Source organism: Methylobacterium sp. Leaf469 (assembly GCF_001424745.1).
Taxonomy (GTDB): Bacteria; Pseudomonadota; Alphaproteobacteria; order Rhizobiales; family Beijerinckiaceae; genus Methylobacterium.
The window spans coordinates 450,690-562,364 of the sequence record NZ_LMRE01000034.1 but is presented as its reverse complement, the minus strand read 5'-3'; the positions used below and the strand labels follow the sequence as shown (position 1 = coordinate 562,364).

Annotated in this window: 112 protein-coding genes (2 of these 112 running past the window's edge); 64 read left to right on the top strand and 48 right to left on the bottom strand. The window is 71.2% G+C overall.

What is annotated here, in order from left to right; all coding sequences use genetic code 11:
- The 9 genes from ASG60_RS16725 to ASG60_RS16685 form a co-directional block, all read left to right on the top strand.
- Positions 1–132 carry the end of a hypothetical protein gene (locus ASG60_RS16725; RefSeq protein WP_056172942.1) on the top strand. 132 nt of this gene lie to the left of the window's left edge, so 132 of the gene's 264 nt are visible here — the last part of the coding sequence; its start codon lies off the left edge, out of view; its stop codon occupies positions 130–132.
- 320 nt (positions 133–452) lie between these two features.
- Positions 453–1,157 carry a hypothetical protein gene (locus tag ASG60_RS16720; RefSeq protein ID WP_056386684.1) on the top strand — a complete coding sequence of 235 codons (705 nt, stop codon included), beginning with the start codon at positions 453–455 and terminating at the stop codon, positions 1,155–1,157.
- A complete protein-coding gene (locus ASG60_RS16715) occupies positions 1,102–2,394 on the top strand; it encodes a terminase family protein (RefSeq protein WP_056386682.1) in 1,293 nt (430 codons plus the stop codon). Before ASG60_RS16720 ends, ASG60_RS16715 begins: the two co-directional genes overlap by 56 nt.
- 27 nt (positions 2,395–2,421) lie before the next feature.
- Positions 2,422–3,573, top strand: a complete 1,152-nt coding sequence (locus tag ASG60_RS16710; protein WP_056386680.1) for a phage portal protein — start codon at positions 2,422–2,424, stop codon at positions 3,571–3,573.
- Between the two features lie 299 nt (positions 3,574–3,872).
- Positions 3,873–4,424 (top strand): HK97 family phage prohead protease, encoded by a 552-nt coding sequence (locus ASG60_RS16705; protein WP_056386678.1) that lies wholly within the window; start codon positions 3,873–3,875, stop codon positions 4,422–4,424.
- Positions 4,421–5,692 (top strand): phage major capsid protein, encoded by a 1,272-nt coding sequence (locus ASG60_RS16700; RefSeq protein WP_056386676.1) that lies wholly within the window; start codon positions 4,421–4,423, stop codon positions 5,690–5,692. The genes ASG60_RS16705 and ASG60_RS16700 overlap by 4 nt, the downstream gene beginning before the upstream one ends.
- 59 nt (positions 5,693–5,751) lie before the next feature.
- Positions 5,752–6,981, top strand: coding sequence for a hypothetical protein (locus ASG60_RS16695; protein ID WP_156398930.1), 1,230 nt, complete (start codon positions 5,752–5,754; stop codon positions 6,979–6,981).
- Between the two features lie 16 nt (positions 6,982–6,997).
- The gene (locus ASG60_RS16690; RefSeq protein ID WP_156368963.1) at positions 6,998–7,243 is read left to right on the top strand and encodes a hypothetical protein; all 246 of its coding nucleotides are present in this window, start codon (positions 6,998–7,000) and stop codon (positions 7,241–7,243) included.
- A 270-nt stretch (positions 7,244–7,513) separates the two neighbouring features.
- Entirely contained in the window at positions 7,514–8,737 is a 1,224-nt protein-coding gene (locus ASG60_RS16685; RefSeq protein ID WP_056386672.1) for a cupin domain-containing protein, read from the top strand.
- A 156-nt stretch (positions 8,738–8,893) separates the two neighbouring features.
- Here the strand turns inward: ASG60_RS16685 and ASG60_RS16680 are convergent, their stop codons facing one another.
- A complete protein-coding gene (locus tag ASG60_RS16680) occupies positions 8,894–9,763 on the bottom strand; it encodes a trypsin-like serine protease (RefSeq protein ID WP_056386670.1) in 870 nt (289 codons plus the stop codon).
- A 125-nt stretch (positions 9,764–9,888) separates the two neighbouring features.
- Positions 9,889–10,599 (bottom strand): trypsin-like serine protease, encoded by a 711-nt coding sequence (locus ASG60_RS16675; protein WP_244476703.1) that lies wholly within the window; start codon positions 10,597–10,599, stop codon positions 9,889–9,891.
- 65 nt (positions 10,600–10,664) lie between these two features.
- On the opposite strand from ASG60_RS16675, the gene ASG60_RS16670 reads away from it, so the two are divergent.
- The 10 genes from ASG60_RS16670 (at position 10,665) to ASG60_RS16630 (ending at position 15,766) form a co-directional block, all read left to right on the top strand.
- Positions 10,665–11,228 (top strand): hypothetical protein, encoded by a 564-nt coding sequence (locus tag ASG60_RS16670; RefSeq protein WP_056386666.1) that lies wholly within the window; start codon positions 10,665–10,667, stop codon positions 11,226–11,228.
- A 14-nt stretch (positions 11,229–11,242) separates the two neighbouring features.
- Positions 11,243–11,599, top strand: coding sequence for a phage head closure protein (locus tag ASG60_RS16665; protein WP_056172844.1), 357 nt, complete (start codon positions 11,243–11,245; stop codon positions 11,597–11,599).
- A complete protein-coding gene (locus ASG60_RS16660; RefSeq protein ID WP_056266933.1) occupies positions 11,596–12,033 on the top strand; it encodes a DUF3168 domain-containing protein in 438 nt (145 codons plus the stop codon). Before ASG60_RS16665 ends, ASG60_RS16660 begins: the two co-directional genes overlap by 4 nt.
- A gap of 28 nt (positions 12,034–12,061) precedes the next feature.
- Positions 12,062–12,469 carry a phage major tail protein, TP901-1 family gene (locus ASG60_RS16655; protein WP_056172841.1) on the top strand — a complete coding sequence of 136 codons (408 nt, stop codon included), beginning with the start codon at positions 12,062–12,064 and terminating at the stop codon, positions 12,467–12,469.
- Between the two features lie 40 nt (positions 12,470–12,509).
- Complete coding sequence (locus ASG60_RS16650; protein ID WP_056172840.1) at positions 12,510–12,836, top strand: gene transfer agent family protein; 327 nt, start codon at positions 12,510–12,512, stop codon at positions 12,834–12,836.
- Positions 12,833–13,075 (top strand): phage tail assembly chaperone, encoded by a 243-nt coding sequence (locus tag ASG60_RS22185; RefSeq protein ID WP_082483831.1) that lies wholly within the window; start codon positions 12,833–12,835, stop codon positions 13,073–13,075. Before ASG60_RS16650 ends, ASG60_RS22185 begins: the two co-directional genes overlap by 4 nt.
- Positions 13,075–13,653 (top strand): phage tail tape measure protein, encoded by a 579-nt coding sequence (locus tag ASG60_RS16645; RefSeq protein ID WP_056386664.1) that lies wholly within the window; start codon positions 13,075–13,077, stop codon positions 13,651–13,653. The genes ASG60_RS22185 and ASG60_RS16645 overlap by 1 nt, the downstream gene beginning before the upstream one ends.
- Before the next feature lie 111 nt (positions 13,654–13,764).
- The gene (locus ASG60_RS16640) at positions 13,765–14,400 is read left to right on the top strand and encodes a DUF2460 domain-containing protein (protein ID WP_056386663.1); all 636 of its coding nucleotides are present in this window, start codon (positions 13,765–13,767) and stop codon (positions 14,398–14,400) included.
- Between the two features lie 8 nt (positions 14,401–14,408).
- Complete coding sequence (locus ASG60_RS16635) at positions 14,409–15,302, top strand: DUF2163 domain-containing protein (protein WP_056386662.1); 894 nt, start codon at positions 14,409–14,411, stop codon at positions 15,300–15,302.
- Positions 15,299–15,766, top strand: a complete 468-nt coding sequence (locus tag ASG60_RS16630) for an NlpC/P60 family protein (protein WP_056386661.1) — start codon at positions 15,299–15,301, stop codon at positions 15,764–15,766. Before ASG60_RS16635 ends, ASG60_RS16630 begins: the two co-directional genes overlap by 4 nt.
- Positions 15,767–15,794: 28 nt before the next feature.
- Here the strand turns inward: ASG60_RS16630 and ASG60_RS16625 are convergent, their stop codons facing one another.
- A complete protein-coding gene (locus tag ASG60_RS16625; protein WP_056386659.1) occupies positions 15,795–16,307 on the bottom strand; it encodes a MucR family transcriptional regulator in 513 nt (170 codons plus the stop codon).
- 751 nt (positions 16,308–17,058) lie between these two features.
- Between ASG60_RS16625 and ASG60_RS16620 the strand changes: the two genes are divergently transcribed.
- The 3 genes from ASG60_RS16620 to ASG60_RS16610 are packed head-to-tail and all read left to right on the top strand — an operon-like array spanning position 17,059 to position 23,003.
- Positions 17,059–17,505, top strand: a complete 447-nt coding sequence (locus ASG60_RS16620) for a DMT family transporter (RefSeq protein WP_056386656.1) — start codon at positions 17,059–17,061, stop codon at positions 17,503–17,505.
- 33 nt (positions 17,506–17,538) lie between these two features.
- Positions 17,539–21,405 (top strand): glycoside hydrolase/phage tail family protein, encoded by a 3,867-nt coding sequence (locus ASG60_RS16615; RefSeq protein ID WP_056386654.1) that lies wholly within the window; start codon positions 17,539–17,541, stop codon positions 21,403–21,405.
- A 35-nt stretch (positions 21,406–21,440) separates the two neighbouring features.
- Positions 21,441–23,003, top strand: coding sequence for a DUF2793 domain-containing protein (locus ASG60_RS16610; protein WP_056386653.1), 1,563 nt, complete (start codon positions 21,441–21,443; stop codon positions 23,001–23,003).
- A gap of 4 nt (positions 23,004–23,007) precedes the next feature.
- On the opposite strand, the gene ASG60_RS16605 is transcribed toward ASG60_RS16610, so the two are convergent.
- Positions 23,008–23,295, bottom strand: a complete 288-nt coding sequence (locus ASG60_RS16605) for a hypothetical protein (protein WP_056386651.1) — start codon at positions 23,293–23,295, stop codon at positions 23,008–23,010.
- 133 nt (positions 23,296–23,428) lie between these two features.
- Here ASG60_RS16605 and ASG60_RS16600 point away from each other — a divergent pair, with 133 nt between their 5' ends.
- The 8 genes from ASG60_RS16600 (at position 23,429) to ASG60_RS16565 (ending at position 27,498) form a co-directional block, all read left to right on the top strand.
- A complete protein-coding gene (locus ASG60_RS16600) occupies positions 23,429–24,058 on the top strand; it encodes a lysozyme (protein ID WP_056172814.1) in 630 nt (209 codons plus the stop codon).
- Between the two features lie 36 nt (positions 24,059–24,094).
- Positions 24,095–24,631, top strand: a complete 537-nt coding sequence (locus tag ASG60_RS16595; RefSeq protein ID WP_056266900.1) for a hypothetical protein — start codon at positions 24,095–24,097, stop codon at positions 24,629–24,631.
- Between the two features lie 45 nt (positions 24,632–24,676).
- The gene (locus tag ASG60_RS16590; protein ID WP_056360880.1) at positions 24,677–25,051 is read left to right on the top strand and encodes a hypothetical protein; all 375 of its coding nucleotides are present in this window, start codon (positions 24,677–24,679) and stop codon (positions 25,049–25,051) included.
- 48 nt (positions 25,052–25,099) lie between these two features.
- Positions 25,100–25,303, top strand: a complete 204-nt coding sequence (locus ASG60_RS16585; RefSeq protein WP_056172805.1) for a hypothetical protein — start codon at positions 25,100–25,102, stop codon at positions 25,301–25,303.
- A gap of 117 nt (positions 25,304–25,420) precedes the next feature.
- Positions 25,421–25,786: a PepSY domain-containing protein gene (locus tag ASG60_RS16580; RefSeq protein WP_056386648.1), complete on the top strand. Its 366-nt coding sequence runs from the start codon at positions 25,421–25,423 to the stop codon at positions 25,784–25,786.
- Between the two features lie 27 nt (positions 25,787–25,813).
- Complete coding sequence (locus tag ASG60_RS16575) at positions 25,814–26,491, top strand: response regulator transcription factor (protein WP_056172801.1); 678 nt, start codon at positions 25,814–25,816, stop codon at positions 26,489–26,491.
- A 66-nt stretch (positions 26,492–26,557) separates the two neighbouring features.
- Positions 26,558–26,995, top strand: a complete 438-nt coding sequence (locus ASG60_RS16570) for an antitoxin Xre/MbcA/ParS toxin-binding domain-containing protein (protein ID WP_056172799.1) — start codon at positions 26,558–26,560, stop codon at positions 26,993–26,995.
- Positions 26,992–27,498, top strand: coding sequence for an RES domain-containing protein (locus ASG60_RS16565; protein WP_056172796.1), 507 nt, complete (start codon positions 26,992–26,994; stop codon positions 27,496–27,498). Before ASG60_RS16570 ends, ASG60_RS16565 begins: the two co-directional genes overlap by 4 nt.
- On the opposite strand, the gene ASG60_RS22180 is transcribed toward ASG60_RS16565, so the two are convergent.
- A complete protein-coding gene (locus ASG60_RS22180; protein WP_082479097.1) occupies positions 27,435–27,776 on the bottom strand; it encodes a type II toxin-antitoxin system VapB family antitoxin in 342 nt (113 codons plus the stop codon). The genes ASG60_RS16565 and ASG60_RS22180 overlap by 64 nt on opposite strands.
- Before the next feature lie 121 nt (positions 27,777–27,897).
- On the opposite strand from ASG60_RS22180, the gene ASG60_RS16560 reads away from it, so the two are divergent.
- The 7 genes from ASG60_RS16560 (at position 27,898) to ASG60_RS16530 (ending at position 36,112) form a co-directional block, all read left to right on the top strand.
- The gene (locus ASG60_RS16560; protein ID WP_056360872.1) at positions 27,898–29,319 is read left to right on the top strand and encodes a sensor histidine kinase; all 1,422 of its coding nucleotides are present in this window, start codon (positions 27,898–27,900) and stop codon (positions 29,317–29,319) included.
- Positions 29,320–29,474: 155 nt separating this feature from the next.
- The gene (ccmI, locus tag ASG60_RS16555; protein WP_056386646.1) at positions 29,475–31,046 is read left to right on the top strand and encodes a c-type cytochrome biogenesis protein CcmI; all 1,572 of its coding nucleotides are present in this window, start codon (positions 29,475–29,477) and stop codon (positions 31,044–31,046) included.
- 150 nt (positions 31,047–31,196) lie between these two features.
- Complete coding sequence (gene ccmE, locus ASG60_RS16550; RefSeq protein ID WP_056386644.1) at positions 31,197–31,721, top strand: cytochrome c maturation protein CcmE; 525 nt, start codon at positions 31,197–31,199, stop codon at positions 31,719–31,721.
- Between the two features lie 31 nt (positions 31,722–31,752).
- Positions 31,753–33,759: a heme lyase CcmF/NrfE family subunit gene (locus ASG60_RS16545; protein WP_056386642.1), complete on the top strand. Its 2,007-nt coding sequence runs from the start codon at positions 31,753–31,755 to the stop codon at positions 33,757–33,759.
- Positions 33,756–34,220, top strand: a complete 465-nt coding sequence (locus tag ASG60_RS16540; RefSeq protein WP_056386641.1) for a cytochrome c-type biogenesis protein — start codon at positions 33,756–33,758, stop codon at positions 34,218–34,220. Before ASG60_RS16545 ends, ASG60_RS16540 begins: the two co-directional genes overlap by 4 nt.
- A gap of 177 nt (positions 34,221–34,397) precedes the next feature.
- Entirely contained in the window at positions 34,398–35,117 is a 720-nt protein-coding gene (locus tag ASG60_RS16535) for a DUF1007 family protein (RefSeq protein WP_056386639.1), read from the top strand.
- Positions 35,108–36,112, top strand: coding sequence for a nickel transporter (locus ASG60_RS16530; protein WP_056386637.1), 1,005 nt, complete (start codon positions 35,108–35,110; stop codon positions 36,110–36,112). Before ASG60_RS16535 ends, ASG60_RS16530 begins: the two co-directional genes overlap by 10 nt.
- A 50-nt stretch (positions 36,113–36,162) precedes the next feature.
- Here ASG60_RS16530 and ASG60_RS16525 read toward each other — a convergent pair whose 3' ends face one another.
- The gene (locus tag ASG60_RS16525) at positions 36,163–36,753 is read right to left on the bottom strand and encodes a histidine phosphatase family protein (protein WP_056266872.1); all 591 of its coding nucleotides are present in this window, start codon (positions 36,751–36,753) and stop codon (positions 36,163–36,165) included.
- Positions 36,754–36,897: 144 nt separating this feature from the next.
- Between ASG60_RS16525 and ASG60_RS16520 the strand changes: the two genes are divergently transcribed.
- On the top strand, positions 36,898–37,929 hold the full coding sequence (locus ASG60_RS16520) for a tyrosine recombinase XerC (RefSeq protein ID WP_082531786.1): 1,032 nt from the start codon (positions 36,898–36,900) through the stop codon (positions 37,927–37,929).
- On the opposite strand, the gene ASG60_RS16515 is transcribed toward ASG60_RS16520, so the two are convergent.
- From ASG60_RS16515 to ASG60_RS16470, 10 genes are all read right to left on the bottom strand, one after another.
- Positions 37,836–39,593 (bottom strand): tetratricopeptide repeat protein, encoded by a 1,758-nt coding sequence (locus ASG60_RS16515; protein ID WP_082531785.1) that lies wholly within the window; start codon positions 39,591–39,593, stop codon positions 37,836–37,838. The genes ASG60_RS16520 and ASG60_RS16515 overlap by 94 nt on opposite strands.
- Positions 39,594–39,701: 108 nt before the next feature.
- Positions 39,702–40,349, bottom strand: coding sequence for an HAD family hydrolase (locus tag ASG60_RS16510; RefSeq protein WP_244476696.1), 648 nt, complete (start codon positions 40,347–40,349; stop codon positions 39,702–39,704).
- A gap of 176 nt (positions 40,350–40,525) precedes the next feature.
- Complete coding sequence (gene gltX / locus ASG60_RS16505; RefSeq protein ID WP_056386633.1) at positions 40,526–41,887, bottom strand: glutamate--tRNA ligase; 1,362 nt, start codon at positions 41,885–41,887, stop codon at positions 40,526–40,528.
- A gap of 10 nt (positions 41,888–41,897) precedes the next feature.
- On the bottom strand, positions 41,898–43,181 hold the full coding sequence (locus ASG60_RS16500) for a hybrid sensor histidine kinase/response regulator (protein ID WP_082531802.1): 1,284 nt from the start codon (positions 43,179–43,181) through the stop codon (positions 41,898–41,900).
- A gap of 65 nt (positions 43,182–43,246) precedes the next feature.
- Positions 43,247–44,419: an FIST N-terminal domain-containing protein gene (locus ASG60_RS16495; protein WP_056386629.1), complete on the bottom strand. Its 1,173-nt coding sequence runs from the start codon at positions 44,417–44,419 to the stop codon at positions 43,247–43,249.
- 94 nt (positions 44,420–44,513) lie between these two features.
- Positions 44,514–45,380, bottom strand: a complete 867-nt coding sequence (locus ASG60_RS16490; RefSeq protein WP_056386627.1) for a hypothetical protein — start codon at positions 45,378–45,380, stop codon at positions 44,514–44,516.
- Positions 45,377–47,461: a glycosyltransferase gene (locus ASG60_RS16485; RefSeq protein ID WP_244476695.1), complete on the bottom strand. Its 2,085-nt coding sequence runs from the start codon at positions 47,459–47,461 to the stop codon at positions 45,377–45,379. The genes ASG60_RS16490 and ASG60_RS16485 overlap by 4 nt, the downstream gene beginning before the upstream one ends.
- Positions 47,458–49,323: a glycosyltransferase gene (locus ASG60_RS16480; RefSeq protein WP_347379659.1), complete on the bottom strand. Its 1,866-nt coding sequence runs from the start codon at positions 49,321–49,323 to the stop codon at positions 47,458–47,460. The genes ASG60_RS16485 and ASG60_RS16480 overlap by 4 nt, the downstream gene beginning before the upstream one ends.
- On the bottom strand, positions 49,320–49,994 hold the full coding sequence (locus tag ASG60_RS16475) for a hypothetical protein (RefSeq protein ID WP_056386623.1): 675 nt from the start codon (positions 49,992–49,994) through the stop codon (positions 49,320–49,322). Before ASG60_RS16475 ends, ASG60_RS16480 begins: the two co-directional genes overlap by 4 nt.
- Positions 49,995–50,038: 44 nt before the next feature.
- Positions 50,039–51,436, bottom strand: a complete 1,398-nt coding sequence (locus ASG60_RS16470) for a M20/M25/M40 family metallo-hydrolase (RefSeq protein WP_056172743.1) — start codon at positions 51,434–51,436, stop codon at positions 50,039–50,041.
- A gap of 214 nt (positions 51,437–51,650) precedes the next feature.
- On the opposite strand from ASG60_RS16470, the gene ASG60_RS16465 reads away from it, so the two are divergent.
- The 5 genes from ASG60_RS16465 to ASG60_RS16445 all read left to right on the top strand — a co-directional run bounded on the left by ASG60_RS16465 (position 51,651) and on the right by ASG60_RS16445 (position 57,318).
- Entirely contained in the window at positions 51,651–52,157 is a 507-nt protein-coding gene (locus ASG60_RS16465) for a (2Fe-2S)-binding protein (protein ID WP_056306231.1), read from the top strand.
- Positions 52,154–53,164, top strand: coding sequence for a xanthine dehydrogenase family protein subunit M (locus ASG60_RS16460; protein WP_056386622.1), 1,011 nt, complete (start codon positions 52,154–52,156; stop codon positions 53,162–53,164). Before ASG60_RS16465 ends, ASG60_RS16460 begins: the two co-directional genes overlap by 4 nt.
- Positions 53,165–53,191: 27 nt before the next feature.
- Positions 53,192–55,444 (top strand): xanthine dehydrogenase family protein molybdopterin-binding subunit, encoded by a 2,253-nt coding sequence (locus tag ASG60_RS16455; protein WP_056386621.1) that lies wholly within the window; start codon positions 53,192–53,194, stop codon positions 55,442–55,444.
- 163 nt (positions 55,445–55,607) lie between these two features.
- The gene (locus tag ASG60_RS16450) at positions 55,608–56,051 is read left to right on the top strand and encodes a hypothetical protein (RefSeq protein ID WP_056266841.1); all 444 of its coding nucleotides are present in this window, start codon (positions 55,608–55,610) and stop codon (positions 56,049–56,051) included.
- A gap of 97 nt (positions 56,052–56,148) precedes the next feature.
- Entirely contained in the window at positions 56,149–57,318 is a 1,170-nt protein-coding gene (locus ASG60_RS16445; RefSeq protein WP_056306238.1) for a PHB depolymerase family esterase, read from the top strand.
- Here ASG60_RS16445 and panC read toward each other — a convergent pair.
- The 9 genes from panC to ASG60_RS16400 form a co-directional block, all read right to left on the bottom strand.
- Positions 57,308–58,168 carry a pantoate--beta-alanine ligase gene (gene panC / locus ASG60_RS16440; protein ID WP_056360821.1) on the bottom strand — a complete coding sequence of 287 codons (861 nt, stop codon included), beginning with the start codon at positions 58,166–58,168 and terminating at the stop codon, positions 57,308–57,310. The genes ASG60_RS16445 and panC overlap by 11 nt on opposite strands.
- A gap of 67 nt (positions 58,169–58,235) precedes the next feature.
- Positions 58,236–58,628 carry a hypothetical protein gene (locus ASG60_RS16435; protein ID WP_056306242.1) on the bottom strand — a complete coding sequence of 131 codons (393 nt, stop codon included), beginning with the start codon at positions 58,626–58,628 and terminating at the stop codon, positions 58,236–58,238.
- Positions 58,629–58,693: 65 nt separating this feature from the next.
- Positions 58,694–59,923, bottom strand: a complete 1,230-nt coding sequence (locus ASG60_RS16430) for a hypothetical protein (RefSeq protein ID WP_244476694.1) — start codon at positions 59,921–59,923, stop codon at positions 58,694–58,696.
- A 152-nt stretch (positions 59,924–60,075) separates the two neighbouring features.
- Positions 60,076–60,972, bottom strand: coding sequence for a tetratricopeptide repeat protein (locus tag ASG60_RS16425; protein WP_056386617.1), 897 nt, complete (start codon positions 60,970–60,972; stop codon positions 60,076–60,078).
- Positions 60,972–61,901, bottom strand: a complete 930-nt coding sequence (locus ASG60_RS16420; protein ID WP_056386748.1) for a vWA domain-containing protein — start codon at positions 61,899–61,901, stop codon at positions 60,972–60,974. The genes ASG60_RS16425 and ASG60_RS16420 overlap by 1 nt, the downstream gene beginning before the upstream one ends.
- Complete coding sequence (locus ASG60_RS16415; protein WP_056172713.1) at positions 61,898–62,914, bottom strand: VWA domain-containing protein; 1,017 nt, start codon at positions 62,912–62,914, stop codon at positions 61,898–61,900. The genes ASG60_RS16420 and ASG60_RS16415 overlap by 4 nt, the downstream gene beginning before the upstream one ends.
- A gap of 1 nt (position 62,915) precedes the next feature.
- Positions 62,916–63,392: a DUF4381 family protein gene (locus ASG60_RS16410; protein WP_056172710.1), complete on the bottom strand. Its 477-nt coding sequence runs from the start codon at positions 63,390–63,392 to the stop codon at positions 62,916–62,918.
- Between the two features lie 24 nt (positions 63,393–63,416).
- On the bottom strand, positions 63,417–64,340 hold the full coding sequence (locus ASG60_RS16405; RefSeq protein ID WP_056360815.1) for a DUF58 domain-containing protein: 924 nt from the start codon (positions 64,338–64,340) through the stop codon (positions 63,417–63,419).
- 8 nt (positions 64,341–64,348) lie between these two features.
- Positions 64,349–65,353: an AAA family ATPase gene (locus tag ASG60_RS16400; RefSeq protein ID WP_056172704.1), complete on the bottom strand. Its 1,005-nt coding sequence runs from the start codon at positions 65,351–65,353 to the stop codon at positions 64,349–64,351.
- Positions 65,354–65,613: 260 nt separating this feature from the next.
- On the opposite strand from ASG60_RS16400, the gene ASG60_RS16395 reads away from it, so the two are divergent.
- From ASG60_RS16395 to ASG60_RS16385, 3 genes are all read left to right on the top strand, one after another.
- A complete protein-coding gene (locus ASG60_RS16395) occupies positions 65,614–66,513 on the top strand; it encodes an alpha/beta hydrolase (RefSeq protein ID WP_056386615.1) in 900 nt (299 codons plus the stop codon).
- Between the two features lie 45 nt (positions 66,514–66,558).
- Entirely contained in the window at positions 66,559–67,269 is a 711-nt protein-coding gene (locus tag ASG60_RS16390; RefSeq protein WP_056386613.1) for an MgtC/SapB family protein, read from the top strand.
- A gap of 147 nt (positions 67,270–67,416) precedes the next feature.
- The gene (locus ASG60_RS16385; protein ID WP_056266819.1) at positions 67,417–68,100 is read left to right on the top strand and encodes an SDR family oxidoreductase; all 684 of its coding nucleotides are present in this window, start codon (positions 67,417–67,419) and stop codon (positions 68,098–68,100) included.
- A gap of 60 nt (positions 68,101–68,160) precedes the next feature.
- Here the strand turns inward: ASG60_RS16385 and ASG60_RS16380 are convergent, their stop codons facing one another.
- Positions 68,161–68,490 carry a hypothetical protein gene (locus ASG60_RS16380; protein ID WP_244473084.1) on the bottom strand — a complete coding sequence of 110 codons (330 nt, stop codon included), beginning with the start codon at positions 68,488–68,490 and terminating at the stop codon, positions 68,161–68,163.
- Positions 68,491–68,717: 227 nt separating this feature from the next.
- Here ASG60_RS16380 and ASG60_RS16375 point away from each other — a divergent pair, with 227 nt between their 5' ends.
- The gene (locus ASG60_RS16375) at positions 68,718–69,596 is read left to right on the top strand and encodes an NlpC/P60 family protein (protein WP_056386611.1); all 879 of its coding nucleotides are present in this window, start codon (positions 68,718–68,720) and stop codon (positions 69,594–69,596) included.
- On the opposite strand, the gene ASG60_RS16370 is transcribed toward ASG60_RS16375, so the two are convergent.
- The 4 genes from ASG60_RS16370 to ASG60_RS16355 form a co-directional block, all read right to left on the bottom strand.
- Positions 69,574–70,032, bottom strand: coding sequence for a low molecular weight phosphatase family protein (locus ASG60_RS16370; RefSeq protein ID WP_056172687.1), 459 nt, complete (start codon positions 70,030–70,032; stop codon positions 69,574–69,576). The two genes, ASG60_RS16375 and ASG60_RS16370, sit on opposite strands and share 23 nt — an antisense overlap.
- 141 nt (positions 70,033–70,173) lie before the next feature.
- Positions 70,174–70,671, bottom strand: coding sequence for a UPF0262 family protein (locus ASG60_RS16365; protein ID WP_056386746.1), 498 nt, complete (start codon positions 70,669–70,671; stop codon positions 70,174–70,176).
- 7 nt (positions 70,672–70,678) lie between these two features.
- The gene (gene hisD, locus ASG60_RS16360; protein ID WP_056172684.1) at positions 70,679–71,974 is read right to left on the bottom strand and encodes a histidinol dehydrogenase; all 1,296 of its coding nucleotides are present in this window, start codon (positions 71,972–71,974) and stop codon (positions 70,679–70,681) included.
- Positions 71,971–72,438, bottom strand: a complete 468-nt coding sequence (locus tag ASG60_RS16355) for a DUF2948 family protein (protein WP_056172680.1) — start codon at positions 72,436–72,438, stop codon at positions 71,971–71,973. The genes hisD and ASG60_RS16355 overlap by 4 nt, the downstream gene beginning before the upstream one ends.
- 312 nt (positions 72,439–72,750) lie before the next feature.
- Here ASG60_RS16355 and ASG60_RS16350 point away from each other — a divergent pair, with 312 nt between their 5' ends.
- Complete coding sequence (locus tag ASG60_RS16350; RefSeq protein ID WP_056267120.1) at positions 72,751–73,065, top strand: hypothetical protein; 315 nt, start codon at positions 72,751–72,753, stop codon at positions 73,063–73,065.
- Positions 73,066–73,103: 38 nt separating this feature from the next.
- On the opposite strand, the gene murA is transcribed toward ASG60_RS16350, so the two are convergent.
- Positions 73,104–74,393, bottom strand: coding sequence for a UDP-N-acetylglucosamine 1-carboxyvinyltransferase (gene murA / locus ASG60_RS16345; RefSeq protein WP_056172677.1), 1,290 nt, complete (start codon positions 74,391–74,393; stop codon positions 73,104–73,106).
- Between the two features lie 136 nt (positions 74,394–74,529).
- Positions 74,530–74,760: a hypothetical protein gene (locus ASG60_RS16340; RefSeq protein ID WP_056386610.1), complete on the bottom strand. Its 231-nt coding sequence runs from the start codon at positions 74,758–74,760 to the stop codon at positions 74,530–74,532.
- 424 nt (positions 74,761–75,184) lie between these two features.
- On the opposite strand from ASG60_RS16340, the gene hemA reads away from it, so the two are divergent.
- Positions 75,185–76,501: a 5-aminolevulinate synthase gene (hemA, locus tag ASG60_RS16335; protein ID WP_056386606.1), complete on the top strand. Its 1,317-nt coding sequence runs from the start codon at positions 75,185–75,187 to the stop codon at positions 76,499–76,501.
- A 3-nt stretch (positions 76,502–76,504) separates the two neighbouring features.
- On the opposite strand, the gene ASG60_RS16330 is transcribed toward hemA, so the two are convergent.
- On the bottom strand, positions 76,505–77,023 hold the full coding sequence (locus ASG60_RS16330) for a TspO/MBR family protein (protein WP_056306257.1): 519 nt from the start codon (positions 77,021–77,023) through the stop codon (positions 76,505–76,507).
- A 261-nt stretch (positions 77,024–77,284) separates the two neighbouring features.
- Here ASG60_RS16330 and ASG60_RS16325 point away from each other — a divergent pair, with 261 nt between their 5' ends.
- Both ASG60_RS16325 and ASG60_RS16320 read left to right on the top strand, forming a co-directional pair.
- Positions 77,285–78,463, top strand: a complete 1,179-nt coding sequence (locus ASG60_RS16325; protein WP_056386604.1) for an aminotransferase class V-fold PLP-dependent enzyme — start codon at positions 77,285–77,287, stop codon at positions 78,461–78,463.
- 75 nt (positions 78,464–78,538) lie between these two features.
- Positions 78,539–78,967, top strand: coding sequence for a hypothetical protein (locus tag ASG60_RS16320; protein ID WP_056386602.1), 429 nt, complete (start codon positions 78,539–78,541; stop codon positions 78,965–78,967).
- A gap of 7 nt (positions 78,968–78,974) precedes the next feature.
- On the opposite strand, the gene mdoH is transcribed toward ASG60_RS16320, so the two are convergent.
- Positions 78,975–80,879: a glucans biosynthesis glucosyltransferase MdoH gene (mdoH, locus tag ASG60_RS16315; protein ID WP_082531784.1), complete on the bottom strand. Its 1,905-nt coding sequence runs from the start codon at positions 80,877–80,879 to the stop codon at positions 78,975–78,977.
- 227 nt (positions 80,880–81,106) lie between these two features.
- On the opposite strand from mdoH, the gene ASG60_RS16310 reads away from it, so the two are divergent.
- On the top strand, positions 81,107–82,582 hold the full coding sequence (locus ASG60_RS16310) for a glucan biosynthesis protein (RefSeq protein ID WP_056386743.1): 1,476 nt from the start codon (positions 81,107–81,109) through the stop codon (positions 82,580–82,582).
- Between the two features lie 15 nt (positions 82,583–82,597).
- On the opposite strand, the gene ASG60_RS16305 is transcribed toward ASG60_RS16310, so the two are convergent.
- Positions 82,598–83,710, bottom strand: a complete 1,113-nt coding sequence (locus ASG60_RS16305; RefSeq protein WP_056386600.1) for a hypothetical protein — start codon at positions 83,708–83,710, stop codon at positions 82,598–82,600.
- A 166-nt stretch (positions 83,711–83,876) separates the two neighbouring features.
- On the opposite strand from ASG60_RS16305, the gene ASG60_RS16300 reads away from it, so the two are divergent.
- Entirely contained in the window at positions 83,877–86,195 is a 2,319-nt protein-coding gene (locus tag ASG60_RS16300; RefSeq protein WP_056386598.1) for a Tex family protein, read from the top strand.
- A gap of 4 nt (positions 86,196–86,199) precedes the next feature.
- Here ASG60_RS16300 and ASG60_RS16295 read toward each other — a convergent pair whose 3' ends face one another.
- The 3 genes from ASG60_RS16295 to ASG60_RS16285 all read right to left on the bottom strand — a co-directional run bounded on the left by ASG60_RS16295 (position 86,200) and on the right by ASG60_RS16285 (position 88,360).
- Positions 86,200–86,706, bottom strand: coding sequence for a phosphate-starvation-inducible PsiE family protein (locus tag ASG60_RS16295; protein ID WP_056172654.1), 507 nt, complete (start codon positions 86,704–86,706; stop codon positions 86,200–86,202).
- A 78-nt stretch (positions 86,707–86,784) separates the two neighbouring features.
- Positions 86,785–87,345, bottom strand: a complete 561-nt coding sequence (locus ASG60_RS16290; RefSeq protein ID WP_056172651.1) for a DUF4337 domain-containing protein — start codon at positions 87,343–87,345, stop codon at positions 86,785–86,787.
- A 127-nt stretch (positions 87,346–87,472) separates the two neighbouring features.
- Complete coding sequence (locus ASG60_RS16285) at positions 87,473–88,360, bottom strand: peptidylprolyl isomerase (protein ID WP_056266798.1); 888 nt, start codon at positions 88,358–88,360, stop codon at positions 87,473–87,475.
- Positions 88,361–88,612: 252 nt separating this feature from the next.
- Here ASG60_RS16285 and ASG60_RS16280 point away from each other — a divergent pair, with 252 nt between their 5' ends.
- The 3 genes from ASG60_RS16280 (at position 88,613) to ASG60_RS16270 (ending at position 92,480) form a co-directional block, all read left to right on the top strand.
- Entirely contained in the window at positions 88,613–88,933 is a 321-nt protein-coding gene (locus ASG60_RS16280) for a hypothetical protein (RefSeq protein WP_056386596.1), read from the top strand.
- Positions 88,934–89,179: 246 nt separating this feature from the next.
- On the top strand, positions 89,180–92,068 hold the full coding sequence (gene secA / locus ASG60_RS16275) for a preprotein translocase subunit SecA (RefSeq protein ID WP_056266793.1): 2,889 nt from the start codon (positions 89,180–89,182) through the stop codon (positions 92,066–92,068).
- Between the two features lie 10 nt (positions 92,069–92,078).
- Entirely contained in the window at positions 92,079–92,480 is a 402-nt protein-coding gene (locus ASG60_RS16270; RefSeq protein ID WP_244476693.1) for a GNAT family N-acetyltransferase, read from the top strand.
- A 91-nt stretch (positions 92,481–92,571) separates the two neighbouring features.
- On the opposite strand, the gene ASG60_RS16265 is transcribed toward ASG60_RS16270, so the two are convergent.
- Positions 92,572–94,518 (bottom strand): potassium transporter Kup, encoded by a 1,947-nt coding sequence (locus ASG60_RS16265; protein WP_056266788.1) that lies wholly within the window; start codon positions 94,516–94,518, stop codon positions 92,572–92,574.
- Positions 94,519–94,723: 205 nt separating this feature from the next.
- A complete protein-coding gene (gene ispG / locus ASG60_RS16260) occupies positions 94,724–96,031 on the bottom strand; it encodes a flavodoxin-dependent (E)-4-hydroxy-3-methylbut-2-enyl-diphosphate synthase (RefSeq protein ID WP_056386592.1) in 1,308 nt (435 codons plus the stop codon).
- Between the two features lie 361 nt (positions 96,032–96,392).
- On the opposite strand from ispG, the gene ASG60_RS16255 reads away from it, so the two are divergent.
- From ASG60_RS16255 to ASG60_RS16245, 3 genes are all read left to right on the top strand, one after another.
- Complete coding sequence (locus ASG60_RS16255) at positions 96,393–97,505, top strand: patatin-like phospholipase family protein (RefSeq protein ID WP_082531783.1); 1,113 nt, start codon at positions 96,393–96,395, stop codon at positions 97,503–97,505.
- A 75-nt stretch (positions 97,506–97,580) separates the two neighbouring features.
- On the top strand, positions 97,581–98,198 hold the full coding sequence (locus ASG60_RS16250) for a sigma-70 family RNA polymerase sigma factor (RefSeq protein ID WP_056172628.1): 618 nt from the start codon (positions 97,581–97,583) through the stop codon (positions 98,196–98,198).
- 262 nt (positions 98,199–98,460) lie between these two features.
- On the top strand, positions 98,461–99,225 hold the full coding sequence (locus tag ASG60_RS16245; protein ID WP_056306271.1) for a hypothetical protein: 765 nt from the start codon (positions 98,461–98,463) through the stop codon (positions 99,223–99,225).
- Positions 99,226–99,366: 141 nt separating this feature from the next.
- Here the strand turns inward: ASG60_RS16245 and ASG60_RS23800 are convergent, their stop codons facing one another.
- The gene (locus ASG60_RS23800) at positions 99,367–99,495 is read right to left on the bottom strand and encodes a hypothetical protein (protein WP_274533795.1); all 129 of its coding nucleotides are present in this window, start codon (positions 99,493–99,495) and stop codon (positions 99,367–99,369) included.
- A gap of 333 nt (positions 99,496–99,828) precedes the next feature.
- Positions 99,829–100,878, bottom strand: coding sequence for a bifunctional riboflavin kinase/FAD synthetase (locus ASG60_RS16240; RefSeq protein WP_056172992.1), 1,050 nt, complete (start codon positions 100,876–100,878; stop codon positions 99,829–99,831).
- A gap of 262 nt (positions 100,879–101,140) precedes the next feature.
- On the opposite strand from ASG60_RS16240, the gene ASG60_RS16235 reads away from it, so the two are divergent.
- The gene (locus ASG60_RS16235) at positions 101,141–101,524 is read left to right on the top strand and encodes a response regulator (RefSeq protein ID WP_018046001.1); all 384 of its coding nucleotides are present in this window, start codon (positions 101,141–101,143) and stop codon (positions 101,522–101,524) included.
- A 162-nt stretch (positions 101,525–101,686) separates the two neighbouring features.
- On the top strand, positions 101,687–102,220 hold the full coding sequence (locus ASG60_RS16230) for a protein phosphatase CheZ (protein ID WP_056172621.1): 534 nt from the start codon (positions 101,687–101,689) through the stop codon (positions 102,218–102,220).
- Positions 102,221–102,324: 104 nt separating this feature from the next.
- Here ASG60_RS16230 and ASG60_RS16225 read toward each other — a convergent pair whose 3' ends face one another.
- Together ASG60_RS16225 and ASG60_RS16220 are read right to left on the bottom strand one after the other, a co-directional pair.
- The gene (locus ASG60_RS16225; RefSeq protein WP_056386590.1) at positions 102,325–103,212 is read right to left on the bottom strand and encodes a TIGR01459 family HAD-type hydrolase; all 888 of its coding nucleotides are present in this window, start codon (positions 103,210–103,212) and stop codon (positions 102,325–102,327) included.
- Positions 103,213–103,289: 77 nt separating this feature from the next.
- Positions 103,290–104,729, bottom strand: coding sequence for an EAL domain-containing protein (locus tag ASG60_RS16220; protein ID WP_056266779.1), 1,440 nt, complete (start codon positions 104,727–104,729; stop codon positions 103,290–103,292).
- Positions 104,730–105,108: 379 nt separating this feature from the next.
- On the opposite strand from ASG60_RS16220, the gene ASG60_RS16215 reads away from it, so the two are divergent.
- A complete protein-coding gene (locus tag ASG60_RS16215; RefSeq protein ID WP_056386588.1) occupies positions 105,109–105,330 on the top strand; it encodes a heavy metal-associated domain-containing protein in 222 nt (73 codons plus the stop codon).
- A 237-nt stretch (positions 105,331–105,567) separates the two neighbouring features.
- A complete protein-coding gene (locus ASG60_RS16210) occupies positions 105,568–107,241 on the top strand; it encodes a formate--tetrahydrofolate ligase (protein WP_056172609.1) in 1,674 nt (557 codons plus the stop codon).
- A gap of 58 nt (positions 107,242–107,299) precedes the next feature.
- On the opposite strand, the gene ASG60_RS16205 is transcribed toward ASG60_RS16210, so the two are convergent.
- From ASG60_RS16205 to ASG60_RS16190, 4 genes are all read right to left on the bottom strand, one after another.
- A complete protein-coding gene (locus tag ASG60_RS16205) occupies positions 107,300–107,716 on the bottom strand; it encodes a hypothetical protein (protein WP_056360773.1) in 417 nt (138 codons plus the stop codon).
- Between the two features lie 153 nt (positions 107,717–107,869).
- The gene (locus tag ASG60_RS16200; protein ID WP_056266775.1) at positions 107,870–108,565 is read right to left on the bottom strand and encodes a uracil-DNA glycosylase; all 696 of its coding nucleotides are present in this window, start codon (positions 108,563–108,565) and stop codon (positions 107,870–107,872) included.
- Between the two features lie 13 nt (positions 108,566–108,578).
- Positions 108,579–110,102 (bottom strand): bifunctional UDP-sugar hydrolase/5'-nucleotidase, encoded by a 1,524-nt coding sequence (locus tag ASG60_RS16195; protein ID WP_056386586.1) that lies wholly within the window; start codon positions 110,100–110,102, stop codon positions 108,579–108,581.
- A 73-nt stretch (positions 110,103–110,175) separates the two neighbouring features.
- On the bottom strand, positions 110,176–111,129 hold the full coding sequence (locus ASG60_RS16190) for a class I SAM-dependent methyltransferase (protein WP_056386584.1): 954 nt from the start codon (positions 111,127–111,129) through the stop codon (positions 110,176–110,178).
- Between the two features lie 102 nt (positions 111,130–111,231).
- Here ASG60_RS16190 and hemH point away from each other — a divergent pair, with 102 nt between their 5' ends.
- Positions 111,232–111,675, top strand: partial view of a ferrochelatase gene (gene hemH / locus ASG60_RS16185; RefSeq protein ID WP_056172594.1) — the 5' portion only. It continues 630 nt past the right edge of the window; only the first 444 of its 1,074 coding nucleotides appear in the window; its start codon is at positions 111,232–111,234; its stop codon lies off the right edge, out of view.

Here is a 111,675-nt window from a genome sequence, read left to right as displayed (position 1 = left end):
TCGGTCTACGCCCCGTCCCGCGTGCCGGCCTACGGCGGCTGCGCCATGAGCTCGGCCGCCGAGGGCAACGCCAACCAGCAGAACTTCCCCGTGATGCAGTACGGCCAGACCTCCGGCGGAAACCGCTGCTGATCGGAGCCCGGGAGGCGACGCCCATGGTTCTGAAGGGATTCTCCTACGTCATGATCGCGGCCTTCGCCGCTGGTCTGGCCTTCACCATCGTCGGCACCTCGCAGGCGATGATCGGCCTCTAGACCCTCGCCCCGGACACGAGTCCGGCCTGCGAACAGGGATGGTGGAGCCCCGACTCCACCATCCCTGAAGGCCGTTGAAGCGAGCCTCAATCATAAGATCTAAATCCCAAAAATAGGAATTTATGATTGACAGCGCGACGCTCCTGCGGTATCACTACCCTACGCTCAAGAAGTGTGGATGGAGAGGGGGCGGCGGCGATGAACCTCACCCCCGTCGATGCGGAGCGGAAGGCGCAGGCCGAAGCCCTGTTTCGCGAGACCGACAAGACCGTCCGGGAGATCGCGGCAGAAACGAAGCTCAGCGCCGCGACCCTCCGCAAATGGTGCCGCCAGGAGACGTGGCGCCCCCCCATCGCGAAGACCGCACCGGCGGCCTGGTCGCCCGCGCGCTGCGCCGCCCTGGCGCGGGTCGACCGCGCCTACGGGGTCACCCGCGCGGATCTCGCCGCCGTGCTCGGCCTGACCCGCCGCACGGCGCCGGCCTTGTTCTCGTCCTGCGGGCTGCCCGAGGCGGCGGAGGGGCCGCCCCCCGGCCCCGCCATCCTCCGGGTGGCCCTGCTCACCCACATCAACCGGCAGGTCGCGGCCTTCGACGTGGCCCTGAAGGAGGCGCCCCCCGGCCTCGACTCGGCCCGGGTGCTGCGCGACCTCGGCGGCCTCAAGCGCCTCCTCGACGACCTTGTTGCCGCCCCCAGGAGCGACCCCGATGCGACACGCGGCGCGCACACGGACGGCCCCGGCGACGCCGGCTCGGGCACCGACCCGGACGCAGAACGGGACACCGACCTGCCCGCCCTGCGCGCGCAGATCGCGCGGCGCTATGCGGCGTTCGTCGGCGAGCGGCCGGATGCCGGCTCTCCTGGAGAGCCTGCCGCCACATCTGATCCGGGCGCTCGCCCGTGACTGGCTCCACACGGCGCGGGCCGACCAGCTGCCCCCATGCCCGACACCTGCATGCCCGGAAGACGCCTGGACCACCTGGGCGGTGGTGGGCGGGCGCGGCTCGGGCAAGACCCGCACGGGGGCCGAATGGGTCCGGGCCCTAGCCCAGGGCGACCCGGCCTTCACCGCCCGACCCGTGGGCCGCATCGCCCTCATCGGCGAGACCTTCGCGGATGTCCGCGACGTGATGATCGAAGGGCCGTCGGGGCTGCTGTCCCTCGACGGACCGCGCCCGCGCTGGTCGCCCTCGCGCCGCCGCCTCGACTGGCCCAACGGCGCCGTGGGCCTCGCCTTCTCGGCCGAGGAACCCGATTCCCTGCGCGGCCCGCAATTCGGGGCCGCCTGGTCCGACGAGATCGCCAAGTGGCGCTACGCCGACGCCACCTGGGACATGATCCAGTTCGGCCTGCGCCTCGGCCACGCCCCGCGCGGCCTCGTCACCACCACGCCGCGCCCGATCCCGCTCCTGCGCCGACTCCTCGCCGACCCGACCACGGTGGTGAGCCGCTCCCGCACGGCGGACAACGCGCAAAACCTCGCGCCGAGCTTCCTCGACGCCGTGGTGGGGCGCTACGCCGGCACCCGCCTCGGGCGTCAGGAGCTCGACGGAGAGCTCATTGAGGACCGTGCCGACGCCCTGTGGACCCGCGCGGCCCTCGAACACACCCGCGTCGCCCGCGCCCCGGAGGATCTGCGCCGCATCGTCGTGGCGGTGGACCCGCCGGCCACCTCGAAGGCCGGGGCCGATGCCTGCGGCATCGTGGCGGCGGGTCTCGCGCCCTCCGGCCACGCCTACGTGCTCGCCGACGCGACCCTCGCCCGGGCGACGCCCGAGGCCTGGGCCGCCGCGGCGCTGGCCCTCTACCACCGCCTCGACGCCGACAGCCTCGTGGTCGAGGTCAACCAGGGCGGCGAGATGGTGACGGCCGTCCTTGGGCAGGTGGACGCGTCCGTGCCGGTGATCCCCGTACGGGCCACCCGCGGAAAATACCTCCGGGCCGAGCCGGTCTCGGTGCTCTACGCCCAAGGACGGGTCCACCATGTCGGCGCCCTTCCGGCGCTGGAGGACGAGCTCTGCGATTTCGGGCCCGACGGCCTGTCCTCCGGCGCCTCGCCCGACCGCCTCGACGCCCTCGTGTGGGCGCTGACCCACCTCATGCTGCGGGGCTCGGCCGAGCCGCGCATCCGGCGGCTGTGATCCGCCGCCGTTCAGGGGATTTCCATCATGCCCAACCTCTTCACCCGCCTCGCGCGGGCAGCCTTTCCCGTGCCCGAAACGAAGGCCGCGCCCCTCGCGGTGCAGTTCTACGGCGAGGGCCGGGCGGTGTGGACGCCGCGCGAGGGGAGCGCCCTCGCCCGCGAGGGCTTCCAGCGCAACGCCGTGGTCCACCGGGCCGTGCGGCTCGTGGCCGAGGCCGCCGCGTCCCTGCCCCTGGTGCTGGCGGACGCAGGGAACGAGCACCCGCTCCTGCAATTGCTCGCCCGCCCGAACCCGCGCGAGGGCGGGGCGCGGCTCCTCGAATCGGTCTACGGGCACCTCATGGTCTCGGGCAACGCCTACCTGGCGGCCGAGAGTCTGGACGGCACCCCGCGCGAGCTCCACGCCCTGCGCCCGGACCGGATGCGGGTGGTGCCGGGGCCGGACGGCTGGCCCGTGGCCTACGCCTACACGGTGGGGGGCCGCACCCTGCGGTACGACCTCGACCAGGCGGGCGTCGCGCCCATCCTCCACCTCACCCTGTTCCATCCGGGGGACGACCATTACGGCCTCGCCCCCATGGAGGCGGCGGCCACCGCGCTCGACATCCACAACGCCGCCAGCGCCTGGAACAAGGCCCTCCTCGACAACGCCGCCCGGCCCTCGGGCGCCCTCGTCTTCGCCGCGCAGACCGGCGGCACCTTGAGCGAGGCGCAATTCACCCGCCTGAAGGCCGAACTCGAAGCCAACTACCAGGGCGCCGGCAATGCCGGGCGCCCTCTGCTGCTGGAGGGCGGCCTCGACTGGAAGCCCCTGGCCCTCTCGCCGAAGGACATGGATTTCGTCGAGGCGAAGAGTGGTGCGGCCCGCGAGATCGCCCTGGCCTTCGGCGTCCCGCCCCTGTTGATGGGTCTGCCCGGCGACAACACCCACGCCAATTACGCCGAGGCCAACCGCGCCTTCTACCGCCAGACGGTGATCCCGCTCGTGCGCCGCACGGCCGAATCCCTCGCCCACTGGCTGGAGCCCGCCTTCGGCCCCGCCCGCCTGGAACCCGACCTCGACGCCATCGAGGCCCTCGCGCCCGAACGCGAGTCGTTGTGGCGCCGGGTCGGGGACGCAGAGTTCCTGAGCGACACGGAGAAGCGCGCGGCGGTGGGTTACGGCGCGGCGGGGTGAGCTCGCCCCGACCCTCTCCCTTTGCGGGGGAGGGCGATTGCATTGGGCGTGCGGGGGGCTTCGAAAGTCCCGCCACGCTTTGTCATTCCGGGGCCGCGCAGCGGAACCCGGGCCCCAGAAACACCGGTTTCGCAAATCTTGGCGCTGTCGGCGGCTCTGGATTGCACGCCTCCGGCGCGGCCCTCCGGGTCCGGGTTCGCTCAGCGCGCGATCCGGAATGACACCGGCGCGCCCATGCGATCGCCTTGCTCTGCGGGGGGATGCCCCCAAAAGCCGCTTATCCCGATTGGAGCCCCCCCATGGACGGCCATTTCACCGGCTATGCCAGCCTGTTCGGCGTGCCCGATCTCGGGCGCGACGTGGTGGCGCCGGGCGCGTTCGCCGCGAGCCTCCGCGCCCGGGGGGACTCGGGCGTGCGCATGCTGTGGCAGCACGATCCGGCCGAGCCCGTCGGGCGCTGGCTGTCGCTGACGGAAGATGCGCGCGGCCTGCGCGTCGCGGGGCAACTGAACCTCGCCGTGCAGCGGGCGCGCGAACTCGACGCCCTCCTGCGCGAGGGCGCCCTCGACGGGCTCTCCATCGGGTTCCGCACCGTCAGGGCGAGCCCGGACCGCGGCGGCCTGCGCCGGCTCCACAGCCTCGACCTGTGGGAGATTTCCCTCGTCACCTTCCCGCTCCAGCCCGGCGCGCGCATCGCGGCGAAATCCGCCCCCTCGGAATCCCTGCCCTCGGAATCCCTCCCCTTGGCGCAGGCGCTCCACGCCTTCGCCCGGCGCGTCGCCCCGCCGCGCGCACATCCGTCCACCCGGCCCGTCGCCGCTCCCTCCCCCCGCGCCAAGAGGTTCGCATGACCGCCCATCACCCCCTCGAAACCAAATCGTTTCCCCTGGAGGACAAGGCCGCCGGCGGCGATCCGGCCGTGGCCCATGCCATGACCGATCTGCAGGGCGCCTTCGCGGCGTTCCGCGAAACCAACGACACCCGGCTGGCCGAGATCGAGGGCCGGCTCGGGACGGACGTGCTGACGGAAGAAAAACTCGCCCGCATCGACGCGGCCCTGGACACCGCCCGCACCCGCCTCGACCGCCTCACCCTCGACGGGCGCCGGGCGCCCCTCGGCGCCGGCAACCCACCCCGGGACGCCGCGGCCACGGAGCACAAGGCGGCCTTCGACCTCTACGTCCGGGCCGGCGAGAGCGGCGGCCTCAAGCGCCTGGAGGAAAAAGCCCTGTCGGCGGGCTCCGGCCCGGATGGCGGCTACCTCGTGCCCGAGACCATCGAGCGCGACGTGCTCACCCGGCTGGCCCGCCTCTCGCCGATCCGGGCGCTCGCCACGGTCCGCACGATCTCGGGCGGGCAGTACAAGCGCGCCGTTTCGGTGACGGAGGCGGTGTCGGGCTGGGTCGCCGAGGCCGCGCCCCGGCCGCAGACCGACGCGCCGACCCTGTCGGAGCTGAGCTTCCCCGCCATGGAGCTCTACGCCATGCCGGCGGCGACCCAGACGCTGCTCGACGACGCCATCGTCGACATCGACGCTTGGCTCGCCGACGAGGTCGAGACGGCGTTCGCTGAGCAGGAGGGCACCGCGTTCGTGACCGGCAACGGAATCAGCCGCCCGCGCGGCTTCCTCAGCCACGACACCGTGGCGAATTCCGCCTGGGTCCCGGGCAAGCTCGGGCTCATTGCCACGGGCGCGGCCGGGGCGTTCCCGGCCGCCAACCCGGCCGACGTGCTGTTCGACCTGATCTACGCCCTGCGCGCCGGCTACCGCCAGAACGCCGGCTTCGTCATGAACCGGCGCCTGCAGAGCACGATCCGCAAGATGAAGGACGCCGACGGCAACTACCTTTGGCAGCCGCCCCAGGGGGCCGACCAAAGCGCGACCCTGCTGGGCTTCCCGGTGACGGAGGCCGAGGCCATGCCGGATGCGGGGGCCGGCAGCCTGTCCCTGGCCTTCGGCGATTTCCGCCGCGGCTATCTCGTGGTCGACCGCGCCGGCCTGCGGGTGCTGCGCGACCCCTACTCGGCCAAGCCCTACGTGCTGTTCTACACCACGAAGCGCGTCGGCGGCGGCGTGCAGGACTTCGACGCGATCAAGCTGTTGAAGTTCGCGGCCTGACACCGGCCCCCGGGCCTTCGGGCCCGGGGGTTCGGACCGGCGGGTGTCCACGCGTTTTCGTGTGTCGATTCGAGCGCACAACCCTGAGATCACCGAATTCGACGCATCTTGGCGAGAAGCGCCTCTTCCGTCGCGCCAAGATTCGCGCAATAACAACCTTAGGTTATAAAATTGGGACGCTAGGCATGAATTTCGACGGTGCTGAGAATGCCAAGGCCGAGGTATTTCTCAAAGCGTTCCGCTATGCCGAAGCCATCAATGCGTTCGCGGCGCCCGAGAGCGGTCCGACCTTCGCGCCGCTGCCCGGAACGGAGGCGCACGAGCAGATCCAGCGTGCGCGACGCGAGCGGGCGTTCCATCCGAAGGAAAAGATCGGGGTCGGCATCCTGCGGTACGGACCGGCCGACCGGGACGGTTCGAACCTGAAGGTCGGACTGTTTCTCCAACACCAGAAACTCCGCCATCATCCGGTCGTCGAGACCGCTCAACGGATTGCGAAGGACGAGATCGAGATCATCGTCACCGGCCGCACGCGGCGACAGGCCACCCCGAGCGTCAAACCCTGCCGTCCCCTCCTGATGGGAGAGTCCGTCGGGCATCTGCGGATCACCGCCGGAACGATCGGCTGCTTCGGCATCGACCGCGACGGCAGCATCGGGATCCTGTCGAACAATCACGTCCTGGCTGCGACGAACGCCGGCCGGACCGACGACATCATTCTCCAGCCTGGACGCCTCGACGGCGGCCGCGCCTGGGACCGGGATCATCGGGTCGCCAAACTGAAGACCTTCATCCCGATCACTTTCGATCCGGTCTCGGCCAATCTGGTCGACTGCGCCTTCGCGGCCCTCGACACCGGCCGGGATTGCGAGGCTCGCCGGGTCGGCCACACGGTCCCGGGCGCCGAGGTTTGGGACCTTGGCGCCATCGAAGACCTGGTGCTGCAGCGCATGCCGGTCCGCAAGGTCGGCCGTACGACACGTTATACCGAAGGCGTTGTCGAAGCGGTCGAGGTGGACAACGTTCAGGTTCAGATGGTGAGCGGCCCACGCCCCAAGTTCGCGATGTTCAACAAGCAGATTGCGATCAGTGGTGTGAAGGGTGCATTCTCCAAAGGCGGGGACAGTGGATCCCTGATCTGCACCAAGGATGGGCGACCGGCCGCACTTCTCTTCGCGGGCACTGAGACGGGTGGGCCGAAGGGCGGCGGGATCACCTACGGCAATCCGATCCGAACCGTCCTTGATGCCCTCGATCTCGACATCTACATCCCCGATGCGGGAGCGTGACATGCAGGAGCGTGACATGGTTGACCAGCGTGACAAGCTGCGAGCGTCAAGATCGGCCGCCGTTGCCGCCAAGGATGCCTTCGCCGCACAGTACATCTCGGGCCGGGTCGATTGTTCCGTCGGCTTGGGTGTGAACGAGCGCGGTGACGACTGGACCATGCGGGTCTTCGCGCACTCTCCGGCGGCGGCGCAGGCGTTGCCCGATCATTTCGGCGAGTTCGACGTCGAAGTCGAGATCACGGGACCCGCCGTCGCTTTCTAGGGCCGGTCGAGGGGTGGATCGATCCGGCCCCCGGCACCGCCCCACCGGGTGTCGCCATCCCATCGCGACGGCGGGCGCCGCGTGGTGCGGGTAGTCCCGAGTTCGTCTTGAGGAAGCGGAAACGCTAGCGCGCGATCGTCGGACGAAGATGTGGATACACTCCGCAGAGGAAGCCAATTCAAGCATAGCGCGGTGCTAACCCCGTCCCCGGGCGCTCCCTCCGGTCGGGGACGGGTCGTTGCGGCGGCGCCCTCGCCCGAGGGGAGCGCCATGGACCAGACCAACCGCCGCCTGTTTCTCGGCGCCCTCGCGGCGGGCGGCAGCCTGGCCGCCTGCGGGGCGCTGGCGGCGGAGAGCGGCCCTCTCCAGACCGGCCCTGCGCGGGACGGTCATGCGGCGGGGGCCGACGTCGCCCCGGATTCCACCTTCCTGCGCATGATCCCTCGCAAGCCGGGGCCTGCCCCGGTGTTCACGGCCTCCCTCGACGGCGGCCCGGTCAAGGCGACCTCGGGCGGCTGGGCGCGGGAGATCACCACCCACCAGCTGCCCCTCGCCACCGGGATCGCGGGGGCCCACATCTTCCTGAATGCGGGCGGGGTGCGCGAGATGCACTGGCACGCCTCCGCCGAGTGGGGCTACATCGTCGCCGGCCACTGCCAGGCGACGGTGATCGATGCCGCCGGGGAGATGGAGGTCGTCAACTTCGCGCCCGGCGACATCTGGTACTTTCCGGGCGGCCACGCCCACGCGATCCAGACCCTCGGGTCCGAGCCGTGCCACGCCATCCTGGCCTTCGACGACGGCCTGTTCGGCGAACACGGCACCTTCGGGCTGACCGACTGGATGAGTCGGATCGACCCCGCGATCCTGCGCGGCGCACTCGGGGTGCCGGAGGCGACTCTGGCGGCCCTGCCGGCCGGCGAGACCTACATCATCCAGGGACCCGTCGTGCCCCGCGACGGCGCAACGGCGCGGGCCGAGCGTCCGCTGCCGCCGGAGCGCACCCATCGCTTTGCCCTGGCGGGTGCCGTAGCGGTAGCCGAGGGGGCCGGCTCCACGATGCGGATGGCGCCCGCCGGCGCCTTCCCGGTCTCGGCGGGGATGACCGGCTTCCTGGTGCGCCTCGCGGCCGGCGCGGTGCACGCGCCCCACTGGCATACCCGCGCGAACGAGTGGCACTACGTCGTGCGGGGGCGGACGCGCGTGACCCTGTTCGGCCAGGACAAGCACATGGCCGTGGCCGACCTCGGCCCGGGCGACTGCGCGTACCTGCCCCGGTCCTGCGGGCATTCGGTGGAGAGCATGGGCACCGAGACGGCCGAGATCGTCGGCGTGCACGACAGCGGCGTCACCGACGAGACCTTGCTGGCGACCTGGCTGGCCCGGGTGCCGCGCGGGATGCTCGCCGCCAACCGGGGCGTCGACGAGGAGATGGTCGCCGGTTTCCCGCCGGCGGCCCGGACCTTCAGCTGGACGGGGACGAACCGTCCTTAGTGTCTCTCACAAAACTCCCGCTGCACCGCTGTATTCAGGCGAGAACCGATGGTGACCGGGAGTTTTGTGAGGCACTCTTATGGCATCGGCCCGCGAGGAAGCCGCCGCCCAGGCGGGGTTCGCGAAAACGGCCCCGGTTCCGCATCGAAACCCGGCTCAGCGCCGTCCCGGCCGCGCCATCCACTCGGTGCGGGCCGCGGCCTCGCCCGGTTGCATCCGGCTCATCTCGGCGGCGCGGGAGGAAATCCAGCCGGTGTGCTCGGCCGTGGGGGTGACGGCGGTGAAGCCGCCGCAGGCGGTGCGGGCGCGCTTGTCCTGGCGCATGGCGCCGCTCGACCAGCTCACCACGCCGACGATCCGATAGCCGCCGGGGCCGCCGCGCAGGATCGGGCCGCCGGAATCGCCGAGGCAGGCGCCCGCCCCCGCCGTCTCGGCCATGCGGCGCCGGTCGGTCACCACGGTGACGCGGTTGGCGACCTGGAGCGGGCCGATGGAGACGAGCTGGGCCTGGCGCAGGGTGCGGGCGGTGTTGCGCCGGTTCTCCGCCACCACGCCGAAGCCCGCGATCTCGACGGAGTCGCCGGTGTTGATGCCGCCGCCGCGCGGATCGAGGGGCTGGAAGTCGCCGCCCAAGGGCTCGGCGAGCTTGATGAGAGCGAGATCGATGCCCGGCTGATCCTCCGGCGTGGTGCCGGGGACGAATTCGGGATGCATGGACGCCGCCGCCACGGCGATGCGGCGCGAGCGGAAGGCGCGGTCCACCGCCACAACGCTGTAGCTGGCCCGGTGCATCACGCAATGGGCCGCCGTGAGCACGAGGTCGCTGGCGATGAGCGTGCCCGAGCAGATCTCGCCCTGGCTGCTCTCGATGCGGACCACGGAGGCGCGCAGGCCGTTGGGATCCCGCGAGACCGCGCCGTTGATCACCGCGAAGGCGGGCGTGGGCAGGAGTGCGGGCGCGAGCGCGACCAGGGCCGCCACGGTGAATGTGCGAAGGACGGTGGCGCGAAACGCGGTCGGCAGCATCGTGTCTCTCCCGCGTCCCGGCCCCGAAGGGAGGCGTCCCGGACGGCCATGGTGGAAACCTATCTGAACGGAATCCCTCGGCCAAGCTCTGGTTCCGCCCGCGACGCCGATCGGCCGGCGCGGGCTCACGGGCGGTCCCAGCGGGCGGCGAGGCCCCAGCCGGCCAGGGTCGCGTCGATCCAGGCGCGCTGCGGCCCGAGCAGGACCCCCTGGGAGAGGCCGCCGCAGGCCCCGCCGACCCAGGCCGCCACCGCGACGACGCCCGTATCCGCCGCGACCGGCCCACCGGAATCGCCCTGGCAGGCGCCGGCGCCCTTCGCGCCGCGCAGCCAGACGAGGATGCGGCTCGGCCCGTAGGGTTCGACCACGGGCACGCCGGCCTGCCGGTAGGTGCCGGTGCTGCGCGGATCCCCCGGCCGCGCCACGCCGTAGCCGGAGACGGTGAGGGTCTCGCCGGCGCGCGGCATCGCCGCGCTCAAGGTGGCGGGCACGAACGGCGCCGGCAGGGGCGCGGCGAGGCGCACGAGGGCGAGGTCGATGGAGCGGCGGCGCCCCGCGATGGCGCCCGCATCGTAGCCCGGATGGACCGCCTGCGCGGCGGGCTCGGCCAGCACCGGCGCCCCGGCGGCGTCCTTGTAGTGCACCCGGTGGACGAGGCGCGGCGCGAGGCAATGCCCGGCCGTGAGCACGGCGCCCGGTGCCACCACCACGCCGGTGCACACGCCCCCGTTCGAGGACAGCACCATGACGGCGTGGGACGCCGCCTCCGGAGCCGGATCGCCGCCCACCACCGCGTGCGCCGGACCCATGATCGGGGCCGGAACCGCGACGCCCATCAGCAGGGCGAGACGCCCGAGACCAGTCCGAGCCATCGGCAACACCCCGCACCTTGGAGACGACGATGACCCCGATACGCGTCGCAGGCGCCACCGTCGAGCCGGTGAGCCTTGGCGAGATGCGCGCGCATCTGCGCCTCGATTCCGACGAGGGCGGGGCCGAGGACGCCCTCCTCGCCGCCCTCGTGGCCTCCGCCCGCGCCAGCGTGGAAGCCGCGACCCGGCGAATCCTGGCGCCCGGGCGCTACCGGATCATGCTCACGGCCTGGCCCGCCTCCGGGTTCGTGCCCCTGCCGCTCAGCCCCCTGGTGGCCGTGGAGCGGGCCGGCCTCGTCGATGCCGAGGGGACGGTCACCGACCTCGCCCCCGGCCTCGTGCGCCCCGGGCCGGACCCCGTGGAGGCGCCGGGCCTCTTGGTCTCGCCCGAGGCGCCGTCGCTCCACGCCCGCGCCGCCCTCGTCGAGGTCAGCGCCGGATACGGCGGCGACGGCCCCCCGGCGCCCCCGATGCTGCTGCAGGCGATCCGGCTCCTCGCCGCCCACGGCTTCGAGCATCGCGGCGACACGGGCGCGGGCCCGCCGCCATCCGTCGCCGCCCTCGTCGCCCCCCTGCGGCGCCTGTCCCTATGATCACGGAGCCGATCATGCCCGAGTCCACGCCGCGCGTGCCCATCGGCGCGCGCCGCCGCCGCTTCACCCTCGAACGGCCCGTGGAGGAGCCCGACGGGTTCGGCGGCGTGATCCGCCGCTACGTCCCCGGCCCCCTGGTCTGGGGTGCCCTCGAATCCCTGAGCGGGCCCGAGCGGGTCCGGGGCGGGCGGGCCGATACGGCGGAGACCCACCGGGTCCGCCTCGCCTACCGCGCCGACGTCACGCCCACGATGCGGCTGTCCACCGGGCCGCGCCGCTTCGCCATCCGGGCCGCGGGCGATCCCGACGGCCGACGGCGCGAACTCGTCTGTCGGGTCGAAGAACTCGTGGCCGGGGAGCGCGCGCCGTGACGGTTCGAGACCCGGTCTCCGCGAGCCCGCTGCTCGCCCTGCGCGGGGCGCTACGCGCCTATCTGGCCGTGGACGCCCCCCTCGCCCGGCTCATGGGCGGGTCCGTGCGCCTCCACGACGAGCCGCCGCGCGGCAGCGTGCCCGTCTACGGCGTGTTCGGCGATGCCGAGATCCGCGACGAATCCGTCGACGGCGCGACGCGCCACGCCCACGGCCTCGCCCTCGTCCTCTATGCCCGGCCGGGCTCGGCCCGCTCCGGCCTCGATGCCGCCGAGCGCATGGCCGACCTCCTCGCCGACGCCCCCCTGGCGCTGCACGGCCACCACCTCGTGACCCTACGGGTCGTGCGGCTCGCCGCGACCCGCGACCCCGCCACCGGCGAGGCCCGCGCCACCCTCACCCTCCAGGCGGTCACCGAGCACCGCCCGGCCTGACCGCCTCCAATCCCACGGGAGAACCCGCATGAGCGCACAACGCGGCAAGGACCTACTCATCCGCGTGGCGAGCGGGGGCGGCTTCGTCGCCGTCGCCGGCCTGCGCGCCCGCCAGATTGCCTTCAACGCCGAGGCCGTGGACGTGACCCACGCCGAATCCGCCGGGCGCTGGCGCGAGCTGCTGTCCGGGGCAGGAATCCGCCGGGCCGCCATCGCGGGCGCCGGGGTGTTTCGCGACGAGGCCTCCGACGCCCGCCTGCGGCAGCTGTTCTTCGAGGGGACCATCGAGACGTTCCAGGTGGTGGTGCCGGCCTTCGGCACCCTGGAGGGCCCGTTCCAGATCACCAGCCTCGAATATCGCGGAGATCACGCCGGCGAGGTCACCTTCGACCTGGCCCTCGATTCCGCCGGCGCCCTCGCGTTCACGGCGGCCTGAGACCCATCAAGGTTTGAAAAAATAGGGAGGCCCGAAGATCATGGCGAACCGCAGGCGCGGCGAAATCCCCCTCGATCTCGGGGGGCAGCGCTACACCCTCTGCTTCACCCTCGGCGCCCTCGCCGAACTCGAATCGGCCCTGGGGGCCCGCGACCTCACGGGGCTGGCCGAGCGCTTCGCCGGGGGGCACCTCGCCACCCGGGACCTCATCGCCCTGCTCGGCAGCGCCCTGCGCGGGGGCGGCCACGCCCTCGACGACGCGGCCGTCGCCGCCCTGCCCCTGGCCGGCGGACTCGAACCGCTCACGGCGGCCCTCGGTGAAGCCCTCACCGCCGCCTTCGGCGAGGGCGCCTCGCCAAACCCCTGAGCCCCACGGGCGGGAGCGCGCCGGAGCCCGCCTCCGCCTTCCCGTGGGACGATGTCCTCGCGCTCGCCCTCGGGCGGCTCGGCTGGCGTCCGCGCGACCTCTGGGGCGCCACGCCGCGCGAACTCTTCGCCGCCGCCGGCCTGTCGGCCCGTGCGCCGGCAGCCGGCCGGGCCGATCTCGACCGGCTGCTCGCGGCCTATCCCGACGTCCCGTCATCCTGTGATCCTGGGAGCCCGTGATGCCAGAGAGCGAGACCGACCGCGCCCAGGCGGGCCGCGAAAAGCAGCTTCAGGTCCTCGACCGGCTGGCCAAAGGGTTCGGCCAGAGCCTGACCCAGGCCCTGGGCGGTCCCATCGGCGCCGGGCGCCAGCTCGACAGCCTGCTCGGCACCCTCACGACGAAGCTCTCGAGCCTCGCCCTCAAGGCCGCGCTGACCCCGGTCAAGGCCGGCATCACCGGCCTCGTCAAGGGCGCCCTCAACGCCAGCGTCGCCGGGGGCACCGAGGCCTTCGCCCGGGGTGGGGTGGTGGCGCAAGGGCGCGTGCGGCCGTTCGCGGCCGGCGGCATCGTCGCCGCGCCCACCTACTTTCCCATGCAGGGCGGCCTCGGCCTCATGGGCGAGGCCGGGCCCGAGGCGATCCTGCCCCTGAAGCGCGGCAGCGACGGCCGCCTTGGGGTCGCGGCCGGCGCGGAGGCCCGCGCCGCCGCCGTCACGGTGAACATCACCACCCCGGACATCGCGGGCTTTCGCCGCTCGGAGGCCCAGGTCGCCGCCGGCCTCGCCCGCGCCGTGGCCCGCGGCCGGCGGGGGTTGTGAGGCACGCGGTGATCGCGCGCCTCCCCGAGACGTCCGACTTGCCGACACGTCCGACTTGCCCAGACGTCCGACTTGCCCAGACGTCCGACTTGCCGCATCCAGGAGCCGCCCATGGGCGCCGATTTCCACGAAGTCCGCTTTCCCCTCGATGTCGCCCTGCGGGGCAGCGGCGGGCCGGGGCGGATGACCGAGATCGTCACCCTCGCGTCGGGGCGCGAGCACCGCAACAGCCGCTGGGCGGATTCGCGCCGCCGCTACGATGCCGGCCTCGGCATCCGCACCCTCGACGCCCTCCACGCCGTGCTGGCGTTCTTCGAGGAGCGGCGCGGACGCCTCTACGGGTTCCGCTACCGAGACCGGGTCGATGCCCGCTCCGGCCCGCCCTCGCGCCCGGTCTCGGCCATGGACCAGCCCCTGGGCTCCGGCGACGGGGCGACCCGCACGTTCCAGCTCGCGAAGACCTACGGCAGCGGCCCCCTGCCCTACCGGCGGGTCATCACCAAGCCCGTGGCCGAGAGCGTGATCGTGGCGGTGGCGGGCCTCGCCCTGCCGCCCGCCGCCTTCACCTGCGACGGCACGACGGGCACGGTCACCCTCGCGGCGGCCCCGCCCCCCGGGGCTCCGGTGACGGCCGGCTTCCTGTTCGACGTGCCGGTGCGCTTCGACACCGACGACCTCACCGTCGATCTCTCGGCCTTCACGGCCGGCGAGATCCCCAGGGTGCCGCTCATCGAGATCGTCCCGTAGGAGTTCCCATGCGCACCCTGCCCCCCGACCTCGCCGAACATCTCGCCGGCGGGGCCACCACCCTGTGCCATTGCTGGGCGCTCACCCGCCGCGACGGGGTGCGCTTCGGCTTCACCGACCACGACCGCGACCTCACCCTGGCGGGCATGCCCTACGCGGCCCGTTCCGGCCTGGAGGCGGCCGAGGCCAGCGCCGAACTCGGCTTCGCCGTCGGCGGCGGCGAGGTGGCGGGGGCGCTCACCGCCCTCGGGATCACCGATGCCGACATCGCCGGCGAGCTCTACGACGGGGCCGGCGTCGAGACCTGGCTGGTGGACTGGACCCACCCCGAGACGCGCCTGCTCCTCGATGTCGGGACCCTCGGCGAGGTACGCCGGGCGGGGGGCGCGTTCGTGGCCGAGCTGCGCGGCCTCATGGACCGCCTCGACGTACCCACCGGCCGGACCTTCCGCGCCACCTGTTCGGCCGAGTTGGGCGATGCCCGCTGCGGCCTCGACCGCGACCGGCCGGCGTTCCGCACCACCGGCCGGGTCATCGCCGTGCCCGAACCCGGCATCCTGCGGGTCGCCCTCGCGGCCCCGTTCGCGCCGGGCTGGTTCACGGGCGGGCGCCTCGTCTGGGCCGGCGGCGCCCAGGCCGGGCACGCGGCCGACCTCCGCACCCATGCGGGCGACGGCGCCGGGCATCGCCTCGCCCTGTGGCAGGCCCCGGCCCGCCCGGTGGACCCCGGCGACGCCTTCGCGGTCACGGCCGGCTGCGACAAGCGCTTTTCCACCTGCGGCGGCAAATTTTCCAACACCCCCAACTTCCAGGGATTTCCGCACATGCCCGGCAACGATTTCGTGGTGCGCCAGGCCCCCGGCTCCGGCCCCGGCCTCGACGGCGGCAGCCTGTTCCGATGAGCCCGCAGGACCGGATCGTGTCGGTTGCGCGCGCCTGGATCGGCACGCCCTACCGGCACCAAGCCTCGGTGCGGCACGTCGGCTGCGACTGCCTCGGCCTCGTGCGCGGGGTCTGGCGCGACTGCTTCGGCCCCGAGCCCGAGGCCGCCCCGCCCTATGCCGCCTCCTGGGCGGAATCGGCGCCCCCCGGCACCGACCCGCTGGCGGAGGCCGCGGCCCGCCACCTCGTCCCGGTGCCGCCCGCCGAGGCGCGAGCCGGCGACGTCCTTCTATTCTCCTTCCGCGCCCACCTGCCGGCCCGCCACTGCGCCATCGTGACCGGGCAAGGCACGATGATCCACGCCCATGACGGCGCCGCCGTCACCGAGGTCGTCCTGACCCGCTGGTGGCGGCGGCATTGCACGCACGCGTTCCAGTTTCCGGAGGGCGCGGCCCGAAGCCGCCAGGAGGGGGCGCCCGGCTGATGCCGTGGCGGCCCGCCCGGGGCTCACATCACCTGGCAGATACCCGGGCGGCCGGCTCCGATCCGGTCTTGCGCCCGGCCGGTCTCGGGGCAGGGGTCCGCTCCTGCCTCGGCCGCGCATGCCTCTCCTTCGTGCCGAAGCCGTTGGCGATCGCCAGGGCGGAGCGGTTCGCCGCGTAGGACGGGGCGACCATCGGGTAATCCGGCGGCAGGCCGAAGCGCGCCCGGTAGGTGTCCGGGTCCAGCCCATGCTTGGTGAGGTGGCGCTTCAAGGTCTTGTAGGACTTGCCGTCGAGGAAGCTGATGAGGCCGCCGGGCAGGACAGACTTCCTGACCTGGGACGGCTTGAGCTTCTCGACCTTTTCCTCGCGCGCAGCCTCCGATGCGCCCTCCGCCGTCAGATCCGTCAGGGCACCGGACACGGCCCGGATCAGGATCGGCAGATCGGCCGCCGGAACCGAGTTGTTCGACAGATAAGCGCCGATGATCTTCCGGGTCAGATCCAGGCGATCGGCGGTTTCGGGTGAGCTGTGTTCAGTCATTTCGATGATCCAGAGAACATGATCAATCAGGGGCAGGCTTCGACTTGATCCGGCCAAGCCGTGCTCGGGCCACCCGATCCCCCCGACCCGATGTCTGCTCGAAGGGAGGCAAATCAGACGGCGAAGATTCTCTTCGACATTCGCTCGAAAAGATGTCGCGCCGTTTGTCGTGTCGGATCAGGTGATGTCTCGTTGTACGAAGCCGATATGCGTCTCAGATGAACCCGATTTCGATCACTGATCTCATCGCCAAGATCGAAAACCATTCCTCATTTCATACCCAGAACGACACGTTGCCGGCTGAAATGGGAAACAATCGATCCGTTCATCTGCCGTTATCCTAACACAAACTTCGCCGGACTTTTGCTCGAAGGCGCGGATTGTTTTGACTATCCGGACTTTCGAATGATCTCGAACCCCCGAACGATTGCGTACAGTACTATCCAGGGTGTCATTCCGGCGATAAGACGCCCTTTGACTGTGGCGCGGGGCGATCAACGACAGATTTCGCCAATCGACATCACCACGATTGATGATCGACCGAGTGATGGCGAGAGCGAGGCCGCCGCTTCGCAGCGTTTCCGACGAGGGGATCGGGCCCGGCAAGTGGGACGCCAGCGCCCCGGCGCATCCTGAGCCAAGGCATCCTGCGCCAAGGCGTTCGACAGCATGCCATTTGACGGCATGGCGCCGCGATGGTTGTCAAGGCGGGCCGCGCCGAGGGAGCCGGCGGGTCCCGCGAGGCACGGAAATGGTCACCGCCCTGCTCGCCCCGATCCTCGCCGCCCTGGCGGGGGCGGGCCTCGTGATCCAGCAAGCCCTGAACGCGCAGCTGCGCGGGGGCCTGAACTCCGCCGCCTGGGCGGGCTTCGTCAGCTACGCCGTCGGGCTCGCCTGCATGGGCGCGCTGGCCCTGGCGCTGCGCGATCCCCTGCCCGCCTGGGCCACGGCCTCGCGCGTGCCGTGGTGGGCCTGGAGCGGCGGGGCCTTCGGCGCGGTGTTCATCGGCCTCGGCATCGTCCTCGTGCCGGTGCTCGGGACCGGAACGTTCATGGCGCTCCTCGTCGCCGGGCAGATGCTCGCCTCCGTGGCCGTCGACCATTTCGGCTGGCTGGGCCTGGCCCAGCGCCCCATCGACGGCCCGCGCCTCGTCGGCGTCGCCCTGCTCATCGGCGGGGCGATCCTGATCCGGCGCTGAGGCGCCCGAACCCCGAACATCCCGGAGCCCGCCATGGCCACGCTGATCCTGCAAACCGCCGGAGCGGCGGCCGGAACGGCGCTGGGCGGTCCCATCGGGGGGATCGTCGGTTCGGCGCTGGGCGCGGCGGCGGGGTCGGGGATCGACGGGGCGCTGTTCGGCGGTTCGGGGCCGCGGGTCGTCGAGGGGCCGCGCCTCACGGAGGTGGCGGGCCTGACCTCGACGGAGGGCGATCCGATCCCCCGGCTCTACGGCCGCGCCCGCCTCGGCGGCACCCTGATCTGGGCGACACGCCCCCTGGAGGTCGCCAACACCCGCGTCGAGCGGGCGGGCGCGAGCGCCAAGGGCGGCGGCGGCGCCAGGACCGTGCGCACGGCCTACGCCTACTCCGTCGACCTCGCCATCGGCCTGTGCGAGGGCACCGTCGCCCAGGTGCGCCGAATCTGGGCCGACGGGCGCGAACTCGACCTTACCAGCCTGACGTACCGCCTCCACCGGGGCGAGGCCGACCAGGCGCCGGACCCGCTCATCGTCGCGAAGGAAGGCGCAGCCCCGGCCTATCGGGGGCTCGCCTACCTCGTGTTCGAGCACCTCGACCTCGCCGAATTCGGCAACCGGGTGCCGCAATTCGCCTTCGAGGTGGTGCGGCCCGTCGAGGGGCTCGCCGACCGGGTGCGGGCCGTGTGCCTGATTCCCGGCTCGACGGAGTTCGGCCTCGACCCCACCCCCGTCACCGAGGAGGCCGGCTACGGCACGAGCCGGCCCGCCAACCGCTTCCAGCTCCAGGGCGTCACCGACGTGGTCGCGTCCCTCGACGCCCTCCAAGCCCTGTGCCCGAACCTCGCCAAGGTGTCCGTGGTCGCGAGCTGGTTCGGCGACGACCTGCGGGCCGGGCATTGCACGGTGGCGCCGAAGGTCGACAATTCCACCAAGGCGACCACGGGCGACACCTGGCGCGTCGCCGGCCTGACCCGGGCGGGCGCCGGCCGCGTTTCGACGACGCCCGACGGCCACCCGGCCTATGGCGGCACCCCGTCCGATGCCGGCCTCGGCCGCCTCGTGGCGGACCTCCACGGGCGGGGTCTGGGCGTCGTGCTCTACCCGTTCCTGATGATGGACGTGGCGCAGGACAACACCCTGCCCGATCCGCGCGATCCGTCCGCGCCGGGTCAGCCGCCCTATCCCTGGCGCGGCCGCATCACCTGCGATCCCGCCCCCGGTCTCCCGGGCAGCCCGGACGGCACGGCGGCGGCGGCGGCCCAGGTCGCGGCGTTCTTCGCGCAGTACCGCAGCCTCGTCCTGCACTATGCGGATCTCGCCGCCGGCTGGGGGGTGCCGCTGTCCGGCTTCGTCGTCGGCAGCGAATGCGTCGGCCTGACCCGCGTGCGGGGCGCGAACGACACCTACCCCGCCGTGGCGGGCTTCCTCGCCCTCGCCCGCGCGGTGCGCGACCGCCTCGGGCCCGGCGTTCCCCTCGTCTACGCCGCCGACTGGACCGAGTACGGCGCCCATGTGCGCGACGGCGGCGACACCGTGCGGTTCCCCCTCGATGCCCTGTTCGCCGATCCGGCGATCCACGCGGTCGGAATCGATTACTATCCGCCCAACACCGACTGGCGCGACGGGCCGGACCACGCCGACCTCGCGGAGGCCGATTCGATCTACGACCGGGATTACCTCGCGGCGCGCCTCGGGACGGGCGAGGCGTTCGACTGGTTCTATTCGGATGCGGACGCCCGCGCCGCCCAGATCCGCACGCCGATCACCGACGGCGCGCACGGCAAGCCGTGGGTGTTCCGCGCCAAGGACCTCGTCGGCTGGTGGTCGAACCCGCATTGGGAGCGCGACGGCGGCGTCGAGACCCGGACGACCGCCTGGGTGCCGGGGGCCAAGCCGATCTGGCTCACCGAGATCGGCGTGCCCGCCGTGGACAAGGGCACCAACGGCCCCAACGTGTTCCCCGACCCGAAATCCGCCGAGAACGCGTCGCCGCCCTTCTCCCACGGCACCCGGGACGACCTCATCCAGGCGCGCGGCCTCACCGCCATCCTGGAGCGGTTCGACGCGGACGCCCCCGGCTTCGACCCGGCCCACAACCCGGTCTCGGCCGTCTATGGCGGCCCGATGGTGCCGCCGGATTCCGTCTTCGTCTGGTGCTGGGACGCACGGCCCTACCCGGCGTTCCCGGATTTCGACACCGTCTGGGCCGATGCCGGCAACTGGTCCGTGGGCCATTGGATCACCGGGCGCATCGAGGGCCTCGAACTCGACCGGCTGATCTCCGCGATCCTCGACGATTGCGGCGTCGACGTGCCGGCCCGGATCGCGTGCGCGGCGCAGCTCGACGGCTACGTCGTCGACCGGCCGCTCTCGGCCCGCGCTGCCCTGGAGCCCCTGGCCCGGCTGTACGGCCTCGACGTGTCGGCCGTCGCCGGCGTTTTGCGCATCCGCGCCCCACGCCGCGAAGCCCCCCTGACGATGCCGGCCGGCGACCTCGTGGCCGCCTCGGACCAGGCGCCCCTGGCCCTGGTGCGGGCCGAGGAATCCGAGTTGCCCCGGTCCCTGGAGGTCACGGTGACCGATTCCGAGGGGGGCGCCTATCGCCGGATCACCGCCGCCGCCTCGCGCCCCACGGGTGCCCGGCGGCGCGAGGTCCGGTTCGAGGCCGCCGTGGTGACGCGCCGGGCCGAGGCCGAGGCCCTGGCGGAGGCCATGCTCGACGCCGACCTCGCCGCCCGCGACACCGCTGGGTTCACGGTGAGCCCGCGCCGGATCGATTGGGAACCCGGCGACCTCCTCGCCCTGCCCGGCGAGGCGGCGCCGCACCGCATCGTCCGCATCGCCGACGGCCCGGCCGGGCGCCGGATCGAGACCCGCGCCGTGCCCCGCCACGGCCGGACGGCGCGGGGGGGCGAGCGCCCGGAGGCGGCCCCGCGCCGGGCTCCGCCGGCGCTCGCCGGACCGCCCTTCGCGGCGATCCTCGACCTGCCCCTCGATGAGGGCACCCCGACACCGTTGCAGGTCCTCGCCGTGCGGGCCGAGCCGTGGCCCGGCGAGATCGCCGTGTGGCGGGGCGAGGCGGACGGGCCCCTGGCCCTGCACGCCCTCGTCGATTACCCGGCCTGCCTCGGCGAGACCCTGACGGCGCTGGCGCCCGGCCCGCTCTGGCGCTTCGACCGGGCGATCCGCCTCGACGTTCGCCTCGGGGCGGCGGGGGGCCTCGCCTCCGTCCCGGAAGCCGCCGTTCTGGCCGGGGCCAACCGGTTCGCCCTGGTCGGCCCGGACGGCGTCGTCGAGATCGTCGCGGCGGCGGGCGTGACCCTCACGGGGCCGGGCACCTACCGCCTCACCCGCCTCCTGCGGGGCCTGGGCGGCAGCGAGGCGGAGGCCGCCCGTACCCTCGCCCCCGGCAGTCTGATCGTCCGACTCGACGAGGCCCTGGTACCCCTCGTCACCCGCCTCGACGCCGTCGGACGGCCGTTCCGCTACCGCATAGGCCCGGCCGTCCGGGACCCGGCCGACCCGCTCTTCGTCGCCCGCACCGCCACCGCCGGGCTCACCGCCCACCGGCCCCTCGCGCCCGTCCACCTGCGGGCGCGGCGCATCCCGGAGGGTCTTCGCCTGACCTGGACCCGCCGGGTCCGGCGCGACGGCGATGCCTGGGAGCCGGCCGACGTGCCGCCCGATCCCATGGTTCAGGGCTACCGGATCGATATTCACGCTGCCGACAAGACCGTCCTGCGCAGCCTCGCGGCCACGGACCCGTCGGTCCTCTACGCCGACGAGGCGGCCGATTTTGGCACGCCCCAGACGAGCCTCGACGTCGGCGTGGTTCCACTCGGCACCCTCACGGGGCCGGGGCCGGCCCTGCGCGCACGGGTGCCGATCCGCACGGCGTGACGCCCCTTACTCCGACACCCGACAGGAGGCCGCCCATGGCGCAGACCACCCCGCACCTCGCCCTGCCGCTGCTGGCGGCGGGACAGGCCGGCAAGCACGTCACCCACAACGAGGCGCTGCTCGCCCTCGATGCCCTCGTGCACCTCGCCTGCCGCGACAGGGATCTGTCGGCGCCACCCACCGACCCGGCGGAGGGCGACCGCTACCTCGTGACGGCGCCGCAACCGAGCGGGGCCTGGGCCGGCCTGTCCGGCCAGATCGCGGCGTTCGGAGACGGGGTCTGGACGGGCCTCGTCCCCCGCACCGGCTGGCTCGCCTACGTGGCCGACGAGGACGCGTTCTACCGCTTCGACGGGACGGGCTGGCGCCGCCTCCTCGACGGCCTGCGGGCTTTGAGCGGCCTCGCCGCCCTCGGCCTCGGCACGGAAGCGGACGCCGCGAACCCGTTCGCCGCCAAGCTGGATCGGGCCCTGTGGACCGCCCGCGATCCCGCCGAGGGCGGCAGCGGCAGCCTCGCGCTGGTGCTCAACAAGGCGACGGAGGCCAACGCCGTGGCCCTGCTGTTCCAGGATGCCTATGCGGACCGGGCCGAACTCGGTCTGCTGGGCGAGGACGCGGTCAGCCTGAAGGTCTCGCCCGACGGGACCGCGTGGCACGGTGCATGGCGGGCCGATCCGGCGACGGGCCATCTCGGCCTCGGGGCCCTGGCCGGCCCGGGCACCCCGGCGCCCCGCGCGCCCTTGCATGTGGCGCGGGAGGGAGCCGGCCCCGGCTTGTGCCTCGATGCCTACGGCGCCGGTCCGGTGGGAAGCGTCATCGAGACCTGCATCGGCCGGGGCAGCCGGCAGGCCCCCCTGCCGATCCGCGCCGGGGATTGCCTCTTCGGACTCGTGGGCGGCGGGTTCTTCGCGGGCGGCGTCGCGGAGGGGCGGCTCTGCCTCCGGGGGGTCGCCGAGGAGGATTTCTCCGCCGGGGCCCAGGGGACCGCGATCGCCATCGAGACCACGAATCTCGGCACCACCGTCCCGCGTCCCGTCGTGAAGGTGCGGGCGAACGGCGCCTTCGAACTCGTGGCCCGTGCCGGCATTCCGAATGTCGGCACGGCGCCGGGGCAGATCGTGTTCGACAGCACCCTGGGGGCCTTCCGGGGCTGCACCGGCGCCGTGTGGTCGCGGCTGTCCAACCTCGCGCGCTTTCGCGCCACGATGAGCTTCGACAACTACATCGGGGCCGGCGCCTGGACGCGCATCGGTTTCAACACCGGCGACCTCAACGATCAGGGGCTCTTCCAGGCCGCCACCGGCGCCTTCGTCGCGCCCGAGGCGGGCGTCTACGCCCTCTCGGCCGGTCTCGCATTCCGGCGCAACGGCACCAATGCACCCGCCTCCCTGCAGGGCCGCTTCCACCGAAACGGCACGGCCGTCGCCGGTACCCGCCGGGGCGCCGCTGCGCCCGTCGACGGCGTCTCGACGGTTGGCCTCGGCGTCACCCTGGCGCTCGCGGCCGGGGATACGATCACGGTCCACGCCCTGTTCACGGGCGCGGATGGCTACGTTGCCGCCTCCGACAGCGACTTCTCCGGTTTCGGCCTCGCGTGAGCGCTCAGTACGGGTACCCGTAATACGGCGCCGACCGGCGACGTTCATCGCCGTAGACGGGGCGCCCGTAACCGCGCGGCGCCGCTGCGGCACCCGGTCCGTAATAGCGGGGCGGCCGGTAGTTGCCGTTGTTCACGCCGGCCGAACGATCGTTGCCGCTCTCCGTGGCGAAGGGCGTCAGCCCGCTGCCGCTGCTGCTGTTCTGGGCCGAGGCCCCGCCCGCCCCCGCCAGGAGAAGACCGGCGGCGAGGCCGCCGGCGGCACAGCGGGCGACGATCCGTGCTCGCGTCATGATCGCATTCCTCGCATCCGGCCACCGCGCGGGCCTGGCCTCATCTCCCGAACGAACCGCCGGACGCGCGCTTCCGTTCCGCGCGTCCCGCTCCCTTCCTACCCCAGATCCCTTCCTGACCCAGGAGTATTCCATGGATCTCAGCCCCATCGGCAAGGCCGTGCTCGTCGCCCGCGAGGGTCGGCGGCTGCATGCCTACCGCGATTCCGTCGGCATCTGGACCATCGGCATCGGCCACACCAGCGCGGCCGGTCCGCCCCTCGTCACCCCCGGCCTCGCGTTGACCCCGGCGGAATGCGACGCGGTGTTCGACCGCGACGTCGTCCGCTTCGTGGCGGCCGTGCGGGCGGCGGTGCCCGCCCCCCTACCGCAGCACGCCTTCGACGCCCTCGTCTCCCTGTGCTTCAACATCGGCCCGGCGGCGCTCGGGCGCTCCACCCTGGTGCGGCGCCTGAACGCCGGCGACGCGGAGGGCGCGGCCCAGGCGATGATGCTGTGGGACCGGCCCGCCGCGCTCATCCCGCGCCGGGGCGCCGAGCAGGACCAGTTCCGCACACCCTACGCCGTCGCCCTGCCCCGCGCCCGGCGGAACGACGCGGCGCCCATCGCGGTGCCGGACGGGACCGCACCCGCCCGGCCGGTCGCGCGCCGCACGGTGCCGCGCAGTCCGGGCGCGCCGCCGGCCGTGCCCCTGCCGCCCGAAGCTGCGCCGACTTGGCTCGCCCGAATCCGCGCCGCCCTCGGCGGCCGGTCCGGCGCCTGACGCACGCACCCCTCACGCCCCCCGGAGACCCGAGCCATGCTCCACCCGATCCCGCGGCCGTCCCGCGCCACCCTCGGTCTCGCCCTGATGCCGGCCCTGACCGTGATGCCGATTCTACCCTGCGCCGCCGCCGGCCTCGACGCCGCGAGCGTGATCGTCCCCTGGGGCGACGCCGCCGCGGCGGTTGCCCAGACGGTCACCGGCCTCCTGCTGCCCCTTGCGGTCACCGCCGCGACGGCCGCCCTGGCGCGCCTCGCCGGCCCCTTGCGCGCCCTCGTCACCGCCACCCTGGTGGAGCGCCTGGTCCGCAACGTCGGCGACTACGCCGTCAACGCCGTGGCGGGCGCCGTGCGGGGACGGACGCTGAGCGTGCCCCTGGGCTCGGCCGTCATCGCTCGGGCGGTGCAGCGCGGCCTCGACGAGGCGCCGGCCTGGCTCGTGCGCGCGGCCGGCGGGCGCGAGGGCTTGGCCGAGAAGGTGTTCCGCAGCCTGCCGCTCGCGGAGGACGCCACCATCGCCAACACCCTGCGGCCGGCCGTGGAGGCCGCGCGGACGGGACGCCCGGCGCCCTGACACAGCCGGGAAACGCGGGGGCAGGCTCCGCCGAGGAGATCCGCGATGGAGAAGATCGCCCTCGAGGCCGCCCGCCTGCTGTTCTCCCACGACGGCGCGGGGTGGATCGTCGCCGTGCTGCTGGGGCTGGCCTGCCTCCACCTCCACCGCGAGACCGTGCGCGCCCAGGAAGCCCGCATCGGCGACACGGGCGCCACCGCCACCGCCCTGGAGCGGGCCTCGCACACCAACGCGGCCGTGGCCGCCGCCCTGGAGAGCCGGACCCGGGTGCTCGAGGACCTCACGCGCCTGGTGAGCGAGATGGCCCGGGGCGCCGAGCGCGGCGAGGAGCGCGCCCGAGACAAGCTCGACGACATCGCGCGCCGCCTCGACGAGGTCGTGCGCCGCCTCGGCGAGGGACGCCCGCCACTCCGCCCCTGAACGCGCCCGTACGCCCGAACGCCCGTACGCCCGAACGAAGGTCAGCCAATGTCCCGCTTCCCCCTCACCGTCGATCCCGCCCGAAGCCGGGCGGCAGGGGCGCGCCTCGGCGCGGCCCGGCGCCGTTTCGATCTCTCCGCCATCGCCCTGCGCAAGGCCGCCCTCGATCACGTCGACGGCGAGATGCTCGTCAGCGTCGCCCTACGGGCGAGCCTGGCGCGCCTCGCCACGCCGCCCGGCCCGGCATCCTGAGGCGTCGCCCCCCGCCGCCGGGGGCGTCGCCCCCGGCCGGGTGGAACCGAACCGCACCGGTTGCGCTTGCACCGGCATTCACGGCGCATTCAGTGCCCCCTCCCTATCCCGTGGTTCATGCGCATCTTTCTCGCCCTGCTGCTGATCGGCCTCGCCGTCGCGGGTTTCGCGACGGGCTCGATCGGCACGCAGGCCGAGGAGACCACGGGGGCCGCCATCGTGGCGCCGGTTCGGGTGACGCCGCGCCCCGACACCTGCCTCAACGCGGCCGACCTGCGCGAGGCCGTGGCCGACAAGCGCGTGATCGAGCCCGTGGCCGCCATCCGGGCCGCCCGCAAGGTGATCCCGCGGGCCGAGATCCAGCGCGCCCGCCTGTGCCGGCACGAGGAAACCCTGGTCTACCTGCTCACGGCCTTGCGCCGGGACGGGCAGTTCGTCCACGTCATGGTCGATGCCACCACGGGCGAGATCAGCGGCCCCTGAACCAGCGAATTAGAGGAGTGCGGGACCGTGCGTCTGCTCGTCGTCGAGGATGACCGGGACATCAACCGGCAGGTGGTCAACGCCCTGGAGGAGGCCGGCTACGTCGCCGACAAGGCGTTCGACGGCGAGGAGGGCGGCTACCTCGGCGAGAGCGAACCCTACGACGCCATCATCCTCGACATGGGCCTGCCCAAGGCCGACGGGGTCAGCGTTCTCCAGAAATGGCGGCGGGCCGGCATCAAGACGCCCGTCATCATCCTGACCGCCCGCGACCGCTGGTCGGACAAGGTCGACGGCTTCGACGCCGGCGCCGACGACTACGTGACGAAGCCGTTCCACATGGAGGAGCTGCTGGCCCGGGTGCGCGCCCTCCTCCGGCGCGCCGCCGGCCATGCCACGAGCCAGATCGCCTGCGGCCCCGTGGTCCTCGACACCCGCTCGGGGCGGGTGTTCGTCGACGGCAACCCCGTCAAGCTCACGAGCCACGAGTACCGGCTGCTGTCCTACCTCATGCACCACACCGGCCGGGTGGTCTCGCGCGCCGAACTCACCGAGCACCTCTACGACCAGGATTTCGACCGCGACTCCAACACCATCGAGGTGTTCGTCGGGCGCCTGCGCAAGAAACTCGCCGTGGACCTGATCCAGACCGTGCGGGGCCTGGGGTATCTCGTAGACCCGACGCAGCCGCCGCCGCGGGTGTGAGAAGCGACGGCTTGCGCTCGGCTCATATGAGCCTCATATCTGTCTCAGATGAGACAGGAGCATAGCATGGCCAGTGGAGCAGCCGTCGCCGACGTTCTCGGCGTCGAACGACCGCGTTCCGGCGAGACCACGGAAGCGGCCGTCATCGCCCAGGTCGTCGCGGGCTTGCCGATTGCGTCGGTTGATCGATTGGCGGCCGCCGTCGCGCCCGACGACCGCGCCTTCGCATTCAACCTCGTCGCGCGCGCTACCCTCAACCGACGCCGTGCCGAAACGAGAGGCAAGCTGACCGCCCAGGAAGGCGCGAAGGTGGTACGCCTCGCGAGAGTGTGGGCGATGGCGCGCGATGTCTGGAAGACGGACGCCGCCGCCCGCGACTTCCTGCACCGGGCTCATGCCCTTCTCGAGAACCGCCCGCCCCTCGATATTGTCCTCGAATCCGAGTTCGGTGGGCCGCGGGTGGAGGCTGTTCTCGGCCAGCTCAAGTATGGCTCCGCGGCGTGAAAGGGCAGACCCTCGTCCAGGCGCGGAAAGCCTATCGGATCGGAGATCCCGATGGGGATTACAGGATCTTCGACGCGACGGGCTCGCGCCTCTTCCCGGGCCGCTGGAATACGCCCGCGAGCCCGATGATCTACGCGGCGGCCGATTACGCGACCTCCATGCTCGAAAAGCTCGTGCACGGCAGTGGCCAGCTCCCGCCGAACCAGCACTACGTCGAGATCCTGCTGTCGGCCGGCCTCTCGTACGAAATGCTGGCGCAACCTGCGGTGCCGGGTTGGGATCATCCGGATTGCATCGCGTCCAAGGCCTTCGGCGAGGCCTGGCACAGGTCACGCCGGTCGCTGCTGCTGTTCGTCCCGAGCGTGGTCGCACGGGTCAGCCACAACATTCTCATCAACCCGGAGCATCCTGATTTTTCCAAGATCACCGTGGGGGACCATCAACCGTGCTGGTGGGATAACCGTCTGTTTGCCGCGGCGTCCGCGTCCAGTCCGGTGCTGTAACCGCGACGGATCGTGTTTGCATCGTCCGGGAACACAGTGAGCCGTCCCCCACCGAGACCGTCGTAGAACGCCTTGTCGGCAACGAGACCCGTCGGAGGAGAGGCCGCGATCCCCTCCCGAATCGGCCGGATTCGCTCCCATAAGCTCTGCGTCTGGTCCGCGCGCCGCGATTCGTTGCCGACAGCGAGCTTGATCGCCTCATCGGAAGAAATGCCCCTGCGCGCCGCCAGGGTCTGGACCAGCCGCTCCGTCTCGGGATCTTGGATATCGAGGCTCATCGTCGAATCTCCGTTCGGATGATGTACAGACGGAACGCGTCACCTTTCAGCCGTCGCGCGGCCCCGGACCACGACGACGAGACCCGCATGAGCCGCGCCGCCGCATGATCTCCTCCCCCGCATGAGCCCGTTTCCCGCTTGGCTTCCCCTGCGCCGGCGCTCCATCGCCGTGCGGCTCGCCACATCCGCCCTGCTGGCGAGTTCGGCGATCCTGCTCATCGCCGCCGGCATCCTCACGACCCTGTACCGCGAGAACACCGAACGGGCCTTCGACAGTCGGCTGCTGGTCTACGCCAACAACCTCGCCACGGATCTCGTCTCGCCCAACGATCCCGAGAGCCGCTCCTTCACCTTGAGCGATCCGCGCTTCGACCTGCCCCTGTCGGGCTGGTACTGGCAGATCGGGCGCCCCGATGCGAAGCCCCGGGACCTGCGCACCTCGCGCTCCCTCGTCGGCGTGCCGCTCAAGGCCGCCAGCACGCCCGACACCACCGCCGGCGTCGGCCAGATCCGTCAGGGCTACGGCCGGGCGCAGGACGAACGCCCCCTGCGGGTCATCGAGCGCGACGTCGATCTCGGCGAGGAGGGCCGCTACACCGTGCGCGTCGCCGGCCCGGCCGACGAGATCGCCAACGATGTCGGGCGCTTCCGCTTCTCCCTGATGGTGACCTTCGGGCTGCTGGGCCTGTCCCTGGCCCTGACCACCCTGCTTCAGATCCGCTTCGGCCTCGCCCCGCTGGCCAAGCTCCGCAACGCGCTCGGCGCCATCCGCCGGGGCGAGTCCGACCGGATCACCGGCGAGTACCCGCGCGACATCGCGCCGCTCGCCGGCGAGGTGAACCTGCTCATCGAGACCAACCGCGAGATCCTGGAACGTGCCCGCACCCAGGTCGGCAACCTCGCCCACGCCCTGAAGACGCCGCTCTCGATCATCGTCAACGAGGTCGGCGCGGCCGACGCCCCCGGCGACCTCTCGGCCAAGATCCGCGAGCAGGCCGCCGTGATGCGCGATCAGGTGAACTACCACCTCGACCGGGCGCGGGCCGCGGCCCTCGCCGGCACCCTCGGCACCTCCACGGAGGTCGAGCCGGCGCTCGCCGGGCTGGTGCGCACCTTCGGCAAGATCTACCGCGACAAGGACATCGCCTACGCGGTCCACGTGCCGCCCGGCCTGCGCTTTCGCGGCGAGCGCCAGGATTTCGAGGAGATGATCGGCAACCTCGTCGACAACGCCTCGAAATGGGCCGCCGGCCGGGTCTCGATCCGGGCCGAAGCGGTGGCGCAGGACGATTATCCCCACCTGATGGTGTCCATCGAGGATGACGGGCCGGGCCTCGCCCCCGAGGACCGCGACGCCGTCCTCGGGCGCGGCCGGCGCCTCGACGAGACCAAGCCGGGCTCGGGCCTCGGGCTCTCCATCGTGGCCGATCTCGCCACCCTCTATCGCGGCCGGCTCCGCCTGGAGGCGGCGAGCCTCGGGGGCCTGCGCGCGGTGATCGAGGTGCCGGGCGACGCGCCGGCCGGGGCCGCGCCGCACGCCTGACGGGAATTCCTTGGGGTCACACGGTTTGCCGTCGTGCTCCATACGGTTAAGGTCGATCCAGCGCCGGCCTTCGCGTGACACCGTGTCGCCCGAAGCCTGCATCGTAGGGACCACAGCGTGGCCTTACATGCGGTCGCACAGTGTTTCGAGGCGTGATGACGGCACTCTGGTTCATTCTGGCGCTCATGACCGGCGCGGCGGTGCTCGCCCTGCTCTGGCCGATGTCGCGTCGGGCCAATCCGTCGACGGCCCCGGATGCCGGCGCCATGGCGATGGAGACGGGGTTCTACGAGGACCAGCTGCGCGAGATCGAGCGCGATCTGACGCGCGGCCTCATCGCCGCGCCCGAGGCCGAAGCGGCGCGCACGGAAGCCGGCCGCCGCCTCCTGCGGGCCAACCGCGTGGGCGTTCCCCTCGTCCCCGGCATCGCCGAGCCGGCCCTGCGTCAGCGCCGCGCCGCCTCTGCCTTCGCCCTGTCGACGATCCCGCTGGTCGCCCTCATCGCCTACGGACTCTACGGCTCGCCGCACATGCCGGCGCAGAGCGCGGCCGAGCGGCAGGCGGCGGAGAACGGCGGACAGGATCTCCTCAACGCCATCGGCCAGATCGAGGCGCGGCTCGCCAGCAATCCCACGGACGGGCGGGGCTGGGCCGTGCTCGCCCCCGTCTACATGCGGATGGGCCGGTTCGACGATGCGGCCCACGCCTACGAGGCCGCCGCCCGCACCCTCGGCGAGACCTCGCAGCGCCTGTCCGATTGGGGCGAGGCCGTGATCGCCGGCAACAACGGCGTGATCTCGCCCCAGGCCAAGACGATCTTCGAGCGCGCCGTCGCCCTCGACGGAACGGCGGCCAAGCCCCGGTTCTACCTCGCCCGCGCGGCCGAACTCGACGGCGATATCCCATTGGCCATCAAGCGCCTGGAGGGCCTCGCCGAGAATGCGCCCGCGGACGCACCGTGGCTCCCCGTGGTGCGGGACAACCTCGCTCGCCTGAAGGGCGAAGCCTCCCCGACGGGCGGGGTCTCGCCGAAGGGTGATGCGCCGGTGGCCCGGCCCGGCGCCGGGGCCGCGCCCGATTCGGGCGCCGCCGCATCGCTCCAGGCGATGCCGCCGGAGGGCCGGAACGCCGCCATCCGCAGCATGGTCGCGGGCCTCGACCAGCGCCTCGCCGAAAAGGGCGGCACGGCGGACGAGTGGCTGCGCCTCGTGCGCTCTCTCGGCGTGCTCGGAGACCGCGACAAGGCCGGGGCCGCCCTCGCCCGGGCTCGGACGGCCCTGGCTTCCGACCCCGCGGCGCTCCGCGGCCTCGAGGCCCTGGCGGGTGAATTCGGGTTGACGCGCGACGGAGCGGGCCAGCCGGAGGCCGAAAGATCCGGCGCGGCCGGTGGAACCAGGGACGCCCCCAAGACCGACACCACGCAGGCCGATGCGGCCAGGGCCGGCACCGAGGCGGCGGTGGCCGCCGTGAAGGCGATGCCGGCGGCCGAGCGGGACGCGGCCATTCGCGGCATGGTCGCGGGCCTCGACCGGCGCCTGGCGGCCAAGGGCGGCACCATCGACGATTGGCTGCGTCTGGTACGCTCCTATGCCGTCCTCGGCGAGCGAACCCAGGCGCGCCAAGCCCTCGACCGGGCTCGCATGGCCCTGAGCCCCGAGCCCCAGGCGAAGGAGCGCCTCGACGAGCTCGCACACGAACTCGACCTCGCCGCGGCCGGACGCCCCTGACAATCGGTCCCGGCCGCCGACCTTGACCCGGGCGCCGACGCGGCCGACACCGTCCTTTACGCCCATTCCAAACACGGGTTCCGGCTGCCGGGGGCGAAACGCCCGCTCCACCGGCGCCCGCGACACCACAACCGAGACGGGACGACCCGCGTGACCCGCAAGAGCCGCCGCCTCATCCTCATCAGTGCCTGCGGCGCCGTGCTGGCCCTGGCGGTCGGACTGATCCTGTCGGCCATGAGCGGCTCGATCGTGTTCTTCCGCTCGCCGACGGAGGTTGCGGCGCAGGGCGTCGCACCCGGCACCCGGTTCCGCCTCGGCGGCCTCGTCAAGGATGGCTCGCTCCAGCGCGGGCCGGACCAGACCGTGGAATTCGCCGTGACGGACACCAACGCCACCGTGCAGGTGGCGTATCGCGGCCTGCTGCCCGACCTGTTCCGCGAGGGCCAGGGCATCGTGGCGGAGGGCCGCCTTGAGCCCGGCGGTCTGTTTCGCGCCGACACGGTGCTGGCCAAGCACGACGAATCCTACATGCCTCGCGAGGTCGCCGACGCCCTGAAGGCGCAGGGACGCTGGCAGGAGGGCAAGGGCATGGTCGAGAAGCCCGTCGGCACCAAGCCCGCCGACTCCAGCACGGCCATCACTGAGAAGACACTCGGTCAGCGCAGCGAGCGATGATGCGCAAGCTCCCCCGGAAGGACGCCCCCACGTGCTGATCGAAGTCGGCCACTTCGCCCTCGCCCTGGCGCTCGCCCTCTCCCTCGTCCAGGCGGTGATGCCGGTCTGGGCCGCCCGCTCGGGCGACCAGGCCCTGCGCGCCGTGGCGACGCCTGCGGCGCTCGGCACCTTCGCCTGCGTCCTGTTCGCGTTCGGGGCTCTCACCTACGCCCACGCCACCTCGGACTTCTCGGTCCAGAACGTGGTCGAGAATTCGCACACGGCCAAACCCTTCCTCTACAAGCTGTCGGGCGTGTGGGGGAACCACGAGGGCTCGATGCTGCTCTGGATCCTCATCCTGGCCCTGTTCGGGGCCTTGGTTGCGATCGCGCGCGAATCGGTTCCGCCGACGCTCAGGGCCAACACCCTCGCGGTGCAGGGTCTGATCACCTTCGTGTTCGTGCTGTTCATCATCACGACCTCGAACCCGTTCGCCCGCGTCAGCCCGGCCCCGCCTGAGGGCAACGATCTCAACCCGCTGCTGCAGGATTTCGGCCTCGCGATCCACCCGCCGCTCCTCTACGTCGGCTATGTCGGGTTCTCGATCACCTTCGCGTTCGCCATCGCGGCCCTCATCGACGGGCGCATCGACGCCGTCTGGGCGCGGGCCGTGCGGCCGTGGACCCTCACCGCCTGGAGCTTCCTCACCCTCGGCATCGCCATGGGCTCGTACTGGGCCTATTACGAGCTCGGCTGGGGCGGCTGGTGGTTCTGGGATCCGGTAGAGAACGCCTCCCTGATGCCGTGGCTCGCCGGCACGGCGCTCCTGCATTCCACCGTGGTGATGGAGAAGCGCGACGCCCTCAAGGTCTGGACGGTGCTCCTCGCCATCCTCACCTTCTCCCTGTCGCTGCTCGGCACCTTCATCGTGCGGTCGGGCGTGCTGACCTCGGTGCATTCCTTCGCCACCGACCCGACACGCGGCATCTTCATCCTCGCCATCCTGATCCTGTTCATCGGCGGCTCGCTGACCCTGTTCGCGTGGCGGGCGCCGATGCTGCGCCAGGGCGGCCTGTTCGCGCCGATCTCCCGCGAGGGGGCGCTCGTCATGAACAACCTGTTCCTCGCCGCTGCCTGCGCCACGGTGTTCGTCGGTACCCTCTATCCGCTGCTGCTGGAGATGCTGACGGCGGAGAAGATCTCCGTCGGTCCACCCTTCTTCAACTACACCTTCATCCCGCTCGCGATCCCGCTCCTGCTCATCGTGCCCTTCGGCCAGACCCTGGCGTGGAAGCGCGGCGACGTGCACGCCGCGTCCCAGCGCCTATTCGCGGCCCTGGCCGTCGCCCTCGTGGTGGGCCTGGCCGTGCTCGCCTACACCTGGGGCGGCCCGATGATGGCCCCCGTGGGGATCGGCCTGGGCGCCTACCTCGTCATCGGCTCCGTGCTGGAGATCGTCTCCCGCGCCCGCGGCTACGGCGCGAGCCGCACCCGCAAGGCCTCCGTGGTCTGGCGCCGGGCCATCGGCCTGCCGCGCTCGGCCTGGGGCACGGCTCTCGCCCATGCGGGCGTCGGCGTGGTGGTCCTCGGCATCGCCGCCCAGGGCTGGGCGACGGAGGGGTTGAAGACCCTGAAGCCCGGCGAGTCCCTGGCCTCGGGCCCCTACGTCGCGACCCTCGACCGGGTCGGTCCGCGCATGGGCGAGAACTATTCCGAGACCACGGCCTTCCTCACCATCCGCAGCACCGCCGGCGACATGATCGGCACCGTGGAGACGGGCAAGCGGTTCTACCCGAGCCGCAAGATGACGGTGACGGAATCCGGTCTCCTCACCCTCGGGGTCAGTCAGGTCTACGCCAGCCTCGGCGAGGTCCTGCCCGAAGGCGGCATCGGCCTGCGCCTCTACTACAAGCCCTTGGTGCTGCTGATCTGGCTCGGCGCCGTGGTGATGGCGCTGGGCGGCGCCGTGTCCCTCACCGACCGGCGCATGCGCGTCGGCGCCCCGGCCCGTGCCAAGACGAAGCCCGTGTCCGCCGGCAGCATGGCGGCGGCGGAATGACCGCCGCCCCGCGCCTCGCCCTCGGGCTGCTCCTCGCCCTCGGCTCCGCCGGAGGCGCGCTCGCGGTGCAGCCCGACGAGGTTCTGAAGGATCCCGTCATGGAAGCGCGGGCGCGGGACATCTCCGCGGGCCTGCGCTGCCTCGTGTGCCAGAACCAGTCCATCGACGATTCCGATGCGCCGCTGGCCCGCGACCTGCGCGTCATCGTGCGCGAGCGCCTCCAGGCGGGCGACACGAACCCACAGGTCGAATCCTACGTGGTCGGGCGCTACGGCGAGTACGTGCTCCTGCGCCCGGTCTTCGCCGCCCACACCCTCCTCCTGTGGCTGACGCCGCTCGCCGCCATCGGCCTCGGGGTCTTCGGCCTGTGGCGCCTGTCGCGCCGCCGCACCGATCCGGCGCCGCAGGGCCTGAGCGCCGCCGAGGAAGCCGAGATCGCGGCCCTGACCCGGCGGGACTGACCCCGCGGGCGTAACGCGCACCTCGGCGATGGACCCCGACGCCTCGCTTTCGCCCCACTGAATCGGAATGGATGAAGGCGGCCCGGCTTCAGCGAAGGCCGATTTTCGACGAAGGCTCAGACTCGGCAGAGGGCCGCGTTTACGCTTTCTTCACCACGACTCGCGAGCGTCCCCGCCATGCCGACCGCTTCGCTCACCCACCTCCTGACCGGCTTTACCGCCCTCGTCGCGAGCCTCGCGCTCGTCCCTCCGGCGGAAGCGCATCCGCACGTCTGGGTCTCGACGAAGGCCGAAATCACCTACGGCGAGGGGGGGCGCGTCACCGGAATCCGCAACGCCTGGACCTTCGACGCGTCCTATTCGGCCTTCGTGGTTCAGGGGCTCGACGCCAACGGCGACGGGGTGTTCTCGCCCGAGGAACTGTCGTCCCTAGCGCGCGAGAACACCGCGAATCTCGCCGAGTTCGGCTACTTCACCAAGCTCAAGGTCGCCGGCAAGGAACAGCTCTTTTCCGATCCCACCGAGCCGCGCATGGCGATGGAGGACGGCAAGCTCACCATGACGTTCCTCCTGCCCCTGAAGTCGCCCGTGGCGCCGGGGCGCGGGGTGACGGCGCTGGAAGTGTACGACCCGACCTACTTCGTCGCCTTCGGCCTGTCCGATGCGACCGACGCCGCCCGCCTGACCGGGGCGCCCACGGGCTGCGCCGCCACGGTGACGCGGCCGAAACCCGAAGCGGTCAAGGCGGCAGAGGGCAAGACGCCTGATGGCAGGACGCCTGACGGCAAGACGGCGGACGCCAAGCCCGGCCTGTCGGAAGCGTTCTTCGAGGCACTGACCGCCTCGGCGAATTACGGCAGCCAGTTCGCCAACCGGATCATCGTCGCGTGTCCGTAGGCGTTGCCGTCGCGGCACGGCCGCCGGGCCTCCTCGGTCGGCGCCTGATCCTTGCCGCCGGTGCGACGGCGCTCGCCGCCGGATTGCTCGCCGGCCTCATGCTCGTCATCGGGCCGGACGTGGCGGCGCCCCCGCCGCGCTCGCCCTTCGGCATCGGTTTTCGCGAGGCGGCGCCCTCGGCCACGGGCCTCGGCGGCTGGATCCTGGCCCTCCAGGCGAGCTTCTCCCGCAGCCTCCAGGGCGCGCTCCAGGCCATCAAGGCCGGCGGCGCCTGGGGGCCGATGCTGCTTCTCGGTTTCAGCTACGGCGTGTTCCATGCAGCCGGCCCCGGCCACGGCAAGGCGGTGATCGCCGGCTACATCGTCGCCGGGGAGCGCGCCCTGGCCCATGGTTTCGCCCTGAGCTTCGCCGCCGCCCTGCTGCAGGCCGTGGTGGCGGTCGCCATCGTGGGCATCGGCAGCCTGCTCCTCCACGCCACCGCCGCCGGCCTGACCCGGGCCGGCACCGTCATCGAGACCGTGAGCTTCGCCCTGGTGGCGGCCCTCGGCCTCGCCGTCACTTGGCGCAAGGCCGGGCATCTGGCCGCCCTCGGGCGCGAGACGCCTGGGTGCGGGCCGGATTGCGGGCACGTTCACCTCACGGACGGCGACGCGCTGGCCCGCCTCGGCACGTGGCGCGAGCGAGCCGGCGTGGTGCTCGCCGCGGGCTCCCGTCCCTGCGCCGGGGCGGTGCTCATCCTCGTCTTCTCGGCGTCCCAGAACATGCTCTGGGTCGGCATCGCCGCGACCTTCGCCATGGCGCTGGGCACGGCGCTCACCACGGGGGCGCTCGCGAGCCTTGCGGTCTTCGCCAAGGCGCTCGCCCTGCGCCTCGCCGGTGGGCGCGGCGAAGCCGGCACCCGGGCGGTCGCCGCCCTCGAACTCCTGGCGGCCGCCTTCGTGCTGGTGCTGGGCCTCGCCATGCTCACCGGCCTCGCCTTCGGCACCGGCGGCTGACTCAGGCCGGATCCGCTTACGTCTTTCAGGCTCGTGGATCCGGGCTCCGCTCAGGCCCGTCGGGTGATCCGGTCAACCCCAAGGTCGAGCTCCACGGTCTCGCAGTTGTCGAGCCACACGCCGGTCAGATGAAAGAAGAACGTGCCGTGTCCGACCACCGCGATGGTGCGCTCGGGCCGCGCCGCGAGCCAGTCGCGAAACGCCGCCACGCGACCGTCGAACAGGGTGCGGGGCTCGACATGGATGCCCTCGGCATCGGGCTCGCCCTCGGCGTGCCACCAGATCTCGGGCAGGTGATCGACGGCGACATCCGGGAACTCGGCCGCCAGCACGGAGGCGGCCCGGCCCATGTCGCAGCTGCTCTCCTGGCATTCCCGGTGCAGCACCTCCACGAGGATCTTCGGCTCGGCCGGATGGCCGGCGAAGATCCCCTTGGTGGTCTGAATCGCCCGGGTCAGGGGCGAGGTCACCACGAGGTCGAAGGCGATGTCGTGGAGACCGGTGCGCGCGGCCTCGACCTGAGCCAGCCCCCGCTCGGTCAGGCGGGCATCGATGTGGCCGGGGTCGCGCCCCGTGAGGCGATGGGCGGCGTTGAAGGTCGATTCGCCGTGTCGGATGCAGACGATGCGCGTCGGGGTCATAGAAATCCGGTCTGGATGGGCGGGGGTCCCGTCGAGATAGGCGGCGGCCCACGGGCTGGAAAGGGCGCTGGGGTCGCGCTTCGTCAACGGAGCCTCAACCAAGGGCGCGTTGAGTGGGCGGCCGAGCCCTCCAGGATCGCCCCCATGCTCCAGCCGACGCCGCCCCCGCCGGACACCCTGGCCGCCCTGGAGGCCTTGCGCGCGTCCGAGACCCTGGCCTTCCCGGGTGATGCGGCCCTCCGAACTGCGTTCGGCACCTGGCAGGACGAATTGCTGCGCGAGCGCCGGATGTCGGGCAACACCGCGGAGGCCTATGCCCGCGACCTGCGCCAGTTCCTCGCGCACCGGCAGGCCCGGCACGGCCGCCCCGACATTCCCGGCCTCATCGCCCTGAAGCCCCGCGACCTGCGCGGATTCCTGGCGGCGCGCCGCGCCGAGGGCATCGGCGGGCGCTCGCTCATGCGCCAGCTCGCGGGCCTGCGCTCCTTCGCCCGGCACCTCGCCCGCGAGGGCCACGGCACCGTGGCCGCACTCGGCGCCGTGCGCTCGCCCAAGGTCGAGCGCCGCCTGCCGCGGCCGATCCCGATCCCCGCCGCCAAGGCGATGACCGGCACGGCCCTGCGGGACGGCGAGGACCGTGAGCCCTGGGTGATCGCCCGCGACGCGGCGGTAATCGCGCTGCTCTACGGTTCGGGCCTGCGCATCTCGGAGGCGCTCGGCCTCACCGCCAAGGATGCGCCCCTGTCGGGGACGGATTCGATCACCGTCATCGGCAAGGGATCCAAGATGCGGATGGTGCCGGTGCTGCCCGCCGTGCAGCAGGCGGTGGCGGCCTACCTCGCCGCCTGTCCCTACAGCCTCGACCCGGCGGGACCGCTGTTCGTCGGCGCCAAGGGCGGCCCGCTCTCGCCCCGCATCATCCAATACGCCGTCGCGTCCATGCGCGGCGCGCTGGGCCTGCCGCCGAGCGCGACGCCGCACGCCCTGCGCCACTCCTTCGCCACCCACCTGCTCGGCCGCCAGGGCGAGTTGCGGGCGATCCAGGAGCTGCTCGGCCACGCCTCGCTGTCGACCACCCAGCTCTACACCAAGATCGACGCCGCCCGTCTGATGGACGCGTTCGACGCGGCCCATCCGCGGGCGGGAGCGATGCGGCGGGTGTCGGGGGCGGCATAGGCCATCGGCCGAAGCCCGTCGGGCCGCCCGGTCGAGGCCCCCTGCAATTCGGAGTCCGGCACATCGATGCCGGATAGCGTCCCGTCGGCCAGGCCGCGCGCCCGCGCGAAGCGCGGGTGGTCGCGCAAGTCCGGCTTGAGACCGAGCGCCCTGTCGAGATCGGCGCGGGCACGCGCGACGTCGCCTTTCTGGCCGTAGGCGATGCTGCGCTCGAACAGCGCTTCGGCCCAGTGCGGCCGCAGGGTCAGGGCGTCGTTGAAGTCGCCGATCGCCCGCACGGATTCGTTCCGGCGCCGCCACATCAGGGCCCGGTTGTACAGGGTGACGGCCCGCACTGTGGCATCCGTCGCCAACTGGAGAGCCCGTGCGAAATCCGCCTCGGCCCGAGCACCGTCTCGGAAGTGCTCGTAGAGCCCGGCGCGCACCTGATAGGCGAGCGCGATGCCCGGATCGAGCGCGAGCGCCCGGTTCACATCGGCCAGGGCGCCGCTCCAGTCCTTGAGGTCGCGCTTAGCGAGACTTCGATCGTAGAGGGCCAGGACGCCGTCCGGCTGGCGGCGCAGATACGCGTCGAAATCCGCGATCGCGGCGGCGGGCTCGCCCCTGCCCCGGTGCGCGATCCCGCGGTTGAGGTAGGCCGGGGCGTAGGTCGGATCGAGGCGCAGGGACGTGTCGAGATCGGCCAGCGCGCGATCCCGCTCCCCGCGGACCGCGTGACCGACGGCGCGGTTGAAGTACGCGAGGGCGTAGGACGGATCGATGGCGATCGCCGCGTCGCAGGCGGCGATGCCCCGGTCCGGCGCGCCGGTGTTGTTGAGGACGTTGGCGCGCCAGAGGAACGCCTCCTTGTTGCGCGGATCGAGGCGCAGGGCCGCGTCCACCGCCGCCAGAACGCCGGCAGCATCGTGCCGGTCGAACAGAAGTCCGGCCCGCAGGACATGGCTGTCGGCCCTGCGCGGATCGATCCGAAGGGCCTCGTCGATGTCGGCGAGGGCGGCCTCCTTCTCGCCCATCTGATTTAGAACGGCCGCCCGGATCGAGAGGATGGCGGGATTGGCCGGGACGAGGCCGATCGCCGTGTCGCAATCGCGTCGCGCCTGCGCGACCCGCCCCTGCCGGAACAGCACGAAGCAGCGGTTGCCCAGCGCATCGGCGTAGGACGGCATGAGCGTGAGGGCCGCGTTGCAATCCTCCAGGGCGCGATCGAGGTGCAGTCCATCCGCCTGGGCGCCGCACCGATTGCTGAGGAGAGCGGGCTGGTTCGGGGTCAGCCTGAGGGCTTCGGTGTAGTCGCGAATCGCCTCGTCCGTCCGCCCGAGGCGTCTCAGGGTGTGTGCGCGCCACCAGTAGAGATCCGAGGTCGAAGCCCCCTTGAGCGCCTCTCCCAGATCGGTCACCGCCTCGGCGAGTTGCCCGAGCTTGAGGAGGGCCATCGCGCGGCGGCGATGCAGGTCGGCCGTCTCGGCGTTCGCATCCGATGGCCTGTCGCGCAGCAGCAGCGAGCACGCGGCGACCTGCGCGGCCCAGTCGCCGCGCCCACATCCGGCCGTCGCGATCTCGGCGGCCTGCGGCTCCGGGGCCGGGCCGCCGTCGAGCGCCCGGGCGGAGCCGCCCATCAGGGTCGCCGCGAGGATCGCGGCCATCCGCACCGGACCTGGGACCATCCTGAACCTCCCGCTCCGCACGCGGATCCTACGGGCCCGGACCCGAGGGGCCGAACCTCCGCACGCACAACGCGCAGAACCGGGCGAGTGTGCCGCCTCGCGGGAGGTTCACGGTCGGGGACGAGCATCCGGCGCCGGTTCGAACGACGGGCTCCGCACCACCGCCGTGGCGACGTCCAGCAAGGTCTCCCCGGTGATGTCCGGCGCCCGCAGGGCGGGCGAGTACGGACGGCCGCGCGCGACGTAGCCCGCCGTGAGGCCGGCGGCCATTGCGCCGTGGAGATCCCACGGATGGGTCGCGATGAGGGCCATGTCGCCCGGAGCGCCCCCGGCCGCCCGTGCGGCGTGGAGGTAGACCTCGGCGCGTGGCTTTGCGAGCTTCACGTCCTCGACGGAAAGAACCCGCTCGACGAGATCCTCCAGGCCCGCCGCGGCGAGCAGGCCCTGCGTGGTGCCGGCCGCGCCATTGCTCAACGCGAAGATCCGAATGCCGGCTTCGGCGAGAACCCGGAATGCGGCCCCGGCGTCTTCGTGCGGGGGAAGGCTCTTCATCATGTCGAGGACGGCCTGCCTGCGCTCCGGGGCGGTCTCCAGACCCTGCATGGCGATCAACTCGTCGAGGCACCCCGACAGCACGGACTGGAAGGGCGCGAAGGTGCCGGTCGCCGCCAACGCGAAGGTGTCCCGCAGTCCGGCGGTGTAGAGGAAGTCCAAGGCGAGGGGCGGCAGGCCCAACGCGACCAGCGCGGGCCGCATCGGCTCATGCTGAACACCGTGCCGATGATGTCGAAGGCGACGACCTTGGGGCGAGGGGGCATGACGGTTCCACCGGCGCGAGGCGCGTTGGGATCGAGGGCCGGGGTGATATCGCGGGCGTCGCACACGCCCACGGCAACGGGAGGGCCGCCCGGGATGCGCTTCCGTCCACGCGGTCAGAGGGTTCGCGCGCCCGCCAGCCGCTCCAGCACCCGCGCGCGGCCGATGAGGGGCAGGAGCCCCGCCAGGTCCGGGCCGTGCTCCAGGCCGGTCAGGGCGAGGCGCAAGGGCATGAACAGCGCCTTGCCCTTGGCGCCCGTGCGTGCCTTCACGGCGCCGGTCCAGGCCTTCCACGTCTCCCCGTCCCAGGGCTCGTCCGGCAGGACCTCGACGGCCGTTGCGATGAAGGCCGGGTCGGCGATCACGGGCGTGACGGGTCCGGTCACGACACGCCACCAATCCCCAGCCTCGGCGACCTTGGCGAGGTTGGCCCGCACGCCGAGCCAGAACGGCTCCAGCACGTCTTCCGGCACGCCGAGGGCTAGGAGGCGGGCGCGGACCTCGCCCACCGGCATGGCGTGGATGAGCCGGGCGTTGAGGCCGTCGAGCTCGTGCGGATCGAACTTGGCGGGTGCCCGCGAGATGTGGGCGAGGTCGACGAGGCTCGCCAGCTCGTCCATCGACGCCACCGCCCGCACGGCCTCGGCCGAGCCGGTGAGGACGGCGAGCGACCGCACGGCCGCCGGCTCGTAGCCGGCCTCGCGCAACCCCCGCAGGGACAGGTGACCGAGGCGCTTCGACAGCCCCTCCCCGTCCGCCGTGGTCAGCAGATTGTGGTGGCCGAAGACCGGGACCGGATGCCCCAGGGCCTCGAAGAGCTGCACCTGAACGCCGGTGTTGGTGACGTGGTCCTCGCCCCGGATCACGTGGGTCACACCGAGGCCGGCGTCGTCCACCACGGAGGGCAGGGTGTAGAGGTAGGTGCCGTCGGCCCGGATCAGCACGGGATCGGACAGGGAGGCGCAATCGACATGGGACTCGCCGCGCACGAGGTCGATCCAGCCCACCGTGCGGGGTTCGAGCTTGAACCGCCAATGCGGCGTGCGCCCCTCGGCCTCGAGGGCGGCGCGCTCGGCCTCCGTCAGGCCGAGCGCCGCCCGGTCGTAGATCGGCGGCTGGCCGCGCCCGAGCTGGCGCCGACGCCGGCGCTCCAGCTCGTCCTGGGTCTCGTAGCAGGGGTAGAGCCGCCCCGCGGCCTTGAGACGTTCGGCCGCCGCATCGTGGATCGCCGACCGGTCGGACTGGCGGGCGCGCAAGTCGGGCACGATGCCGAGCCAGGCGAGATCCGTCTCGACGGCCTCGGCGAATTCCTGCGTCGAGCGCTCCCGGTCGGTGTCGTCGAGGCGCAGGAGGAAGCGCCCGCCATGGGTCCGCGCGAACAGGGCGTTGAGCAGCGCCGGCCGGGCATTGCCGAGGTGCAGGTAGCCCGTCGGCGAAGGTGCGAAGCGGACGAGCGGTGGGGTGCGATCGGTGGTCATACGCGACCGTCTAGCAGGCGGTTGGAGGCGAGGAAAACGCCGCTTCCGCCAGCAGGGCGGTGAGAAGGGCGCGCAGCTGCGCTGGCCGGGTCGGCTTGTGGACGAGTTCGGCCCCCAGGGCCTCCACCTCGGCCGCGATGGCGGCGCCGTGGTCGGCGGTGGTGACGATGACGGGCGGGACGCGTCCGGCCGTGTCGCGAAAGTGCTCGGCGACGGCGAGGCCGCAGGCGCCGTTGTCGAGGTGATAGTCGAGGATGAGCAGGTCCGGCCGGAGGTCCGCCGCCGCGACCCCGGCGAGATCGCGGAAGACGAACACCTCGGCGTCCCAGTTGCGCAGGAGGCGGGCGAGGGCGTCGGCCGTGGCCGGATCGTTCTCCACGACGAGGATCCGGGCGCCGGTCAGACGCGTGGCCACGGGGCCGACGCGCGCCTCGGGGGCCGGCGCGGCGGCGCTCACGGGCACGGTCAGGCTGACGCGGGTGCCGTGGCCGGGGCGGGAGGCGAGGGCGAGGGGATGGCCGAGGGCCGCCGCCATGCGCTGCACGATGGAGAGCCCGAGACCGAGGCCGGGCTCGCAATCCCGTGCCTCGGCCTGTCCGCGATAGAATTCCTCGAACACCAGCGCGCGCTCGGCCGGAACGATCCCGCAGCCGGTGTCGATGACCTCGATCCGGCACACGGACCCGCGCGACCGCACGGCGAGGAGGACGCCGCCGGAGGTGGTGTAGCGCAGGGCGTTGGAGACGAGATTCCGGACGATGCGCCCGAGCATCACCGGGTCGCTCACCACCATGCGGTCCGCCCCGCGCACGTGCAGGCGCAGGCCCTTGCCCTCGGCGGTGTGCCGGAAGCTCGCCGCGATGCCGCCGAGGAGATCGGCGAGGCGCACGGGCCGGATCACGGGGTGCACCACCCCGGCATCGAGCTTCGAGATGTCCAGGAGGGTCTTGATCAGGTCCTCGATGGTCTGCAGCCCGCGCTCGATCTGGCCCGAGATCGCCCGGGCGTCCGGGCCGAGGGACATGTCGGCGAGGGCCGAGGCCGAGAGGCGGGCGGCGTTGAGGGGCTGGAGCAGGTCGTGGCTGGCGGCGGCGAGGAAGCGGGTCTTCGAGCGATTGGCCGTCTCGGCCTCCTCCTTCGCCGCGACCAGGGCCGTGTTGGACCGCTCAAGGCTGTGCATCAGCCCGGTCAGCTCCTCCGTGCGCGACCGGACCCGGCCCTCCAGCATGATCGCCGTCTGGAACAGCGAATAGGCGCTGCCCTGCTGGTCCATGCTGCGCTCGACATGGGCCATCAGCGCCGCGTTGATGCGCTCGAGCTTGGCGATGCGCTGCGCGCTCTCCGGATCCGGGGGACCGCTCACGGCAGCAGCCGCCGCCCGATGGCGATCCCCGTGAAGGTCTGGTTGAGGTGCATGGCCCGGTACTGCTCGCCGTAGGTCTCGAAGCCGACGACGTCGTAGCGCCGATAGAGGTCGCAGATGCCGTGGCGCCCTTGCGCGTGCTCGGCGTCGAGGCGGCGCAGGATGCAGTCGAACCCGATCACGAGGTCGATGCCGCCGAGTTGGGTCTCCAGGCGTTCGAGTTCGGCCCGGGTGGTGGCGACGATGTCGCGCGGCCGGGCGAGGGTGAGCACCACCCCCTCGTCGATGGCGCAGAAGAAGCTGAGCGACCCGTTCTCCGGATCGAGGCGCCGGATCGAGCGGCAGAAATACTCGCCGCCGATTCGAACGGCCAACGGATAGGCGGCAAAGCTCATCGGCGAGAGCCCTTCGGGGTCGAGCCCCACCGCCATGGCGTATTCCCGCGCCGCCGGCTCGGCGTTGAGCTCGTAGACGATGCGGCGCTCGTCGTCGGAGGCCGTCACCACGAACTTCGTCGTCGTCGGTTCGAAGTTGTCGCTCTTGAAGATCTGCGTCGGGTAATCGGTCTCGACGAGGAGCAGCACGGCGGCCCGCCGGTGGATCGCACCGCCGTGCAGGAGGGTCGCCTCGCGGAAATCGAGGCCGTCGCCGGCGGACCCGCCCACCAGCGGAATGCCGTCGAGGGCCCAGGCGATGGCCGAGACCACGGTCTCCTCGGCATTGGCGAGCCCGTCGATGAGGGAGAGGGCGAAGCGCCCGCCCTGGGGCGGCTCGCCGGCCTCGCCGCCGAGGGTGCGCCGCAGGGCGCGGACGGCGGCGGCGGTGCGGGCGACGTCGAGGTGATCGATGGCGTCGAGCACCGCGGAGACGATGCGAAAGCCGGCCATGGGAAACGCGATGAGCACGAGGCCTCGGGCGAGGCCCCCGGCCGGGCTGATCCCGCCCGACATGGTGCAGCCGGCGACCGGCATACCGGGGAAGTGCTTCGTCAGAGCGTGATTGAGGGTCTCGACGCAGACATCGGACGAGAAGAACACCACGATCTGCGACAGCTCGGCGGGGCCGAGGGCGGCGGCGATCTCGGATACGGCGCGGCCCGCCTCGGACGCATCCGTCCAGGCCGTTCGAATCCCGCACAGATGCGTGCGCACCTGCGTGTCCTGGCTCACGCCTCGCTCCCGTGCCGTCGGGCGCGGGCTTGGCGCCCGTCAACCCATTGCGCCGACTGTGTCAGCGCGCCCGAACGCACGCAAGCGCGCCGCGTCAGCCGGCGGGCACGCCGACGGAGAGGCCGCCGCCCCGGCCGATGGCGCGGACGCGCGGCCGCTCGGGTACGAGGTCCCACAGCCGGGCCTCGGCGTAGCGCAGGCGCCGTTCCCCATCCGCGCCGGTCCCGTGGAAGCACTGCTCCAGGGCGAGGATCGCCGTCGGGCGCGGCGGGTGCGGTCGCGCGGTCGTGTCGATGTCGAGGGCGACGGCGTCCGCGATCCCCTGTGCGAAGCCCTCGACGGTCGCCACGAGGGCGGCCATCTCGGATTCGTCGAGGGTCAGGACGAGGCAGAGCCGGAGCGCGTCGTCGGGGCAGGCCTCGACGGGGATGTCGCGCCGGAAAGCGAGGGTAAAGCGCGGGGTCTCCGCACTGGGGTAATCCCACCGGTGAGCGGCCCGCACGCCGGCCAGCGCCACCCACTGGTCGGGCCCGGTGGAGGACGGCGCGGCGATGCGGCCTTCGGGGCGCCCGTCCTGACGGAAATGCAGGAGGGGGTTGATGCCCGCCCGCCCGACATCGGGATAGCGGGCGAGATACATCAGGGTGCTGAAGGCCGGGCTCGGATCGAGGCCGGCGGCGGCGCCCGTGCGCAGGTAATGCCGCACGGGGTCGAGGCGGGTCGGCCCGCTCTGGCGGCGATAATACGCCGTGTCGAAATCCGCGTTCGGATCGTAGCCGAGGCCGGCGCCGCGCCGGACGTAGTGCCAATACGGGTCGATCCCGGAACGGGCCACGTCGGGGTAGCGCGTCCGGTAGAAAGCCTCGTCGAACAGGCGCGGCACACGGCCGATGATGAGCCGACGAACGAGTTCCGTGATGCGCGCGACGGCACGCTGGCGGGGGTTGGGTTTCGCGCTCATGCGAAGGTCGGTGCCTCGCAGAGACGGCGCAGGGTCTGCGCGTAGCGCGTGGGGTCGCAGTCGGCCCGGATCCGATCGAGACCGGCCCGCCGAACCTCGGTCCAGAGGGCGTCGTCCGTGTGGAGGCTCGCCAGGGCCTCGGCGAAGCCTGCCGGATCGCGCCAGTCGCGGGTCAGGGAGCCGGTGCCGTCCGGCCAGCCGATCTGCGCGGCGAGGATCGGCGTGACCACGCCGGGCAGGCCGTGCGCCACGGTCTCGTGGACCTTGTGCGGGATGCCGGCGGCAAAGCGCGTCGGGGCCAGCGACACGCGGGCGGCATCGAGGATCGGGCCGACCGCGTCGACGCGGCCGAGGATCCGCACCCCCTCGCCCGAAAGCCGTTCACGGATGGACGGCGCCACGGCGCCGACGAGGGTGACGTGCGCGTCCGGCATACGCGCGCGAAGAAGGGGCCAGACGTCCGAAAAGAACCAATCGAGGGAATCGATGTTGGGCTCGCCCTCGCGGGCCAGCGACCCGAGGAACACGAAGCCGTCGCGCGCCGAGAAATCGGGCGGGTCGTCCCGGAAGGTCAGCGCATGGCCCAACACCGTGGCGTTGGGAACGCCGCTCGCCCGTAGCACCCGCGCCTCGGCCTCCGAGACGCAGACCACGTGGTCGGCCACGGCGAAGTGGCGGATCTCGCGCGCGCAGGCCCGCGCCAGGGCGGGGCCGTGGGCGGGAGCGCCGGAGAGCGCCTCGGTGACGAAGCCGCGCAGGGCGAACACGGCCTCCGAATCGAACACGATTCGGGAGCGCCCGACATCCCGCGGGGTGAGCCCGAGATCGTGCAGCACGCGGCAAGTCCGTTCGATGTTCGGCGGACGGCTGACCCAGAGCACGTCGTAGTAATCCGGCCGCTCCTGGACGAGGTGGCGCAGGCCGGCCTCGCCGCAGGGCTCGACGATCTCGATGCGGGTGGAGAGGTCGCGGGTGAGCCGGCCCGGTTCCTCGCGCTCGCCGTGGATGGAGCAGAACGTCACCGCGTAGCCGAGGCCCGCCATGGCGTTGAGGATGTGGTTGGCGCGCGGCAGGCCGGCACCGAGGTCGAGGTGCGGCGCCCGGTCCTCGACGTAGAGGACGCGCAGGGTCCAGGGGTCGTGGTCGCGGGCGGCGAAGCCGGTGCGCTGCGGTCCCTGCCCGAACAGCCACGCCGCATGGCGCTCGCGAAAGCGCGCGCGGTTGCGGTCGAGCAGGCGCTCGACGTCGTCGCGCCGGGCGCTTGTGACGTTCTCGACGTGGATCGCGATGGCACGGGGCTGATACACCACCCGGCGCCCGGCCTGGTGGCAGCGCACGCACAGATCCGTGTCCTCGAAATAGGCCGGCGCGAACCAATCGTCGAACCCGCCGAGCTGCCCGAACAGGGCGGCCTCGATCATCAGCACGGCGCCCGAAACGTAGCCGACTTCGCGGGCGAAGGAGGCCTCGGGCGCGAAGGCATCGGCGCCGCCCCGGCCGTATGGATGCGTGGTCTGGGCGTCGTCGCGAAAATGCGCTCCGGCTTCCTGGAGGACGCCGCCCGGGAACACGAGGCGGGCACCGGCGATGCCGACGGCGTCGAACTCCGTGAAGGTGTCGAGGAGGGCGCGGAGAGCCCCGGGCATCAGGTCGACATCGGGGTTGAGGAACAGGAAAAACGGCCCGCGCGCCAGCGCCGCGCCCGCGTTGCAGGCGGGGCCGAAGCCGATATTCTCGTCGTTGAGCACAACCTCGGCGCCGTCGACCCGGGCGAACAGGGTGCGGGTCTCGGCATCGGAGGCGTTGTCGACGACGATGACCTCGAAGGGCACACCGGCCAGGGCCTGCCCGGCGGCGAGCCGGTAGAGGGTCCAGGCCAGCATGTGGCGGGCGCCGCGCGCGACGATGACGATGGACACGCGCGGCGTCGCTTCCGATCGGAAGCCGATGCGGACATCGTTGAGGAACAGGGAATTCCAGATAAGGGCCGCCTCGGCGAGGGCGGCCTTGCGGCCGGTGGCGGCATCGACGGCTTCGAACAGCGGCGTCATGGGCGATGTGGTCGTGGGTGACGTCGTCATGGGTGAAGTCCGGGGGACGAGCCGGCGGCGGGCAGCCGAACGCGGCCGACGAGGTCGTCGTGCAGGATCAGCAGAAGGCCTCCGTTCGTCGGCGCCTCTCCTCCGTCCAGGGTGAGGCTCGCCGGGACGGGCGCGAGATCCGTGCGCGTCGCGCTCAGGAACGGCAGCCCCTGGGCGAGCCCGAGGGGCGTGATGGCGCCCAGGGTCAATTCCAGCGCCGCGTCGGGCTCGACCAGAAACGCCGCACCCGGATGGCGGCCGACGACGAGGTGACTCGGCAGCGCCAGTGCTAGGACGAACCGTCGGGGTCCGGCGCCGACGAGGCGCGCCTCGGCCTCCCAATCGGGCTGCACCCCGGCGATCTCCACCGCTACGGCGGCGCGGAGGGCCGGCGGCAACCGGCGCCCCCGCACCCATTCGGGACCAAGGGCGACTTCGGCTCCGGCGAGGCCGCTCGCGATTCCCCTCGAGGGTCCCTGCTCCGCTTGCACGAACCAGCGCCGCCGCTCGGGCGAATAGGGGGCCGTGCCCGGCGGGGCCGCGCGTTCGGTGGCGATGAGAATGCCGTGTCGGGCATCGTCCGGCTCCGCCGTGCCGAGGCCGGCCACGCAGGTCAGGGCGCCACCGGGCAACGCCAGGGTGACCGGATCGTGTCCATCGATGGCTGCGGGAGGCACCGCATCGCCGCGTTCGGGGATCAGATCTCCGATGTGCGCCCGCAAGAGCGTCAGAAGCGCGTCCTCCGCCGCCTGCGTACCGGAATTATAGCTGGCAAATAAATTCGCGCAGGCCTCTGTCAGCGCCGCCAGCCCGCGGGCGTCTTCCACGAGGGTGAGCACCTGGGCCTTGACCTCGTCCACACCCGCGCAGCGATGGGCCGGAGCGATGGGCGAAAAACCCTCGAAACCGATGCTGGTGCCGATGACGGGGACGCCGAAAGAGAGGGCCTCGGCGACCTTCATCTTGAGACCGCTGCCCATGAGCATCGGTGCCACGACGAGATCGACGCCGTCGTAGAAGTCCTCGATCCGATCGACATAGCCGGCTAACTCGATGCCCGGTCGTGGCCTCGCCCCGAGGCCCGCGCAGATCTCGCCGGCAATGACGAGGATCGGCCGGCTCGGGGTCCAATCCGCGCTCCAGGCTTCGGCGAAGCGCCCGATGGAGAACAGGTTCGGATCGTTGCCGTGGCCGATGAAGCCGATCCGGGCGAGGCGCTCCGGCGCGCGGAACGGCCGGCGGGCCGGGAAATGCGGCGGCAGGAGGTGGACCCGGGCACGGGTGATCGCCGCGAAATGCTCCGCCTCCTCCGCTTGAATCGCCAGCACCACGTCGGCCCGGTCGAGCCCTGCCGCTTCCCCGGCCGCGTCCGTGTAGAAGAAGTTCGGCTCGGCCCGGAACGGACGGTACTGCGCCTGCCGGTCGGCGAAGCGGTCGTGGGTGTCGATGAGGGTGAGGCGGCCGGGCGGCACCGCCGCGAGGCAGCGCGACAGGAACACGTAATTGACGAGGACGGCGCGGGTCTCGGGGTAGGCCGCGCAGTACCAGGCGACGAAGTCCCCGAGTTCGTCGGGGCACCAATCGTCGATGCTGAAGTGCCGGGCGCGCGTCTTGAGGGGGATCGCGGCCTTCGGTTCGACCCGGAAGGTCCGCTGAAAATGCCGGGCCATGGCCGCCGCATCGGTGGGCGGGTGCTGGCCGAAGCGGCGGTAGATCTGGTCCTCATGGGCGAAGTACGCGAGATCGACGGCGAACCCACCCCGCGCCAGGGATTCGCAGGTGGTGACGAGGCGGCGCCGGTTGCCGGCGCTCGTCGGAAAGGCCGGCATCGGCGCGATCACCAGGACGGTCGGGCGGTTCACGGGCGCACCCGCACGGCCGTGAGCCCGTCCGGTCCGACGAGGAGGGCGGCGTCGGTGACGCCCGTGGCGGGCTCGCCCCAGACGGGGTCGAGGGTAAGGACCGCACGGGGCGCGGCGCCGAAGCTCAGCCGGGCGCGGGCCACTCGGGCGCAGCGCCACTCGGCACCGGAGCGCAGCATCAGGACGGTCGGCACGCTGCTCCCCGTCAGGGTCGCCTCGCCCGAACCCGCCAGCGCGAGGTCGGGCGCGCCGGCCGGGCGCTCCTGGCTTGCGGCGAGGGCCGACAGGGCGGGGCCGAGGAGCGCCAGCAAGGGGGTGAGGACGCCGCAGGTCGCGGGGGTCAGGGCACCCAGCACGGCCGGACACAGGGCCGCGCGCTCGGCCGGATCGAGGTCGGAGGCCGGACGCGGCGGCGGAACCGAGACGATCAGGTCGTGGAAATGCGTCGCGACGGTGAGGCGCTCCGTCGGACCGGGGGCGGTGAAGACGAGGAGCACCACCGGCTCCGCTTCGGGCCGCCCGAGGCCGCAGAACGCCCAGGTCATCAGTTCGCCTGCGCCGACCCCGAGGGGAATCGGCAGGGCGGTGGACAGGGGATAGCGGGCGACGAACACGCCCGCGCCCACGGCGAAGAGGTGTCCGTCGACCCGCTGCGCGGTTGGCTCCGTCATCGGGACGGGACGCGGATACGCAAGTCGCGTTTCTCCGACCGCCCTCAGGCCGCCCGCCCGGCGGCGCCGAAGGCCGCCAGGATGCGGGCCCAGGAGCGGGTGCCCTTGTGGAAGCTCTTCAGGTCGTACTTCTCGTTGGGCGAGTGGATGCGGTCGTCGTCGAGGCCGAAGCCGATCAGGAGCGTGTTGCGGTCCAGCAGCCGTTTGAAGTCGCCCACGATGGGAATCGAGCCGCCGGCCCCGATGGTCACGGCGGGCACGCCCCATTCCTCGGCCAGCGCCGCGCGGGCGAGGTCGAGTTCCGGCATGTCGTAGGGCAGGCTGATGGCTCGGCTGCCCTTGTAGCAGATCACCTCGACGGAGCAGTCGGCGGGGATGCGTTCGCGCACGAAGGCCTCGAAGGTGCGGGCGAGCCGCTCGGGGTCCTGATCGTCCACGAGGCGGAACGATACCTTGGCGCTGGCCTCGCCGGCGATCACCGTCTTGGTGCCCTCGCCCGTATAACCGCCGATGATGCCGTTGACGTCGCAGGCGGGCCGCGACTGGACGAGTTCGATGAGCATGCGCCCGTGCTCGCCGGCTGGCTCCGATAGGCCGATGGGGCCGAGGAACGTCTCCGCCGTGAAGTCGAGGCCGCGCCACTGGTCGAGGATGGCCTGCGGCGTCTCGCGCACGCCCTCGTAGAAGCCCGGTAGCGCCACCTTGCCGTCGGCGTCGTGCAGATCGGCGATGATCTTCGACAGGACGTGGATGGGGTTGCGCGCCGCGCCCCCGAAGAAGCCCGAATGCAGGTCGCGGTCGGCGCAACGCACCTTCACCTCGAAATACGCGAGGCCGCGCAGGGACGTGGTGATGGCCGGCGTGGTGGGGTTCCACATGCTGGTGTCGCACACGAGCACGATGTCGGCGTCGAGCTTGTCGCGGTTCGCTGCGACCCATTCGGGCAGGCCCTGCGAGCCGTTCTCCTCCGCGCCCTCGATCAGGATGGTGACGCCGCAGGGCAGCTCGCCCTCCATGGCCAGATGCGCCCGGCAGGCCTCGATGAAGGTCATGACCTGACCCTTGTCGTCGGAGGCGCCGCGCGCGACGATCTGCTGCTCGCCCTTGGCGTTCAGGGCCATGCGCGGCTCGAAGGGCGGCGTCTCCCACAGGGCCAGGGGGTCGACCGGCTGCACGTCGTAATGGCCGTAGAACAGCACGTGCGGTGTGCCAGGCTTCGGCGCATGGGCCAGCACCACCGGATGCAGCGAGGTCTCGTGGATGCCGGTCTCGAAGCCGAGCGCCGTCAGCGTGCCTTCCAGCCACTGCGCCGCCGCGCGGCAATGGGGTGCGTAGGCGGCATCGGTGGAGACGGACGGGATGCGCAGGAACGCGAACAGGCGCTCCAGGGCGTTGTCGAGATCGCGGTCGATGTCGTTGAGAACCGGAGCGAGCGCAGTCATCGGACGTCCTTCGTCGGGAATCGACACCGGGTTAGCCGAGGTGCCGTGAGGGCGCAAACCTTCCCGCCGGGCCCTGAAAGGGAACAGGCGCAATCTGGAACGGTTATCGAGTGGACCGACCAGGGACGGTGATTTTCCCCCTGCCTGCCGTTTCGACCGAATTTCCGAAATCCGGCGGCCGTTGCGGTCGCTGCTTCTGTCACGGACACATGCCATGCTCATCGAAAGCGGCGCGCCCGACGCGGCGAACACCATCGCCATCAGCCTGACGATCAACGGGCAGGCCCGCACCCTCGACGTCGCCCCGTGGACCACCCTCCTCGACCTGCTGCGCGAGGATCTTGACCTCACCGGCACGAAGAAGGGCTGCGATCACGGCCAGTGCGGCGCCTGCACGGTGCTGGTCGACGGGGTGCGGATCAATTCCTGTCTGGCCCTCGCCGTGATGAAGGACGGGGCCAGCATCACCACCGTCGAGGGCCTGGCCGAGAGCGCCGGTCTCCACCCGCTCCAGGCAGCCTTCGTCGAGCACGACGCGTTCCAGTGCGGTTACTGCACGCCCGGACAGCTCTGCTCGGCGGTGGGCATGATGACGGAGGGCCACGCGCATTCGCGCGAAGAGATCCGCGAGGCCATGAGCGGCAACATCTGTCGCTGCGGCGCCTACACCAACATCGTCGACGCCATCGAAGACGTGATGCAGGCGGGAGCCGCGAAATGAACCGCTTCGATTACGTCCGCCCCGAGACCGTCGCCGACGCCGTGAAGGCGGTGGCAGGGGGCAACGCGCGCTTCATCGCCGGCGGCACCAACCTCGTCGATCTGATGAAATACAACGTCGAGCAGCCGGGCCGCCTCGTCGACATCACCCGTCTACCCCTCGACGCCATCGCGGCGCGCGACGGCGGCCTCAGCATCGGTGCCCTCGTGACCAATTCCACCGTCGCGTACGACGCGCAGGTGAAGGAACGCTACCCGCTCCTTGCCAGCGCGATCCTGGCCGGGGCCTCGGGCCAGTTGCGCAACGCCGCCACGACGGGCGGCAACCTCAACCAGCGCACCCGCTGCTACTATTTCTACGACGAAGCGACACCCTGCAACAAACGCCTGCCCGGCTCCGGCTGCCCGGCCATCGGCGGCGTCAACCGCATCCACGCCATCTTCGGCACGAGCCCGAGCTGCATCGCCACCCACCCCTCCGACATGTGCGTGGGCCTGGCCGCCCTCGACGCGGTGGTGCGGGTCGCGGGGCCGGAGGGCGAGCGGACGATTCCGTTCGCCGAGTACCACCGCCTGCCGGAAGACAATCCGGAGCGCGACACCACCCTGAAGCCCGGCGAGATCGTGCTCTCCGTCGACCTACCCGACGAGACCTTCGGCCCGCACCATACCTACCTCAAGCTGCGCGACCGCCTGTCCTATGCCTTCGCCCTCGTGTCGGTCGCCGCCGTGATGGCCCTCGACGGCGACACGATCCGGTCCGCCCGGTTCGCCCTGGGCGGCGTCGCCCACAAGCCGTGGCGCGACAGGGAAGCCGAAGCCTTCCTCGCCGGAAAGCCGGCGACGCACGAGACCTTCGCGGCCGCCGCCAACATCGTGGTCGCCGCGGCCCAGCCCCAATCCGAGAACGCGTTCAAGGTCGAACTCACGCGACGCGCCCTCGTGCGCGGCCTGTCCCAGGCCGCCGCCGGCACGCCCCAGTCGCAGTCCGACAAGCGCATCGCCTGAACGCATCGCCTGAAGGAAATCCGCTCCATGGCCAAGTCCATCAATTCCTCCGGCACGGACACCTACGTGGGCACGGCACGCAGCCGCGTCGACGGTCCGGCCAAGGTCACCGGGCAGGCGAAGTACGCCGGTGAGTTTTCCGCGCCGGACCTCGCCCACGGCTACGTCGTGTCGAGCGGCATCGCCCGCGGCCGCATCACCGCCCTCGACACCGCCGCCGCCGAAGCCGTGCCGGGCGTGATCAAGGTCCTCACCCACGAGAACCGGCCCCGTACGGCGTGGCTCGACTACAATTACCAGGACATGGTGGCCCCACCCGGCTCGCCGTTCCGAGCCCTCTACGACGACAAGATCCAGTACAGCGGTCAGCCCGTCGCCCTGGTCGTCGCCGAGGATTTCGACACGGCCCGCCACGCCGCGTCCCTCGTCAAGGTCGCCTACGAGGCCGAGGCCCCGACCACCGATCTCGAGGCCCAGCGCGAGCTCGCCTACGAGCCGCCGAAGAAGCGCTCGGGCATCAAGCCGCCGCCGGCCCCGTGGGGCGACGCCCCGGGCGCCTTCGACGCCGCGCCGATCAAGGTCTCGCAGGATTATCGCCTGGCCGTGGAGCACCACAACCCGATGGAGCCCCACGCCTCCACGGTGGTGTGGGAGGGCGACGGCAAGATCACCGTCTACGACAAGATCCAGGGCGTCGTGAACACCCACGGCTACATCGCCGCGGTGTTCGGCATGAAGAAGGAGGATGTGCGCGTCCTCAACCCGTATCTCGGCGGCGGCTTCGGCTCGGGCCTGCGCCCGCAATACCAGCTCTTCCTCGCCGTGCTGGCCGCCCGCGCCCTGGAACGCTCCGTGCGGGTGGTGCTGACCCGCGACCAGATGTTCACCTTCGGCTACCGCCCCGACGTGCTCCAGACCGTGTCGCTGGGCGCGGATGCCTCGGGCGGCCTTCGGTCGATCCGGCACGACGCCATCTCGGGCACCTCGAACTTCGAGGATTACCAGGAGGTCGTCGTCAACTGGTCGGGCGTGCTCTACGATTGCGACAACGTCGCCCTCTCCTACAAGCTCGCCCAGCTCGACACCTACACGCCGTCCGACATGCGCGCCCCCGGCGCCGTCACGGGCGTGATGGCACTCGAGATCGCCATGGACGAGCTCGCCTACGAGACGGGGCAGGACCCCATCGCCCTTCGCCTCAAGAACTACAGCGAGAGCGACCGGACGGAGGGCAAGCCGTTCAGCTCGAAATCCCTGCGCGCCTGCTTCGAGGAAGGCGCGGAGCGCTTCGGATGGTCGACCCGCAATCCGGAGCCGCGCTCCATGCGCGACGGGCGCGAACTCGTCGGCTGGGGCATGGCCACTGGCATTTGGGAATCGATGATGCAGCAGTCGAGCGCGAGCGCGACGCTGACCCAGGACGGCAAGCTCACGGTCGGCAATGCCACGGGCGACATCGGCACCGGCACATACACCATCCTGACCCAGATCGCCGCCGACACCCTCGGGCTGCGGATGGAGGACGTGACGACGAAGCTCGGCGACACCGACCTCGCCGAGGCGCCGCTCGCCGGCGGCTCGTGGACGGCGGCGTCCTCCGGCACGGCGGTGATGCGGGCCTGCCAGGATCTTGCCGGGCAACTCTTCGCCCTGGCGCGCGGGCTCGACGATTCCCCGCTCGCCAACGTCGATTTCGACCGCGCGGTGTTCAAGGATGGGCACATCGGGGTAGCGGGCGACGCGTCCCGCAGCATCGCCATCACCGATGTGCTGAGGGCCACCGGCACGGAAACCCTGGAGGCCACGGGCTCGGCCGGGCCGGATGCCGCGCACCAGAAGGCCTTCTCGCCCTACACCCACTCGGCGGTGTTCGTTGAGGTGAAGATCGACGAGGATCTCGGCGTGATCCGCGTCACCCGCGTGGTCTCCGCCATCGCGGCGGGCAAGATCCTCAACCTCAAGACCGCACGCAGCCAGATCCTCGGCGGCGTGGTCATGGGGATCGGCTCGGCCCTGGAAGAGGAATCGATGCTCGACCACACGCTGGGCCGGTTCATGAACCACAATCTCGGCGAGTATCACGTGCCCGTGAACGCCGACATCCACGACATCGACGTGATCTTCGTCGACGAGGAGGACAAGGCCAATCCCATGGGCGTGAAGGGGCTCGGTGAGATCGGCATCGTGGGAACGGCGGCGGCGGTGGCCAACGCGGTGTTCCACGCCACGGGCAAGCGCATCCGAGAACTGCCGATCACCATCGACAAGCTCCTGGCCTGAGCCCCGGTCGCATCCGCGACAAATTTCCGATGTCGAACACACCGGTTTCCAAGTCGGTGGAAGGTAGAGTTTTGCGTGGGACGCATGGCATCCAAACATGGAAGTGCAGCGCAATATTTCATATTGCGTCGCACCATTCATCCTCCATATACCAGCTGTGGAGATGGTAGCGGAGCGGGACGTGTCGGACATTCTGCAGAGGCCACGGCCCACAACGCGGGTCGGTGACAGCGAGAAGATCACGATCAACCTCGGCTACGTCGACCTCGGGCATATCGACCTTCTCGTTTCCGAAAGCCTTTATGCCAACCGCTCCGACTTCATCCGCACGGCCGTCCGCAATCAGATCGTCCGCCACGCCGACGTGACGCGTCAATCCGTGGCCCGCAAACACGTGGAACTCGGTCTGCGCCACTACGGCCGCCTCGATCTCGAAGCCCATCGCGCTGCCGGCACCACCCTGGATATCCGTGTCCTGGGACTCGCCAGCATCGCCGCCGACGTCTCCCCCGAACTCGCGCGCGAGACCATCGCGTCCATCGAGGTCATGGGCAGCCTGCAGGCGAGTCCCGCCGTCAAGGCGGCGCTGGCCGACCGGTTGCGCTGACCACCCTCGCCTTATCGTCAAGCCCCGCCCTTCCAACCCCGCCCCGGACCGTTCGTGCGTCCCCTGGTGCCGCGCAGAACCTGAAAGCGAATCTCCGATGAGCGATCAACAGAACCGGATGCAGGACCGCTTGGCCGACATGATGGAGGCGACCCGGCTCACCGCCACGGGGCGCCTCGGCGACGCATCGGCTCTGATCCAGCGCAGCATGAACGAAGGTCTCGAGCCGCACGGCCACGTGTCCCAGCCAGCAGAAACCGCCGGTCTGACCGACCGCCTGCGCAAGGTGGTCGAGTCGGTGACGCAGGGTCTGGAGCGCAGCGTCGCGCCCGTCCTGGAAGGGCTCGGCGTATCGGGCCGCGTCGGGCGCAGACCGGACGAGGAGGCGATGCCCGCCACCCCGGAGCCCGCCACCACCGGCGAGAGCAGCTTCACCGACGGCAGCCATACGGGTCCGCACGGGACCCGCGAGTACAAGCTGTTCGTGCCCAAGGCCCATCCGGGCACCCGCCCCCTGGTGGTGATGCTTCACGGCTGCAGCCAGTCGCCGGCCGACTTCGCCGCCGGCACCGGGATGAACACCCTGGCCGAGACGCACGGATTCTACGTCCTCTATCCCGGCCAGACGAGCCGGGCCAACGGGCAGCGCTGCTGGAACTGGTTCCAACCGGGCGACCAGGACCGCGAGGCCGGCGAGACCGGCATCATCGCCGGCATGACCCGCGCGGTCGTCGCCGAGCATCGGATCAATCCCCGCCACGTCTTCATCGCCGGCCTCTCGGCGGGCGGGGCGGCGGCGGCCAACGTGGCCCACGCCTATCCCGAACTCTTCGCGGCGGTGGGCATCCATTCGGGGTTGGCGGCGGGGTGCGCCCGCGACGTCTCGGCGGCGTTGACCGTGATGCGCCTCGGGCCCGTGGCGGCGGCCGATTGCATCGCCCCCGTCACGCCCATGCCGACCATCGTGGTCCACGGCGAGAGTGACGGCACGGTCAATCCGCTCAACGGCGAGCAGGCGCTCACCCAGGCGGGCATCGCCGGTTTGACCCCCGAAGTCACCGAGGCCGTCAGCCCCGGCGGACTTCCCTACATCCGCACCCGCTACGCCGATGCGGCCGGGCACGTCTCCGTCGAGAGCTGGTTGGTCCGGGGACTCGGCCACGCCTGGTCGGGCGGCACCATGGCGGGAAGCTACACCGATCCGCGTGGGCCGGACGCGTCGCGCGCCATGCTGAACTTCTTCCTCGCCAACCCCCTCAAGCCCTGAGTGCGGCCACGTTGTCGATGAGGCGGGTGCGGCCGAGATAGGCCGCCGCCAGAACCCGTACGGGCCGGCTGGCCCGCGTCGCCGGCTCCAGGGTCTCGGCGTCGCGGACCTCCAAATACTGCACGGGCGAAAAACCCGCCGCCTCCAATTCGGCCCGGCCCCCGGCCACCAGCGGCTCCGCCTCGGCTCCGGCGGCGAGGCCCGTGGCGATGGCCGACAGGACCGCATGCAGGCGCGGCGCGGCGCGGCGCTCCTCGGGGCTGAGGTAGCGGTTGCGCGAGGACAGGGCGAGGCCGTCCGCCTCGCGAAGGGTCGCCACGCCCTGGATCTCCACGGGCAGGTCGAGGTCGCGCACGGCGCGGCGGATCACCTGAAGCTGCTGATAATCCTTCTCGCCGAACAGAGCGATGTCGGGCTGCACCCGATTGAGGAGCTTCGTCACCACGGTGGCGACCCCGGAAAAGTGCCCCGGGCGGAACTGGCCGCACAGGCCCTGCGTGAGGCTATCGACCTCGACGCGGGTGGAAAAGTCCGGCGGATACATGGCAGCGACATCGGGCAAGTAGGCGGCATCGGCCCCGGCCTCCGCCAGGAGGGCCAGATCGGCCTCCGTATCGCGCGGATACCGCGAAAAATCCTCGGTCGGGCCGAACTGCGTCGGGTTGACGAAGATGCTCGCCACCACGCGGCGTCCCAGCTCACGCGCCCGCGCCACGAGGGCGAGGTGGCCCGCATGCAGGGCCCCCATGGTCGGCACCAGCACCACGGATTCGCCGGCCTTGCGCCACGCCGCGCCTTGCGCGCGCAACGGCGCCACGGCCTCGAAGCGAAGGAGGGATGAATCGGGCATTGCGGCTTCCGTCCGGGTCACGGGTCTGGCCGCAGACCTAAACGCCCGCCCGCATCCGCGCCAGTCGTTAGGGACAGTAGGGCAGCAGGGGGCGGCCGTAGGGATCGTCGACGCCCAGCGGCGGCGTGAAACCGTAATAGCTCGGTTTGCCGAGGCCATAGGCGGAACCGACATAGCTCGGGTCACCGGGCCGGTCGGTGGGCACGGGTGCGCGGCGCGGGATGCACCCGGCCACGCGACGGCGTGGGACGGGGGCCCGGCGCACCACCGAATCGTCGCCTTCGGCCCGGGGGAAATAACGCGGCAACGGCGCGACACCGTCGAGCGCTTCATACCCTTCGGTGGGGCGCCCGGCGTCGAGGAAGTCCGCCGCACGGGCCGGCCAGCCGACCAGAAGGCCGAGGGCGATCAGCCCCCCCGGGCGCCAAGACCGCCCCGTCGCCGTCACCCTGCGCCACATCCACCCACTCCCCGCGCGTCAGGGTTGGCAGAGGGACGTAAACCGGTGGTTAACCATGCCGGCCCTCAGGCCCGCCCGTCGAGGTCGGCCAGACGTCCGCGATCGGTTCCGGTCGGAGCGGCGGCTCGGACCGGCCGGCCGAGGCGACGCGCGAGATCCGTCAGGTCGGGGGCGGTGACCGAACCGCGCCCGTAGAGGGTGCCGTCGAGGGCATCGAGGCCGGCGGCGATGGCGGGGTCCGCCCGCCAGGCCCGCGCGAGATCCGGCGCGCCCTGGAGGACGGGTGCGAGGCGGGCCCGGAAGGCGGTCGCGTCACCGGCGGCGGCGGCCAGGACGAGGGCCCGTCGGGTCGCGCGATCGAGGCGCTGGCGCGACCGCGTGGGCGCCCCGAACCCGACGAGCGCCAGACCGAGCCCGAACGCGGCCAGGGCCGCCCCGACCACGACGAGGGGCGAGGCCGGCGTGATCGGCTTGGCGTCCTCCTCCCGGTCGGGCAGGCCGCCGCCGATCTGCCGGGCCGGAATCTCGGCCTCCCGCAGGGTGCGCGACACGGTGTCGAACCACGGGATGATGATGGCGTCCAACGGGATCACCTCCGCGATGGCGGGGCGCACGTCCCACTGGTAGGTCGCCCGGGCGATGGGCCCGGTGGGGGTGATGATGGTCTCGCGGGTCACAGGTCCGGCGAAGGTGAGGATGCCGCGCGTGCGCATGACCGGCCGGGGCGGCAGGCCTTCGGCGACCATGCCGTGCGCCTCCAGGGTGACGATGCGCCGGGTGCTCTCGCCGATCTTCACCGTCTCCGGGTCCGGGCTCCACGAATCCGTGATGGTGACCTCGCGGGCCGGAAGCCACCATGGCTCCTTGGCGTCGGGCCCGCCGACGGGCTTCGTCCAGTTCGCGACGGAGAGCTGCACCGGGGGCGAGGGCACGTCGACCACTTTCCGGACGCCGCCGTCGTTGACCGTCAGCCGGTGGAGGAACGGCTCGATGGTGAAGTCGCCCGCATGGTGCGGGAAGATCGCCACCACCCGGTCGAACGCGATGGCGACCTGCCCGTCGGGCAGGCGCGTCTTCGACCACGTATCGCGGCCGAGTTGGGTCCAGCTGAAATTCGCCAGCGACGGCTGGATCACCTCCTCCAGGAGGATCGGCTGGCGATAGACCCCGCGGATGCGCAACAGCACCATCTCGCGGGAGAACGGATCGGCGTTGCCGTTGCGCTCCGGGGTCACCGTAAGGGTGAGGTCGCCGGGGTCGATCTCGGCGCGAGCGGGGGCGTTCGCGAAGAGCATGATCAAAATCAACATCGCAAAGGATGTGATGCCAATCCCCGCAGACGGCTGCCGATCGCAGCGCGGGTCCCCCCTCCTAGAAGGAGAGGGACAGGGTGTGGCTCCTCCTCCAAAACCGGTCAGGTTCAACGACCGAGGCCGACGGCCAAAGCTCACCATGGGTTGCTCCCCCCCGGCACGGCCGTGCCGGCCTCGACGCGCACGGCCTGCTCGGCCTTGAGGCGCAGCTTGAGATAGCGGCCGGGATCGTCCGGCAGGGTCTGGAGCCAGAGGCGGTCGGGCCGGATCTCGTGGGCTTCGAAGCTCTTCGTCACCCGGCGCGCTTCCCGCTCGGGCGCGGCGGCGACCATGGCCGAACCGGCGCCCGTGCGCCCGCGCCCGGCGGCGTCGCTGGCCGAGCCCCGCGCTTCGCCCTTGCCGGAATCCACCGAGACCTGCTCGGCCTTGCCGCGCCGCGCCACCTTGCTGTTGCCCGGCGTCGAGGAGGTGGTGCCACCCTCCTTGTTGCCGGCCAGGCCCTCGCCGCTGGAGGTCGCCTGAGTGTCGTCGTTGGGGTCCTGGTTCGAGGTCTTGTTGTAGCGCGCGCCCGTGGTCGCGGTCGCGTTGGCGACCCCGCCGCCCTTGCCGGGATCGCCCGCCCCTTCGTCGACGAGGCGGGCGATGAGGGAGCGGTTGGCCTGGGCGTCCGCATCGCGCGGGTTGTAGGTGAGCGCCGCGTCGTAGGCGTCGAGTGCCCTCTGCAGATCGCCGGCCTTCGCCAGGGCGTTGCCGAGGTTGTAGGACCCGCGCCGCCCGGCCGCGCGGAACAGGGCCGCGGCTTCGTCGTAGCGCCCGGCTTGGTAGAGCGCCGGGCCGCGCCACGCCGGATCGTCGAGGATGGCGGCGGCGGCACCGGGCAGGCCGAGGCACATGAGCGTGCGCCCGAGGCCCGTGCGCGGCTGCGACACCCCGGCGAGGCCGAGAATGCCCACTCCTGCGAGGCCGAGGCTGGCAAAGCGTGCCCAGGTGGTCCAGCGGCGCGGGCGGGGAAACGGAAACGCAAGTGGCATCAGGCGCTCCGGCGGAACAGGGCCAGCGCCGGCAGGAGCGCCAGCAGGATCAGCCAACGGCCGAGATCGGCGAAGGCCAGGACGGTGTAGCCGCCGGCGGCGAGGTGCTGGGCCGTACTCGCCCCGACGGTATCGAGGACGGGCCCCGGTGCGTCGAGGTCGGCGAGGCGTCCGCCGCCCGCGGCGACGAGGCGCTCCAGCGCCGCGCGGTCCGGTTTCGGCGAGCCGGCCGGCAGGCTCGGGCCGGCGGGCACGAACACGCCGCTCAGGGCCCAGCCCTTGGCCCGGATCGCCGCGGCCTCGCGGGCGGCGGCCTCGCCGATGCCGTCGCCATCCGTCACCAGCACCACGTCGCCCGCGATGACGCCGGCCTCCGAGAGGGTCCGGCGCGCCAGGGCGAGGCCGCGTTCGGGGTGGGTGCCCCGGTCGGGCACCGTGTCGCCGTCGAGGGCGAACAGGGTGGAGGCGAGGGCGTCGCGATCGGTGGTGGGCGGGATCGCCAGATAGGCGTCCCCGGCATAGACCACCACGGCGACGCTGCGGGTGCCGGCCGCCTGAGCGACGCCCTCGGCGATCTGGCGCACGTCCTTGAGGCGCCCCCCCTCGGCGACGGAGCGCGAGAGATCGATCACCACCACGGTGGCGTCGAGGTTGCGGAAGGTGGTGGCGTCGGGCCGTTCCACGGCGGGTCCCGTGAGGGCCACAGCGACGAGACCGGCGGCCAGCGCCGCGGCGAGGTTCGCCTGCCGGCGCCCGCCGAGCACGGCCCCGCGCCGGGCGAGCAGCGCCATCAGGCCGGGATCGACGGCCTTCGCCCAATCACCGAGGGGCGCCGAGCGCCACGCCGCGCGAAGGGCCAGGATCGCCACCAGGGGGATCGCCAGGAGCCACCAGGGCCGCAGGATCGCCAGGGCATCGAGGACACTCACGCGACCCGCCTCGCCGCCAGGAGGCCGGCGGCGCACAGGAACGCCACGGCGGCGGGCCAGGGCCACAGGTCCTTCCGCAGGGGCACGGGCGGCGCCTTGGCGCGTCCGCCCTCGATCTCGTCGATGGCGTCCGCCATGCCAACGAGGTCCTCGGTGGTCTTCACCCGGAACATCCGGCCGCCGGTGAGTTCGGCGATCTCCCGTAGGGTCTCTGTGTCGACCACGTCCTGCTCGCCGTCGGCGTTGGAGAGGTCGCGGGGGCCGAGGGCGATGGTGTGGACCCGGACTCCGAGTTCCTTGGCGAGGCCCGCGACATCGCGCGGCGTGGTCTGGCCGGCATTGTTGGCCCCGTCCGTCATCAGGATCACCACCTTGGCGGTTACGGGCGGCCCAGCCTCGCCGGTCTCGGCCGAGGGTGGTGGGGTCAGGCGCTTCAGGGCGAGGCCGAGGCCGTCGCCGATGCCGGTGGAGCGGCCGACGAGGCCGATGGTCGCCTCGTCCAGTGCCCGGGCGACGGTGGCGGTGTCGAAGCTCGGGCTCGCGGCGACGTAGGATTCGTTGGCGAAGATCACGAGGCCGATGCGGTCGCCGGCCCGGCGGCGGATGAAGTCGGTGCCGACGCGCTTGACCGCCGCCAGCCGGTTCACGGTCTGGCCGTCGAGGGCGAAGTCGCGCCGCTCCATGCTGCCGGACAGGTCCATCACCAGCATGATCTCACGGCCCGAGGCCGGCAGCGCCGTGGCGGGCAGGACGAGGCGGGGACCCGCCAGCGCGGCGACGAGGGCCACCCACAGGGTCCAGACCAGCACGGCGCGGCCCCGCCCGCGCGCGGCGACGCTGTCGCCCCGGGCCGCCGCGGCGACGAGGGAGGCGGGCACGCGCAGGGCCCCGCTCGAGCCGACCCGCTCGGCCGGCATCAGGCGGGCGGCCAGCAGGGGCAGGGGCAGGAGCAGCAGGGCGTAGGGGCTCGCGAGGTCGAACGCCGAGGCTAGCGCGGTGAGCCAGTTCGGCATGTCAGGCCCCGATCCGCTGCATCAGCCGTACGAGCTCGGCGTCGATGGCGCCGGGCTCGGACGCCTCGCGGCGGTAAAGGCCGTCGGCGAAGGTTCGGCCGGCGCCCTTGGTGAAGAAGTCCGTGGCGAACAGGCCGTCGAGGGTGGCGGCCCAATCGCTCCCCTGCGTCGAGGCCGCGGCGTCGCCCCGCAGGGTGCGGGCGAGACGGCGCAGGAGTCGTGCCTGGGCGACCCGGCGCGGCCCCGGCGGCAGGGCGTTGGCGGCGGCGAGTTCGCGCGCGGCGGCCCGGCGCACGGTGTTGGCCTGCCGCGCCCTCAGGTACCGGACGAGGCCGACGAGGAGGGCCGCCGTGAAGCCCAGCGCGATGGCGAGCACCACCGGCCCCTGCGCCGCGCCGGCGGTCTCTGCGGGCAGGTGCAGCCCGCGCAGCTGGTCCAGGCTGGCGGGGATGTCGGCGGGGGCGTTTGCGGGATTCATGGGCACCGTCCGCCGGTGCGGGTTTCACAGCACCGCATCGAGCCGTTCCATGAGGGGAGCGTAGGCCTCCGGTCCGGCCTCGACATCGAGGCGCAGGCCCTCGATGCCGCGGCGGGCATACTCGACGAGGCGGGCATCGGCGTCGCCGGGCGGGCGGTCCGCCCGGTTCGCCTGCACCGTGCCGCGCCGGCCGTCTTGGGTGGCGAAAGGGTAGAAGCCCGGGGGGCGGGCCCGCTCGAAGGCGTCGCTGACCAGCACCAGACGGATCGACAGGCGCTCGGCCATCACCGTGAGGAGGTGCTCGAAATCCGCGCCCGGATTGTCGAGGGCGGTGCCGAGGACGAGGTGTCCACCGGAGGGCAGCAGGCTCTGGGCCAGGGTCAGGGCGCGCGACAGGGGCGGGTCCTGGGTCGCGGCGTCCGCCAGGGCCTGGGCATGGGCCATGGCCAGCGCTCCCGTGACGGCCGTCATGGCACGCTCGCCCCCGGCGGGGCGCACCACCACGGGCTCGCCCGCGCCCACCGCCACGAGGCCGACCCGGCCGCCATCGCCGGCCACCCGCCAGCCGAGGAGCACGAGGGCTTCGGCGGCGGCCACCGAGCGCAGGGCCCGGCGGGTGCCGAACAGCATCGAGGGGCGGACATCCACGAGGAGCACCACGGCGCGGTCGCGCTCGTCGTGATGGGTGCGGACATGCAGGATGCCCGTGCGGGCGGTGGCGTTGCGGTCGATGTGGCGGCGGTCGTCGCCCTCCGACCACAGGCGCACGTCGTCGGGCTCGGAGCCGCGCCCGCGCCGCCGGGTGACGATGCCGCCGGGCAGGCCCGCCAGGGTGCGCGTCGCCGGCGAGGTGCCGCGCCGGGCGAGGTGGCGCAGCCCCATGAGGGCCTCGCCCGAGAGGTGGATGCCGGGCGCCTGCGTCGGATCGGCGACGGACGGGGAGGCCATGGCGGGGCTCAGAGCGCCCGCACCCGCTGGACGAGGTCGCGGATGATGCCGCGCGCGGTCCTGCCCTCGGCCGCCGCCCGCCAAGTGAGGCCGATGCGGTGGGCCAGGGCGTCGGCGGCCAGATCCGCGATGTCCTCGGGGACGACGTGGTCGCGTCCACGCAGGTAGGCGCGCGCCTTGCCGGCGAGCATGAGGGCCAGGGTCCCGCGCGGCGAGGCCGGGTGCTCGATGGCGGCGCGCAGATCCGGCGCGGCCGAATCCGTGCGGGTGCCGGCCACCAGGCGCACAAGGTAGTCCTTCAGGGCGGGCGCGACGTAGACGGCCAGCGCCGCCTCCCGCGCGGCCCGGATCTCGGCAACCGAGAGTTTCACCGGCATCGCCTCGGCGTGGTGGTTCAGCTCGCCCTCGACGAGGTCGAGGATGCGGCGCTCGGCGGCCTCGTCGGGCATCTCCACCACCACGTGGAGGAGGAAGCGGTCGAGCTGGGCCTCCGGCAGGGGGAAGGTGCCGGCATGCTCGATGGGGTTCTGGGTCGCCACCACCATGAACGGGTCGGGCAGGCCGTGGGTGTGGCCCGAAACGGTGATCTGGCCCTCGGCCATGGCCTCCAGCAGGGCCGACTGGACCTTGGGCGGGGCGCGGTTCACCTCGTCGACGAGGACGAGGGAGTGGAACAGGGGGCCGGGCAGGAACTCGAAATCGCCGGCATCCTGACGCCACACGGTGGTGCCGGTGAGATCGGCCGGCATGAGGTCGGGCGTGCACTGGATCCGGGCGAAGCTGCCGTCGAGGCCGTCCGACAGGCGCTTGACCGCGCGGGTCTTGGCCAGGCCCGGCGCGCCCTCGATGAGGAGGTGTCCGCCGGTGAGCAGGCCGATGAGTAGGCGCTCCACCATGATGTCGGCGCCGATGAGCCCATGCAGCAGGCCGTCGCGCAGGGCGAGAACCCGCGCGTGCAGGGCTTGATCGAGGGGCGGCGCGGCCGGACGCTCGGCCAGCACGGCACCGCTCATGCGCACGACTCCGCGCGGGCGAAAACAGCCTTCGGGGCAAGGACGGTCAGCCGTACCATGCGCGTCTCCTCGACGATTTTTGGTGCGGGTTCTTAAGCGACCCACGTCGTCCGGGTGTGCCGGTGCGGGGCCCCAGCGTCAATCCCGCGGGCGCGGCCCGATGGCCGCACGGTCGATGTCGGGCAAATTGCCCGACGGCGCGTGGTCGGCCGCCGGGGGCGGCCCTACATCCGGCTCTCCATCGTCGGAGCCCGCGCCCCGTGACCACGGACCTCTTCCCCGGTTTCTCCGCCCCCTGGATCGACATCCCCGTCGGGCGCTTCTTTGCCCGGATCGGCGGGCCGGAGGACGCACTGCCCGTCCTGCTGCTGCACGGCTTTCCCCAGACCCATGCCTGCTGGCACCGGATCGCACCGGCGCTGGCCGAGACCCACCGGGTGATCTGCCTCGACCTGAAGGGGTACGGCTGGTCGGCCGCCCCCGAGGGCGATGCCCGGCATGAAACCTATGCCAAGCGTACCCTCGCCCGGGACGTCGTGGCCGTGATGGAGCATCTCGGGCACGTGCATTTCGCGCTCGTCGGTCACGATCGCGGCGCGCGCATCGGCTACCGTTTGGCCCTGGACGAGCCCGGCCGGGTCGCCCGCCTCGCGCTGCTCGATATCCTGCCGACCCTGGTGCAGTGGGAGCGTATCGAAGCGTCGAGCGGGTCCGCGCATTGGAAGGATCTCGCCCGTCCGGCGCCCGAGCCGGAGAACGAGATCGGACGCGATCCCGACGGCTATTTCGAGGGCCTGCTGCGCGACTGGAGCAATGCCAAGTCGCTCGATCCCTTCGCGCCCGCCGCCCTCGCCCTCTACCGGCAGGGCTGGGCCGTGCCCGAGCGCATCCATGCGATGTGCGAGGATTACCGGGCCGGGGCGACCCGCGACCGCGAGGCGGATCTCGCCGATCTCGCCGCCCAGCGCACGATCCCCTGCCCGACCCTGATCCTAACCGGCGACGGATATCTCGACCGCAGCGCCGAGGCGCCCCTCACCGCTTGGCAACGCACCTTCGCGCCCAACGCGACGGGCGTCGATCTCATATCGGGGCACTTCCTCGCGGAGGAGAACCCCGAGGGCACGTGCGACGCACTGCGCGCCTTCCTGGCGGCATAGGCGGATCCGTCACGGTTCCGTCACGCGGGATCGCGATGACACGGCATGCTCCTGTCCTCGCCGCTCCCCGAATTCGTCAATTCCGCCGTCAGCCTCATCGTCGCCTTCGCACTCGGCACCCTCATCGGAGCCGAGCGGCAGTATCGGCAGCGCACGGCGGGCCTGCGCACCAACGTCCTCGTGGCCGTGGGGGCGGCCGCCTTCGTCGATCTCGGCATGCGCCTGGAGGGGGCGGCCGGCGGCACCCGCACGGTGGCCTACGTGATCTCCGGTGTCGGCTTCCTCGGCGCCGGCGTGATCATGAAGGAGGGCATGAACGTGCGTGGCCTCAACACGGCAGCGACCCTGTGGTGCTCGGCCGCCGTCGGCGCCTTCGCGGGCGCGGACTTCCCCCTGGAAGCCGCCTTCGTCACGGCGACCGTGCTCGCCGGCAACACCTTGCTGCGCCCCCTGGTCAACGCGATCAACCGGGCGCCGATCGACGAGAGCCAGACGGAGGCGACCTACGAGGTCCAAGTGACCGTGCAGGCGGAGTCCGTCGGCCCCGCGCGAGACCTTCTCGTCGAACGCCTCGAGGCGGCGAACTACCCCGTCGGCGGGATCGAAGTGGTGGAGCGCGGCGAGGACACCGTCGAGGTGGTGGCGACCCTCGTCGCCACGGCGGTGGCGGCGGCCGAACTCGACGCCGTGACGACGGCCCTCGAACGCATGCCCCTCGTCACCCACGCCACATGGTCGGTACAGACCGCCGATTGATGGCCCAATACCGCGTGCGCCTGCGCACCTCCAAGGCGTCCCGGCGCATTGCCGCAGGATGATCCGCGACCGACCTCAGACGCATCGGGTCCACGCGCGACCAGGCTCCGCCCTGGCCACGATCCCGGACCGTGAGGATCGAACACCATGGCAGACCAGAAGAACGCACTCATCGTCGGGGCCTCGCGCGGCCTCGGTCTCGGCCTCGTCGAGACGTTCCTACAGCGCGGCTGGCGGGTCACCGCCACCCAGCGTTCGACCGCGCCGGGGCTCGCAGCCCTGTCGTCCGACGCATTGCGCATCGAGACCGCCGATATCGACGACGATGGCGCCGTCGCGTCCCTCCGCGAAACCCTGTCGGGCGAACGCTACGACCTGATCTTCGTGGTCGCCGGCGTCGCGACGCAGGCGCATGAACCGCTCCACGCCGTTCCGCGCGACGTGGCGGCCCAGGTCTACCTCACCAATGCGGTGAGCCCGATCCGCTTCGCCGAAGCCTTCCTCGACCGGCTCGCGCCGAAGGGCCTCGTCGCCTTCATGAGTTCGGTCCTCGGCAGCGTCGGCCTCAACGAATCGGGCGGCTGGGAGAATTACCGGGCGAGCAAGGCGGCGCTGAACACGCTGGCCCGCAGCTTCGAGGTCCGCCACCGCGACGCCGGCTTCGGCGTGATGCTGATGCATCCGGGCTGGGTCCGCACCGAGATGGGCGGGGCGGACGCGGACATCGACGTCGCCACCAGCGTCACCGGCATGTCCGACGTCATCGAGGGCCGCCTCGGCCAGACCGGCTGCGTCTACGTCGACTACACTGGCAAGACGCTCGACTGGTAGTCGAGACGCTCGACTGGTGGTCGAGGACCGATCGCCCCGAGCGACCGGGGCGGTCCGAACCTACCGGCTCAAGGGCGGACGCCCGCGCCGCTCGACGATGACGGGCGGACGGGTGCGGCGCTCGACGATCACCGTACGCGGCGCACGGTTCGGGCTGCCGGCCGTCAGGATGCGTTCGGGCATCCGTTCGGGCTTGGCCTTCGCGGCGGCCAGGACATGCGGGCGGATCTCGTCGGCAGGCAGGCCGATCAGGCCGGCGGCGATCTCGACCTGATGCTCGACCTCGTCGGCGAGATCCTGCGCGGCGGCCACCGCCTCCGGAATCGTCGGTGGCTCCCGGCGCACGCGGATCGGCGGCAGGTCCTTGAAGGATTTCGGGGTCTTCTTCACGGCAGGACTCGCGCTCGGCATTCCATCACCATACGCCGCGGACAGGCTATGTGCAGTGCACAAAATCGCGTTCGGCGGTTGCGTCGCGGACATCGCTGGGGAATTGAGTTCACGGAGCCGGACGCTTCGGTTTCCACGCAAAGGATGCGCCGGCCGCAAACCGCCTTTCGAGACGTGTCGAAATGACGCACCGTTGCGGCCACCAACGGCGCGACGGATAAGTGGTCATGCTCGACGACCTTGCCGATCTCTCCGACCCGCGCCTCATCCCGGCCCGACCCGATCTAGCCGACATCCGCCTGCGCGGCAGGATCGCGGCGGCCCAATACGTCGTGGGCGAGGCCCGCCGGGTGGTGGTGCCGTCGGCCCCCCTGCGGCGTGCGCCCCGGTTCGATGCCGCCGTCGACACCGAGGCGGTGATGGGCGACGCGGTGACCCTCTACGAGGCCGAGGAAGGCTTCGCCTGGGTCCGACTCGGACACGACGGCTATGTCGGCTACCTGGCGGAGGCCGCCCTCGGGCCGGTCGATCCCGCGCCGACGCATCGGGTCACGGCCCTGCGGACCTTCCTGTATCCCGGCCCCGACCTGAAGCTCCCCGCCACCGGATACCTCACCCTCGGCGCCCGCCTGTCGGTGGTGGGCGAAGCGGGCGGGTATCTCCGCCTCGCCACGGGCAACCATGTCTTCGCCGGCCATTGCGCCGCCCTTGATCGGACGGACACGGATTTCGCCGCCACCGCCGAACGTCTCGTCGGAACCCCCTACCTCTGGGGTGGCCGCACCAGCCTCGGCCTCGATTGCTCGGGCCTCGTCCAGCTCTGCCTCGACCTCGCCGGGATCGCGGCGCCCCGCGACGCCGACCAGCAGGAGGGCGGTCTCGGTGCAGCCCTCCCCCCCGGCCTCGACGGGCTCGCGCGCGGCGACCTCGTGTTCTGGCGCGGCCATGTCGGGCTGATGCTCGATGCCACCCGGCTCATCCACGCCAACGGCTTCCACATGGCGGTGGCGGTGGAGCCGCTGCGCGACGCCGTCGCCCGCATCCTGGAGAAGAGCTACGGACCCGTGACCTCGATCCGACGACTCATCCCTTCAGCCGCGACTTGATGCGGTAGATCAGGCCGTCGCGCACGTCGCGATAGCCGTCGAGGCGCTGGTCGCGGGAGCCTTCGTGAAAGTTCGTCGGGTCGGGCGTCGGCCAGTACTCCACCTCCACGGCGTTGGTGCGGGTGAGCTCCAGGGCGGCGTGGTGGGCCTCGGGCGCCAGGGTAACGATGAGGTCGAAGTTCAGCCCCTCCCACTCCTCGAGTTCGGCGAGCGTCCGCGGCTTGTGGCGCGTCGCATCGATGCCGATCTCGTCCAGCGCGGCCACCATGAACGGATCGGCGGGCTCGCCCGAGCGGACCCCGGCCGACTGCACGTAGATCGACTTGCCGAAGTAGTGGCGCGCGATGGCCTCCGCCGCCAGCGAGCGCACGGCGTTGAAGTTGCACATGAACAGGGCGGATTGGACACGCTTCTTCGGGCCGGCCTCGTCCGCCATCCGGTCACTGTCTCCGGGCGCTGGAGTCGACGGCTCCAGGTCTTAGTGAACGATATCTTGGTGGACGAGGTCTTGGTGGACGCACGAAGCCTTCGGGGTGCGGCTGCCGCGCGATGGACGTCACGTTCGGGAGAGCGCCGCTCAGGCCTTCCAATGCAAGGCAAAGACCAGGGTGAACAGGCGCCGCGCGGTCTGGTGGTCGAGGTCGACCTTGCCTTCAAGGCGCTGCTTCAACAGGTCCGAGGCTTCGTTGTGCAGGCCGCGCCGCCCCATGTCGATGGCCTCGATCTGGGTCGGCGAGGCCGTCTTGATGGCGTTGTAGTAGCTCTCGCAGATCATCTCGTAATCGCGGATCACCCGCCGGAACGGGGTCAGCGACAGGAGGTGCGTCATCACCGGATCGCCGGATTCCTGGCGGATCGCGAAGGCGAGCTTGCTCTCGACCAGCCCCAGGGTGAGGGCGAACGGCCCCTCGCGCCCCGGAATCGCGAAGCTGTTCTCTTCGAGGATGTCGAAGATCGCGATGGCGCGCTCGTGCTCCTGGTCGGGGTTGCCCCGGCCGATGGACTCCTCGTCGAGGGTCACCGCCACGAGGCGGTTGGGAGATTTCGGCTCCGTGGATTTGGCCGCGCCGGGCATCATCGCCTCACAGGTTCAGGCGGATGGCCACCGAGCGGGCGTGGCCTTCGAGACCCTCCGACCGTCCGAGGGCGATGGCCGAGGGTCCGAGCGCCCGCAGGCTCTCGGGGTCGCAGCGCAGGATCGTCGTGCGCTTCATGAAGTCGAGGACGCCGAGCCCGGACGAAAACCGCGCCGAGCGCGCCGTCGGCAGGACGTGATTGGGGCCGCCGACATAGTCGCCGATGGCCTCCGGCGTGTGCGAGCCGAGGAAGATCGCCCCGGCGTTGCGCACCTTCGCGGCCAAGGCCTCGGCATCGTCCGTCTCGATCTCGAGGTGCTCGGGCGCTAGGCGGTCGACCAGGGGCACCGCCTCGTCGAAGTTCCGCACCACGACGATGGCGCCGTAATCACGCCAGCTCGCCCGGGCGATCTTCTCACGCGGCAGGGTGACCAGGGCGCGCTCGACGGCCTGCTCGACGGCGTCGGCAAGCTCGGCCGAATCGGTGATGAGGATCGATTGGGCGGCCTCGTCGTGCTCGGCCTGAGCGAGAAGGTCGGCCGCGACCCAGTCCGGATTGGCGTGGGAATCGGCGAGGATCAGCACCTCGGACGGGCCGGCGATCATGTCGATGCCGACCTGCCCGAACACCCGGCGCTTGGCCGCCGCGACCCAGGCATTGCCCGGCCCGACGATCTTGGCCACGGGCGCGATGGTCTCGGTTCCGTAGGCCAGGGCCGCCACGGCCTGGGCACCGCCGACACGGTAGACCTCGTGGACGCCGGCGAGATCGGCGGCGGCGAGCACGAGGGGGTTCATCGCCCCCTCCGGCATCGGCACCACCATGACGACGCGCGGCACCCCGGCGACGCGGGCCGGAATCGCGTTCATCAGCACCGAGGAGGGATAGCTCGCCGTCCCGCCGGGTACGTAGAGGCCGACGGATTCGAGGCCGGTCCAGCGCCAGCCGCTGGTGACCCCGAGGGCGTCCGTGCCCATGTGGTCGCCCGGCACCTGGCCTGCATGGAAGGCTTCGATGCGGGTGGCGGCGAAGCGCAGGGCTTCCAGGGCGTCGGCCGGACACGCGGCGATGGCGGCCCGGATCTCATCGGCCGTCACCCGCAGGGTCGCGGTGGTGAACGCCTCGCCGACGCGGTCGAAGCGGCGGGTGTAGTCGACGAGGGCCGCGTCGCCGCCCGCGACCACGCCCGCGATGATGCCCCGAACGGTCTCGTCGACATCCTCCGAGATCTCGCGCTTCACCGTGAGCAGGCGGGCGAAGCTGTCCGCGAAATCGGCGGCGCCGGAATGGAGGCGGATCATGCGTTGCGTCCCTCGACGGCGGCGCGGGCGGCGGCGACGGCCTCGTGATCGGGTCGGCCATCGACCTCCCAGACGGGTCCGAGATCCTTCATGCGCACCTCGATGCATTCGAGGTCGAGCTGGATCGCGGCATTGCCGGCGAAGATCAGGGTGGCGGTGCCGGACGGAGCCTCGCCCGGCGTGAAGGTGACGGCCAGGAGTTCGAGGGGGGTGTCGGACGACGCGCCCGGTACGATGCCGCGGCTGCGCACGCCGAGCACCCGCTCGAAATGCACGCCCGTCAGGCGTCGACGCGGCGCCGTCCCCTCCTCCGTCGACCAGTCGAACCGCCGGGCCACCAGCACGAAACGATGGGTGTCGGTGAGATAGGCCAGATCCTCGGCCCGCAGGATCGCGTCCTGCAGGTGAGCCGAGATCACCGCGAGGTCGTCGGCATCGAGGGCGGCGAGCTTCAGAAGCTCCATGGCGGGGTGTCGCGCTCTTCGGATTGAACCGGGCCGATCCCGGAACATGGCAACTCTTGCGTCCCGTAGGTAGCGAGGCCGTCGGCCCACGGCAACCATGGGCGCGCGGGCGTTCGTACGACGGGGCGCGGGACGGCGTGGCGCGGGACGGCGTGGCGCGGGGCGGCGTGGAACGAGAGGTCTCAGCCGTCGTTCATCCGCATCGGTCTAGGTCTCGTCCCCGAGACCCTCCAAGCTCGGCCCCCGCGACCCATCGGCGAACACGTCGGCTCGGGCGACGGGGATGACGGAAAGGACAGTTCGGTGAAGCGCATTCTCCTGGCGATCGCGACGGCCGCGACCCTCGGTACCGGCCTCGGCGCGTTCGAGGCCAAGGCTCAGTATTACGGCGGCGGCTACGACGACGACCGTCCCCGGCGTTTCGAGCGCCGCTACGACGAGGACCGCTACGAGCGCCGCCGTGACCGCTACGACGATCGCTTCGACGGACGTCCCCGCGGCGGACGCGGCGGCAGCATCTGCGTCACCGCGCGCGGCAATTGCGGCACGCGGCCCGCGCCCTACAACGCCCCCTGCGGCTGCGAGATTCCCGGCTTCGGTTTCAAGCGCGGCGCCGTCGGCGGCTGATCATTCCGCGCCGGCCCGTCGGGGCCGGCGCGCCTCACCTACGAGCGGACGCGGGTGATCTCGGCGCCGCAGCGCGCGAGCTTGGCCTCCAGGGCCTCGAAGCCGCGATCGAGATGGTAGACCCGGTTGATGCTGGTCTCACCCTCGGCCGCGAGCCCGGCGATGACCAGCGACACCGAGGCGCGCAGATCCGTCGCCATGACGGGCGCTCCCTTGAGACGCTCGACGCCCTCCACGATGGCGAGATCGCCTTCGAGGCGGATCCTGGCGCCGAGGCGTGCAAGCTCCTGCACGTGCATGAAGCGGTTCTCGAAGATGGTCTCGCGGATGTTGGACTGGCCCTTGGCCAGGGTCATCAGGGCCATGAACTGCGCCTGCAGGTCCGTGGGAAAGCCCGGGAACGGATCGGTGGTGACATCGACGGCCGCGATGCCGCCGCCGTTGCGGCGGATGCGGATGGTGTCGGTGCCTACCGTGATCTCGGCGCCCGTGGTCGACAGCACGTCGAGGGCCGAGTGCAGCAGGTCGGCCCGGGTGTTCTCCAGGGTGACGTCGCCGCCGGTCATCGCCACCGCCATGGCGTAGGTCCCGGTCTCGATCCGGTCGGGCAGCACGTCGTGGCGGGCGCCGTGCAGGCGCGAGACACCCTCGATGGTGATGCGCGGCGTACCAGCGCCCTCGATCCGGGCCCCCATCTTGGTGAGGCAGGCCGCGAGATCGACGACCTCGGGCTCGCGTGCGGCGTTCTCGATGAGGGTCGAGCCGTTGGCGAGCGCCGCCGCCATCAGCGCCACGTGGGTGCCGCCGACCGTGACCTTGGGGAAGTGGATCTCACCCCCGCGAAGACCGTTCTTGGCCTTCGCCACCACGTAGCCGCCGTCGACCTCGACGGTGGCGCCGAGGCGCTCGAGCGCCATCAGCAGCAGGTCGACGGGCCGCGTGCCGATGGCGCAGCCGCCCGGCATGGAGACGCGGGCCTCGCCGAAGCGCGCCAGCAGGGGCGCGATCACCCAGAAGCTCGCCCGCATGGTCGAGACGAGTTCGTAGGGCGCCGTGGTGTCGATGACGTTCGAGGCGGTGAGCCGGATGGTCTGGCCGGTCTCGGTGGTCTGGCCGGGACGCTTGCCCACCACCATGTGGTCGACGCCGTGGTTGCCGAGGATGCGCAGGAGCGCGTTGATGTCGGCGAGCCGCGGCACGTTGCCGAGCTCCAGGGTCTCGCCGGTCATCAGGCTGGCGATCATCAGGGGCAGCGCGGCGTTCTTGGCACCCGAGATCGGGATCACGCCGTTGAGCGGCCTGCCGCCGATGATGGTGATGCGGTCCATTGCTGTCCAACCTTACGCTCTGGTCCCGCCCCCGGGGGACGTTCGGACCGGTCTCGCGGAGAGCCCGCGGCCCGCCTTCCATGTCGTTGAGCCGGCGTATACGCGAGTTTTGTCGGAAAAGGGATTGCGGCCCAGCTCAGGCCGGATCGCCCTCGGAGGGTTGCGGCGGATCGCCATCCGGCGGACTGGCGTCCGGCGAATTCGCATCGGACGGATCGGGAGGATCCGGGGGCGTGGGTCCGATCCCGTCCCGAACCCTGCCGTCCGGCGCCTCGGAGCGACCGCGCACCTGCGCCTTGCGGCGTCGGAGATTCTCCCGCAGGGCCGCCTTGAGGCGCTCGGCCCGCCTGTCCGTCTGATCGGTCATGGTTCTCCAAGCGGCCTCGGGGTGGCACGCCAACGCTTCAATCCGCTCGCGGCTTCGATGGGAAGCCGATTTTTCGATCGTCGCATCGGCGTCCTGCCGCGAAACCCGGACGGAGCGGCTCCCACGCGACGCATCGCCACGACGACGGCGCCTATCAGGCGGCCTGACCTGGCGGCACCGTCAAGCTGCAGACCAGGGCTGCGGTTGTCGACTTGAACCAATTCCAAGTTCGCCTGTATCGTGCCGTCCGCGCTGGGGAAGCCAGCCACGACGCGGAGCGTTCGCTGTCTCCCGAACAGGCGGTGACGACACTTTGCTAAAACCAATCGCGAAGACCCCGTCTGGCAAGAGGGTCCGCGCGGAAACGACCCCGCCAGAGGCCGCGATCCCACCGCCGGCCAATCAGCCCAAGCGTGAAGGACGGATGCCCGTGAACCGGATGCCCGCGACGAGCGAGATCACCGAGAGCCGCAAGATCCAGAAGACCCGTCCGGGTCGGACCCAAGCCGATTACGACGCCTACTTCCGCACCGCCCTCGACCACCTCCACACCGAGCGCCGCTATCGCGTCTTCGCCGATATCGAGCGCATTGCCGGACGCTTCCCCACGGCGCATTGGCGCAAGCCCGACGGCGGCACCTCCGAGATCACCGTGTGGTGTTCGAACGACTACCTCGGCATGGGCCAGCACCCCGACGTGGTCGGCGCCATGACCCAGACGGCGGCGCGCTGCGGCGTGGGCGCCGGCGGCACCCGCAACATCGCCGGCAACAATTCCCCCCTGGTGGACCTCGAGCGCGAACTCGCCGACCTGCACGGCAAGGAGGCGGGCCTCGTCTTCACCTCGGGCTACGTCTCGAACCAGGCCGGCATCTCGACCATCGCCAAGCTGCTGCCGAACTGCCTGATCCTGTCGGACGCGTTCAACCACAATTCGATGATCGAGGGCGTGCGCCATTCGGGCTGCGAGAAGCGCATCTTCCGCCATAACGATCTCGCCCACCTCGAAGAGCTCCTCATCGCGGCGGGCGATCGCCCGAAGCTGATCGCCTTCGAGAGCGTCTATTCCATGGACGGCGACGTCTCCGACATTGGAGCCATCTGCGACCTCGCCGAGAGCTACGGCGCCATGACCTACCTCGACGAGGTGCACGCCGTCGGACTCTACGGCCCGCGCGGCGGCGGCATCTCCGAGCGCGACGGGGTGATGCACCGCGTCGACGTCATCGAGGGGACCCTGGCCAAGGGCTATGGCTGCGTCGGCGGCTACATCACCGGGTCCACCGTCCTGTGCGACGCCGTGCGCAGCCACGCGCCGGGCTTCATCTTCACCACCGCCCTGCCGCCGGCCATCGCCGCCGCAGCTCGCGCCTCGGTCCGCTACCTCAAGCGCTCGAACGTCGAGCGCGAGGCGCACCAGCGCCAGGCCAATCGCACCAAGATCGCCCTCGAGGCCGCCGGCCTGCCGGTGCTGCACACGCAGACCCATATCGTGCCGGTGATGGTCGGCGATGCCGAGCTGTGCAAGGCGGCGGCCGACCATCTGCTGGAGCATCACGCCATCTACATCCAGCCGATCAACTACCCGACCGTGCCGCGCGGCACAGAGCGCCTGCGCATCACCCCCTCGCCGTTCCACGACGACGCCAGGATCGCCAAGCTGACGGCGGCGCTCATGGAGACCTGGGACACCCTCGACCTGCCGCGCGCCGGCACCGTGTTCGTGGAAGCCGCCGAGTAGGGCTCAGTTCAGCCGCCAGAGCGCGAAGTTCAGAACCGTCGCGAAGCCGACCCAGGCCGCGTAGGGCACGAGCACTCCGGCGGCGGCACGGTCGAAGCGCCAGGACAGGCGGATGGTCCAGAGGATCATCACGAACATCGCCCCCGAAACCACCACGCCCGTGCCGATGGCGTGAGCGGCGAAGAAGGTTGGGGTCCACGCGGCATTGAGCGCAAGCTGGACCGCGAAGGCGATCACCGCCAGCCGCCAGCCCTCCCGGGTCGGCCCCGTGCGCGGCTTGGCGCCCAGGAGCCGCCACGCCGAGAAGGCGATGAGTCCGTAGAGGATCGTCCACGCGACGGGGAACGCCCAGTTCGGCGGGTTGAAGGACGGTTTGGCGAGATTCGCGTACCAGCCCTCGATGTTGGAGCCCGTCGAGAGCGACCCGACCACGCCCGTGAGGACCACGGGCAGGATCGCCGCCGCCAGACGGGGATAGCGGGGCAGGGCCGGCTGGCCGGGCACATGCAGGGTAGCGGTCATCCGTCTCGGGGTCCTGGTTTCAGTGTCTCTGGGCGACAAGTCTCGGAGCGGCCGACACGGCTACCGGGGGCGACACGGTCTTCGGAGGCTGGCGTCGGAACGCTGTTCGAGGGGCCATGGTTTCATGAGGCCGGCCCCGGACTCGGACCATACGACGGGTCCGTGCCATGGGGTCCGTGCCACGGGGCCGGTGCCGTCGCCAGGAACGCGTCCTGGAGACCTCCACCTTCCCCCAGACCCGCGAACGACAGGACCGGAGCCATGCCGGACGAAACCACGCCCCACCCCTTCCAGGCCCGCAGCCTCGCGGCCCAGGCCATGGGGCGAATCGAACCGGTGACCCGGGCCGTGGTGGCGCCGCTCCACGTCTCGACCACCTTCCTGCGCGATCCGGACAACGGCTATGCGTCGGGCTTCTCCTACGCCCGGCCCGACAACGCCACCGTGCGCGAGGCCGAAGCCGTCATCGCGATGCTGGAGGAGGCGCGAGCCGGGGCCATGCTGTTCGCCTCCGGCATGGCGGCGGCCACGGCCGTGTTCACCGCCCTGGAGCCCGGCGACCACGTCGTCGCCCCCCTGGTGATGTACTGGGCCCTCAAGCGCTGGCTGCGCGAGGAGATGCCGCGCCGGCACATCGCCATCGACTTCGTCCCCATGGATGATCTCGATGCCCTGCGGGCCGCCCTGCGGCCGGGCACGACGAAGCTCGTCTGGATCGAGACGCCGGGCAATCCGCTCTGGACGGTGACCGACATCGCCGCCGCCGCCCGCCTCGCCCATGCCGCGGGGGCACGGCTCGCCGTGGATTCCACCGCCGCCTCGCCAATCCACACGCGGCCCCTCACGCTCGGGGCCGACATCGTGATGCATTCGGCCACGAAGATCCTCAACGGGCATTCGGACGTGGTCGCGGGCGTGCTCGCCGGCGCCGAGGCGGACGCGTTCTGGTCGCGGCTCGGGACGATCCGCGCCGGGGGCGGTGCCATCCTCGGACCGTTCGAGGCCTACCTGCTCATGCGGTCCCTACGCACCCTGCACCTCCGGGCCGCCGCCCAATCGGCCTCGGCCGCGGAACTCGCCCGCCGCCTCGAGAGCCATCCGGCGGTGAGCGCCGTGCTGTATCCGGGCCTGCCCGACGATCCCGGACATGCGGTCGCCGCGCGCCAGATGGACGGCGGCTTCGGCTTCATGCTGTCGATCCGGATCGCGGCCAGCGAACAGGCCGCCATCGCCGCCGCCGCCCGGGTCCGCCTGTGGAAGCGCGCGACCTCCCTCGGGGGCGTCGAGAGCCTCATCGAGCACCGGGCCTCCGTCGAGGGGCCGGGCTCGCCCTGCCCGCCCGATCTCCTGCGCCTATCCGTTGGTATCGAGGCCGTCGACGACCTTTTCGGGGATCTCGACGCGGCCCTGCGGGGGGACGACACCCCGGACAGGCAGTGATTTTCCTCGCGGACGTACGGGGCCAATGCCGAAGCTTCGCGTTGTCGGCTGAGAGTTCCCCCGGAGAGACCCGCGATGACGAACGCCCGATCCCTGCTTGCCGGCCTCACTGCCGGCCTCGCGGCCCTGCTGCTCGCGGGGGCGCCCGTTTCGGCGGCGGACGGTCCGCCGAACCTCGACATCGAGAAGACCTGCCGCTCCGCCGCCTCGGCCAACGTCAACGACAACGCCAGCAAGGACGGTTGCCTGCGCTCGGAGCGTTCGGCCCGTGACGAGGTCAAGCGCCGCTGGGGCGAGTTCACGCCGGCGGCCAAGCGCCAGTGCGAGAAGCAGTTCGATGCCGGAGGGTTTCCGTCCTACGTGGAAATGGTCACCTGTCTCGAACTCGCCAGCGGAACGGGGCTGAAGTCCGACGGCAAGCAGGGCGGCGACAGCGTCACGAAGGAGCCGGCCCCGAGCCAGCGCACCGACCCCATCGAAGTCCTCGGCAAGCCGGCGCGTTGACGCCCGCTCAGGACACCGGGGCTTCGCTGGCCCGGAGGTCCGCGACCTCGGCGAGGTTCGGCCGTTCCGCCCGGACCTCGGTGCCGCCGCGCGATTGGGCCAGGGCGGCGAGATCGGCCGCGCGCCGCGTGTCGTCGACGGTGAGGAATAGGTCCAGGTCCTGCGCCCGCCGGCCGAGATCGGCCCGGCTGGTCAGCACGCTCTGGGCCGGGCTCGACAGGAGGCCGAGGGCCACGGGCGCCATCCACAGGGCGAGCCACGGGTCGGCGGCATAGGCGAGCACGCCGGCGAGGAGGCCACCGGCCACCAGGGTGTCGACCTGCAGCCGGCAGGCCTCCGCCCACGGCACCCGGCGATCGTCACGGACCTGCACGTCCCAGCGCACCACGCGCCCGACGAAGGTGGTGGCGACGGCGCCCGCCGCGAACAGGGTCATCACCGGCCAGAGCAGCACCCAGATCACCTGTTCCAGCGCCGCGCTCTTCAGGAGCGACGCGGTGCCGCCGAAGGCCGCCCGGCGCTCCGCCGAGACGAGGACGTGGCCGAGGCTCAGGGCTTTCGGCAGGGCGAGAACGAGGACGACGAGGGCCGCGAGCCCATGGGCGGCCGCCCCCGTGCCGGTGAGACCGTAGCCGAGGAGACCGAGATCGCCGGTGGTCGCGGCCTGGACGGTGCCGAGCGCCAGGAACGCCACCCAGAGCGGGCAGGCCATGTAGGAGAGGATGCCGACGGCGAGGTGCCAGCGGCTGGCGGGGCGCAGGCCCGGCATGGGCACGACGCGCAGGTGCTGCATGTTGCCCTGGCACCAGCGGCGCTCGCGGCCGAGCAGATCGACGAGGTTCGTCGGCATCTCCTCCCAGGTGCCGCCCATCTCGGGCAGCAAGCGCACCTCCCAGCCGGCCCGACGCAGGAGCGCGCCCTCGACGATGTCGTGGCACAGGATCTCGCCGCCCAGCGGCGCCTTGCCGGGCAGGACGGGGAGTTCGGCGTTGTTGGCGAAGGCCTCGACCCTCAGAATCGCGTTGTGCCCCCAGTAGCTGCCATCGGGCCCCTGCCACGTTTCCAGGCAGCGGATCGACAGGGGCGCGTAGAGGCGCACGGCGAATTGCTGGACGCGGGCGAACAGGGTGTCGCGGCCGGTGGCGTAGCTCACGGTCTGGATCAGGCCGACGCGGGGGCTCTCCTCCATCAGACGGGCGAGGCGGCGCATGGCCGCGCCGGTCATCAGGCTGTCGGCGTCGAGCACGATCATGAAGTCGTACTCGGCCCCGTAGGTCCGGCAGAACTCGGCGATGTTGCCGGCTTTCCGCCCGACATTGTCGTGGCGGCGGCGGTAGCGCAGATGCGGCAGGCCGGGACCGTTCTGGACCGCCCAGGCGGTGATGCGGGAAAATTCGTGCTCCTCCACCGCCGCGATGGCGCCGTCGCGGGTGTCGGACAGGACGAACAGGTCGATGTCGGACCCGTCGCCGCCCTCGCGCTGGAGCGAGCGGGCCATGACCCGGAGGGCCGCGAACACCGCGACGGCGTCCTCCGCGTGGATGGCCACCACGGCGGCCGTCCGGCTCCGGCCCGAAGCGATCGCCGGCACGGTCAGGGAGCGGATCTCGAGGTCCGACTTCGCCCGGTCGCCGAGGGCGTCCGCGACGAGGCCGTAGACGTATTGCCAGGCCACGAACGACTGCCAGGCCATCACCAGGCAGAACAGGACGAGGACGGAGCCGGCGAGCCAGCCGGTGGGCGGGCCGTAGGCGATCCCCGCCAGCGTCGCGATGAGGGCGGCCGTCGCCAGGGTAGGCCCGGCCAGCATCAGCCGGCGTGCGAGGAGGGAGTGCTCCGAAGCCGGTCCGCCGGGGATTTCACCGCCTGGGATTTCGGCAACCTGAGCGTCGTGCGACAACCGCTGGGACATGGGGCGCGGGACTCTCGTACGAGGGGAGCCAAGCGATGCCCGATCACGGGGACAGGCACACGATGGGCGATGGCAACGGTGGGGACGGGAACGGGCCGACCGGCCCCGTCTCGCGGCGGCAAGCCCTGCAGACGCTCGGCGCGGCCACGGGCATGCTCCTGCCTAGTATCACCGATCTGAATGGTGCCCGAACGATGGCTGCTCCGCTTTCCGACCGGACCACGGCCATGACCTTCGCGGAGCTTTCCGAGCGGGCGATGGCGCTCGCCGCCAGCCCGTACCGGCCGCACGCCGACGACCTGCCACCCACCCTCAAGACCCTGACCTACGATGGCTACCGGGGGATCACGTTCCGCCCCGCGGCGAGCCCGCGCCTGGGCACCCACTTCTCGGCGCAGCTGTTCCACCGCGGCTTCCTGCAGGCCAAGCGCGTGGACCTCTACCTCCAGCCGGCGGAGGGGCCGCCGAAGCCCATCGCGTACGGCCCGGAGCTGTTCGACCTCGGCCCCGCGTTGCAGGGCCAGACCTTCCCGGCCGACCTCGGCTTCGCGGGTTTTCGCCTCCACTACGCCTTCGACGAGGCCCGACCGGCGATCCAGGAGGAATTCCTCGTCTTCCTGGGAGCTTCGTATTTCCGCTTGCGCGGCAAGGGCCAGGAATACGGCCTGTCGGCGCGGGGGGCGGCCATCCGCACGGGCGGCCCGGGCGCCGAGGAATTTCCGGACTTCACCGCGTTCTGGATCTGCGAACCGAAGGACGACGCCCGTACCCTCGAAGTACTGGCGCTCCTCGAATCCCCGAGTCTGACGGGCGCCTACCGCTTCGTCGTCGCACCGGGCGATCCCTCGACCCTGCGGGTCGAAGCCTCGCTCCACCCGCGAACCGCCATCGACCGCCTCGGGCTGGCGCCGCTCACCAGCATGTTCCTCCACGGGCAGAACGGGCCGGGTGCGCCGGGCGCCGAGCCCTTCGACGATTTCCGCCCCCAGGTCCACGATTCCGACGGCCTCGCCGTCGTCACCCGGGGCGACCGGCTGTGGCGGCCCCTGGTGAACGGGCGGCGCGATCCGCAGGTCTCCGCCTTCGCCGTCGATCCCCTCGACGGGTTCGGTCTGCTTCAGCGCGAGCGGAATTTTGCCGCCTATCTCGACGTCCAGGCCCGTCATGAATACCGGCCGGGCCTGTGGGTGACCCCGGAGGCGGGGTTCGGCGCCGGTGCGGTGCAGCTCTTCGAGATCCCATCGCGCGAGGAGTACATGGACAACATCGTGGCGGCGTTCGTGCCGGCCGCCCCCGTCGCGGCGGGACGCCCCCTTGCCCTGCGCTATACCCTGGCGACGGTGGGCGCGGAGCCGGCGCGCGTCGTGCCGGGAACCCTCGCCCGCGTGGTGTCGACCCGCGTCGGCTCGGCCGAACGCCTGCGTCCGACCACGCCGCCGAGCCCGGGCCGGCGCCTCTACGTGGTGGATTTCGAAGGGCCGGGCCTGCCCCGCGATCCGGCGGCCGCCCTCGCCGCCGACGTCTCGGCCAGTGCCGGCACCCTGGTGGACCCGGTGGTCGAGTTCGTGCCCCAGACCGGGGGCTGGCGGCTCTATGTCGAGTGGCGCCCGCCCGCCAGCCGCCCGCCCGGCGACGTGGTGCTCCGCGCGCGCCTGCTCGTGTCGGGCAGGGCCGTCACGGAAATCTGGGACGCGGCGGCCTGAACGCCCAGGTTCGAGTCACGGGGCCGAGGCGCGCTTGCGTAGGATCATGTCGCCCCGGAACACGAACTTCTGGGCGCGCTTGCCGGTGTCCACCTCCGTGGTGAACACGTTGCCCTTGGAATCGATGGCGAGGTTGTGGACCCAGTGGAAGTCGCCGGCCATGCGGCCGTTGCGGCCGAAGGCGCCCACGACCTCGCCGGTGTCGCGTTTCAGGGTCCGGACCTCGTTGTTGGCTCCGTCGGCGTTGAGGAGATAGGTCTGCTCGGCATCGGGCCACAGGGCGAGTTCCCAGACCGAGCCGTTGGCCAGGGTGTTCTTCTCGACGAAGAACTCCTTCACGAAGCGGCCGTCCTTGTGGAACACTTGGACCCGGTCGTTGGCGCGGTCGCAGATGTAGACGAGGCCGTCGCGGGCGATCTGGACGCAGTGGACGGGGTTGCGGAATTGCTGGGCCGGCGCGGCGGCCGGATCGTAGGGCGGCAGGGCCTCGTCGGTGGGCGGCTTGCCGTAGGCGCCCCACATCCGCTTGAACGCGCCGGTCTCCGCGTCGAACACGATGACCCGGTGGTTGAAGTAGCCGTCGGCCACGTAGAGTTCGTTGGTCTCGGGGTCCACCTGCATGGCGGCCGGGCGACCGAGCCGGGTGGTGTCGAGGCTGTTGGTCTGCGGACCCTGTTTGCCGATCTGCAGGACGAACTTGCCCTCCGGCGTGAACTTCAGGATCAGCCCATCCTGATCGCCGTTGCCCGCGAGCCACACGAAGCCCTTGTGGTCGATGTGGATGCCGTGCTCGTTCTGCGGCCAGTCGTAGCCCTGCCCCGGGCCGCCCCAGGACCGGATCAGGGTACCGGCCTGATCGAACACCAATACCGGCGGGGCCGGCACGCAGCACTTCGTGCGCGGCGGGTCGAGGCTCGCCGCCTTCTCGTCGTCCGTGAGGGAGCGGGGCCGCTGCACCACCCAGATCCGGTCCTCGGCATCCACGGCGACGCCGGAGGCTTGGCCCATGATCCAGTTGTTCGGCAGGGCCTTCGGCCAGGCCGGATCGACCTGGAAGGTCGGCGGCTCCGCCGACGCCGGTCCGAGGAGCATGAGCCACAGCACGGCCGGCCCAAATCCGAGCTTCATCACCACCTCCCCGAGACGTCTGTTCTTGGGCGCAAGACGTCTGTTGACGTCTGTTCTTGGACGAAAGTGTCTGCCCGGATCGCGGCGTTGTCCAGCGACGGCGATGCCCGTTTGACCGTCCGGCGCGCGGACCTGTAGACACCCCGGCCCCACCGGGAGACGCTGCATGGCCGCCATCAACGCAATCCTCGCCGCCGAACTCGGCGTGGCCGAGTGGCAGGTGAAGGCCGCCGTCGATCTCCTCGACGGGGGCGCCACGGTCCCGTTCGTCGCGCGCTACCGCAAGGAAGTCACCGGCACCCTCGACGACACGCAGTTGCGCACCCTGGAGGAGCGCCTCGCCTACCTGCGCGACCTCGAAGCGCGGCGCGCGGCGGTGCTGGAGAGCATCGAGGCCCAGGGCAAGCTCGACGCCCCCTTACGCGCCCGCATCCTCGCCGCCGACACCAAGGCGCGGCTGGAGGACCTCTATCTGCCGTTCCGGGTGAAGCGCCGCACCAAGGCGCAGATCGCCCGCGAGGCCGGCCTCGGGCCCCTGGCCGATGCTCTTCTGGCCGGGCCCGACCAGGCACCGGAGGCGGCGGCCAAGGGCTATGTCGATGCGGGCAAGGGCGTCGCCGACACCGACGCCGCCCTGGAGGGCGCGCGGTCGATCCTCATGGAGCGCTTCAGCGAGGACGCGGAACTGGTGGGGTCCTTGCGGGAAACAGGCTGGCAGCGTGGCCGGATGGTCGCGACGGTGAAGAAGGGCAAGGCGGCGGCGGGCGAGAAGTTCGCCGACTATTTCGCGTTCTCCGAGCCCCTCACCCGCCTGCCCTCGCACCGCATCCTCGCGCTCTTCCGGGGCGAGAAGGAAGATGTGCTCGACCTCGACCTGACCGACGCCGTCGGCGACGAACCGGCCAAGGGACAGCCCTCCGCCCAGGAACTGCGCATCGCCAAGACGTTTGGCGTACGCGACGCCGGCCGACCGGGCGACGCGTTCCTCATGGACACCGTGCGCCGGACGTGGCGGACGAAGCTCAAGCCCAGCATCGACACGGACCTGCGCGCGCGCTTGTGGGCCGTGGCTGAGACCGGCGCCGTCGGTGTGTTCGCCGGAAACCTGCGCGACCTACTGCTGGCGGCGCCCGCGGGCGCCCGCCCGACCCTCGGCCTCGATCCGGGCTTCCGCACCGGCGTGAAGGTCGCGGTGGTCGATGCCACCGGCAAGGTGGTGGCCACCGATACGATCTACCCGCATGAGCCGCGCCGCGACTGGAACGGCGCCCTCGTGACGCTCGCCAAGCTCTGCCGCGCGCACGGCGTCGAACTCGTCGCCATCGGCAACGGAACGGCGTCGCGCGAGACCGACAAGCTCGCGGCGGACCTCATCGCCAAGCAGCCCGAACTGAAACTCACCAAGGTGATGGTCTCGGAGGCCGGCGCCTCGGTCTACTCGGCCTCGGCCTATGCCAGCGCCGAGCTGCCCGACCTCGACGTCACGATCCGCGGCGCCGTCTCCATCGCCCGGCGCCTGCAGGACCCGCTCGCCGAACTCGTGAAGATCGAGCCGAAAGCCATCGGCGTCGGGCAGTACCAGCACGATCTGGCGGAGGGGAAGCTGTCCCGCTCCCTCGATGCCGTGGTGGAGGATTGCGTGAACGGCGTGGGTGTGGACGTGAACACCGCTTCCGCGCCCCTGCTCGCCCGGGTGTCCGGTCTCACCGAGCGGGTCGCCTCCAACATCGTCGTCCACCGCGATGCCAACGGGCCGTTCCGCAGCCGCGCCAGCCTCAAGAAGGTTGCGGGCCTCGGGCCGAAGGCCTACGAACTCGCCGCCGGCTTCCTGCGCATCCGCGACGGCACCGATCCCCTCGACGCCTCGGGCGTCCACCCGGAGGCCTACCCGGTGGTGCGCCGGATTCTCGCCGCCGCCGGTCAGCCGATCCAGGCGGTCATCGGCAATGCGGGTACGCTTCGCGGGCTCGACCCGAAAAAGTTCACCGACGCGACCTTCGGCCTGCCCACGGTCACCGACATTCTCTCCGAGCTGGAAAAGCCCGGCCGCGATCCGCGCCCGGCCTTCAGGACAGCGACCTTCCAGGACGGTATCGAGAAGATCTCCGACCTTAAGCCCGGCATGCGCCTGGAGGGGGTCGTTACCAACGTCGCCGCCTTCGGCGCGTTCGTGGATGTCGGCGTGCACCAAGACGGCCTGGTGCACATCTCGATGCTGGCCGACCGGTTCGTGAAGGACCCGCGCGACGTGGTCAAACCCGGCGACGTGGTGCAGGTGCGCGTCGTCGAGGTCGATCCGAACCGCAAGCGCATCGCCCTCTCCATGCGGTCGGACGATGCGGACACGTCCCGCCCCGGCCGGCGCGAGGAGCGCCCGGCCCCCGCACGGATGCAGGCCGCCCCGCCGCCGAAGGCCGGAGCGGAGACCGGCGGCGCCATGGCGGAAGCCCTGCGCCGGGCGGCCGAATCCAAGCAGCGGCGCTGAGCGCCTACTCCTGTCCCGCCACCTGCTGATCGTCGCGGGCACGGTGCAGGAGGAAGATCGACAGGACCATGACGAGGATGAGCCCGGCGAGCACGCCGAGCTCGATCATCGAGATGCGAAACAGCGCCTCGCGCTCCGGCGTGAGCGGGCCATGCGTGACCTCGGACGATTGCAGGGTGATCACCAAGACCCGCCGGATCGAGGCGATGAGGCCGACGATGAGGAACGGCTCGCAGGTGAGCTTGCCCGAGCGCATGGAGACCCGCACCGTGTGCAGGATCTCCACCAGCATCAGCAGGAACAGGAGCCGGTCGACGATCTCCAGGAGCTTGCCCGATCCGCCGAGTTCGCGGATCGCCCCCACGAGGAGGCCGGTGGCATCGACGAGCGCCAGGATCGCGGTGGCCGCCAGCAGCACCCCGAGCACGGCGTAGACCGCGTGCTCCGTGTGCATGAACAGAAAGCCCGAGGCCCGCGTGAGCCGGCTTTCCCCGTCCGCATCGTTCGCCATGGCGTATCCACCCCGGCGCCGGCTTCAATCACCGGTCGCAGGAAGAATTTGACAGGCAAACCGACCGCTTGTCGAGTATCAGTGGAAGAACGGCAGCACGTGGGGCGCGTAGAGACCGAAGCCGAGCATCGCCAATCCGGCGAGGCCGATGAGGGCGCCGCCGAAGACCAGGGCCGCGATGCCGGTGATCACCTCGGCCGACGCGAGCACGATGCCGATCTGGAAGGCGGCGGAGCCGAACTCGTAATGGTGATAACGGTGGAGCGCCTTGTCGCGCACCTCCTGGGCGTGCCGGGCCTTCTCGCTGAGTTCCTTGCGGCCCTCGCCAGTGGCGGGCTCGCTGTCCCAGCGGGCCATGGTCTTGGCCCACTCGGCGCGCTTGGCCTTGATCGCCTCCGAATTCGCGGCGTCCGGCGGCAGCAGGGCCAGGGTCTCGTCGGCGGTCTTGAGGATGGTGCCCCGGATGGTGCGGGCCTGGAAGTAGGCCCATTGATTGGACGATTCGACGTTGGCGCTGAGCGCCTCCGTCTGCGCGCCCTTGGCCAGGGTCTCGGCCAGCGCAAGGAACAGCGCCAACACCGAGATCAGCAGCGCCACGCGCTTGTTGGAGCTTCCGCCGCCCCCGTGACCACCCGACATGCTGCCCCCTCGATTCGACGGGCGCAGTCACAGCCGATCCCGGAGCCAAGCGCAACCATAAACCGCGCAACCATCGATACGCGCGCCCCGCCGAATGCGGGGCACGCCGGTTTCCGGGTCACTGGACTCAGGGCTTCTTGGGCTCGCCCTTCCCCTCGGCTGGGGCGGCGCCCGTGCGCTCGACCTTCGCGGCCTCGCGCAACTTGAGGATGAGATCCTGCTGGGTCTTGCGGGTGATGTACTGCTCGACCTGCTCCTTCATCTCGGCGAAGGTCGGCACCGGCTTCACGCGCTTCTCCTCGACCTTGATGACGTGCCAGCCGAACTGGGTCTTGATCGGGTCCGAGACCTGCCCGGCGTTGAGCTTGAAGGCCGCCTCGGCGAAGGGCGCCACCATGCGCTCCTTCGTGAACCAGCCGAGATCGCCGCCCTCGGCCTTCGAGCCCGGGTCCTTCGAGGCCTCGGCCGCGACCTTCGCGAAGTCCTCGCCCCCCTTGATGCGCACGGCGATCTTCTTCGCGTCGTCCTCGTTGTCGACGAGGATGTGGCGCGCATGGACCTCCTCGTCCGGCTTCATCGCCTTCACGGTCTGCTCGTAGAGAGCCTTGGCCGCCTCCGGCGTCACCGCCTTCTTGGCCTCGCGCTCCAGGTACTCGTCGAGGAGGAGCTTATCGCGGAAATAGGCGAGCTTGCGCTGGAAGTCCGGGGACTCGGCCACCTTGGCCGCGTCGGCGGCCTGCGCGCCGACCTTCAGGTCGACCATGTAATCGACGAGCAGATTCTTCTTTTGCGCGTCGTCCACGCCCGGCAGGGACAGGGCCGGATCGTCCGACGCGATGGCCAGATCGCCCTGGGTGATCGGGGCGCCGTTCACCTTCGCCACAACCGTCTCGGGCGCCACGACGGGGGCCGCCGGCGCGGGGGCGGCGGGCTGCTGCGCCTGGGCGCCGGCCAGGGGCGTGGCCAGGAGCAGCGCGAGGGCGCTGGTGCGCAGGAGGGCGTGGGTGATGGGCATCGCGGCGTCCTTCGGGCAGGGCGCCTCGCTGCATCCCCGCCTCACCGTGCGGTCGGACTCGGTGCGAGGCGTGATCGGTGCGAGAGTTGGCGGCGGCCGGAAGGCCACCGGAATCACGCCCTCACAGGTGGCGTGCGCCGGCGTCGATGGCAAGCCGGGCGGGCGCGATCCATCGCATCCGCCGGGTTGCGGCGAGGCCGCCTTAACGGATCGGGGCGTAGGGTCCGTCCGACTTGTTCCGGGAGGTGTCGCGTGCGTGCAGATTCGGTCGCCCTCGCTGTGGTCCTGCTCGGCGCCGGTCTCTTCGGCGGTGCCTCGGATGCCGAGGCGCGCGGGCGCCGCAGTCCGGGTGTGGCGTTCGTCCCCGCCGCCACGGGCAGCATCGGTTCAACTCCGGCCGGACCGGTGCGGCAGGAGCCCGCCGCGAGCCTGGCGATGCCGCGCCCGATCCCGTCCGTCGTCACCCCCCTCGTGACCGCCCCCGCTCCCGTCAGGGACGTCCGTACGACGCAGGTCTGGTGCGGTAGCGGACGCATCGTCGGCTCCGGGGCCGGGTTCTGCGAGATCAACTGATTCGTCCCTGCCGCCCGCTTCTGGCAACCGGGCGTGAGAACCCCGGCCTGAGGCCGGGTTGACGACATCATGCGCTTAGGGCGGGCGCCCGGTATCGAAGCGAATGCGACGCCGTTCCGCCTTCGCGAACCTGAGGACATCGACGTTCGCGAGGGCGCGGCTCTTTCGGATGCGTCGGGCAATATTTACCTCTATAAGCCCGGCCAACATTCGCCTTCACGCTTTTCGATCGACCGTAGGTTCACGATGCTCGGTGCCCTCGCCAAGAAGATTTTCGGCTCGTCCAACGACCGGCGCGTGAAGGGCTACCGTCCCCGTGTGGCCGAGATCAACGCCCTGGAGCCGCAGCTGGCCAGCCTCACCGACGCGGATCTGCGCGCGCGGACCGACATGCTCAAGGGCGAGCTCGCCGCCGGCAAGTCCCTCGACGATATCCTGATTCCCGCCTTCGCCACCGTGCGCGAAGCCGCCAAGCGGGCCTTGGGGCAGCGCCACTTCGACGTGCAGCTCATCGGCGGCATGGTGCTGCACGAGAGCGGCATCGCCGAGATGCGCACGGGCGAGGGCAAGACCCTGGTGGCGACCCTGCCGGTCTATCTCAACGCCCTCTCGGGCCTCGGCGTCCACGTGGTGACCGTGAACGACTACCTCGCGTCGCGCGACGCCGAGTGGATGGGCCGCGTCTACCGCTTCCTCGGCCTCACCGTCGGCACCATCGTGCACGGGCTCGACGACGAGCAGCGCAAGGCGGCCTATGCCTGCGACATCACCTACGGCACCAACAACGAGTTCGGGTTCGACTACCTGCGCGACAACATGAAGTACGAGCTCTCCCAGCTCGCCCAGCGCGGCCACAATTTCGCGATCGTGGACGAGGTCGATTCGATCCTCATCGACGAGGCGCGTACCCCGCTCATCATCTCCGGCCCCGTGGACGACCGCTCGGAGCTCTACGTCTCCGTCGATGCGCTGATGCCCCATCTGGAGAAGGAGCATTACGACCTCGACGAAAAGCAGCGCACGGTCTCGCTCACCGAGAGCGGCAACGAGTTCATCGAGGACCTTTTACGCGGAGCGGATCTGCTGAAAGAGGGCGATCTCTACGACGCCCACAACGTCTCCCTCGTCCACCACGTGAACCAGGCGCTGCGCGCCCACACCCTGTTCACCCTGGACAAGGACTACATCGTCAAGAACGACGAGGTGGTGATCATCGACGAGTTCACCGGCCGCATGATGCAGGGCCGGCGCTACTCGGAAGGCCTGCACCAGGCCCTCGAGGCCAAGGAGCGGGTCACGATCCAGCCCGAGAACCAGACGCTCGCCTCGATCACCTTCCAGAACTACTTCCGCCTCTATTCCAACCTCGCCGGCATGACCGGCACGGCCTCGACGGAGGCCGACGAGTTCGCCGAGATCTACAAGCTCGAAGTCGTCGACATCCCGACCAACAAGGAGGTCGAGCGCGTCGACGAGGACGACGAGGTCTACCGGACCGTGGGCGAGAAGTACGACGGCATCATCGCCGAGATCGAGAAGGCGCATGCGCGCCACCAGCCGATCCTGGTCGGCACCGGCTCCATCGAGAAGTCGCAGCATCTGGCCGAGATGCTCACCAAGGCCGGCTTCACGCCGCTCGATTACTCGGACCTCAACGCCCTCACCGACGTCTACGCGGCCGCCCGGGAGGGCCGGGTGACGAAGCGCTTCGCCGTGCTCAACGCCCGCTTCCACGAGCAGGAGGCCTATATCGTGGCGGAGGCCGGCGTGCCCGGCGCCATCACCATCGCGACCAACATGGCCGGGCGCGGCACCGATATCAAACTCGGCGGCAACGTCGAGATGCGGGTCGAGAAGGAACTCGCGGGCATTCCCGAGGGTGCGGAGCGCGAGGCCAGGATCGCGGCGATCAAGGCCGAGATCGCGGAATACCGCGAGAAGGTGCTGGCGTCGGGCGAGCCGGCCGACCCGGAGGCCGGTCGTAAGAAGGCCCTGCCGGGCGGCCTCTACATCATCGGCACCGAGCGCCACGAATCGCGCCGCATCGACAACCAGCTGCGCGGCCGCTCCGGTCGTCAGGGCGATCCCGGCCGTTCGAAGTTCTACCTGTCGTTGCAGGACGATCTCATGCGGATCTTCGGGTCCGATCGCATGGACGGCATGCTGACGCGCCTCGGCCTGGAGCAGGGCGAGGCGATCATTCACCCATGGATCAACAAGGCCATCGAGAAGGCGCAGCAGAAGGTCGAGGCGCGCAACTTCGACATGCGCAAGAACGTGCTCAAGTACGACAACGTCATGAACGACCAGCGCAAGGTGGTGTTCGAGCAGCGTCGCGACTTCATGGGCCAGGAGAGCGTGCGCGACACCGTCGACGAGATGCGCCACGGCGTCGTCGACGACCTCGTCGCCGTCCACGTGCCCGAGAACGCCTACGCCGAGCAGTGGGATGTCGAGGGCCTGCGCGAGCGGGTCCAGACCGTTCTCAACCTCGACGTGCCGGTGGAGGATTGGGCCAAGGAAGAGGGCATCGCCGACGAGGAGATGCGCGACCGCCTGCGCCAGTCGGCCGACGACGCCTATGCGGCCCGGACCGAGAAGAACACGCCCGAGGTGATGACTTATGTCGAGAAGCAGGTGCTCCTGCAGACCCTCGACCATCTCTGGCGCGAGCACCTCGTCACCCTCGACCACCTGCGTCAGGTGGTGGGCTGGCGCGGTGTGGCCCAGCGCGATCCGCTGAACGAGTACAAGTCGGAGGCCTTCGACCTGTTCAACGGCCTCGTCGGCAGCTTGCGCGAGCAGGTCACCCAGCAGCTCGCTCGCATCGAGATCATGTACGAGGACCCGGCGTCCGAGGAGACGCCGTTCGCCTCCCCCGCCCTGCCCCAGATGTTCGCCCAGCACCTCGATCCCGTCACCGGCGAGAATGAGTTCGGCCGTTCAGGCACGGGAAGCGACGGCGGGGCCGGACCGGCCTACGGCTACGCCGCGCAGGCGATGCCCACGGACACGGCGGTGCTGGAGCGCGACCCCACGGACGCCACCACCTGGGGCCGGGTCGCGCGCAACGAGCCCTGCCCGTGTGGCTCGGGCAAGAAGTACAAGCACTGCCATGGCGCTTTCGCCGCCTGAGCCCCGGACGGTGGTCACCTACGGCATCGAGCCGGATCTCGACGTGGCGGAGTTCCGCCGCGTCCTCGTCGAATCGGGCCTGGCGCCACGCCGGCCCGCCGACGATCTTGCACGGTTGGAGACGATGCTGGCGGCGGCCGACCTCGTCGTCACTGCCCGCCGCGACGGCGCTCTCGTGGGCGTGGCCCGCACCCTCACCGACTTTTCGTTCTGCGCCTACCTGTCGGATCTCGCCGTGTGCCGCTCGGCGCAGGGCCTTGGCATCGGCCAGGGCCTGATCGCCGCGACGCGCGAAGCGATCGGCCCGCAGGCCTCGCTCCTGCTCACGGCCGCCCCCGACGCGATCACCTTCTACGAACGCATCGCCATGCCGCGGGTGCCCGACGCGTTCCGGTACGACCGGGAGGCGTGAGGGGCGAACACAGCCCATAACCTCGCAAATCCGGAGTCAGGTTCTGGATTTGCGAGGTTGTTTGCTCAAGGAGAGGGGTGGGTGATGCCCCTCACACCGTCACCTGGGTCCCGACCTCGACCACCCGCCCCGTGGGGATCTGGAAGAAGTCCGTGGCGTCGTTGGCGTTCTTGGCCAGCGTGATGAAGATCCGGTCCTGCCACAGGGGCATGCCCGAATGGGCCGCCGGGCGGATGGAGCGCCGCGACAGGAAGAACGACGTCGCCATGATGTCGAACTTGAAGCCCTGTTTCTTCAGGAGCGTCAGGGTCCGGGGGATGTTGGGCGATTCCATGTAGCCGAACTTCATCACCACCTTGGAGAAGTGCGGGCCGATGGGCTCGATGCGGACGCGGTCGACGGCGCGGGCCCGGGGCGTGTCCACGGTCTCCACCGTGAGCACCACGTTCTTCTCGTGCAGCACCTTGTTGTGCTTGAGATTGTGCAGCAGGGCTGCCGGCGCGATGTAGGGATCGCTGGTGAGGAACACCGCCGTGCCGCGCACGTGGTGCGGCGGGCTCTTCTCCAGCATACCGACGAGTTCGGTGAGCGGCACGTCGGTCTTGCGGGTCTTGTTGATGAGGATCGCGACGCCGCGCACCCAGGTCCACATCACGACGATGAGGGCGCCGGCGAACAGCAGGGGCACGTAGCCGCCCTCGAACACCTTGAGCATGTTCGACAGGAGAAACAGGAACTCCAGGGCGGCGAACGGCAGGATCGCGAGGCCCGCGGCCCAGGGGGACCACTTCCAGGTCTTCCACAGCACGAGGAAGGCGAGGCTCGCGGTGATGAGCATCGTGCCGGTCACCGCGATGCCGTAGGCCGAGGCGAGGGCGGCGGACGAGCGGAACAGGATCGCCAGGATGACGACGCCGACCATCAGGAGCGCGTTGATCTGCGGCAGGTAGATCTGCCCCGAATGCGATTCCGAGGTGTGGCGGATCTCGAGGCGCGGCAGCAGGCCGAGCTGGATCGCCTGGCGCGACAGGGAGAACGCACCGGTGATCACCGCCTGGCTCGCCGTCACCGTGGCGGCGGTGGCGAGCAGCACCATGGGCAGCAGGCCCCATTCGGGCACGAGCTGGAAGAACGGGTCGCTCGTGTCGGGCTTCGCCAGCACCAGGGCGGCCTGGCCGAAATAGTTGAGCACGAGGCAGGGCGCCACAAGGTAGAGCCACGCGATCTGGATCGGCCGGCGGCCGAAATGCCCGAGATCGGCGAACAGGGCCTCGGCCCCCGTCACCGCGAGGAACACCGCGCCGAGCGCCACCAGGGCACCGGTGCCGTGGCCGAGCAGGTAATGCAGGGCGTAGTAGGGGTTGATGGCCCAGAACACGTCCGGGGTGGCGTAGATGTGCGGCAGGGCGGCGAGCGCCATGGCGGCGAACCACACGGCCATGACCGGCCCGAAGAAGGTCGCCACTTTCCCCGTGCCCCGGTTCTGGATCAGGAACAGGGGTACGATGATCGCGATGGTGATGGGCAGGACGTAGGCCTCGAAGGCCGGGGTGACGAGTTTCAGCCCCTCCACCGCCGACAGCACCGAGATGGCGGGCGTGATGATGGCGTCGCCGTAGAACAGCGACGCCCCGAGCAGGCCGAACATGAACACGATGCGCGAGCCGCCGAGCGCCGAGCGGGCCAGCGCCATGAGCGAGAGGATGCCGCCCTCGCCGTTGTTGTCCATCCGCATGAGGATGACGACGTATTTGATTGTGACGATGAGGAGCAGCGCCCACAGGATGAGCGAGGCGACGCCCAGCACCTCCTCGCGCAGGAGGATGCCGTCGGCGCGGGCGGAGACCAGGGCCTCGCGGAAGGCGTAGAGCGGGCTCGTGCCGATGTCGCCGTAGACGACGCCGACGGAGCCCAGCACCAGGGTCCACAGGCTGGCCGGTGCGTGGGCCCGGCCCGTCTCCGCGTCGATGGCCGCCGCGGACGGGTCCCCCCCCTCGGGGGTGGGACCGGGCGCGCTCGGAATGGCGGATTGCGTCATGCGGCTCGATCGCGACGTGTTGCGAGCCCGGGCTTTTCGCGACGCACCATCGGGAGTGCGCGAAGAACGCGGGGCCGGTCCCGACGGGGTCGGGCAGCGGGGATTAGGCTGCGGTCACGCTATCATGCGGCGCAGCACGCGAGAACGGCAACCCGCTCGGGATCACCGTTCGGCCAACAGGCATGGCGCGCGCCGCGAGCGGCGGCTACTCCGCGGCGCTGCGGGTGCCGGCGCCGAAGCGGCGCTCGATGTAGTCGGTCACCACGGTCTCGAAGTCCTTGGCGAGGGTCGGCCCGCGCAAGGTCATGGCCTTCTTGCCGTCGATGAACACCGGGGCGGTGGGGGTCTCGCCGGTGCCCGGGAGCGAGATGCCGATATCGGCATGCTTCGATTCGCCGGGGCCGTTGACGATGCAGCCCATCACCGCGACGTTGAGACCCTCGACGCCGGGATACGCCTTCTTCCACGCGGGCATCGACGTGACGATCCAGTTCTGGATGTCGCGGGCGAGTTCCTGGAACGTGGTGGAGGTGGTGCGTCCGCAGCCGGGGCAGGCCGCCACCAGGGGGACGAACGTCCGGAAGCCCATGGTCTGCAGCAATTCCTGCGCGGCCTTGACCTCGACGGTGCGGTCGCCGCCCGGCTCGGGGGTCAGCGAGTAGCGGATGGTGTCGCCGATGCCTTCCTGCAGCAGCACGCCGATGGCGGCGGAGGCGGCGACGAGGCCCTTCGAGCCCATGCCGGCCTCGGTCAGGCCGAGGTGGATGGCGAAGTCCGAGCGGCGCGCCACCTCGCGGTAGACGGCGATGAGGTCCTGCACCGCCGAGACCTTGGCCGAGAGAATGATCCGGTCCTTCGGCAGGCCGAGTTCCACGGCGCGCTCGGCCGAGGAAAGCGCCGAGCGCACCATGGCCTCGCGCATCACCGCGCGGGCGTCGATGGGCCGGGGCAGCCGGGCGTTCTCGTCCATGAGGTGCGTGAGGAGCGCCTCGTCGAGGGAGCCCCAGTTGGCGCCGATGCGCACGGTCTTGCCGTAGCGGATCGCCTGCTCGACGATGCTCGAGAACTGGGTGTCCTTCTTCTCCTTGAAGCCGACATTGCCCGGGTTGATCCGGTACTTGGCGAGCGCCTCGGCGCAGGCCGGATGGTCGGCGAGGAGCTTGTGGCCGATGTAGTGGAAATCGCCGACCAGGGGTACGTGGATGCCGATGCGGTCGAGGCGCTCGCGGACCTTCGGGACGGCGGCGGCCGCCTCGTCGCGATCGACGGTGATGCGCACGAGCTCCGAGCCGGCCCGGGCCAGCTGGGCCACCTGCGCCACCGTGCCGTCGATATCGGCGGTGTCGGTGTTGGTCATCGACTGCACCACGATGGGGGCACCGCCGCCCACCATGACGGCTCCTTCCCCGGACCCGACCATGACGCCGACGGTGCGGTGACGGGGGCTGGGACCGGCGATCTCGGGGGCGTTGCCGCTGATCGGGTTGGCGGGGGTCGCGTCCATGGCTTCCATCGTTGATCCGTGCGCTCCGAGGAACCTCCGCCGGCCTTGCGGCTTTGGTCCGTCCGCGAGGGCGCCATTGAGCCCGGCTGGGCGATCCGGCCGGTGGCGTCCACGACGCCCTCTTGTCTACGCTCTCGACCGTTTAGCTGAGATGACGGTGATCAGGCGTCAAGCCCGCACCGTCCCGATGGTCAGGGGCGCTGGTCTGGTGTCAGGCCATCCCATGTCCGATCCGGGGCGAGATGTCGAGTTCATCGCTGCGCCGGACAAATGGCTGCACTGCGCGCCGTGGGGGGAACCGGGGGCGTCCCGGCCCGATTGTTGCCCTGTCGCATCATATGTTGCGGTGCACCATCCATTTGGAGGCCCCATGCTCGACGCGAATCAGGACGTGCCCCTCGACTCACCCGCCGATATCGGCCCCGGTGGGTCCTGCCCCGAGCGGGCCACGGCGCCGACGCAGGTCCTGGCCGGTCCGCGTGCGGAGAAGACCGTCGCGTTGGCGCTCCAGGGCGGCGGGGCACATGGGGCTTTCACCTGGGGTGTGCTCGATGCGCTGATCGAGGACGGACGCCTCGGCTTCGAGGCGATCACCGGAGCGAGCGCCGGAGCCATGAACGCCGTGGTGATGGTCGACGGCTGGCTCGAGGGTGGTCCCGATGGGGCACGCACCGCCCTGGAGACGTTCTGGCGCGAAGTAAGTCTCGACAGCGATCTCTGGCCGGTCCAGCGCGGGGCCCTGAACGGCCTGTTCGCCTTGTGGAAGGACAACCCCGTCGTCGAGTTCTGGGGCCGCGTGATCAAGACGAGCCCCTACGCGTCGAATCCGCTCAACTACAATCCCCTGCGCAAGGCTCTGGCCAAGCAGGTGAACTTCGACCGTCTGCGCGAGGCCGAGACGGCGGCGGTGTTCGTGTCCGCCACCAATGTCTGGACCGGCAAGCTCGCGGTGTTCGAGCGCTCGGATCTCAAGGTCGATCACCTCATGGCCTCGGCCTGCCTGCCGACGGTGTTCCAGGCGGTGGAGATCGACGGCGTGCCCTACTGGGACGGAGGCTATCTCGGCAATCCACCGCTTTATCCCCTCTACCGGGGGGCGGAGACCCGCGACATCGTCCTGGTGCAGATCAACCCCGTGGAGCGGCGCGAGACCCCACGCACGCAGCAGGAGATCCAGGATCGCCTCAACGAGATCACCTTCAACGCCAATCTCATGCGGGAATTGCGCGCCATCGATTTCCTCGACGGCCTCATCGCCGAGGGCGTGCTCGGACAGGGCGGCTACAAGTCGCAATACGTCCACCGCATCGACGGCACCGGCGCCCTCGACGACTATCAGGCGTCCTCGCGCCTCGACGCGCGTCTACGGGTGTTCGAGCGCCTGCGCGACAAGGGCCGGCGTGCGGCCCAGGCGTGGCTCGCCGAGACCTACGATCAGGTCGGCCGGACCTGCAGCCTCAACCTGCAGGCCACCTACGCTTAGGCGCGTTTCGACGGAACGGAGCGATGCCCTGGGGGTCGGCGGGATTAATCCCGTCGGCCAACCGTTATACCTACTATGACGACCGAACCGATCCGGCCCGGCTCCGCCACATCCATCGTCGATCTCATGGTGCCACTGCGGCGCTACGCGCGATCGTTGACCCGCGACAGTCTCCGGGCCGACGACCTCGTGCACGACGCCCTGGTGCGGGCCCTCGAATCGGGTCAGATCCACCGACCCAACACCAACCTGCGCACCTGGATGATGACGGTGCTGCACAACGTCTTCATCGATGAGCAGCGGCGCAAACGCGTGGAATCACGCCATGCCGAAGCCCTCGTGCAGATGAGCGAAGAGGTCGCCCAGCCCGCTCAGGAGGCTCAGGTGCGCCTCGCCCAGATCCGCCGCGCCTTCCTCACCCTTCCGGAAGAGCAGCGCGCCGCCCTGCACCTCGTCACCCTCGAAGGCATGGCCTACGCCGATGCCGCCGCGGTCCTCGGCATTCCCATCGGAACCCTGATGTCACGGCTCGGTCGCGGCCGCGCCGCCCTTCGGGCCTTCGAGGAAGGCGAGCGCGATCTCCCAGAACAGCGTAGCCCCCCACCGGAGCGGCCGCGCCTGCGCCTCGTGCCCCAGCAAGCTGGGCCGGGCGCGGGCGCAGGGCTCGGGGGACGAGCCGCCGGGAAGAGCTGACCGTTTCGCAAAGAAATACGATCGCCTATCATCGCCCGGCAACGGGCAGGATTCGATTGTCCGGCCCACACGAGCGGGTCCGCGGGACATCAGAAGGAACAGGGGCCGACGCACATCGCTCACGGGGTCGCATCGACCTCTGGACGAGGCGCCGGCCCGGACGATTGCCGAAGGCGTGGCCATCACGGCGACGAACCGACCGATCTGGCCGGACGACCATCGGCGCCGAGGCGCAGGCCAGAACCGAATGGAAGCGACAGCGATGGTCGACCCGATTACCGACACCGATCTCACCGCCTTCGTCGATGGACAGCTCGATGTGATGCGACGCCTCGACGTGGAAGCGCACCTTGCCCGCACCCCCGAGATCGCCGCCCGTGTGATGGCCGAGATGCACGACCGCGACGCCCTTCGCGAGGCGTTCGCGCGGATGCCGGGTTCCGGTCCGGAGCGCAATCGCGCGGCGGCCCGGCGCCTCGACCGATCCCTCGCTTGGCGCCGCGCCGGCGACCGCCTGCGCCGGGCTGCGGTCATCGCCCTCCTCGTCGGTGCCGGATGGCTCGCCCATTCGGACAGCTTCCTCCTCGGGGTGCCGGACACCTTCGCCGCACCGGTGGACCCAACGCTGGTGTCCGATGCCCGCAACGCCCGCGAGGCAGCCCAGATCCGCGGACGGCTGGCGGCCCAGCGCACCACCACCTACGACCGCACCGGCATCGCCGGCGCCACGGGCATCGCGCTCCCCGACCTGCCGGGCGACTGGACCGTGCGCGACGTCCAGATCGTGCCGGCCCGCAACGGCACCGGCGTCGAGGTGGTGATCGATGCCGGGGCCCTTGGCGAACTCTCCCTGTTCGCGACCCATGTCGGCAAGGCTGGCCCGGGCGAGGGCGAAGTCGCGAGCCCCGGCAACGGCGAGACTGCCTACTGGGCCGTCGGACGCACGGCCTATGCCTTGAGCGGCAGCGACCAGGTCGGCCTCAAGGCCGCCGCACAGCGGCTGGCCGCGACACCGACGAAGCTGTAGGGCCGCCGACCTGCGATCCCGACCCGCCGAAGCGTCGGCGGGTTTCGGTGTGCCTCCCGGGATGCCTGGTCGAGGCCGGTTGGTGTCGTGAGCGTCGGGACGGCAGACGCCATGACGCAGCGGGCGCTTCGTGAACCGTCGTCAGGCGGTCGCGAGGCGCCGACGGCCGAAGGCGCGGGCGCTCAAGGCGCGGACACCTCGGAACGGCAGCAGCACCAGCCGCGCGACGGCGGCGAGGGCGAGGACGAGGACAACCGTCAAGACGACCATCAGAGTTTTGACCATCAGGCACCTGCTTCGTGATCGGCACGTCGCGGCTCCGGAGGGGAGCCCGACCGTCGGCCCTGAGACAACCCCCGAACTTCGGCGAAACTGAGAGCGTCCCTCCGAGGCGCGCGAGCAGCCACGGAAGCCGGGAGCGGATGCGCGTACATCCGGCGTCATCCGCCCCGGCATCGTGTCCATCCGGCTGCACGCCGAGGCCGCATCCGGGACACGCGAAGATTGCGCCGCGGATGGTTAACGATTTGCTTATCGCATCTGGCGCCGGTCCGATGCCGCCCGCGAGGGTACCCTCGGGTCGGTCGGGGCAAGAACAAAAGCCTACAGCATCGACGGCACGGTGTCGGCGGCCAGGATCGCGCGGGCCTGCGCGGCATCGATGTCCATCCGGGCGATCAGGCTCTCGGCCGAGTCGAAGCGTTCCTCGCCCCGGATATGGGCCACGAGTTCCACGGTGATCGACTGGCCGTAGAGGTCGCGCGCGACGTCGAACAGGTTGACCTCGAGGAGGGGCGCACCGTCGTCGAAGGTCGGCCGCCGGCCGTAGCTCGCCACCCCGTTCCACACGGTTCCATCCGGCAGGGCCACCCGCACGGCGTAGATCCCGTGGGCGAGGCCGCAATCGCGCAGCGCGACGTTGGCGGTCGGATAGCCCAGCGTGCGCCCGCGCTTGTCCCCGTGCTGCACCACCCCCGAAACGAACCAGCGATAGCCGAGCAAGGCGTTGGCACGGGCGACGTCGCCCTCGGCCAGGGCCGCGCGGATCGCGCTCGACGAGACCGGGTCCATTACGTTCTCCGGAGAAACGGGTGACGAGGAAACGAATGATTCGGGAGGCGGCAGGGAAACGGCCGAGATGACGCGGCAGCTCAAGCCCGCATCCGCGCACAGTTCGGCCAGGATGGCCGGGGTGCCCTCGCGTCCGCGGCCGAAATGGAAATCGTGTCCGACGACGACGCCCGAGAGACCGAGATCCCGCACGAGCAGACCCTCGACGAAGGCACGCGCGCCCATGCCCGCCAGGGCGGCATCGAACCGGCGCACGATGAGGCCGTCGAGGCCGAGCCGGGCGAGAACCCGCTCCTTGGCCGCCGCGTCGGACAGGCGGAACATCGGCAGATGCGGCGCGAAATACGCCCGCGGATGCGGCTCGAAGGTGAGCGCCACGGCCGGCCGGCCGGCCTCGCCGGCGGTCTCGCGCACGGCGGCCATCAGGGCGCGGTGGCCGAAATGGACGCCGTCGAAATTACCGATCGCCGCGATGGCCCCGGCGATGGCCGGCGGCACCGGCTCGTCCTCGCGGCAGACCGTGAAACGCCGGCCCGTCACAGGGACCGGGGCCGGCGGGGCTGTCCTGTCGCCGGGCGGCATCTTGTCCCAACATGGCTGTGGCAGGATGAGCGCGGCCTCGAAGGGTCGCGTTTCGCGGCGGAACCTGTCGAAATCCACCGGGAGGGTCAAGCGAGGCGTCTCGCCTCGCTCCGGGATGCCGACCCAGCACTGCAGTTAACCGCTTCGCAAGCCGATCGACCGTAGTTTCACGATCAAGGGCGCGGACACGGATTCGCCCCTGCCCATTCCCGAGCCGCCGCGGCGCACGCGGCGGCCTCGACCTGACGGAGCACACGCAACCATGGCCCTCGATCTCGGCATGCCGATCCTCGTCGTCGACGATTATCAGACGATGGTCCGTATCATCCGCAACCTTCTGAAGCAGCTCGGGTTCGAGGAGGTCGACGACGCCTCCGACGGCACCGCCGCCCTCGCCCGCCTGAAGAACCGCAAGTACGGCCTCGTGATCTCCGATTGGAACATGGAGCCGATGACGGGCTACGAGCTGCTGCGTCACGTGCGCGCCGACGAGGCCCTGCGCACCACGCCGTTCATCATGGTCACGGCCGAATCGAAGACCGAGAACGTCATCGCCGCCAAGAAGGCCGGCGTGAACAACTACATCGTCAAGCCGTTCAACGCCGCGACGTTGAAGAGCAAGATCGAGGCGGTCTGCGGCGCCTGACGCGGGCACCGATCCGTCGGATCGGTCCACGCATCGGTTGAGTTGCATCGCGCCGGAGCGAACGACTCTCGCTCCCCCGCAAGGGCCGGGCGGAGGTCGTCCGGCGGGCAAACGCACCAGTCTTTTCGACCCACCGGACGGCACAGGGAGAGGCGGGAGTCGATGGCACTCGCAAACAGGGCGCGCAAGGCGAACGCCGCGCCGGAAAAACCATCCCTGGTCCGGGAGCTCGTGGAGATCGCCGATTACATCGCGCATCTCCGCACCGAGATCGCCGCCCTGCGGGCCAACGAACTGACGCGCGACCGTCTGCCCATGGCGCACGAGGAGCTCGGCTGCGTCGTGGCCGCGACGGCGGGGGCGACGAACACGATCATGAACGCGGCCGAGGAAATCCTCGGCCTGCCGGACGACAGGAACTACCGTCCCGCCGTCGAGGCGCGGATGAACGACATCTTCGAGGCCTGCACCTTCCAGGACATCACCGGCCAGCGAATCACCAAGGTGGTCGACGCCCTGCGCCAGCTGGAGAGCCGCCTGTCGCGCTTCGCCGCCGCCGTGAAGGCCCGCGACGAGGGCGGAATCGACCCGGAAGAGGTCGAGCGCCGCGTCCGCAACGAGCTGCTGATTCTCAACGGCCCCCAGGTCAACGGACCGGCGACGGCCCAGGACGAGATCGACGCGATGTTCGCCTGAGACTGTTTTCCGGATGATCCATTCGGGGAACGTCTCAGGCAGCCCGCGCGGCGCCTGAGCGAAGCCCAGATCCGCATCGCGAAGCGATCGACCGGTATGAGATCCTACCAGACGAGGCGTTCGATGATCGCGTCCGGCCGAACGGACTGACGTCCGAGCCAGGCGGCGACGTCGCCGAGGGCGGCCTCCTCCGTCGAGACCCCCAGTTCCTCGGCATGGATGCCACGGGCGACGAGGAGATTCGGGATCCCGAACGCCGACGCTCCGGCGATGTCCGTGCGTAGGGCGTCGCCCACCGCGAGGACCCGCCCGGGCTCCGGGGCCGCGAGGCCGTCGAGGGCACCGGCCATCGCCAGGGCGGCCGCATAGACCGGCCGATACGGTTTTCCCGCATAGGCGACCCGACCGCCTAGCGCCGCGTAGGCTTCGGCGATGAGGCCGGCGCAGGGGATCAGAAGCCCGGCACGCTCGACCACGAGGTCCGGATTGGCGCAGATCATCGGCACGTCGCGCGCCCGCCATTCCTCCAGGGCCGGGCGATAATCGTCGGCCGTCTCCCGGGTGTCGTCGAACAACCCGGTGCAGACCACGCGTTCGGCCTCCTCCGCCGCGACGAGGCGAATATCGAGATCGGCGAAGATCGGCGCGTCGCGCTCGGGCCCGAGATGGTGGATCCGCGTGCCCGGCGCCTCGGCGAGCAGGCTGCGGGTGAGATCGCCCGAGGTCAGGATGGCGTCGTAGGCGTCGCGCGGCACGCCGTACCCGTCGAGGATCGTTCGGACACCCTCCCAGGGGCGCGGCGCGTTGGAGACCAGCACCACCCGGCGCGGTCGCGTGCCGCCCGGCAGGGCCCGGAAGCGGATCAGGGCCTCGCCCGCGCCGACATGCGCGCGCACGCCGTCATGCAGCACGCCCCAGACGTCGCACAGGATCACGTCGAACCGGTCGGCGATGGCGCTGAGCCCTGAGATCGTGGGCACGGATTCGGTCATTGGGGGCCTGCGTGACGTCGGGGCATGGTGCGTCGCCCGGTTAGGCGCGGGCCCCCCTGAAAGCAACGCCCGGAACCCTATCCCGCGCGGCGCAGGAAATCCCGGAACGGGCGGCGCTGGGGCGGCGGCTCGGGTTCGTCGCCCGCCGACGGGACCGGCTCGGGCGGCGGCGGAACGGCCAGCACTTCGGCGCGCACGGCACGGGCGGGGGCGAACACCGTCCCCTGCGCCCGCGGAACGTTGAGGTCGATGAGATCCGGCACGTCGGTCTCGCGTTCGACGCGGTCGGCCACGAGCTGGATGCCCGCCCGGTCGAGCGCAGCGACGAGATCCTCCAGTGCGATATCGGGCAGGCCTTCGTGGATTCCGGGCCGCAGCAGCATGTCGGCGGGCACCTTCACCTGCCCGACGCCGCGGTCGGCCAGCGCCGAGGGATCGAGACGCAGGTCCACGGGACGGTCGAGGGTGAACCCGATAAGGCCGCGCAAATCCCCCAGGACCCCGGCCTGCTCGGCATCGAGGCTGCGCCAGCTCGACTGCGGCAGGGCAACCACGAGGCGGCCGGCGAGATCGGGCTCATCGGCCACGAGGCGGCCCAGGGAACGCAGGAAGCCCGGCTCGAACAGGGAGAGCGGCGACAGGCCGTAGGCGACGGCCGCCCGGCTGCCGCGTCCGGCCAGGTGCCGGGCCACGGTGGCCGTGCGCTGGAGCATGCGGCGGTCGAGGTCGGTGGTGCGGCCGTGACGCTCGAGGATGGACAGGAAGGCTTCGGGCGCCAGGAGGGTGCCGGACGGAAGCTCGCCCGCCCCGGCGACGCGCAGGCGCGCCACCGCCTCGTAGGAGACGACCTTGCGCTGCGGCAGGGAGACCACGGGCTGGAGATGGACTTCGAGACCGATCCCATCGAAGGCCGTCAGGATCGCGGCTTCGCGGCCGGCCTCCCGCGACGCGACCTCTCTCGCGGCCACATCGAGAGGTCGGGGAGTCCACGGCACGGCGGGAGCCGCCTGCCGGGGCGCCACCACGATCTCGGGTGCGACGGGCCGTGGCGCCGGTGTCGGGACCGGGGGCGCCGCCTTCAGGCCGGCGATCTCCCCGTCCTGGGTCGCCACCACGGCGGCGAGTTCACGCACGATGCCGCTGAGGAGGCCGATCTCGGCGGTGACCTCCTCGACGCCGGCGGCCAGGGCCGCCGTGTCGGCGCCGGCATTGGCCCCGGAAGCGGCCCCATCGGCGCGCACCTGCTGCTCTGCGATGAGTCGGGTGACGGATTCGAGGCGCACCAGGCGCTGGGACAGCACATCGAGCTCACTCGACAGCTTCTCGCAGCGGGCGGACAGGGCTCCGGCCCGGCGGTGGGCGAGGAGGGCCGCCGCACCACCGGCCGTGGCGAGGGCGAAGGCCCCGCCGAGGGGGGCATAGGCGGAGAGCGGGACCAAGGCGCCGAGTCCCAGGAAACCGAGACCCTTCAGACCAAGTGCCCACGGGCCGCCACGCCGGCCGACGATCCGGGCCATCGGTATGCTCTCACCTCGAACCCATGAAGGGCCGCACAACCGACGGTACGGATCGGTGGCAGCCAGACCGCCTTTGTCGCCGAGACGCCAGGCACTCACAAGATGCGTGCGCGACGGCCCACGCCGATTTTCGTCCGGTGTGACTTGGGTTTCCGGGTGATGGGGCGCGAGGGATCTGGAATGCCGGGGGACCCGGCGCTCGTCCTCGGCGCTTGCATCCCATCCGCACCGGTTCAACATGGCGGGTCGGGGCACCCGGGCGGCGTCGAGCCGGATTCGATCTCCGGCGCTGTGGTGAAGTTCCCGTTCCCGCATCCTTTCTCCCGGGTCCGGCGAACCTCTCCCGGTGCGAGACACAGGACGATAGGGTCGAGACGCCATGGATGCGATGCAGTCGGACCTGCTGATGCAGGTGGATGGAATGACCTGCAACGGCTGCGCGGAGGCGGTGCGCCGGGCGATCCTGCACCTCGATCCCGCCGCGCGGGTGGCGGTGGACCTCGATCATGGCCGGGTCGCCGTCACCACCCGCGAGCACAGCGGGACGGTGGCCGAGGTCCTGACCCGGGCCGGCTACACCGCGACGGCCATGACGGGCTGATCCGGGGGTGAGCCCATCGAAGGCGCACCGATTCCAGGAACCGGCCGATCTCAAACGAAATTTTGTTCGCGCGTTGAAAATTTCCCAAGCGCTTTTCCTTGCCCCTTCCATCAAACTGGTGTGATCGGACACAGTGCAGTTCCGCGCGGCCGATCCGCGTGCGCCACACGGCGCCGGCACCGCACACGCCAAACGCGCGCCCTTCGGCGCGAAGAAAAAAATCGGGAGAGACGAGGCATGCCGTCAGACATCGAGATCGCCCGCGCGGCGACCCTGAAGCCGATCACCGAGGTCGCTGCCCGGATCGGCATCCCGGACGAGGCGCTTCACAATTACGGCCGGCACATCGCCAAGATCGATCACGATTTCATCAAGGGTCTGGAAGACAAGCCCGAGGGCAAGCTTGTCCTCGTCACCGCCATCAGCCCGACCCCGGCAGGCGAGGGCAAGACCACCACCACGGTGGGTCTCGGCGACGCGCTCAACCGCATCGGCAAGAAGACCGTGATGTGCCTGCGCGAGCCGTCGCTCGGCCCCTGCTTCGGCATGAAGGGGGGTGCTGCCGGCGGCGGTAAGGCCCAGGTCGTGCCGATGGAGCAGATCAACCTGCACTTCACCGGCGACTTCCACGCCATCACGTCGGCGCACTCACTGGCCGCCGCCCTCATCGACAACCACGTCTACTGGGCCAACGAGCTCAACATAGACGTGCGCCGCATCCACTGGCGCCGCGTGGTCGACATGAACGACCGGGCCCTGCGGTCGATCACCCAGTCGCTAGGCGGCGTCGCCAACGGCTTCCCGCGCGAGGACGGCTTCGACATCACCGTGGCGTCCGAAGTCATGGCGGTTTTCTGTCTCGCGCGCGACCTCGACGATCTCGAGGCGCGCCTCGGCCGCATCGTCATCGCCGAGACCCGCGACCGCAAGCCGGTGACCCTCAAGGACGTCAAGGCCACGGGCGCCATGACGGTGCTGCTCAAGGACGCCCTGCAGCCCAACCTCGTGCAGACCCTGGAGGGCAACCCCGCCCTGATCCACGGCGGCCCCTTCGCCAACATCGCCCATGGCTGCAACTCGGTCATCGCGACCCGCGCCGGGCTCAAGCTCGGCGACTACGTGGTCACCGAAGCCGGCTTCGGCGCGGATCTCGGGGCGGAGAAGTTCATCGACATCAAGTGCCGGCAGGCGGGCTTGAAGCCGTCCGCGGTGGTGATCGTCGCCACCGTGCGCGCCCTCAAGATGCACGGCGGCGTCTCGAAGAAGGAGCTCGGCTCCGAGAACCTCGGCGCCCTGGAAAAGGGCTTCGCCAACCTCGCCCGCCATGTCGCCAACGTGCGCAGCTTCGGCCTGCCGGTGGTCATCGGCGTCAACCACTTCTACGCCGACACCGATGCCGAGCACGCCAAGCTGAAGGAACTGTGCCGCGACCGGCTCCAGGTCGAGGCCATCACCTGCAAGCATTGGGCGGATGGCGGCGCCGGCGCCGAGGAACTGGCCCACGCCGTGGTGAAGCTGGCCGAGGGCGAGCAGAAGCCCCTGACCTTCGCGTACGAGACCGAGACCAAGCTCACCGACAAGGTCCGCACCATCGCGACGAAGCTCTACGGGGCCGCCGACATCCAGGTCGAATCCAAGGCCGCCACCAAGCTCGCCCAGTTCGAGAAGGACGGTTACGGCAACCTGCCCGTCTGCATGGCGAAGACCCAGTACTCGTTCTCCACCGACCCGAACCTGATGGGCGCCCCCGAGGGCCACGTCATCGCCGTGCGCGACGTGCGCCTCTCGGCGGGAGCCGGCTTCGTCGTGGTGATCTGCGGAGAGATCATGACCATGCCGGGCCTGCCCAAGGTCCCGGCCTCGGAGGGCATCCACCTCGACGCCAACGGCCAGATCGAGGGCCTGTTCTAGCCTCGGACCGGACGGAGGCCCCTCGGGACCTCCGTCCGAACCCTACGGCATCCAGACCTTACTGCGCGGGCTTCGGCGCGGGCTCGGCCGGGGCGGCCTCGTTCGGGGCACCGGCCGGCATCGGCGGCAGCAGCACGTTCTTGGTGATGTTGCCCTCGGGGCCGTATTCGCCGGCCACCGCGAGGCACGCCGTCTCGCGGTTGAGCTGCATCTGGTTCGACATCATCGCGAAGATCGTCTGGACCCGGCCGCCGAACGGGCCGCGCGGGCCGACATCGGCGGCGCGCGTTCCCTGCTTCTCCAGGAGCGCCTCGAACTGTTCGGCACCGATGCGGTAGCCGCAGACATTGGCGGCGGCGAAGATGTAGGCGGCGAATTCGAGGGCCCGCGGCTGCGGGGCGTTGCGGATCTGGGCCTGCGCGACGGTCGGCAGGGCGAGCGCGAGACTCAGGGCGAGAAGGGGGCGTACGGGCATCGGGCGTTTCCTCGGGGTGCGGCGGCTTCTTAAATTCCGCTTATGCGCTCGACGGAAATAGACCGCCCGCCCCACTCCTCCAAGGGGGCGCGTCCAAGGAGCCGAGCCCAAGGGGGCACGGCCGAGGGGGTACGTCCGAGCGGCTGCGTCGCTTCAGTCCAAACGCCAGTCGATGGGCGCGACGCCCTGCGCCGTCAGCCAGGCATTCGCCGCCGCGAAGGGCTGGGAGCCGGGGAAATCCCGCTGGCGGTTCAGGGGCGAGGGATGGCCGGATTCGATGACGCCGTGGCGCGCGGTGTCGATGAGGGCGGCCCGCGCCCGGGCCTGCGCCCCCCACAGCAGGAACACCGCCGGCTCCGCCCGCTTCGAGACGGCTTCCACCGCCTGATCGGTGAGCGACGCCCAGCCGTAGCGCAAGTGAGCACCGGACTTGCCCTGCTCCACCGTGAGAGCCGAGTTCAGGAGCAGCACACCGCGGCGCGCCCACGGCGTGAGGTCGCCGGTCGTCGGCTTGGCCGGCGCGTCGGGGATTTCGGCCAGGATCACCTTGAGGGAGGCCGGCAGGCGCCGCGGGCCGACATAGGAGAAGGCCAGCCCGTTGGCATCGCCCGGCGTCGGGTACGGGTCCTGGCCGAGGATCACTGCCTTCACCTCGGTCAGCGGCGTCAGCGCCAGGGCGTTGAAGATGTTCTCCGGCGCCGGCAGCACGGTGACGCCCTCGGCGATGCGCTCATCGACCCGCATCGCCACGGTGTCGGCCGCGCCGCCTTCGAAGAACGGCAGGTCGAGCCAGGGCGAGCCCGAACGGCGAAAGCGCGCGAGGGCATCGGCGACGGGGCCTGAACTCATCGGCAGGGGATCCTCAACGCGTCAGGATGCGCCCCTCGGACGGAACGGACAGGGGCGCGTTGGTCCGGATGTAGGCCATCACCGCATTGGCGACGAGGGTGCCGTCGGTGCCGCCGACGAGGGTGCGTCCCTTGGACAGGGCGCCGTAGCCGTTGCCGCCATCGTACAGGAAGTTGTTCGAGCCCACGGTGTAGGTCCTGTCGGGGTCGAGGGGCACGCCCCCATGGCTCAGGGCGACGATGCGGGCCCCGACCGGGGCCGTCGGATCGACGGTGACGACGAGGCCCGAGACCTGCGGGAAGCGTCCCGCGGGACGGCCGAATTCCGAGACGCCCGTCTCCAGGAGGCCGCGGATCTGCGCGCCGGTGAGCGCGACGAGAACCGTTGTGTTGCCGAAGGGCAGTTCCAGCAGGATGTCGCGGCGCGTCAGCACCCGGCCGGCCGGGTACAGGGTGTCGCCCCGGATGCCGCCGCCGTTGACGATGGCCAGATCGGCTCCCGTGCTCGCCCGCACGGCATCGGCGACGAGGTTGCCGAAGCTGGCCTCCCGCGCGCGCACGGCGGCGATGCGGCTGTCGAGGGGCAGGCGCGTCTCGCCGACCGCGACGTCGAGTTCGCGCGACAGGTCCCCTTCGAGTCGCCGCACCACCGCCAGGGTCTCGGGGTCGGGAACGACGCGTGCCGAATCGTGGACGCGAAAGCTCGGGCGCCAGGTCACCGTCCGGGCTTTCCCCGATCCCGTCACCTGGACGGTCACGTCGATGGCGGTGACGAAATGGGCGTCGAAGCTCGATTCCACCATGACGGTCTGGCCGTCGTACCGGAGTGCCAGATCGTGGTCGTGGCCCGACAGCAGGATATCGACGAGGCGGCCTGCGACGATGGCCTCGTCCGTCGCCCGGCCCGTATGACAGACCCCGACCACGAGGTCGGCGCCCTCGGCGCGGAGCGTTTGCGCCTCGCGCGCCAGGGTTTCGAGTTCGGGGGCGAAGCGCAGGTCGCCCGACTGCGATTTGTCCGGGGTGCTGGCCAGCGCGATGCCGACGATCCCGACCCGGATCCCGCCGAGGGTCACGACGGTCCGGTCGCGCACCCCGCGCAAGGGGCGCCCGGCGCCATCGCGCAGATTGGCGGCGAACACCGGAAAGTTCGCCTCGCCCATGCGCCGGGCGACGATCGCCGGCCCGAAATCGAACTCGTGGTTGCCCGGCACGAACACGTCGGGCGGCGCGATGTTGAGGAGTTCGACGATGTGGGCGCCCTGGTCGAAGCCCGACATCAGGGACGGGGAGAGCGTGTCGCCCGCATGGGCGTAGAGGAGCGGCACGCCGCGCGCGCGCTCGGCCTTCACGATGGCGTTGAGCCGGGCGAAGCCCCCGCGACCCTCGGTTTCCGACATCCGGTAGAGGTCGTTGACGAGGAGCAGGGTGAAGGTCGGCTCGGGCGCGGTGGAGGCCGCCCGGGCATCGTGTATCCCGGCGGCGAGTCCTGCGCCGACCCCGAGGCCGAAGGTCTGGCGGCGGCTGGGGCGCGGCATGGGGTCGGTCTCGGTGGTGGCGTCGGGAGACTTTCCTTCTAGGACAGCTCCCGCGACGCGACGACGACGGTTCTCAGCGGGCCACGAAGGTGTCGCGCACGGCCTTGGCGTTCCGGCGCAGCATCGGCCAGATCCAGGCGCCGGAGGCGAGGTAGGCCCCCGCCGGCATCGGCTTCAGGTCGATGGCGAGGCGCTCGGCGAGGCCCGGCACGGCCAGGGCCCCCATGGGCGCGTCCGTCTTGGCGTAGACCACCGTGGTGTCCTCGCGCCAATAGTCCGGATGCGGCACGAGGCCGGCCCGGCGCGCCGTGAGGTCGAAAGTCTCGCGCACGAAGCCGTGGACGTGGGCGAAGTGGAAGCGCTCGTGCGGCGGCTTGCCCGTCGCGGCCATGTTGGGCACGGCCGCGTAGAGCACCCCGTCGGGCTTCAGCCAGCGCGACAGGCGCGCCATGACGTCGGCGGGGTCGCGCAGGTGCTCCATGACGTGGTGGGTGGTGATCACGTCGAAATGCCCGGCCGGGAAGCGGGCATCGTCGGCATCGTCCAGCACCTCGACGCCGTGCTGCGTGCGGGCATAGTTGGCGTAATCCCGCCCTGGCTCGACGCCCACGGCCTCGCAGCCCTTGGCCCGCACGGCCGCCAGGAACTCGCCCGAGCCCGAGCCGAAATCGAGGACGCGGGCGCCGGCTTTCAGCTTCGGCGCCAGGAGATTGGCGCGGAACGTCGCCTCGCGGGCCGAGCGGTTGAGGTGGTTGCGCGGGGGGCCGCCGGCGAAGGCGAGCTGATAATCGGCCCGGTAGGCCGTCGCGTAATAATCCGCCAGCTCCGCCGGGGTCGGCATCGGGTCCGTGCGGATGAGGCCGCATTGCTCGCAGGCGATGGAGCGCAGGGTCTTCAGGCGCCGGTCGGTCTCCGCCACCGTCACGCTGCGCGTCGAGCCGCAGAGATTGCAGGCGGTCGGGGCACCCGTATAGGGATAGCCGGTGAACGGCATGAAGTGGTTGAAGAAGTACCGGGGAGACGGCATGTCGCGCCCTAATCCATCGGGTGATGCTGGCAGGCCGCCTGCTCTAGATAGATATCCCCGTTTGCACAACTTTTCCGCCCCTGCGGCGATTCCGGAAACCCGATGACCGAACGCGTCGCCCCGACGTCCCTGCAGGACAGCATGCCGCTCCAGACCAGCACCGCACCGCTCCCCGCCGAGCATCCGCCCGTGCGCTGGGGCCGCATCGGCGTGCTCCTGACCAATCTCGGCACGCCCGAGGGCACGAGCTACTGGCCCATGCGCCGCTACCTCAAGGAGTTCCTGTCGGACCGCCGGGTGATCGAGGTGCCGCGCCTGATCTGGTGGCCGCTGCTCAACCTCATCATCCTGACGAAGCGCCCGGGGCCGAAGGGCCGCGACTACGCGAGCGTGTGGAACAACGAGCGCGACGAGGGACCGCTGAAGACCATCACCCGGGGCCAGGCCGAGGGTCTTCAGGCGGCCATGGGCGACCAAGTCGTGGTCGATTGGGCCATGCGTTACGGCAAGCCCGAGATGGACAAGCGCATCCAGGCGCTCCTCGAC

Coding starts and splice junctions, on each gene's coding strand:
- ASG60_RS16635 (WP_056386662.1), top strand. CDS start 14,409: ATGCGCACCCTGCCCCCCGACCTCGCCGAACATCTCGCCGGCGGGGCC.
- ASG60_RS16690 (WP_156368963.1), top strand. CDS start 6,998: ATGGTTGACCAGCGTGACAAGCTGCGAGCGTCAAGATCGGCCGCCGTT.
- ASG60_RS16355 (WP_056172680.1), bottom strand. CDS start 72,438: ATGGAGCTTCTGAAGCTCGCCGCCCTCGATGCCGACGACCTCGCGGTG.
- ASG60_RS16305 (WP_056386600.1), bottom strand. CDS start 83,710: ATGAAGCTCGGATTTGGGCCGGCCGTGCTGTGGCTCATGCTCCTCGGA.
- ASG60_RS16405 (WP_056360815.1), bottom strand. CDS start 64,340: ATGGCCTCCCCGTCCGTCGCCGATCCGACGCAGGCGCCCGGCATCCAC.
- ASG60_RS16390 (WP_056386613.1), top strand. CDS start 66,559: ATGCTCCTGTCCTCGCCGCTCCCCGAATTCGTCAATTCCGCCGTCAGC.
- ASG60_RS16300 (WP_056386598.1), top strand. CDS start 83,877: ATGGCCGCCATCAACGCAATCCTCGCCGCCGAACTCGGCGTGGCCGAG.
- ASG60_RS16585 (WP_056172805.1), top strand. CDS start 25,100: ATGTCCCGCTTCCCCCTCACCGTCGATCCCGCCCGAAGCCGGGCGGCA.
- ASG60_RS16610 (WP_056386653.1), top strand. CDS start 21,441: ATGGCGCAGACCACCCCGCACCTCGCCCTGCCGCTGCTGGCGGCGGGA.
- ispG (WP_056386592.1), bottom strand. CDS start 96,031: ATGGAAGCCATGGACGCGACCCCCGCCAACCCGATCAGCGGCAACGCC.
- ASG60_RS16195 (WP_056386586.1), bottom strand. CDS start 110,102: ATGCCGCGCCCCAGCCGCCGCCAGACCTTCGGCCTCGGGGTCGGCGCA.
- ASG60_RS16225 (WP_056386590.1), bottom strand. CDS start 103,212: ATGACCGAATCCGTGCCCACGATCTCAGGGCTCAGCGCCATCGCCGAC.
- ASG60_RS16640 (WP_056386663.1), top strand. CDS start 13,765: ATGGGCGCCGATTTCCACGAAGTCCGCTTTCCCCTCGATGTCGCCCTG.
- ASG60_RS16685 (WP_056386672.1), top strand. CDS start 7,514: ATGGACCAGACCAACCGCCGCCTGTTTCTCGGCGCCCTCGCGGCGGGC.
- ccmI (WP_056386646.1), top strand. CDS start 29,475: ATGACGGCACTCTGGTTCATTCTGGCGCTCATGACCGGCGCGGCGGTG.
- panC (WP_056360821.1), bottom strand. CDS start 58,168: ATGCCCGATTCATCCCTCCTTCGCTTCGAGGCCGTGGCGCCGTTGCGC.
- ASG60_RS16340 (WP_056386610.1), bottom strand. CDS start 74,760: ATGACCGATCAGACGGACAGGCGGGCCGAGCGCCTCAAGGCGGCCCTG.
- ASG60_RS16590 (WP_056360880.1), top strand. CDS start 24,677: ATGGAGAAGATCGCCCTCGAGGCCGCCCGCCTGCTGTTCTCCCACGAC.
- ASG60_RS22180 (WP_082479097.1), bottom strand. CDS start 27,776: ATGAGCCTCGATATCCAAGATCCCGAGACGGAGCGGCTGGTCCAGACC.
- ASG60_RS16470 (WP_056172743.1), bottom strand. CDS start 51,436: ATGACTGCGCTCGCTCCGGTTCTCAACGACATCGACCGCGATCTCGAC.
- ASG60_RS16385 (WP_056266819.1), top strand. CDS start 67,417: ATGGCAGACCAGAAGAACGCACTCATCGTCGGGGCCTCGCGCGGCCTC.
- ASG60_RS16245 (WP_056306271.1), top strand. CDS start 98,461: ATGGTCGACCCGATTACCGACACCGATCTCACCGCCTTCGTCGATGGA.
- ASG60_RS23800 (WP_274533795.1), bottom strand. CDS start 99,495: ATGGTCGTCTTGACGGTTGTCCTCGTCCTCGCCCTCGCCGCCGTCGCG.
- ASG60_RS16220 (WP_056266779.1), bottom strand. CDS start 104,729: ATGGCCCGGATCGTCGGCCGGCGTGGCGGCCCGTGGGCACTTGGTCTG.
- ASG60_RS16525 (WP_056266872.1), bottom strand. CDS start 36,753: ATGACCCCGACGCGCATCGTCTGCATCCGACACGGCGAATCGACCTTC.
- ASG60_RS16535 (WP_056386639.1), top strand. CDS start 34,398: ATGCCGACCGCTTCGCTCACCCACCTCCTGACCGGCTTTACCGCCCTC.
- ASG60_RS16705 (WP_056386678.1), top strand. CDS start 3,873: ATGGACGGCCATTTCACCGGCTATGCCAGCCTGTTCGGCGTGCCCGAT.
- ASG60_RS16650 (WP_056172840.1), top strand. CDS start 12,510: ATGGCGAACCGCAGGCGCGGCGAAATCCCCCTCGATCTCGGGGGGCAG.
- ASG60_RS16675 (WP_244476703.1), bottom strand. CDS start 10,599: ATGGGCGTCGCGGTTCCGGCCCCGATCATGGGTCCGGCGCACGCGGTG.
- ASG60_RS16615 (WP_056386654.1), top strand. CDS start 17,539: ATGGCCACGCTGATCCTGCAAACCGCCGGAGCGGCGGCCGGAACGGCG.
- ASG60_RS16665 (WP_056172844.1), top strand. CDS start 11,243: ATGCCCGAGTCCACGCCGCGCGTGCCCATCGGCGCGCGCCGCCGCCGC.
- ASG60_RS16190 (WP_056386584.1), bottom strand. CDS start 111,129: ATGCCGTCTCCCCGGTACTTCTTCAACCACTTCATGCCGTTCACCGGC.
- ASG60_RS16710 (WP_056386680.1), top strand. CDS start 2,422: ATGCCCAACCTCTTCACCCGCCTCGCGCGGGCAGCCTTTCCCGTGCCC.
- ASG60_RS16605 (WP_056386651.1), bottom strand. CDS start 23,295: ATGACGCGAGCACGGATCGTCGCCCGCTGTGCCGCCGGCGGCCTCGCC.
- ASG60_RS16255 (WP_082531783.1), top strand. CDS start 96,393: ATGCTCGACGCGAATCAGGACGTGCCCCTCGACTCACCCGCCGATATC.
- ASG60_RS16465 (WP_056306231.1), top strand. CDS start 51,651: ATGCTCATCGAAAGCGGCGCGCCCGACGCGGCGAACACCATCGCCATC.
- gltX (WP_056386633.1), bottom strand. CDS start 41,887: ATGACCACCGATCGCACCCCACCGCTCGTCCGCTTCGCACCTTCGCCG.
- ASG60_RS16625 (WP_056386659.1), bottom strand. CDS start 16,307: ATGACTGAACACAGCTCACCCGAAACCGCCGATCGCCTGGATCTGACC.
- ASG60_RS16600 (WP_056172814.1), top strand. CDS start 23,429: ATGGATCTCAGCCCCATCGGCAAGGCCGTGCTCGTCGCCCGCGAGGGT.
- ASG60_RS16445 (WP_056306238.1), top strand. CDS start 56,149: ATGAGCGATCAACAGAACCGGATGCAGGACCGCTTGGCCGACATGATG.
- ASG60_RS16630 (WP_056386661.1), top strand. CDS start 15,299: ATGAGCCCGCAGGACCGGATCGTGTCGGTTGCGCGCGCCTGGATCGGC.
- ASG60_RS16715 (WP_056386682.1), top strand. CDS start 1,102: ATGCCGGCTCTCCTGGAGAGCCTGCCGCCACATCTGATCCGGGCGCTC.
- ASG60_RS16570 (WP_056172799.1), top strand. CDS start 26,558: ATGGCCAGTGGAGCAGCCGTCGCCGACGTTCTCGGCGTCGAACGACCG.
- ASG60_RS16520 (WP_082531786.1), top strand. CDS start 36,898: ATGCTCCAGCCGACGCCGCCCCCGCCGGACACCCTGGCCGCCCTGGAG.
- ASG60_RS16540 (WP_056386641.1), top strand. CDS start 33,756: ATGACCGCCGCCCCGCGCCTCGCCCTCGGGCTGCTCCTCGCCCTCGGC.
- ASG60_RS16205 (WP_056360773.1), bottom strand. CDS start 107,716: ATGCCCGTACGCCCCCTTCTCGCCCTGAGTCTCGCGCTCGCCCTGCCG.
- ASG60_RS16485 (WP_244476695.1), bottom strand. CDS start 47,461: ATGACGACGTCACCCACGACCACATCGCCCATGACGCCGCTGTTCGAA.
- ASG60_RS16670 (WP_056386666.1), top strand. CDS start 10,665: ATGACCCCGATACGCGTCGCAGGCGCCACCGTCGAGCCGGTGAGCCTT.
- ASG60_RS16500 (WP_082531802.1), bottom strand. CDS start 43,181: ATGGCCCATGTCGAGCGCAGCATGGACCAGCAGGGCAGCGCCTATTCG.
- ASG60_RS16620 (WP_056386656.1), top strand. CDS start 17,059: ATGGTCACCGCCCTGCTCGCCCCGATCCTCGCCGCCCTGGCGGGGGCG.
- ASG60_RS16410 (WP_056172710.1), bottom strand. CDS start 63,392: ATGAATCCCGCAAACGCCCCCGCCGACATCCCCGCCAGCCTGGACCAG.
- ASG60_RS16230 (WP_056172621.1), top strand. CDS start 101,687: ATGGCACTCGCAAACAGGGCGCGCAAGGCGAACGCCGCGCCGGAAAAA.
- ASG60_RS16460 (WP_056386622.1), top strand. CDS start 52,154: ATGAACCGCTTCGATTACGTCCGCCCCGAGACCGTCGCCGACGCCGTG.
- ASG60_RS16645 (WP_056386664.1), top strand. CDS start 13,075: ATGCCAGAGAGCGAGACCGACCGCGCCCAGGCGGGCCGCGAAAAGCAG.
- ASG60_RS16490 (WP_056386627.1), bottom strand. CDS start 45,380: ATGAGCGCGAAACCCAACCCCCGCCAGCGTGCCGTCGCGCGCATCACG.
- ASG60_RS16320 (WP_056386602.1), top strand. CDS start 78,539: ATGACGAACGCCCGATCCCTGCTTGCCGGCCTCACTGCCGGCCTCGCG.
- ASG60_RS16560 (WP_056360872.1), top strand. CDS start 27,898: ATGAGCCCGTTTCCCGCTTGGCTTCCCCTGCGCCGGCGCTCCATCGCC.
- ASG60_RS16325 (WP_056386604.1), top strand. CDS start 77,285: ATGCCGGACGAAACCACGCCCCACCCCTTCCAGGCCCGCAGCCTCGCG.
- ASG60_RS16455 (WP_056386621.1), top strand. CDS start 53,192: ATGGCCAAGTCCATCAATTCCTCCGGCACGGACACCTACGTGGGCACG.
- ASG60_RS16595 (WP_056266900.1), top strand. CDS start 24,095: ATGCTCCACCCGATCCCGCGGCCGTCCCGCGCCACCCTCGGTCTCGCC.
- ASG60_RS16200 (WP_056266775.1), bottom strand. CDS start 108,565: ATGAGTTCAGGCCCCGTCGCCGATGCCCTCGCGCGCTTTCGCCGTTCG.
- ASG60_RS16720 (WP_056386684.1), top strand. CDS start 453: ATGAACCTCACCCCCGTCGATGCGGAGCGGAAGGCGCAGGCCGAAGCC.
- ASG60_RS16265 (WP_056266788.1), bottom strand. CDS start 94,518: ATGACGCAATCCGCCATTCCGAGCGCGCCCGGTCCCACCCCCGAGGGG.
- ASG60_RS16295 (WP_056172654.1), bottom strand. CDS start 86,706: ATGGCGAACGATGCGGACGGGGAAAGCCGGCTCACGCGGGCCTCGGGC.
- ASG60_RS16580 (WP_056386648.1), top strand. CDS start 25,421: ATGCGCATCTTTCTCGCCCTGCTGCTGATCGGCCTCGCCGTCGCGGGT.
- ASG60_RS16700 (WP_056386676.1), top strand. CDS start 4,421: ATGACCGCCCATCACCCCCTCGAAACCAAATCGTTTCCCCTGGAGGAC.
- ASG60_RS16435 (WP_056306242.1), bottom strand. CDS start 58,628: ATGTGGCGCAGGGTGACGGCGACGGGGCGGTCTTGGCGCCCGGGGGGG.
- hisD (WP_056172684.1), bottom strand. CDS start 71,974: ATGATCCGCCTCCATTCCGGCGCCGCCGATTTCGCGGACAGCTTCGCC.
- ASG60_RS16415 (WP_056172713.1), bottom strand. CDS start 62,914: ATGCCGAACTGGCTCACCGCGCTAGCCTCGGCGTTCGACCTCGCGAGC.
- ASG60_RS16655 (WP_056172841.1), top strand. CDS start 12,062: ATGAGCGCACAACGCGGCAAGGACCTACTCATCCGCGTGGCGAGCGGG.
- ASG60_RS16370 (WP_056172687.1), bottom strand. CDS start 70,032: ATGGCGGACGAGGCCGGCCCGAAGAAGCGTGTCCAATCCGCCCTGTTC.
- ASG60_RS16430 (WP_244476694.1), bottom strand. CDS start 59,923: ATGCTCTTCGCGAACGCCCCCGCTCGCGCCGAGATCGACCCCGGCGAC.
- ASG60_RS16285 (WP_056266798.1), bottom strand. CDS start 88,360: ATGCCCATCACCCACGCCCTCCTGCGCACCAGCGCCCTCGCGCTGCTC.
- murA (WP_056172677.1), bottom strand. CDS start 74,393: ATGGACCGCATCACCATCATCGGCGGCAGGCCGCTCAACGGCGTGATC.
- ASG60_RS16215 (WP_056386588.1), top strand. CDS start 105,109: ATGGATGCGATGCAGTCGGACCTGCTGATGCAGGTGGATGGAATGACC.
- ASG60_RS16375 (WP_056386611.1), top strand. CDS start 68,718: ATGCTCGACGACCTTGCCGATCTCTCCGACCCGCGCCTCATCCCGGCC.
- ASG60_RS16680 (WP_056386670.1), bottom strand. CDS start 9,763: ATGCTGCCGACCGCGTTTCGCGCCACCGTCCTTCGCACATTCACCGTG.
- ASG60_RS16475 (WP_056386623.1), bottom strand. CDS start 49,994: ATGACGGAGCCAACCGCGCAGCGGGTCGACGGACACCTCTTCGCCGTG.
- ASG60_RS16310 (WP_056386743.1), top strand. CDS start 81,107: ATGACCTTCGCGGAGCTTTCCGAGCGGGCGATGGCGCTCGCCGCCAGC.
- ASG60_RS16400 (WP_056172704.1), bottom strand. CDS start 65,353: ATGAGCGGTGCCGTGCTGGCCGAGCGTCCGGCCGCGCCGCCCCTCGAT.
- ASG60_RS16250 (WP_056172628.1), top strand. CDS start 97,581: ATGACGACCGAACCGATCCGGCCCGGCTCCGCCACATCCATCGTCGAT.
- ASG60_RS16235 (WP_018046001.1), top strand. CDS start 101,141: ATGGCCCTCGATCTCGGCATGCCGATCCTCGTCGTCGACGATTATCAG.
- hemA (WP_056386606.1), top strand. CDS start 75,185: ATGCCCGTGAACCGGATGCCCGCGACGAGCGAGATCACCGAGAGCCGC.
- mdoH (WP_082531784.1), bottom strand. CDS start 80,879: ATGTCCCAGCGGTTGTCGCACGACGCTCAGGTTGCCGAAATCCCAGGC.
- ASG60_RS16290 (WP_056172651.1), bottom strand. CDS start 87,345: ATGTCGGGTGGTCACGGGGGCGGCGGAAGCTCCAACAAGCGCGTGGCG.
- ASG60_RS16240 (WP_056172992.1), bottom strand. CDS start 100,878: ATGCCGCCCGGCGACAGGACAGCCCCGCCGGCCCCGGTCCCTGTGACG.
- ASG60_RS16515 (WP_082531785.1), bottom strand. CDS start 39,593: ATGGTCCCAGGTCCGGTGCGGATGGCCGCGATCCTCGCGGCGACCCTG.
- ASG60_RS16330 (WP_056306257.1), bottom strand. CDS start 77,023: ATGACCGCTACCCTGCATGTGCCCGGCCAGCCGGCCCTGCCCCGCTAT.
- ASG60_RS16510 (WP_244476696.1), bottom strand. CDS start 40,349: ATGCGGCCCGCGCTGGTCGCGTTGGGCCTGCCGCCCCTCGCCTTGGAC.
- secA (WP_056266793.1), top strand. CDS start 89,180: ATGCTCGGTGCCCTCGCCAAGAAGATTTTCGGCTCGTCCAACGACCGG.
- ASG60_RS16210 (WP_056172609.1), top strand. CDS start 105,568: ATGCCGTCAGACATCGAGATCGCCCGCGCGGCGACCCTGAAGCCGATC.
- ASG60_RS16365 (WP_056386746.1), bottom strand. CDS start 70,671: ATGCCCGGCGCGGCCAAATCCACGGAGCCGAAATCTCCCAACCGCCTC.
- ASG60_RS16425 (WP_056386617.1), bottom strand. CDS start 60,972: ATGCCACTTGCGTTTCCGTTTCCCCGCCCGCGCCGCTGGACCACCTGG.
- ASG60_RS16450 (WP_056266841.1), top strand. CDS start 55,608: ATGGTAGCGGAGCGGGACGTGTCGGACATTCTGCAGAGGCCACGGCCC.